Here is a 115,343-nt window from a genome sequence, read left to right on the forward strand (position 1 = left end):
CGGTCGCGTTGCGTGCGCTGGTCTCTGTGATCGCGGAACTTCGGCACGTGGCCTCGGTGCCGTGATCGCGGAAGTTCGGTGGCGCCCATGGCTCAGTGAGTTTCCGTGATCACGGGAGAGTGGCCGGGTCGATGGCGGGAACGGTGGGTGTCGGCCCGGGCGGTGATCTTCCGCTCGGGGCGTGGTCGACGGTGGCGAGCTGTGAGGGCTCGGTCGTGGGCGGCGGGGGTCAGGCGCGCAGGCGGTGCAGGCGCAGGGCCAGCTGGACCTCCAGGGCCCGCTCCGGCTTCTGCCAGTCGGCGCCGAGCAGCTGGCCGATGCGTTCGAGGCGCTGCGTCACCGTGTTCACGTGGACGTGCAGCAGCTCCGCGGCGCGGGCCAGGCTGCCGCCGACGCCGAAGTACGCCTCCAGGGTCTTGACCAGCGCTGTGCCCCGCCGCACGTCGTAGTCGACGACGGGGCCGATGGTGGAGCCCAGGAACTGCTCGACGTCGCGGTCGCGGCCGTCCGGGGCGGAGCCCAGCAGGAGCCCGACGAAGCCCAGCTCGGCGGTGCTGGCGCCGGCGCCGCCGCGGCCGAGGGCGGCGAGGGCGATGACGCAGCGGTCCGCGTCGCGGTAGGCGGCGGCGATGCCGGCGGGGCCGGTCGCGGGGCCGCCGGCGCCGGCGGTGACCGGGCGGCCGAGGAGCTTGCCGAGGTCGCGGGCGACCGTGCGGGCCAGGGGGCCGGCCGCCTCGCCGGGCAGGAGGAGGACCACGTGCCCGTCCCGGGTGGCTGCGAGGCCGCCGCGGGTCTGGGCGTACGTCTGCGCCCACGACACCGCACGCTGCCGGGCCGAGCCGACGGCCACGGCGTCCTCGCCGACGGCAACGACGACGTTCGGGGCGTCCAGGTCGACGCCGAGGCGTTTGGCGCGGGTGCGCAGGGAGTCCGCGTCGCGGACGGGGCGGGTGATGACGTCGTCGAGCAGCTCGCCGCGGACCCGGCCCTCGGCCTCGGCGACGGTGCGGCGGAAGAGCTGCAGCAGGGCGGTGACGACCGCGGCCCGCTCCAGGATGCGCTGGTCGGCGTCGACGAGGGGACGGTCGGGGCGCAGGACGAGCGCGCCCAGGTTCTCGGCGCCGGCGACGACGGCGGCGACCCACAGCGCCGCGGCGCACGCTGCGGCCCTCGGTCCGGGACGCGGCGAGGGCCTCGGCGATGGCGCTGGCGTCGGGGACGTCCAGGGCCCCGACGCTGGCCTGCCGGCGGCCGTCGGCGTCCAGGACCAGCAGGGCGCCGCCGAGGACCTCGGTGACGACCTCGGCGATGTCCTCGACCCCGGCGCCGCGCAGCACGAGGGCGGTCATGCGGTCGTGGGCGGCGGCGGCGCGTTCGACGGAGTCGCTGTGGGCGCGGACCATGCCGTTGGCCGCGGACAGCTCCTCCAGGGCCGCCTGGGTCTCGCCGAGCAGGCGGGCGGTGTCGATCGCGACGGCGGCGTTGGCGGCGAGGGACACCAGCAGCGACACCTCCTCGCGGGCGAAGGGGCGGGCGGAGCGGTTGGCGGCGTACAGGACGCCGATGATGCGCGAGCCGAGCCGCAGGGGTACGCCCAGGATCGCGACGAGGCCCTCCTCGCCGACGCCGGCGTCGATGTCGCCGGTGTGCCGGAAGCGGGCGTCCTCGGGGTAGTTGGCCGTCACGTACGGGCTGCCGGTCTGCGCGACGAGCCCGCCGAGCCCGGCGCCCATCGGCAGGCGCAGCGCCTGGAACTTGGCCGAGATCGAGCCGTCGGTGACCCGCATGTAGGTGTCGCCGTGCTGCTCGTCGTTGAGCGTCATGTACGCCACGTCGGCGCCGAGCAGTGTCCGCGCGCGGTGCACGATGGCGGCGAGGACGGCGTCGACGTCGCGGAGGCCGGCGAGGTCGCTGGCGGTGTCGAACAGCCCGGACAGCTCCTCCTCGCGGCGCCGCCGCCGCTCCAGCAGCGCCCGGACGCGCAGGGCGACGACCTTGGCCTGTTCGAGCTCGGCGAGGCGGTCCGGGGCGAGGCCGGCGTTGCGGGCGGCGACGAGCGGGCCCTCGAACTCGACCGCGGCGGCCTCCCGCGCGAGCAGCTCCAGGTACTCCAGCATCGTCACGCTCCCATTGTGCTAGTGCCTGCTCAGTGCGCCGTCCAGCCGCCGTCGATCGCCACCGACGCACCGGTGATGAACCCCGCGGTGTCGGTGCACAGGTACGCGACCAGCTCCGCCACCTCGGACGGCTCGATCAGCCGCTTGATCGCCGCGCTGGTGAGCATGATCTTCTCCACCACCTCGGTCTCGTCGATGCCGTGGGTGGCGGCCTGCGCCGCGATCTGGCCCTCGACGAGGGGGGTGCGCACGTAGGACGGGTTGATGCAGTTGCTGGTGACCCCGTGCGGGGCGCCTTCGAGGGCGACCGTCTTGGACAGGCCCTCCAGGGCGTGCTTGGCCGTCACGTACGCGGCCTTGAACGGCGAGGCCCGCAGGCCGTGCACGGAGGAGATGTTGACGACGCGCCCCCAGCCGGACGCGTACATGTGCGGCAGGACCCGGCGGGTGAGCCGGAACGGCGCCTCGACCATGACGGTCTGGATGTAGGCGAAGCGCTCCGGCGGGAAGTCCTCCAGGGGCGCCACGTGCTGCAGGCCGGCGTTGTTGACCAGCACGTCGGCCTGCCAGTGCTCCTCCAGCCGGAGCTCGGCGTCAGCGAGATCGGAGAGGTCGGCGACTACCGGTACCACATCCAGCTCGTCCGCCAGGAGCTTGAGGGCCTCGGCGTCCCGGTCGACGGCGACCACCCTGGCACCGGCGACGGCCAGGCGCACGGCGACGCCCCGGCCGATGCCGCTGCCGGCGCCCGTCACCAGTGCGGTCCGGCCACGCAGGTCCAGGGCGACCACCTGGTGCGGCGGAACGGGATGTGGCGTCGTCATGGCGGGAAACGTACGAGCCTTCGCGCGCGCGTCCCATGGGGCCCGCCCACATACCTTCGCCGGACTCGGTGTGTGTGTCGTGTTCCCGGTCCGCGCGGCACGTCGGCTACTGTGTCGAACACACGTATGAGGGGGTTGTCGGTGCGCGTGCTGGGGGTCGACCCGGGGCTGACCCGCTGCGGCGTCGGGGTGGTCGACGGCGTGCCCGGCCGGCCGTGCAAGCTCGTGCACTACGAGGTGGTCACCAGCGACCCGGACACGGACCTGGCGCACCGGCTGCTCAACCTGGACCAGCGGCTCACCGCCCTCATCGCCGAGCACCGCCCCGAGTCCGTCGCCGTGGAGCGGGTCTTCAGCCAGCACAACGTGCGCACCGTCATGGGCACGGCGCAGGCGGGTGCGGTCGCGATCCTCGCCGCCGCCCGGGCCGGCCTGCCGGTGCAGACCTACACGCCCAGCGAGGTCAAGGCCGCCGTCAGCGGCAACGGCGCCGCGGACAAGGCACAGGTCACGGCGATGGTGACCCGGCTGCTGCGGCTGGCGGTCGCGCCCCGGCCCGCCGATGCCGCCGACGCCCTCGCTCTGGCAATCTGTCATGTCTGGAGGGGCGGCACCCGGGACCGCATCCAGGCGGCGCTGAGGAGAGCACGATGATCGCGAGTGTGCGGGGGCGGGTCGCCGCCGTGTCGCCGGACGGAGCCGTGATCGAGGTCGGCGGGGTCGGCCTCGCCGTGCACTGCTCGCCGCACACGCTGGCGGAGCTGCGGGTCGGGCAGGAGGCCACCCTCGCGACGTCGCTGATCGTGCGCGAGGACTCGCTGACGTTGTACGGGTTTGCCGACGACGACGCGCGACGGCTGTTCGAGCTGCTGCAGACCGCGACGGGTGTCGGGCCGAGGCTCGCGCAGGCGGTGCTCGCCGTGCACACCCCCGAGGTGGTGCGCCGGGCCATCGCCGGCAACGACACCTCGACGCTGACCCGGGTGCCGGGCATCGGCAAGAAGGGCGCCGAGCGCCTCGTGCTCGAGCTGCGCGACAAGATCGGCGCGCTCCCCGGCGACGGCGCGGCGCTGGTCGGCGTCGGACCCGGCGCGGTGTGGGCCGAGCAGGTCCGCCAGGCGCTCACCGGCCTCGGCTGGACCGCCGGCCAGGCGGACCAGGCCGTCGCCGCCGTCGCCGAGCAGCTCGACGGCGGCACCGTCCCGCCGGTGCCGGTGCTGCTCAAGCAGGCGATCCGCATGCTGGGCACCATCCGGTGACGGACCCCCTCGTCAGTGCGTATGCGGCGGAGGAGGACCAGGCCGCCGAGCAGAGCGTGCGCCCGAAGCGGCTCGCCGAGCTGATCGGGCAGCACCGGGTCCGGGAGCAGCTGGACCTGCTGCTGCAGAGTGCGCTGCGCCGCGGCAGCCCGCCGGATCACATCCTGCTGTCCGGCCCGCCGGGCCTGGGCAAGACGACCCTCGCCATGATCGTCGCCGCGGAGCTGTCCGCCGGCCTGCGGATGACCAGCGGCCCGGCGATCGAGCGCGCGGGGGACCTCGCCGCGGTGCTCACCAGCCTGTCCGAGGGCGACGTGCTGTTCATCGACGAGATCCACCGCATCGCGAAGCCGGCCGAGGAGCTGCTGTACAGCGCGATGGAGGACTTCCGGGTCGACGTCGTCGTCGGCAAGGGGCCCGGGGCGACCGCCATCCCCCTGGACGTGGAGCCGTTCACGCTGGTCGGCGCGACGACCCGCAGCGGGCTGCTGACCGGCCCGATGCGCGACCGCTTCGGCTTCGTCGGCCAGCTGGAGTTCTACGACCCGGACGAGCTGGAGATGATCATCGCGCGGTCGGCGCGGATCCTCGACGTGCCGATCACCGACGAGGGCTCCGTGGAGATCGGCCGGCGCTCCCGCGGCACGCCACGCATCGCCAACCGGCTGCTGCGCCGGGTCCGCGACTACGCCGAGGTGCGCGGCACCGGCGTGGTCGACCTGGCCGCCGCGAAGGCCGCCCTCGCCGTGTACGACGTCGACGAGCTCGGCTTGGACCGCCTCGACCGGGCGGTGCTGCGGGCGCTGATCCGCCAGGGCGGGGGACCGGTCGGGCTGTCGACCCTCGCCGTGGCCGTCGGTGAGCAACCCGACACCGTCGAAGAGGTCTGTGAACCTTTCCTGCTGCGGACGGGCCTGCTCGCGCGTACGCCACGTGGGCGAGTGGCCACGCCGAGCGCATGGCGTCATCTCGGCCTGCCGGTTCCCGCTGGTACCGTCGGTGGCGGGAGCCACGCAGGGGGAACATCGCCGCAAATGCCCGATCTTTTCAGCTTGGAGCCGTAGCGTCCCAAGCTGTCGTGATCGGACCGTGATAGATGCCGGTCTGCGTGTCTTCCGACACACCGACTAGACTCGCCGCGGTCCGCCGCGCGGACTTCATACTTCGCTCGGTGCGCCCAGGCCCCTGGGTCCCGAGCCGACCGGAAGGCCATGATCGTGCTGTTCGCCGAGGCACAGGGTTCAGGTGGCAGTGGGTATACCTCCCTGTTGTTCATCGTGGGGATCTTCGCCCTCATCTACTTCATGATGATCCGCCCGCAGCAGCGTCGCCGCCGGGAAGTCCAGAACATGCAGTCCGCCATGGGGATCGGTGACGAGATCATCACCGTGGGTGGGCTGTATGGCACCATTCGCAGCATCGACGAGGACAGCGTCGTGCTGGAGATCGCGCCCGGCGTCACCGCCAGATACGCCAAGGCCGCGATCGGCAAGGTGAACCAGAAGGCCGTCAGCGACGACGACGCCCTCGACGACGAGGCCGCCACCGAGACGACCGAGGAAGAGTCGCCGGCGCCCGGGACCACGCCCAAGTCCCTGGACTGAGCGCCGGCTGACCGCTGACTGACCGCCGCACCACCACGAACAAGCACGCCGCGCACCCCGCCGGCGTTAGTGCAGGGAGACCCGACAGCCGTGGCACAACCTCAGGCACCGATGCACCCGGGCCGTCAGCTCGGTGTGCTCGGCACCATCTTCGTTCTGCTCGCCATCTGGGTGTGGTTCGGCGGTGACGGCGGCTGGCGTGACCGGCTTGAGCCGAACCTCGGCCTGGACCTCATCGGCGGGACCACGGTCACGCTGCAGGCGAAGACCGACAACGGCAAGCCCCCGACGAAGCAGCAGATGGAGACCGCCAAGGACATCATCGACAGCCGTGTCAACGGCCTCGGTGTCTCCGAGGCCGAGGTCCTCATCGAGGGCGACACCAACATCGTGGTCTCCCTGCCGGGTAAGAGCGACGACCGGTTGAAGCAGATCGGCCAGACCGCCGAGCTGCGCTTCCGGACGGTGCTGGGCTCGACCGCCGACATCGGCGACACCAACCCGTCGGCGTCCGCCTCTGCGTCGGCCTCCGACTCCGCCTCCGCGTCGGCTCCCGCGTCGGCCTCGGCCTCGGCGTCCGCCAGTGCCAAGCCGTCCGCGTCCGCGTCGGCGGCCGCCTCCTCGGCCGCGCCGTCCTCCGTCGCGCCGTCCGCGTCGGCGTCTGCGTCGGGCTCCGCGGCCCCCGTGCCGGCGGACGTCGCGCAGCTGCGCGCCGCGGTGCAGAAGAAGCTCGGCGACTCCGTCATGGCCGCCGCGGCCCAGGAGACCGCGCCGGTCGACCTGGCCGCCGACCCGGCGAAGGCACAGCTCTACGCGCCGTTCAAGACGCTGACCCCGGAAGAGGTCGCGGTCCTGCCGGCGGGGGTGCAGTTCAACATCCCGTTCGTCACCTGCGACAAGCTCAACAACCGCCCGGTCGGCTCGATCCGCACCCCCGAGCAGCAGGCCGTCGCGTGCGAGCCCGGCACCAAGTACATGCTCGACGTCGCCAAGGTGCTCGGCACCGACGTCTCCAAGGCCGACTCGTCGATCGACTCGACCAACGGCAAGTGGATCGTCACGATGTCGTTCAACAGCAAGGGCCAGGACCGCTGGACCAACCTGACCCGCGAGGCGTGGAACAACGGCACCGACAGCAAGCAGGTCGCGGTCGTGCTCGACAACACCGTGGTGTCCGCCCCGGTCATCGAGAGCGTCATCCCCGGCGACGCGCGGATCACCGGCTCGTTCACCAAGCGTGACACCGAGCTGCTGGCCAACCAGCTGCAGTACGGCGCGCTGCCGCTGTCGTTCATCCCGCAGGACGCGCAGAGCATCTCCGCCACGCTGGGCAGCTCGCACCTGGAGGCGGGCGTGCTCGCCGCCGGCATCGGCCTGCTGCTGGTCGTGCTGTACTCGTTCTTCTACTACCGGCTCCTCGGCCTGGTCATCACGCTCAGCCTGGTGCTGTCCGGCGCGATGGTCTACATGGCGCTGATCATCCTGGGCCGGACCATGGGCTTCACCCTGACGCTCGCCGGGTTCGCCGGCTTCATCGTGTCGCTGGGCGTCGCCGCCGACTCGTTCGTCATCTACTTCGAGCGGCTCAAGGACGAGATCCGCGACGGGCGCAGCCCGCGCAGCGCGGTCCCTCGCGCCTGGGTCCGGGCCCGCCGCACGATCATCTCCGCCAACGCGATCACCCTGCTCGCCGCCGCGGTGCTGTACTTCTTCTCCATCGGCTCGGTCAAGGGCTTCGCGTTCGCCCTGGGTGTCGCGACCATCCTCGACCTCGTCGTCGTGTTCCTCTTCCGCCATCCGATCATGACGTTGTTCGCGCGCAGCAAAGCGTTCTTGTCACCGAGGGTCTCCGGCCTCGGCCGGATCGTCGAGCAGCGTCCAGGCACCACCGGTGTGGCGCCCTCCGCCCCCCGTCGTAACCGCCCGAAGGAGGTCTGACGATGAGTGGCAAAGGTGGCATCGCAGCCCGGCTCTACCGTGGTGAAGCCAACGTCAACGTCGTCGGTCGCCGGCGGCTCTGGTTCACCGTCGCCGGGATCGCCCTGCTGATCGCGATCGGCAGCATGGTGTTCAAGGGCTTCACGCTCGGCATCGAGTTCGAGGGCGGCAACCAGTACAACGTGCCGGTCAGCGTCGGCTCGCTCGAGTCGGTCGAGCAGGCGTTCGGCGACGCCGGCGTCGAGGTCAAGACGGGCCAGACGGTCGGTGACAAGCAGTACGTCATCAAGACCGAGCTGATCACCGACGCGGCCCGGCAGACCGAGATCAAGGAGAAGGTCGCCGACACCTTCAACATCGACCCGGCCCAGATCAGCGACAGCGCCGTCAGCACGTCCTGGGGCGGCCAGGTCACCAACAAGGCCCTGCAGAGCCTGGTGATCTTCCTGGCGCTGGTGACGGCGTACCTGGTGTTCCGCTTCGAGTGGCGGATGGCGGTGGCGGCGATCGCGTCGCTGCTGCTGGACCTGGTGCTCACCGGCGGCGTGTACTCCCTGGTCGGGTTCGAGGTCACGCCCTCCACGGTCATCGGCTTCCTGACGATCCTCGGTTTCGCGCTCTACGACGTCGTCGTGGTGTTCGACAAGGTGCAGGAGAACACCCGGGGCATCACCGGCAACAACAACAGCACCTACGCCGAGGCCGCCAACCTGGCGGTCAACCAGACCCTGATGCGCTCCATCAACACCGGTCTGGTCGCGCTGCTGCCCGTCGGCGGCCTGCTGTTCATCGGCGCCGGCCTCCTCGGCGCAGGCACGCTGAAGGACCTCGGTCTGGTGCTGTTCATCGGTATGGGCGTCGCGGTGTACTCCTCGATCTTCTTCGCCACGCCGGTCCTCGCCGAGCTCAAGGTCCGCGAGCCGCGCCTGCAGGCACACGAGACCCGGGTGGCGAACCGCCGCGCCGCGCTTGCCAAGCAGGCCACCCAGGCGCCCGTCGTGGACAGCGACGGCGTGGAGATCGGCCGGTCCGGGGAGCGCTCCGAGCTCGCCGGCTCGGCGCCCCGCCCGGGTGCCCGGCCGAACAGCCGCCCCGGGCAGTCGAAGCGGCCCAGGGCCGGCGGCAGGCCCGGCTCCGGCCGTCGCTGACCTTTCCTCACCCAACGTTCACCCGGCACGGGCGTCGCTTCGCAGCGGCGCCCGTGCCGCTTTCCTGTGGAGGTAACCCGGTGGAGATCTCGGAGCTGGTCGCGAGCAAGGTCGTCGACGTGCCCGACTTTCCCAAGCCCGGCATCCTGTTCAAGGACCTGATGCCGCTGTTCGCCGACGGCCCGGCGTTCGCCGCCGTCGTCGATGCGATCATCGCCGAGCACGGCGCGGACAGCTTCGACGTGGTCGCCGGGATCGAGGCCCGCGGGTTCGTGATCGCCGCGGCCGTCGCGTACGCCACCGGCAAGGGCATCGTGCCGGTCCGCAAGGCCGGCAAGCTGCCCCGCGCGACCGTCTCGGCGAGCTACGCCCTGGAGTACGGCTCGGCGGTCATCGAGGTGCACGAGGACGCCTTCGCCGCGGGGGAGCGGGTCCTGGTCGTCGACGACGTGCTCGCGACCGGGGGTACCGCCGCGGCCACCCTCGAACTCGTCGAACGCGCCGGCGGTCGGGTCAGCGGATTCAGCGTGCTGCTGGAGCTCGCGTTCCTCGACGGGCGGGCCCGGATCGCCCCGCGTCCGGTTCATGCCCTGCTGACCGTGTCCTGATCCCGCTTCGGCGTTCTTGCAGCCGTCCGTCGGACTGGGAATGTCGGTGGGGGCGGGTACGCTTGCGGTTCATACGTTGACGGCGATGAGGAGTGGCCGGTGACCGGCGACATCGCATCCCCGAAGGGGGGTACGGTCAAGCGGATGGGCGCTGCGTCGACACCGGAGGCGGTCCACGTGCAGGACGACCAGCAACAGGCACCGCAGGGCGGCGAGCCGGAGACGGCCGAGGCCGGCGGTGTGGTGCTGCAGTTCCCGACTCCCGACGGCGGCGTGGTGCACAACCGGCGCTCGACGGACCCCGGCTACGCCGGGGCATCCGCGACGCCGACCGCCGCACCCACGCCCGCGCCGGCACCGACGCCCGCGCCGGTGCGCCGTGTCGCAGACGACCTCGGCGAGGACACCGAGGACCTGACCGAGGCCGCCAACTCGATGGCCGGCACCGCGCTGGGCCTGGTCGGCGCCGCGCCCACGGGCCGCAGGGTCCGCGCGCGCCTGGCCCGGTTCAACGCGCCGTGGCAGAGCCCGTCGGTCAGCGAGGTCCTCGAGCCGCTGATCGCGCAGCACAAGGCCAGCCACCCGAAGGCCGACGTGCGGCTGCTGCAGCGGGCGTATGACATGGCCGAGCACTTCCACAAGGGGCAGTACCGCAAGTCCGGCGACCCCTACATCACGCACCCCCTCGCGGTCGCCACGATCCTCGCCGACCTCGGCATGGACACCACGACCCTGGTCGCGGCGCTGCTGCACGACACGATCGAGGACACCGAATACACCATCGAGCGGATCCAGGTCGACTTCGGCGGCGAGGTCACGCTCCTCGTCGACGGCGTCACCAAGCTCGACAAGGTGAAGCTCGGCGACGCCGCGAAGGCCGAGACGATCCGCAAGATGGTCGTCGCGATGGCCAAGGACCCGCGGGTCCTGGTCATCAAGCTCGCCGACCGGCTGCACAACATGCGGACCCTGACCTTCCTGCCCCGCCCCAAGCAGGAGCAGAAGGCCAAGGAGACCCTGGAGATCCTGGCGCCGCTCGCGCACCGCCTCGGCATGAACACGATCAAGTGGGAGCTGGAGGACCTGGCGTTCCGCACGCTGTTCCCGAAGCGGTTCGACGAGATCAGCCGGCTGATCGCCGAGCACACCCCGCAGCGGGACTCGCTGCTGCGCACCGTGACCCAGAAGGTCGCCACCGACCTCAAGTCGGCAAAGATCAAGTCTGAGGTGACCGGCCGGCCGAAGCACCTCTACTCCGTCTACCAGAAGATGATCGTCCGGGGCCGCGACTTCGGCGACATCTACGACCTGGTCGGCGTGCGGATCCTGGTCGACACGGTCCGCGACTGCTACGCCGCACTCGGTGTCATCCACGCGAACTGGCAGCCCGTCCCGGGCCGGTTCAAGGACTACATCGCGATGCCGAAGTTCAACATGTACCAGTCGCTGCACACCACCGTGATCGGCCCCACCGGCAAGCCGGTCGAGCTGCAGATCCGCAGCTACGCCATGCACCGCACCGCGGAATACGGCATCGCCGCGCACTGGCGCTACAAGGAGTCCAAGAACGCCACGATCGCCGGCCCGCCCGCCCACATCGACGAGATGACGTGGCTGCGGCAGCTGCTGGACTGGCAGCGGGAGGCCAGCGACCCGTCGGAGTTCCTCGACGCGCTGCGCTTCGACCTGTCCAGCCAGGAGGTCTACGTCTTCACGCCCAAGGGCGACGTGATCGCGCTGACCACCGGCTCCACCCCGGTCGACTTCGCCTACGCCGTGCACACCGAGGTCGGCCACAAGTGCATCGGCGCCCGGGTCAACGGCAAGCTCGTCCCCCTCGAGAGCACGCTGTCCAACGGCGACGTCATCGAGATCTTCACCTCCAAGTCGGAGACCGCCGGCCCGACCCAGGACTGGCTCGGCTTCGTCAAGAGCCCCCGCGCCCGCACCAAGATCCGGCAGTACTTCAACAAGGAGCGCCGCGAGGAGGCGATCGAGGCCGGCAAGGAGGCGATCGTCAAGGCCATGCGCAAGCAGGGCCTGCCACTGCAGCGCCTGCTGACCTCCGAGTCCCTCATGACGATCGCCCGCGAGCTGCACCTCGCCGACGTCGCGGCCCTCTACGCCGCGGTCGGCGACGGCCAGGCCTCCGCCCAGTCGATCGTGCAGCGCCTCGTCGCCGGCTACGGCGGTGAGGAGGGCGCCGTCGAGGACATCGCCGAGACCGCCATCCCCACCCGCCCCTCCCGCACCCGCACCGCCGCCTCCGACCCCGGCGTCGAGGTCCTCGGCGTCGACGACGTCTGGATCAAGCTCGCCCGCTGCTGCACCCCGGTCCCCGGCGACGCCGTCTTCGGCTTCGTCACCCGCTCCGGCGGCGTCAGCGTCCACCGCGACGACTGCGCCAACGCGGGCGACCTCAAGGAGCAGCCGGAGCGCGTCCTCGAGGTCAACTGGAAGCCCACCAGCGCCTCCACGTTCCTCGTCGCCATCCAGGTCGAGGCCCTCGACCGCCACAAGCTCCTCGCCGACGTCACCCGCGTCCTGTCCGAGGAGAAGGTCAACATCCTCTCCGCGACGGTCACGACGACCCGCGACAGGGTGGCGATCAGCAGGTTCAGCTTCGAGATGGCCGACCCGAAGCACCTCAACCACCTCCTCGCCGCGGTCCGCCGCATCGACGGCGTCTACGACGCCTACCGCGTCACCTCCGGCGCCTGACCGCCCACCCCTGCCGCCTTCCTTCGCACCCCGCTCCGGCACGGCGCTCCGCGTCGCAGCGTCGGCCCGAGCAGCGTTGGCCCGAGCCGCGCTTTGATGCGTGCCGTGCTGTGAGTTCGCCGGTTTTGTCCGCCTTACGGCATTCGCCGGTCGCCCGTCGTACGCGGTGGCTTGATCGAAGTCGCCGGGCGGCTGTCCCGGGTGGCCAGATCTCGCCGTTGATCACGGCGGATGGGGAGTCGGCGGGGGAGGAAAGCCGTGAGGCGGGCGGTTCCGGACGTATGTGAGGTGTCCGAATGTCGCTGCGGTCCTGCGTGCCGATGCGCCGGTCTCCGCTGCGGTGGGGCCACATCAGATGGCAGGTCGCGTCAGGCAGCAGGTCGCGCGGCCGTGCCGCGGTGTGGACAGGGGCGCCGGGTGGCGGGCCGCGCTTGATGCGGGCCGTGCCGTGAATGCATCGGTTTGTTCGCCTTTCGGTATTCGCCGGTCACCCGTCGTCCGCGGTGGCTTGATCGAAGTCGTTGGGTGGCTGTCCGGGTGGCCAGATCTCGCCGTTGATCACGGCGGGTCGGGGTTCGGCGGTGAGGAAGCCGTGAGGTGGGCGGTTCCGGACGTGTGGGAGGTGTCCGAATGTCGGCGCGGTCCTGCGTGCCGATGCGCCATTCTCCGCTGCGACGTGGCCACGCTGGGCGGCAGGTCGCTCCTGGTGGCGGGCCGCGCTTGTTGCGGGCCGTGCTGTGGGCGCACCGGTTTTGTTCGCCTTTCGGCGTCTACTGTCGCCCAATCTCCGAAGTGGCTTGATCGAAGTCGTTGGGTGGCTGTACGGGTGGCCAGATCTCGCCGTTGATCACGGCGGATGGGGATTCGGCGGGGAGGAAAGCCGTGGGGCGGGCGGTTCCGGAAGTGTGGGAGGTGTCCGAATGTCGGCGCGGTCCTGCGTGCCGATGCGCCATTCTCCGCCGCGGCATGGCCACGCTGGGCGGCAGGTCGCTCCGGGTGGCGGGCCGCGCTTGTTGCGTGCCGTGCTGTGGGTGCGTCGGTTTTGTTCGCCTTTCGGCATTTGCCGGTCGCCCGTCGTCCGCGGTGGCTTGATCGAAGTCGCCGGGCGGCTGTCCAGGTGGCCAGATCTCGCCATTGATCACAGCGGATGGGGTTCGGCGGGGAGGGCGGCCGAGGTGTTCGAATGTCGGCGCGGTCCTGCGTGCCGATGCGCCGTTCTCCGCTGCGATGGGGCCACGCCAGGTGGCGGGTCGCGCTCGATGCGGGTCGTGCTGTGAGTGCGCCGGTTTGTTCGCCGTTCGGCACTCGACGGTTGTCCACGCTCCGAGTCGGCACGCTCCGAGTCGGCACGCTCCGAGGTGGCACGCACCGGGGTGGCACGCGCCGAGTCGGCACGCTCCGAGGTGGCACGCGCCGGGGTGGCACGCGCCGAGTCGGCACGCTCCGAGGTGGCACGCGCCGGGGTGGCTTGATCGAAGTCGCTGGGTGGCTGTCCCGGTGGCCGGAAGCTGCCGTCGATCACGGAAGGTCGCAGGTTCGGGCGGGGACGAACGGTGCGGGTCGGGCAGGTCTCAGCGTGCCGGAGGGGCGGATGCCACGCTGGCCGGGAATGCGGAAGGGCCGCGGCTCGAGGGGAGCGGCGGCCCTTCCGGTGGTGTGGAGCGTCAGCTGGCGGGGCTCATCGTGAGGGTCTTGATCTTCACTTCGGTCTTCGGGGCGCCGTCGCCGGAGGCGGCTGCGGCGGGGTCGCCGGAGGCGGCGGGGTCCGGGACGGTGCCGGCCTCGGCGACCTTCTTGATCAGGTCGAGGCCCTCGGTGACGCGGCCGAGGACCGTGTAGTCGGCCGACAGGGACTCGATGTCCTTGTAGACGATGAAGAACTGGCTGCCGCTGCTGGCGGGGTTCTGCGTCTTCGCGATCGCGACCATGCCCTCGGTGTACGCGGGGCGGCGGCCGGTCGGCAGGTTCTCCTCGGCGTAGCGGTACGTCGGGCCGCCGAGGCTGGTGCCGGACGGGTCGCCGCACTGCAGGACGTAGATGCTCTGGGTCACCAGGCGGTGGCACTTCGAGTCGTCGAAGAACTTCTTGCTGGCCAGGTACGTGAAGCTGGCCGCCGCGCACGGGGCGTTGGCGGTGTCCACCTTGATCTTGATCGTGCCGACGCTGGTGTCCATCGTCATGGTCTGGGAGCCGGTGCGGGGCTCGCCGGACGCCGGTGGGGTGCCGACGTCCTTCACCTCCTTGGGGATCTCCGGCGCGGGCGACGCCGACGGGTCGACCAGCGGCAGCCAGGTGCAGTTGGTCGGGGTCGCGGACGCGGACGCGGCGGCGGAGGCCTCGTTGTCCTTCTTGTCGTCGCCCTTGGTCAGCACGACCACCAGCCACGCCACACCGAGCAGGACCACCAACCCACCGGCCGTCGCGGCGATCGTCGTGTTCCTGCGCCGTCGGCTGGCTGAGCGCTCTGCGCGGTCGGCCATCTCCCGCTCCAGCCGCGCACGCGCTGCGGCGCGCTGGCGGTCCCGGTTGGAGGTCACGGTTGGTACTCCTTGCTCAGCAGGGATTGGGTGGAGTTACGACTTGCTGGAGGCGCTGGCCGACGGGCTCGCGGAGCTCGACGCGGCGGGCGCCGACACGGACGCGGACGGGGCAGGCGTCGGGTCCTCCTGCGGCGCGACGTCGGTGACCGTCAGCGAGGTGATCTTGACCTCGGTCTTCGGCTCGCCGTCGGCCGGTGCCGTGCCGTCGGCGCCCGGCTTCGTGCCGTCCGCGCCGATCTTGGTCAGGACGTCCATGCCGCCGACGATCGTGCCGAAGACGGTGTAGTTCGGCGGGAGCTTGATGTCCTTGAAGACCAGGAAGAACTGGCTGCCGTTGGTGTCGACGCCGGAGTTGGCCATCGCGACGGTGCCGGCCGGGTAGAGCACGTTGGTGTCGGCGGCGGCGCTGGGGTCGGCCGAGGGGTCGGTCGACGGCGCGGCGGCCGGCGGGTTGTTCTCGTCCGGGAAGCGGTACGCGGGGCCGCCGCTGCCGGTGCCGGACGGGTCGCCGCACTGCAGCAGCGAGGCGTTGAGCATCCGGTGGCACTTCGTGTCGTCGAAGAACTTCTTGCCCGCCAGGTACGTGAAACTCTCCACCGTGCACTTCGCCTTGCTCGGGTCGAGCTTGACGGTCACGGTGCCCTGGGTGAGCGCGACGGACATGGTCTTCACACCGTTGGTGACGACGTCATTGGTCCGCGGTTTGCCGACATCCTTGACGCCGTCGGCGGCATCGATGGACGTCCACGAACATTGCGCCGCCGGAATCTTCTCGGGGTCGAAGCCCCCGGTTTTCCAGATCACGGCCAGGACCAGCAGAGTCAGTGCCACCGCCCCGCCGATGCCGGCCTGCCATTGCCGACGACGCCTCGCAGCTGCCGCCCGACGGGCGATCTGCCGCTCGGTCTTCGCCCGCGCCAAGGCGCGTTGCCGGCTCTTACTGGAAGCCACCGGTGCTCCCCTCCAGGAAAATACGTTTGGGTGCCATGTCACACGCCCGCCAGAGTGTACGGGTAGAAACCGGAATGGTGGTCGCCGCCCGGTCACGGTTCGCTGTGCCTGACCTCCGGATAGGGTCTGAGGGGTTGTCGCGCGGAAATAGACAGGGAGGAGCGCCGCCTTGCTCGTCGCCGGCTTTCCCGCCGAGGCGTTCGGGACCAACTGCTACGTGGTCGCGCCCGCGCCCGGCGAGCAGTGCGTCGTCATCGACCCCGGGATCGGGGTCGTCGACCGGCTCGACGCCGTGCTCGCTGAGCACCGCCTCCAGCCCGCCGCCGTCCTGCTCACCCACGGCCATGTGGACCACACGTTCTCCGTCACGCCGGTCTGCGGCGCCCGGGGCATCACCGCATACATCCACCCGGACGACGGCGAGATGCTCGCCGACCCGACCAAGGGCCTCAGTGCCGACCTCACGTCGTTGTTCGGCGGCAGGTTCACCTGGGCGGAGCCCGAGGACGTGGCCCCGCTGCATGACGGGCTGATCCTCAAGATAGCCGGGCTGGAGCTGACCGTCGACCACGCGCCGGGCCACACCCGCGGGTCGGTCATGTTCCGCAGCGACGGTGCCGAGGCGGTCTGCTTCACCGGTGACGTGCTGTTCAAGGACTCCATCGGACGCACCGACCTGCCCGGCGGCAGCATGACGCAGATGATGGCGAGCCTGCGGGACAAGGTGCTCACGCTGCCCGACGACCTGGTGGTGCTGCCCGGCCACGGGCCGCAGACCACCATCGGCCGCGAGCGCGCCCGCAACCCGTATCTGCGTGAGGCCACCCAGTCCCCGACCAGAGGTTGGTAGGAAGCGATGACCCGTCCCACGCCGCTGTCCGGGTTTCCGGAGTGGCTCCCTGAGCAGCGCCTCGCCGAGCAGCAGGTCCTGGACCGGCTGCGCCGCACGTTCGAGCTGTACGGCTTCTCGCCCCTGGAGACGCGCGCGGTCGAGCCCCTCGACCAGCTGCTGCGCAAGGGGGAGACCTCCAAGGAGGTCTACACGCTGCGCCGCCTCCAGGCGGGCGACAGCGACGACGAGCAGAGCCTCGGGCTGCACTTCGACCTGACCGTTCCGTTCGCGCGTTATGTCCTTGAGAATGCCGGAAAGTTGCAGTTCCCGTTCCGGCGGTACCAGATCCAGAAGGTGTGGCGCGGGGAACGGCCGCAGGAGGGGCGCTACCGCGAGTTCCTGCAGGCCGACATCGACATCGTCGACCGCGACAATCTCCCCCCACACTACGAGGCCGAGATCCCGCTGGTCATCGGCGACGCACTGCGGTCGCTGCCGATCCCGCCGGTCAAGATCCTGGTCAACAACCGCAAGCTGTGCGAGGGGTTCTACCGGGGGCTCGGCATCGAGGACCCCGAAGAAATTCTGAGAATAGTCGACAAATTGGACAAAATCGGTCCAAATGCAGTGAAGGCCGAAATCGAGCAGAAACACACCGAGGCGCAGGCCAAGGCGTGTCTCGCGCTCGCCGAGATCACCGCGCAGGACCCGTCTTTCGCCGACGAGGTTCGCAAGCTCGGCGTCGAGCACCCGCTGCTCGACGAGGGTGTCGCCGAGCTCGCCGCGGTCGTGGAGACCGCCCGCGAGCACAGCCCCGGCCTCGTCCAGGCGACCCTGAAGATCGCCCGCGGCCTGGACTACTACACCGGCACCGTCTACGAGACCGAGCTCGCCGGTTTCGAGCGGTTCGGCTCGATCTGCTCCGGCGGGCGGTACGACAACCTCGCCAGCGCCGGCCGCGACGTCTTTCCCGGCGTCGGCATCTCCATCGGCGTGTCCCGGCTGCTCGGCCTGCTGTTCAAGGCCGACGCGCTCAGCGTGTCCCGGCCCGTGCCGACCGCCGTCCTCGTCGCGCTGTGGAGCGAGGAGGAGCGCGCCGCCAGCAACCGGATCGCCGCCGCGCTGCGCGCCAGGGGCATCGCCACGGAGGTCGCCCCCGTACCGGCGAAACTCGGCAAGCAGATCCGCCACGCGGAGCGACGCGGCATCCCATTTGTCTGGTTCCCGGCCAACGGGGACAATCCGGACCAGGTGAAGGACATCAGAAGCGGGGCGCAGGTCGACGCCGAAGGGTGGGCACCCCCCGCCGAGGACATGGCCCCGACCCTGCGATGACAGAATGACCACGACCTGCCCACGCCCGAAGGAGAGAGACATCCCGTGATCCGATCCCATCAGTCCGGCGCCCTGCGGGCCGGCGACGCCGGCACGACCGTGACGCTCGCCGGCTGGGTGGCCCGCCGGCGCGACCATGGCGGCGTGATCTTCGTGGATCTCCGGGATGCCTCCGGCGTGGTCCAGGTCGTGTTCCGCGAGGACATGCAGGTCGCGCACGCGCTGCGCAACGAGTACTGCGTCCTCGTCACCGGCGAGGTGCGCGCCCGGCCGGCCGGCAACGAGAACCCCGACCTGCCCACCGGCGCGGTCGAGGTCGTCGCCACCGCCCTGGAGGTGCTGTCCGAGGCCGCGCCGCTGCCGCTGCCCGTCGACGACGGCGACGCCGCCAGCGACGACGTGCGCTACCGGTACCGCTACCTCGACCTGCGCCGCTCCGGCCCGCACAAGGCGATGAAGCTGCGCTCCCGGGCCAACCAGATCGCCCGCAACCTCCTCGCCGACCGCGACTTCGTCGAGGTCGAGACGCCGACGCTGACCCGGTCCACGCCCGAGGGCGCCCGCGACTTCCTGGTCCCCGTCCGTCTGCAGCCCGGCACCTGGTACGCGCTGCCGCAGTCGCCGCAGCTGTTCAAGCAGCTGCTCATGGTCGGCGGCCTGGAGCGGTACTACCAGATCGCTCGCTGCTACCGCGACGAAGGCTTCCGCGCCGACCGGCAGCCGGAGTTCACGCAGCTGGACATCGAGATGTCGTTCGTGACCCAGGACGACATCATCGAGCTCGGCGAGTCGATCGTGAAGGCCCTGTGGTCCGACCTCGCCGGGCACGAGATCACCGCCGACATCCCGAAGCTGACCTGGCACGACGCCCTCGCGCGGTACGGCTCGGACAAGCCCGACCTGCGCTACTCCGTCGAGCTGACCGAGCTGACGGACTACCTGCGCGGCACCGAGTTCCGGGTGTTCACCGGCGCGATCGACGCCGGCGGCTACGTCGGCGCGGTCGTCATGCCCGGCGGCGCCGCGCAGACCCGCAAGGAGCTCGACGGCTGGCAGGACTGGGCGAAGGCCCGCGGCGCCCGCGGCCTCGCCTACGTGGTCCTGGACGCCGAGACCGGCGAGCCGAAGGGCCCGGTGGCCAAGAACCTGTCCGCGGAGCACCTCGGCGGCCTCGCCGACGCCGTCGGGGCGAAGCCCGGCGACGCGGTGTTCTTCGCCGCCTCCACCGAGCGCCGCGAGGCGCAGGAGCTGCTCGGCGCGGCCCGCATCGAGATCGCGAAGCGGGCCAAGCTCGTCGACGAGTCGGCGTGGTCGTTCTGCTGGGTCGTGGACGCGCCCATGTTCGAGCCGACCGACCCCGAGGCCGGTGGCACCGGCGGCGGCGCGAAGGGCTGGACGGCCGTGCACCACCCGTTCACCTCGCCCAACCGCGAGTGGATCGACCGGTTCGAGGAGTCACCGGGCGAGGCCCTGGCGTACGCGTACGACATCGTCTGTAACGGCAACGAGATCGGCGGCGGCTCGGTCCGTATCCACCGCGGCGACGTGCAGCGGCGCGTCTTCGACATCCTCGGCATCGGCGCCGAGGACGCCGCGGACAAGTTCGGCTTCCTGCTCGAGGCGTTCAAGTACGGCCCGCCGCCGCACGCCGGCATCGCCTTCGGCTGGGACCGCATCTGCATGCTCCTCGCCGGCGCCGACTCGATCCGCGAGGTGATCGCGTTCCCGAAGACCGGCGGCGGCTTTGACCCGCTGACCGGCGCGCCGACCCCGATCACCGCGCAGCAGCGCACCGAGGCGGGCGTGGACGCGAAGCCCAAGACGGCAGAGGTCAAGGCTTGACGGTGCTCGTGACCGGCGCCTCCGGGTATCTCGGAGGCGCCGTCGCCGCCCTCAGCGGGGCCGTCCCCGCGCCGAGGGTGGACATCAGGGACCTGGGCGCCCTGTCGGCGTTGTTCGCGGTGGTACGCCCGGCGACGGTCGTGCACACGGCCACCACCCTCGGCAACAAGGGCGGATCCCCCGAGGATCTCTGGCCGGTGGTCGCGGCCGGCGCCGCCAACGTCGCGGTCGCGGCCCGTTCCGTCGGCGCCAGGCTCGTCCACGTCTCCTCCGACGCGATCTTCGCCGGTCGTGACGCACCGTACACGGAGGCGGACGTGCCGTCGCCGGTGTTCGAGTACGGCGCCGCGAAGGCCGCCGCCGAGGAGGCCGTCGCCGCCGTCGACCCGGGCGCCGCCCTGGTCCGGACCTCGCTGATCGTCTCCGGCGGCCGCGGGCCGCTGTCCCGGCACGAGCAGACCTGCCTCGACCTGGCGAAGGGCGCCGCGTCCGGGGCGCTGTTCACCGACGAGATCCGCTGCCCGATCGCCGTCGACGACCTGGCCGCGGCCCTGGTCGCGGTGGCCGCGACCGACTACGCCGGCGTGCTCAACGTCGCCGGGCCAGAGGCGCTGTCCCGCTATGAGATCGGCGTCCGCGTCGCCACCCGGCACGGCCTGGACCCCGCCGCGGTGCCCGCGTCCACACTCGCGGAGAGCGGCCTGCACCGCCCTGGCAAGGTCGTCCTCGACTCGTCCGCCGCCGTCGGGCTGCTGGGCCTCACGCTTCGTAACATCTAGCGAATCTGTTTCGCGGCGCACACAGCGCTTGAGTGCGGACGCGGAGCGTTCGCATGGGGGTGTGGGGTGGCGCAGCCCCCCGCGAAACCGCGGCCCGCAAGGATCGGGGAGCCGGAAGCTGTAGGGTCTGGGGCCGTGGACGGCTTGTTTGAGGTGCAACCCACCGGTGGCGGCGATCCCGCGTACACCGGTGGGTTCGACGACGTCGCCGGCGACGCCCCCCTCGCGGTGCGGATGCGCCCGCGGACCCTGGACGAGCTCGTCGGCCAGGAGAAACTCCTGGTGCCCGGCGCGCCGCTGCGGCAGCTCGTCGGCGGTGACGCCCCGATGTCGGTGATCCTCTACGGGCCGCCCGGCTCCGGCAAGACGACCGTCGCACACCTCGTCGCCGGCGCCACCGACCGGCGGTTCGTCGCCCTGTCCGCGCTGACGTCCGGGGTCAAGGACGTCCGCTCGGTCATCGATGTCGCACGCAAGGAACGCCGCCGCGGCGGCCCGCCGACCGTGCTGTTCATCGACGAGGTTCACCGCTTCAGCAAGACGCAGCAGGACTCGCTGCTGGCCGCGGTCGAGGACCGCACCGTCACGCTGCTCGCCGCGACCACAGAGAACCCGTTCTTCTCCGTCATCAAGCCCCTGCTGTCACGGTGCGTCCTGCTGAAACTGGAGCCGCTGACCGACGACGCGGTCCGCTCCCTCGTCCGCCGCGCCGTCACCGACCCGCGCGGGCTCGACGGCCAGGTCACGCTCGCCGCGGACGCCGAGGCGCATCTGGTACAGCTGGCGTTCGGCGACGTGAGAAAGGCCCTCACCGCGTTGGAGGCGGCCGCCGGTGCCGCCGTCGCGCAGGGCGCCGCCGAGGTCGACCTGGCCACCGCCGAGCAGGCCGTCGACGTGGCCGCGCTGCGCTACGACCGCGACGGCGACGAGCACTACGACGTGGTCAGCGCATTCATCAAGAGCATCCGGGGCTCCGACGTCGACGCCGCCCTGCACTACCTGGCGCGGATGCTGGTCGCGGGGGAGGACGCCCGGTTCATCGCCCGGCGCCTCGTCGTGCACGCCAGCGAGGACGTCGGCATGGCCGACCCGACCGCGCTGCAGACGGCCACGGCCGCCGCGCACGCCGTCGAGTACGTCGGGCTGCCCGAGGTCCAGATCGTCCTCGCGCAGGCGGTGATCCACCTGGCGCTCGCCCCGAAGTCCAACGCCGTCGTCGTCGCGATCGGCGCCGCGATGGCCGACGTCCGCGCCGGACACGGCGGTGCGGTCCCCGCGCATTTACGCGATTCCCACTACAAGGGCGCATCTGACTTCGGCCACGGCAAAGGGTACAAATATCCCCACGACGACGCCCGAGGTGTTGTGCCGCAACGGTACGCCCCGGAAGGGCTCGACGACCGGGAGTACTACCGCCCTACGGGCCATGGCGCAGAGCGCGCTGTGGCGGAACGATTGCCGAAACTGCGGCGTATCGTGCGGGGGACCACAGAGCCAGCAGCAGGACCTGCGACCGACGGCGTGACCAGCATGGTGGAGGAGCGGCACCGGTGACATCGGGTCGAGACGAGGCCAAGAAGCGGCGCGGCCGCGGCAAGGCCGAAGAAGGCCCGAGCGACGAGGACCTCGGCTGGCTCGCCGAACTCCGCAGCGCCCGAGGCGACGAGGACGCCCTCCAGCAGCCTCCGGCCACTCCGCGCGCCGGCGACCGTGACGTGCTGGACCAGCCGCCGGCCGACCCGCGCCGCCGCGCCGACCCGCCACGCCCCGCCGAGCCGACCCAGGCCTGGCAGGTCCCGCGCGAGTCCCCGTCGGGCGGGGTTCCGGCTGCTGGGCGCCGTGGCCCGGCGGAGTCCCCGTCGGGCGGGATCCCGGCCGCTGGGCGCCGCGGTCAAGCGGAGTCGCCGTCGAGTGGGGTTCCGGCTGCTGGGCGTCGTGGTGCGGCGGAGTCGCCGTCGAGTGGGGTTCCGGCTGCTGGGCGTCGTGGTGCGGCGGAGTCGCCGTCGGGTGGGGTTCCGGCTGCTGGGCGCCGGGGTCAAGCGGAGTTGCCGTCGGGCGGGGTTCCGGCCGCCGGGCGTCGTGGCCCGGCCGAGCGGGAGGCGCCGGCGAGCGGAGGCTGGCAGGCAGGCCGGCCCGCCGCCGGCAGGAGCGAGCCGGACCGTGAGTCGCCGTCCGGTGGGGTCCCTGCGGGCGGGCGCCGTGCGGGCGAGCCGACGACCGCGTGGCCAGGCGGCCGTGCCGCCGGTCGCGGTGAGGCCGAGCGTGAGTCGCCGCCGGGTGGAGCTCCCGCCGGTGGGCGCCGTGCCGCCGAGCCGAGCACTGCATGGCCCGGCGGTCGTGCCGCCGGTCGTGGTGAAGCCGAACGTGAGTCGCCGTCCGGGGCGTGCCCGCCCGCGGCCGCGGTGGCGCCCCGGAGGCCGCGCCGTGGCAGCCTGAGACGTCCCAGTCCGCCGGGCGCCGCGCCGCACCCGAACCGAAGCCGTGGCAGTCGCAGGCCGACCCGGTGGGGCGGCGTGAGCCGTCGACCGGTGCGGTGCCCGCCGCGGGCGCCGCACCGCCGGCCGGCCGCGCCGTGCCCGGCGGTCACCGTGCCGCCCGGGACGACGAAGCCACCCGTGCCGCCCCTCCCGGCCGCCCGCCGGCCGCCGGCGCCGCGCCGGTCGCCGGTCGCACATCCGTCCCCGGTGGCCCGCCCGCCGCCGGTCGCACGCCCGTCCCCGGTGGCCCGCCCGCCGCTGGTCGCACGCCCGTCCCCGGTGGCGAGCCCGCCGGCCGAGGTCTCGCCGAGCCCGCCGGCCGAGGCCCTGGTGGCGAGCCGACCGGCCGAGGTCTTGGTGGCGAGCCGACCGGCCGAGGTCTTGGTGGCGAGCCCGCCGGCCGAGGTTCTGGTGGCGAGCCCGCCGACCGTGGCCTGGGCGCCGAGCCCCGGGGCAGGGGCGCCGGTGCTGCACCCGCCGGGCGCACGTCCGTGCCCGGGGTCGCGCCGGCCGCTGGTCGCACAGCCGTCCCCGGGGAGCGCCCGCCACGGGCCGTCCGGCCGGGTCCGTCTCCGGGCGCACCTCCGTGCCCGGTGGGGTGCCCGGTGCCGGTGCGGGAGTCGTTCCTGGTCCGCGGTCGGGGAGCGGCGCCGGGACCGGTGGTGCGCCGTCGGCGTGGGACTCGCCGGCCCGGGAGGCGCCGGCGGGCGGGCACCGTGCGCCCGTCGACGAGCGGCGCGCCGATGACGAGTCGCCGTCGCGTGGGCGGCGGGCCGTGCCCGAGCCGCGTCGTGGCGAACCCGACCTGGAGCAGAGCGGCGGGCGCAGGGCGTTCGAGGCCGCAGCCGGTGACGCAGCCGGGCGGTACCCCGCCGACACCACCGCACCGCCGCAGCGCCGTGGCGGGTCCGGTGCCGAAGTGACCGGCCGCTTCGCCGCGGAACCGGGTCCCGCCGGGGCACCGGGCAGACGCGGGCGCGCGCAGGTCGGTGGCGCCCCGGTCCAGGCCGCGGCCGGCCCCGCACCGGGCGGACCGAAGGGCCCGCAGCACGGCGATCCCCGGCCCGCGGCCAAGGCCCACAGAGCATGGGCCCGCACGGCATCGACGGCGGCCACAGCATCGGCCCGCACAGCACCGGCGGCCAGCGCGGCGGGCCCCAGAGCGGGCCACAAAGCGGGCCCCAGAGCGGGCCACAAAGCAGGACGCCAGGCGGGCCGCAAAGCGCCCCCCAAGGCGGGCCACAAGGAGGACCCCAGGGCGGGCCACAAGGCGGGCCGCACGGCGGTGGTCCGGGGCGCGGTGGCCCGCCGCAGGGTGCGCCGCGCGGCGGGCCGCAGCAGCGCGGCCCCCACGGCGGACCGCAGGGCGGCCCCGGTGGGCGGCCGTCGCCATACGGCGTGGTCCGGCAGCCCGGCGAGGCGCCACCGAAGCCGTTCGTTGACCTGGCACGGTTCGACCCGAACCCGGCGACCACGTACCGGGGGACGGCCACCACCCCGGGCGCGTTCGACTGGGAGTCCACGACGCAGATCGCGCCGTTCGGGCTGCTGCAGCTCGCGCAGGCGAAACGGGTCCGGCAGCTGCGGCTCGCCACGATCATCTTCGTGGTGCTCGCGGTCGTCAGCGCGCCCGCGGCGTTCTTCGTGATCCGCGAGTTCACGCGGGACCCGGTGTTCGTGGAGCTCGACAACCTCAACCTGCCCGAGTGGGCGGCGCGCAACCCGACCGACGGGGCGCTGGGCAGCCGGTGGTGCATCCGGGAATGCCGGTCCCGGCAGCGCACGTGGGAGTCGGCGCGCGGGCCGGAGGAGACCAACCGCGCGTTCGTGGGCAAGCTCAAGGACGCCGGCTGGGTCGAGTGGGACATCCCCGACTGCCAGGCGGAGGGCGTCGACGGCATCGAGACCTGCTGGCAGCGCGACGAGTACGTGCTGGACCTGTGGGTACGCGCCGCCGTCTGCGACGTGAAGAACGCCCGGCCGACGGTGAACCCGTCGCAGCCACCGGCGTCGCCGGGCAAGCCGACGGCGAAGGCTCCGGCCAGCCCGACGACGACGCAGGAGCCGGGTCCGCAGCCGTCGGAGCAGGACAGTCCCGGTCCGGCACCGACCGCGATCTGTCCCCTCGCAGTGGCCACGATCAAAGTCTTCAACCGGATCAGCTACGGCCCTGGTGGGGAGCAGGGCGGCGGCTGAGCACGATACCGGCCGGTCGAGAAGCGCCGCTACATCACGGAGGGTAGGGTTCCTGCGTTGGATGAGCACATCCACGCGGGTGAAGGAGGTCGGGCGTGTCCGTGTCCGTGGGCGGTATCGCGGCGCTGGTGGCGTCGGGTGGGTTTTTCGTGCTCGTGCTCGTGCTCGCCGTGCCGATCCTGAGGGTCCGGCACACGATCGACGCGGCCACCGGTGCGTTGCGCGACATGGCGGACCAGACGACCCCGATGCTGGAGCGGGTCAACACCACGATCGACAATGTCAACGTGGCCCTCAACCAGGTGCACACCACACTTGACGGGGTCAACATGCAGCTGGCCCGCATCGACACGATCACCGAGAACGTGTCGCACGTGAGCGCCAACGTCGCCAACCTGTCCACAGTGGTCAGCGCGGCCGCCGCGAACCCGCTCGTGAAGGTCGCCGCGTTCGGCTACGGCGTGCGCAAGGCCGCCGCCAACCGCCGCGCCGCCGCCGACGAGGCCGAGGTGCGCGAGCAGATCAAGCAGTCGCGGCGCAAGCGGGCCTGACAGGGCCGGGCGCTGCACGTACACCATCCAAAACGAGAACAGAGAGGTTGAGCCATGCGGCGGTTGCTGTGGCTCGGGATCGGACTTGCCGTCGGGGCCTTGGTGGTCCGCGCGGTGACGAAGAAGGCGCAGGCGTTCACGCCGCAGGGCATCGCCGCGCAGGCGCGTGACTCGGCCGCGGGGCTCGCCGGGTCGATCCGCGGGTTCGTCGACGACGTCCGCGACGGCATGGCGGAGCGTGAGGCCGAGATCAACGCCGCGTTCACCGATGGTTCGACCCTGGACGAAGACCTTTACCCGGAAGGCCGGCAGCACCGATGAAGACCGCGGAGATCAAGCGTCGTTTCCTCGCCCATTTCGAGGCCGCGGGGCACACGGTCGTGCCGAGCGCGCCGCTGCCGGCGATCGCCGACCCGAACCTGTTGTTCATCAACGCGGGCATGGTGCAGTTCGTGCCGTTCTTCCTCGGCCAGCGCACCCCGCCGTATCCGCGGGCCGCGTCGGTGCAGAAGTGCATCCGCACCCCCGACATCGACGAGGTCGGCAAGACGTCCCGGCACGGCACGTTCTTCCAGATGAACGGCAACTTCTCCTTCGGCGACTACTTCAAGGAAGGCGCGATCAAGCTCGCCTGGGAGCTGTCGACGAACCCGGTCGACAAGGGCGGCTTCGGCCTGGACCCGGAGCGGATCTGGGCGACGGTCTACCTCGACGACGACGAGGCGATCGAGCTGTGGAAGAAGACCGGCCTGCCCGCCGAGCGGATCGTGCGCCGCGGCAAGAAGGACAACTTCTGGTCGATGGGCATCCCCGGCCCCGCCGGCCCGTGCTCCGAGCTGTACTACGACCGCGGCCCCGCCTACGGCAAGGAGGGCGGCCCGGAGGTCGACGAGGACCGGTACCTGGAGTTCTGGAACCTGGTCTTCATGCAGTACGAGATCACCAACGTGCGGTCGAAGGAGGACTTCGACATCGTCGGTGAGCTGCCGAACAAGAACATCGACACCGGCATGGGCCTGGAGCGCATCGCGTCGATCCTGCAGGGTGTCGACAACCTGTACGAGATCGACGAGGTCAACCCGGTCCTCGCCAAGGCCGCCGAGATGACCGGGAAGCGCTACGGGCAGGCCACGTCGAAGGTGGCCGGCGAGTCGCACCCCGACGACGTGCGGCTGCGCGTGATCGCCGACCACGTCCGCACGGCGCTGATGGTGATCTCCGACGGGGTCACGCCGTCGAACGAGGGCCGCGGCTACGTGCTGCGCCGCATCCTGCGCCGCGCGATCCGCTCGATCCGGCTGCTGGGCTGGCACGAGGGGCCGGCGCTGCCGATCCTGCTGCCGATCGCCCGGGACTGCATGGCGCCCTCCTACCCGGAGGTCGCCGCCGACTTCGACCGGATCTCCTCCTACGCGTACGGCGAGGAGGAGGCGTTCCTGCAGACGTTGAAGGCGGGCACCACGATCCTGGACACCGCCGTGGCGGAGACGCGCGCCGCTTCGAAGTCCGTGCTGTCCGGGGACAAGGCGTTCCAGCTGCACGACACGTACGGCTTCCCGATCGACCTGACCCTGGAGATCGCCGCCGAGCAGGGCCTCACCGTCGACGAGGACGGCTTCCGCCGGCTCATGGCGGAGCAGCGCACCCGCGCGAAGGCCGACGCGAAGGCCCGCAAGACCGGCCACGCCGACCTGTCGCAGTTCCGTGCCGCGCTCGAGCAGGGCGGGCCGGTCGAGTTCACCGGGTACCGCGAGGTCGCCCGCGAGTCGTCGGTGCGTTCGCTGCTCGGTGTCGCCGCAGCCACCCAGGGCGACGAGGTGTCCCTGGTCCTGGACGCGACCCCGTTCTATGCCGAGGGCGGCGGCCAGATGCCCGACCTGGGCGTCATCACCACCGGCGGCGGCAAGGTCGAGGTCCTCGACGTGCAGACCCCGCTGCCCGGCCTGATCGTGCACCGGGTCAAGGTCCTCGAAGGCGAGATCCGCCCGGGCGAGTCCGCGTTCGCGGAGATCGACACCGCGCGCCGGCGGGCCGTGTCCCGGGCGCACACCGCGACCCACCTCATCCACCAGACGATGCGCAACTTCCTCGGCGAGTCCGCGACCCAGGCGGGTTCGCTCAACGCGCCCGGCCGGCTCCGCTTCGACTTCAACACCCCCGGCGCGGTCCCGCAGAGCGTCCTGCACGACGTCGAGCAGCAGGTCAACGAGGTGCTCCTGCGTGACCTGCTCGTCCACGCGTTCATCACCTCGCAGGAGGAGGCGCGCAAGCTCGGCGCCATGGCCCTGTTCGGCGAGAAGTACGGCGACGAGGTCCGCGTCGTCGAGGTCGGCGACTACGCCCGTGAGCTGTGCGGCGGCACCCACGTCGAACGCTCCAGCCAGCTGGGCCTGGTGAAGATCCTGTCCGAGTCGTCGATCGGTTCCGGGGTACGAAGGGTCGAGGCGCTCGTCGGACTGGACGCGTTCGGTCACCTGGCCCGCGAGCACGTCCTGGTGTCCCGCCTCGCCGAGCTGTTCCGGGTCCCGGGCGACCAGGTCGCCGACCGGGTCGAGCAGACCGTCGCGCAGCTGCGCGACGCGGAGCGGGAGCTGGAGAAGCTGCGCACCCAGCTGGTCCTCGCCGGCGCCGGCGGCCTCGCCGACGCCGCGAAGGACATCCGCGGCGTCGCGTACGTCGGCACCGAGGCACCCGAGGGCACCTCCGCCAACGAGGTCCGGACCCTGGTCCAGGAGATCCGCGGCCGGATCCCGGCGGACCGGCCCGCGGTCGTCGCCGTCACCGCCCGCGCCGGCGGCAAGGCCTCGCTCGTCGTCGGGCTCAACGCGGCCGCGAAGGGCCGCGGGCTGTCCGCCGGTGACCTGGTCAAGGGCGCCCTGTCCGGCCGTGGCGGCGGCAACGCCGACCTCGCCCAGGGCGGCGGCGTCCCGGCGGCCGAGGCATCGAACCTGCTCGCCGCCGTCGAACGAGCGCTGTAGATCACGTCGCATGTAGGTAGGTGAATTCGTCGATTCACCTACCCGCGGGCGTTTACGGGGTGCGCGGTGCGCATAGGGTGCTACCCGTGAGGACTGAGCCGTGGACCCGGGGCCGGCGGATCGGGGTCGACGTCGGCAGTGTCCGCGTCGGGATCGCCATCTGCGACCCCGACGGGATCCTGGCCAGTCCCGTCGCCACGCTGCCGCGTGATCAGGTCACCGAGGGTGACAAGGTCCCTTCGGACATATCGGAAATCCTACGACTGGTCGCGGAGCACGAAGCGGTGGAGATCGTTGTCGGCCTGCCAATCAACCTGGCCGGCAACGAAGGGCCCGCAGCCGTCCTGATCAGGCAGTATGCCGACCGGCTGGCCGAGCTCGCGGACCCCGTGCCGGTGCTGCTGACGGACGAGAGGATGTCCACCGCGGCGGCAACACGTAGGCTGTCGGAACGTGGCGTCCGAGGCAGGCGTCAACGCGCCGTCATCGACCAGGTGGCCGCGGTGGAGATCCTGCAACGTTGGCTCGACGCGCGACGGGCCGTTCGCGGCTAGTTGCCAGGAGGCGAAGGACAGATGGGCGAGCTTGACCTGGGCTGGGACGACGAGGAACGGCCCAGCAGACACCGGCGCCGCGCAGCGTCCTCACCGGCCCGCGGCCGGAGAAAGGGCCGCGGCGGGAGGACCTTCCTCGCGCTCTTCATCAGCCTGCTGGTCTTCGGCGGTCTGGCATTCGGTGCGTACATCGGCGTCGACCGGGTCAAGGACATGTTCACCGCTGCCGACTACAACGGTGGCGGCACCGGTGAGGTGACGGTCGAGGTCCTGCCCAACCAGTATGCCGCAGACATCGCCGCCACGCTGGCGGAAAAGGATGTTGTGAAGAGTGCCAAGGCGTTCGTCGAGGCCGCGAAGAAGGACGAGCGCAGCAAGAAGCTGCAGCCCGGCTTCTACAAGCTGCGCAAGCAGATGCGCGCCGCCGACGCCCTGTCGCTGATGCTCGACCCGAAGAGCCGGCTGGTCAACAAGGTCACGCTCCCCGAGGGCCTCACCTTCGTCGAGACGTTCAAGAAGCTCTCCGAGGTCACCAAGATCCCGTACGAGGAGTTCGAGAAGGCCGCCGCCGACACCAAGGCGCTCGGCCTCGGCGACGTCTGGTTCACCCGCCAGGACAAGAAACAGGTCGCCAGGAGCATCGAGGGCTTCCTGTTCCCGGCAACCTACGACTTCCCGCCGAACGTCGACGCGACCGGCATCCTGAAGATCATCATCAACCGGTTCAACCAGGAGATCGAAGCGACCGGGTTCATCGACGGCGTGCGGAACGCGCTGCACATCTCGCCCTACGAGGCGCTCATCGCCGCGTCGATCGCCCAGGTCGAGGGCCTCGACAAGGACCAGGAGGGCATCGTGCGGGTGCTCTACAACCGGGTCTACTCCGGCAAGTTCCCGTGCAACTGCCTGCAGGTCGACAGCACCGTCAACTACTACCTGCGCATCACCGGCAAGGGCGCGAAGCCCTCGACCGAGCTGCTCAACTCCGAGCTGCACAACAAGAACAACCCGTACAACGCCCACGACGTGCCGGGCCTGCCGATCGGGCCGATCAGCAACCCCGGCACCAGCGCGCTGAAGGCGGCGATCAACCCGCCGAAGCACGACTTCTACTACTTCTGCGCCATCGACACCGCCGGCAACACCGGCTACGCGAAGACGTATTCGGAGTTCCAGAAGATGTGGGACCAGGCGAAGAAGAACGGCGTCAAGTAGGTGCGTGCGGCGGTCCTCGGCAAGCCGGTGAGCCACTCGCGCTCACCGGCGATCCACAACGCCGGCTACGCGGCCGCCGGGCTGCGCGACTGGTCGTACACGGCGATCGAGTGCGGTGAAGAGGACCTGCCCGCGCTCGTCGCCGGCCTGGAGGCCGACTGGGCCGGGCTGTCGCTCACCATGCCGCTCAAAGAGGTGGCGCTGAGCGTCGCCGCGATGGTCGACCCGTTCGCCGCCGCGATCGGCGCCGCCAACACGCTCGTGCGCCGCGCCTACGGGTGGCACGCGTACAACACCGACGCCCCCGGCATGGTCCGCGCGTTGCTGGAGGCGGGCGTGGCCCGCACCCCGCGCCTGGCGGTCCTCGGCGGCGGCGGCACCGCCCGGGCCGCGATCGCCGCGGCGGCAGCACTGTCGGCCGACGTGACGCTGTACACCCGGCGCACTTCGGCTTTCGACGAGTTGCTGCCGGTCGCGTCGGCGCTGGACGTCGCCCTGGAGCATGCGCCGTGGTCCTCGCTGGCCGGGTGCACGGAGTTCCCGGTCGTGATCTCCACCGTGCCGAAGGGTGCCGCGGACGGCCTCGCGGTCGCCGACTGGTCCGGGCGGCCCGTCGTCTTCGACGCCATCTACGACCCGTGGCCGACCCCGCTCGCCGCCGCCGCGCAGGCCGCCGGGTGCGCGATCGTGTCCGGGCTCGACCTGCTGCTGTGGCAGGCCGTCGACCAGTTCGAGCTCTTCACGTCGGCGAAGGCGCCGGTCGCGGCGATGCGTGCCGCGCTGCGTTCCCTCTAACGGCCTGGTCATGCCTCGCTGCGTTGCGTTGATGGCCTGGTCATGCCTCGCTGCGTTCCATGTGATGGTCTGGTCATACCTCACTGTGGGATGTGTCGTGGGCGCGTGACAGACTTGCCGACGTGTTGCGCTGGTTGACCGCAGGTGAGTCGCATGGCCCGGCACTCGTCGCGATCCTGGAGGGTGTTCCCGCCGGCATCGAGTTGACGAGCGCGTCAGTGGCGGCAGAGTTGACCCGTCGACGTCTCGGCTACGGCCGGGGCGCGCGGATGGCGTTCGAGCAGGACGAGGTCGAGTTCGTCGGCGGCCTGCGCCACGGGCTCACCCTCGGCAGCCCCGTCGCGATCCGGGTCGGCAACAGCGAATGGCCGAAGTGGGAGACCGTCATGGCGGCCGACCCCGTCGACCCGGAGCTGCTCGCCGCGCAGGCCCGCAACGCGCCGCTGACCCGCCCCCGGCCCGGCCACGCCGACCTCGCCGGCATGCAGAAATACGGGCACACCGACGCCCGGCCGATCCTCGAGCGCGCCAGCGCCCGCGAGACCGCCGCCCGCGTCGCCGTCGGCACCGTCGCCAAGGCCCTGCTGCGCCAGGCGCTCGGCGTCGACATCGTCTCCCACGTCATCGAACTCGGCTCCGTCGCCGCCAAACCCGGCCTGCTGCCCCGCCCCGAGGACTTCGACCGCATCGACGCCGACCCGCTGCGCTGCCTCGACCCCGACGCCAGCGCCCGCATGGTCGAGGAGGTCGACGCCGCGAAGAAGGACGCCGACACGCTCGGCGGCATCGTCGAGGTTTTGGCGTACGGGGTGCCGCCGGGCCTCGGCAGTCACGTCCAGTGGGACCGCAAGCTCGACGCCCGCCTCGCCACCGCCCTCATGTCGATCCAGGCGATCAAGGGCGTCGAGATCGGCGACGCGTTCACGCAGGCCCGCTCCCGCGGCTCCCAGGCACACGACGAGATCATCCCCACCGCCGACGGCGTCCGCCGCGTCACCGACCGCGCCGGCGGCCTCGAAGGCGGCATCACGACCGGCGAGCCCCTGAGGGTCCGCGCCGCGATGAAGCCGATCTCCTCGCTCAACCGCGCCCTGCAGACCATCGACATCGTCACCGGCGAGCCCGCGACCGCGATCAACCAGCGCTCCGACGTGTGCGCGGTCCCCGCCGCCGCCGTCGTCGCCGAGGCGATGGTCGCGCTCGTCCTCGCCGAGGCCGCCCTGGAGAAGTTCGGCGGCGACTCCGTGCCCGAGATCCGCCGCAACGTCGCCGGCTACCTGTCGAACCTGGTGATCCGGTGAGCCCGCGCGCCGTGATCGTCGGCCCGCCCGGCGCGGGGAAGACGACCGTCGGCACGCTGCTCGCCGAGACGCTCGGCGTGCCGTTCCGCGACGTCGACGCCGACATCGAGACCACCGCCGGCAAACCGATCCCCGAGATCTTCATCGACGACGGCGAGGACCACTTCCGCGCCCTGGAACGGGCCGCGGTCGCCGCGGCGCTGTCGTCGTTCGACGGCGTGCTGGCCCTCGGCGGCGGCGCGATCCTGGCCGCCGAGACCAGGGAACTGCTTACCGGGCACACGGTGGTGTACCTGTCGGTCGAGCTGTCCGACGCCGTGTCCCGGGTCGGGCTGGGTGCGGGGCGGCCGCTGCTGGCCATGAACCCGCGGGCCACGCTGAAGTATCTGCTGGATCAGCGGCGGCCGCTGTATGAGCAGGTCGCCACGGTCACGGTCGTCACGGACGGCCGCACCCCCGAGGACATCGCCGCCGAGCTGGCAGGCAAGCTGTGACCCCGCCCGCGGCGTCGTCCGGCGCTTCGTCCGGCGCTTCGTCCGACGCTTCGTCCACTGCTTCGTCCGGCGGTTCGTCCGTCGTCGAGGTTGACGGCTATTCGGTGCTGATCGGCCGGGGACTGTTCGAGCGGGTGCCGGAGCTGGTCGGCGGCGCCGCGCAGGTCGCGGTGCTGTTCGCCGGCCCGGTCCGCGGCCACGCCGAGCAGGTCATGGCCGCGCTGCGCGCCGCCGGCCACGGCGTGCTGCCCCTGGAGGTCCCGGACGCCGAGGCGACCGCGATGTCCTTGCCCGCCGCGGCCTGCTGGGACGCGCTCGGCGAGGCCGCGTTCACCCGCAGCGACGCCGTCGTCGGCGTCGGCGGCGGCGCCGTCACCGACGTCGCCGGATTCGTCGCCGCGAGCTGGCTGCGCGGCGTCCGCCTCGTCCAGGTCCCGACCAGCCTCCTCGGCATGGTCGACGCGGCCGTCGGCGGCAAGACCGGCATCAACACCGCCGCGGGCAAGAACCTCGTCGGCGCGTTCTACCCCCCGGCCGGCGTCGTGTGCGACCTGTCGACCCTGGACACCCTGCCCGCCGACGACCTGCGCGCGGGCATGGCCGAGGTGGTCAAGTGCGGGTTCATCGCCGACCCCGCCATCCTCGACCTCGTCGAGGCCGACCCGGCCGCGGCCCTCGACCCGCACGGCGTGGTGCTGCCGGAGCTGGTCGAGCGGGCCGTCGCCGTCAAGGCCAGGGTCGTCTCGACCGACCTGCGCGAGTCCGGCCTCCGCGAGATCCTCAACTACGGCCACACCCTCGGCCACGCCATCGAGCGCCGCGAGCAGTATCGCTGGAAGCACGGCCACGCCGTCAGCGTCGGCCTGGTCTACGCGGCCGAGCTGGGCAGGCTCGCGGGCCGCCTCCCGGCCTACGTCGCCGACCGGCACCTGCGCGTGCTGACCCTGCTGGGCCTGCCCGTCACGTACGACGCTGCCGCCTGGCCCGACCTGCACGCCGCGATGCGCGTCGACAAGAAGGCCCGGGGCGCGACGCTGCGCTTCGTCGTCCTTGACGGTCTCGCCACGCCCGGCACCCTGGCGGGGCCGCCGGACGAGCTGCTCTTCGAGGCATACGCGGCCGTCGCCTCCTGACCGGCCGTCGCCCGCTGACCGGCCTGCGACTGACCGGCCGTCGCCCGCTGACCGGCAGCGCTGCGATTTGACCCGTAGCGCTGCAGTCGGGCTGATAGCGCTTCGGCCGGGCTGATCCGTGGCGCTGCGATCGAGCTGCCTGACCGGCGGGCGCGCGATCCGGCTACCTGATCCACCGGCCGCCTGATCCGCCGGCTACCTGGCCTGACCCGGCGGCTGCCTGACCCGGCGGTGCTGTGGCCGGATGCGTGGCCGAGCAGTGATACAGATCAGTTGGTCGTGCCGGCCGACCGCTTCGAAACTTACGGTACACCAGCCCCGGAAATTGATCTCGAATCGCCGGCCCGTGCTGTCGCTGTCAGTAGTTTACGCTGCCCGCCGGCATGGTGGCGCGGGGCCGGGCGCAGGGGTCAGGTGGCGGGGACCAGGGCCGGGACCGGTGGGCGGAGGCGGAGGTAGAGCACGCCCGCGACGGTGCCGAAGATCGCGGCGACGACGGCCTCCGGGTACGTCGGGGCGCCGAACGGCAGCAGGAACATCGCGACGCCCACCGACAGGCGGACCGCTGCCGGCGGGGGGCGGTGCAGGCCGGCTGCGAGCGGGACGATCGGCCACAGCAGGTACCACGGGTGCACGACCGGGCCGCACAGGACGATCGCGGCGAGGGCCAGGCCCAGCCCGGCCGCCGGGTTCGGGGCGCGCAGCAGGGCCCAGCCGGCGAGGGTGCAGCCGGCCGCGGCCGCCGCGAGCCGGATGACCGCCATCGCGGACGGGTGGCCGGCCTCGGCCAGCAGCATGCCGACGTCGGTACTGAGGGACAGGCCGTTGCGCACGGTCGTCGGGGTGTGCAGGGCGGCGATCCAGCCGAGGCCGAGACCGGACGCGGCCTGCAGCACGATGAAGGCGAGGGCGGCGCCGGTCGCGGTGCGGATGAGGGCGGGCGTACGGCCGCGGGACAGCGCGACGACGGTGATGAGCGCGAGGATCGCGGGCGCCTTGACGAGGGCCGCGGCGACGATGAGGGCGGCGCCGAGCAGGGGGCGGTCGCGGACGGCGGCGAGCAGGCCGGCAGCGAGCAGACCGACCATGAGGGCGTCGTTGTGGGCGCCGGCGACGAGGTGCAGCAGGAGCAGCGGGTTGAGGGCGCCGAACCACAGGGCCCGCTGCGGTGGCACGCCGAACCGGGCGGCCAGGCCCGGCAGGCACGCCACGACGAGGGCGACGCCGGCGAGGGCGACGAGCCGCATCGCCCAGACGCCGAGGACGGTGTGTTCGCCGGTCAGGGCGAGGATCGCCGACGCGCAGCGCAGGAAGACCGGGCCGTAGGGCGCGGGGGTGTCCTGCCAGATCGCCGGCACGTCCAGGGCGAGGGGGCCGCCGAGGGAGGACGGGCCCCACCGGTACGCGTCGAGCCCGCGGCGGACCATCTCACCCTGGGCGAGGTAGCTGTAGACGTCGCGGCTGAACATGGGGGCGGTCACCGCGAGGGGAGCGGCCCAGCACAGCAGGGTTCTGATCAGGTCGGCGGGGCGTTGGCCGTCGACGGTCGAGCGCATCCGCAGCCACGCGCCGCACAGCAGGGCCAGCCCGAAGTACGTGCCGGCGACGCCGACGAGGGGGAAGGCGCGCAGCTCGCGGATGAGGGGCCAATGCTCGAACGGGTCGCGTTGTGGCAGCGCGCCCGCGGCAATGCCACCCACCGCGATCGCGACGGAACCCGCGAAGCCCAGGGTACGGTTGACGATGTCCGGTCTTCCCACTCCGGCACACTGGCGTAGTCGCATGACCTCGTGGCGACGCACACATGAACGGGCCGGTACACTGCTTCGGGCCTTTCCGCCGGCATCATGCCGCACGGACCAACTGACGAAAGTGACGTCTATCCACATGGCAACCACGAACGACCTGAAGAACGGCCTGGTGCTCAACCTCGACGGCGATCTGTGGGCCGTCGTGGAGTTCCAGCATGTCAAGCCGGGCAAGGGCGGCGCGTTCGTGCGGACCACCCTGAAGAACGTGCTCTCCGGCAAGGTGGTCGACCGCACGTTCAACGCCGGCACGAAGGTCGAGACCGCCACCGTCGACAAGCGCACGATGCAATACCTGTACATCGACGGTGAAGACTACGTGTTCATGGACCTGCAGTCGTACGAGCAGATCTCGGTCCCGTCCGGCACGGTCGGTGAGGGCACCAAGTTCCTGCTGCCCGAGGCCGAGGTGACGGTGGCGACGCACGAGGGTGTGCCGCTGTATGTCGAGCTGCCGACGTCGGTGATCCTCGAGGTGACCTACACGGAGCCCGGCCTGCAGGGTGACCGCTCCACCGGTGGCACGAAGCCGGCGACCGTCGAGACGGGCGCCACGGTCAACGTGCCGCTGTTCATCTCCACGGGCGAGAAGATCAAGGTCGACACCCGCGACAGCCGTTACCTGGGCCGGGCGTGAGCTTTTCCGGAGGTTCGTTCCTGGGCGGTGACGTCACCGCCCAGATGACGGCGCGCCGGAAGGCCCGGAAACGGGCCCTCGACGTGCTCTACTCGGCCGACCTGCGAGGCGAGTCGCGTGCGTCGACCCTGTCGGCGTATGTGGCCAACCTGGAGGAGCCGAAGCCCGGTTACCTGCCCTACACCGTCCAGCTGGTCGAGGGTGTGGACAGCCACGCCGTCCGCATCGACGAGCTGCTGTCCAGCTACGCCGAGGGGTGGACCCTGGAGCGGATGCCGGTGGTGGACCGGAATCTGGCCCGGATCGCGGTGTACGAGCTGCTGTACAACGACGAGATCGACAACCCGGTCGCGATCACGGAGGCGGTCGAGCTGGCGGAGACGCTGTCGACCGACGACTCGCCGCGGTTCCTCAACGGCATCCTCGGCCGGATCGCCGACTACGCCACGTAGGACCTTGCGGTGGCTGGACGAGCGTCGAGCGTGATCCTCCGTCGCACGGCGCGGATCCGCTCGACCGCCTGCTGTTGCGCCGGCACCACGGCATCTCCGACACCAGACCCTGCGCGTGATGAGACACAACGCGCTGAAGGTGCCCGGCCTGAAGGGCTATGGGAAGCCTTACACCGAGGTGTTGATCACAGCGAACCGGAGAACAGCGAACCGGAGAGCAGGGCCGGCGGCCGCGGTGATCGCGGCCGCGTTCCGGCAGCGACCGGTCATCGGTGACGAGGTGCCGGCCGTGCTGGGCCTGCTGCGCGTGGGCCCGCGCGACGGGCGGCGCGAGGCGTTGATCCGGCGGGCCGCATCGATGCTGGCGGCGGGGTGGAGACCAGGTCGACCTCGGACAATCCGGCGGTCGCGACCGGTCGGATTGTCCAAGGTCAACTACGGGGTGAAAAAACTAGGACTGGAACAGGCTGCGCGGGTCGGTGACGAGCACGCCGTGCTCGTTGAGCCGCTCGACCAGGCCGGACGGCGACGCGTCGTAGACGATCGCCAGGGCACGCAGGTCGTCCGCGCGGATGGACAGCACGCGACCGTTGTAGTCGCCGCGCTGCTGCTGGATGGCACGCGCGTAGCGGGCCACATAGGCGAGGTCCTCGGCGCCGGCGTCGTAGAGCCGCTCCAGGTCCAGGACGATCTTGTTGGTGGGCTCGTGCCGCACGCCGCTGCCCTCGGGCAGCAGCTCGGCGACGGGGACGCGGTAGAACTCGGCCAGCTCGGCCAGGCGGGACACGGTGACGGCGCGGTCGCCCCGCTCATACGAGCCGACGACGACGGCCTTCCAACGCCCTGCCGACTTCTCCTCGACACCCTGCAGAGACAGCCCCTGCTGCTGTCGGATGGAGCGCAGGCGAGCACCAAGAGACTTGGCGTACTCAGACGGCATACGGACACTCCCAGTCACTGGCCTGAGGGGTTTCCCCAGCGATCGCTACGGAGCGTGACCGTAACTGGCGGAAGACGCGTGGTCAAGTGGTCGAGACCCATCCGTTGCCCAGGTCAGGGCGGTTGTTAGGGTGGTTGCCGTTCGACGTCCTTTAACGACCCGTCCGGTGAGGCGGGGAAGGAGGTCTGGTTTGTCGTCCCCGACAACCGGCGCTGAGCTGGGCAAAACCATCCTAACGGCGGCAGATGTCGCCCGGGTGGTGGACCGGATTGCCCATCAGATTCTGGAAAAGACGTCCGGCGCCGCCGAAACGGTGCTGCTGGGCATACCTACCCGAGGCGTTCCGCTGGCACGCAGACTCGCGGCGCGGATCGCCACTTTCGAGGGTGCAGAGATCCCCGTGGGTGTGTTGGACATCACGCTCTATCGGGACGATCTTCGCCTGCAGGCGACCCGTGCGCTGGGTCACACCGAGGTGCCGCCGGGCGGCCTCGACGGGCGGCGGGTGATCCTCGTCGACGACGTCCTGTTCTCCGGCCGGACGGTCCGCGCGGCGCTCGACGCGCTCAAGGATCTCGGCCGGCCGCGGATGGTCCAGCTGGCGGTCCTGGTCGACCGGGGGCACCGCGAGCTGCCGATCCGGGCGGACTACGTGGGCAAGAACATCCCGACCTCGATCGAGGAGAGCGTCCGGGTGTCGATCGCCGAGCACGACGGCACCGACGCCGTGGTCATCGTCAACAGAGGCAACACCGGCAACGGTGGCAACACCGGCAGCAGCGGAAGCAGCGGCAACGGTGGCAACACCGGCAGCAGCGGAAGCAGCGGCAACGGTGACAGCAGGAGCGGCGACCAGGAGGTCCAGGCGTGATGAAGCATCTGCTCAGCGCCGCCGACCTGGACGCCGCCACCGCGACGCTGGTGCTGGACACCGCGGCGGAGATGGCCAGCATCGCGGGGCGCGAGGTGAAGAAGCTGCCCGCGCTGCGGGGGCGCACCGTGGTGAACCTGTTCTACGAGGACTCGACCAGGACCCGGATCTCGTTCGAGGCGGCAGCGAAGCGGCTGTCGGCGGACGTCATCAACTTCTCCGCGAAGGGCTCCAGCGTCTCGAAGGGTGAAAGCCTCAAGGACACCGCCCTGACGTTGCAGGCGATGGGCGCCGACGCGGTCGTGATCCGGCACCCCGCCAGCGGCGCGCCGCACCGGCTCGCGAACTGGGTCGAGGGCAGCGTCGTCAACGCCGGTGACGGCACCCACGAGCACCCGACACAGGCCCTGCTCGACGCGTACACCATGCGCAGCCGCCTCAAACGGCTCGCCGGGCTGAACGTGGCCATCGTCGGCGACGTGCTGCACTCACGGGTGGCAAGGTCCAACGTGCTGCTGCTGCACACCCTCGGCGCGAAGGTGACGCTCGTCGCACCGCCGACGCTGCTGCCGGTCGGCGTGGGCGCGTGGCCGGCTGCGACGTCCTACGACCTCGACGCGGTGGTGCCCGATTCCGACGTCGTCATGATGTTGCGCGTCCAGCGGGAAAGAATGAACCAGGCGTACTTCCCCTCGGAGCGGGAGTACGCGCGGCGCTACGGCTTCGACGTGCCGCGCATGCGCCGGCTGCCCGAGCACGCGATCGTCATGCACCCCGGCCCGATGAACCGGGGCATGGAGATCGCGCCGGAGGTCGCCGACTCGCCACGCTCCACGATCGTCGAACAGGTCGCCAACGGGGTCTCCGTGCGAATGGCCGTCCTCTACCTGCTGCTCGGAGGCAAAGCGTGATCATCACCGGCACGAACATTGGCGAGATCACCGTCGAGGACGGGATCATTGTCGGCATAAATCCGGACAAAGTGGGCGGCAGGATTGCGCTGCCCGGGCTCGTCGACCTGCACACCCACCTGCGCGAACCCGGCCGCGAGGACGCCGAGACGGTCGAGTCCGGGTCCCGGGCCGCCGCGCTCGGCGGGTACACCGCGGTGTGCGCGATGGCGAACACGTCACCGGTCGCCGACACCGCCGGTGTCGTGGAGCAGGTGTGGCGGCTCGGCCGCGAGGCGGGCCTCGTCGACGTGCAGCCGGTCGGCGCCGTCACCGTCGGCCTCGGCGGCGAGCAGCTCGCCGAGCTCGGCGCGATGGCCGACTCCGCCGCCAGGGTCCGGGTCTTCTCCGACGACGGGCACTGCGTCAGCGACCCGCGGCTCATGCGCCGGGCCCTGGAGTACGTCAAGGCGTTCGACGGCGTCATCGCCCAGCACGCCGAGGAGCCGCGGCTGACCACCGGCGCCCAGATGAACGAGGGCGAGGTCGCCGCCCGGCTCGGCCTCGTCGGGTGGCCCGCGGTCGCGGAGGAGGCGATCATCGCCCGCGACGTGCTGCTCGCCGGGCACGTCGGCGCCCGCCTGCACATCTGCCACGTGTCGACCGCCGGCAGCGTCGAGCTGATCCGCTGGGCGAAGTCGAAGGGCTGGCGGGTGACGGCCGAGGTGACGCCGCACCACCTGCTGCTCACCGAGGACCTCGCCGTCGACTATGACCCGGTGTACAAGGTGAACCCGCCGCTGCGGACCGAGGCCGACGTCCTCGCCCTGCGCAGGGGGTTGCAGGACGGCACGATCGACTGCGTCGCCACGGACCACGCCCCGCACAGCGTCGAGGACAAGGAGTGCGAGTGGGCGTACGCCAGACCGGGGATGCTCGGCCTGGAGACCGCCCTCGCGATCGTCGTACAGACGATGGGGCCGCAGTGGGACCGGATAGCGGACTGGATGTCCGTGGCGCCCGCGAAGATCGCCGGCCTCGCCGGGCACGGTCACGCGCTGCAGGCCGGACAGGCCGCGAACATCACGATCTTCGACCCGGACGTCAGGTGGACGGTCGACCCGACCGCCCTGGCCAGCAGGTCGCGCAACACCCCATACGCCGGGATGGAGCTGCGCGGTCGCGTCGAGGCGACCTACCTGCGCGGCGAGCCGACGGTGTTGAACGGAAAGGCGACTCGGTGAAGCGCAGAGCAGCATTGTTGGTACTGGAGGACGGCCGCACCTTCCGCGGCGAGGCCTTCGGCAGCATCGGGGAGACCTTCGGCGAGGCGGTGTTCAACACCGGCATGACCGGCTACCAGGAGACGCTGACCGACCCGTCGTACCACCGGCAGGTCGTCGTGCAGACCGCACCCCAGATCGGCAACACCGGCATCAACGGCGAGGACGACGAGTCCGACCGGATCTGGGTCGCCGGCTACGTGGTCCGCGACCCGTCCCGGACGTACTCCAACTGGCGCGCCACCGGCAGCCTCCAGGACCGCCTGGCCGTCGAGGGCGTCGTGGGCATCAGCGGCGTCGACACCCGGGCGCTGACCCGGCACCTGCGCGAGCGCGGCGCGATGCGGGTCGGCGTGTCCAGCGTCGACGACGACCGCGACGGCCTGCTGCAGCGGGTGCGGCAGCAGCCGCAGATGCTCGGCGCCGACCTGTCCGCGGAGGTGAGCACCCCGCAGCGGTACACGGTGCAGGCCGAGGGTGAGCACCGGTTCACGGTCGCCGCGATCGACCTGGGCATCAAGCGCAACGTCCCGCGCCGCCTCGCGGCCCGCGGGGTGACCACGCACGTGCTGCCGGCGGCCACCACGCTGGAGGAGATCCGCGCACTGAACGCTGACGCCGTGTTCTTCTCACCCGGCCCCGGTGACCCGGCAACCGCCGACGGCCCGGTCGCCCTGGCGAAATCGGTCATGGCGGCGAAGATCCCCCTGTTCGGCATCTGCTTCGGCAGCCAGATCCTCGGCCGCGCGCTCGGGTTCGGCACCTACAAGCTCGGCTACGGGCACCGCGGCATCAACCAGCCGGTGCTCGACCGGACCACCGGCAAGGTCGAGGTGACCAGCCACAACCACGGCTTCGCCGTCGACGCGCCCCTGGAGGGGCGCACCGGCACCGAGTTCGGCGAGGTCGAGGTCAGCCACGTCTGCCTCAACGACAACGTCGTGGAGGGCCTGCGCTGCCTGGACACGCCGGCCTTCACCGTGCAGTACCACCCGGAGGCGGCAGCGGGGCCGCACGACGCGGACTACCTGTTCGACAGATTCGCGGAGTTGATGAACACCAATGCCTAAGCGGACCGATCTCCGGCACGTCCTCGTCATCGGCTCCGGCCCGATCGTCATCGGCCAGGCGTGCGAGTTCGACTACTCCGGCACCCAGGCCTGCCGGGTGCTGCGCGCGGAGGGGTTGCGGGTCAGCCTCGTCAACTCCAACCCGGCCACGATCATGACCGACCCCGAGTTCGCCGACGCCACGTACGTCGAGCCGATCACCCCCGAGTTCGTCGAGCAGGTGATCGCCAAGGAACGCCCCGACGCGCTGCTCGCCACGCTCGGCGGGCAGACCGCGCTGAACACCGCCGTGGCGCTGCACGAGGCCGGGGTCCTGGACAAGTACGGCGTCGAGCTCATCGGCGCCAACATCGACGCGATCCGCCGCGGCGAGGACCGGCAGCTGTTCAAGGACATCGTCGCCAAGGCCGGCGGGGAGACCCCGCGCAGCCGCGTCTGCCACTCGATGGACGAGGTCCGCGCGACCGTCGCCGACCTGGGCCTGCCGGTCGTCATCCGGCCGTCGTTCACCATGGGCGGGCTCGGCTCCGGCATGGCGCACAACGACGCCGACCTCGAGCGGCTCGCCGGCGGCGGCCTGGTCGCATCCCCGGTGCACGAGGTCCTCATCGAGGAGAGCGTGCTCGGCTGGAAGGAGTTCGAGCTGGAGCTGATGCGCGACAAGCACGACAACGTCGTCGTCGTGTGCTCCATCGAGAACATCGACGCGATGGGCGTGCACACCGGCGACTCCGTGACGGTCGCGCCGGCGATGACGCTCACCGACGTGGAGTACCAGCGGCTGCGCGACCTCGGCATCGCCGTGCTGCGCGAGGTCGGCGTCGACACCGGCGGCTGCAACATCCAGTTCGCGGTGCACCCGCAGACCGGCCGGCTCGTCGTCATCGAGATGAACCCGCGCGTGTCGCGCTCCAGCGCCCTGGCGAGCAAGGCGACCGGCTTCCCGATCGCGAAGATCGCCGCGAAGCTCGCCATCGGGTACACCCTGGACGAGATCCCCAACGACATCACCCTGAAGACCCCGGCGGCGTTCGAGCCGTCCCTGGACTACGTGGTGGTGAAGATCCCGCGGTTTGCGTTCGAGAAGTTCCCCGGCGCCGACGCGGAGCTGACGACCACGATGAAGTCGGTCGGCGAGGCCATGTCGATGGGCCGCACGTTCCAGGAGGCCCTGGGCAAGGCGATGCGGTCGATGGAGACCAAGGCCGCCGGTTTCTGGACCACTGCCGACAAGGCCGGGCAGGACGCGCTCGAAGAGCTGCGGGTGCCGCACGACGGCCGCCTGTACACCGCCGAACGTGCCCTGCGCGAAGGCCACAGCGTCACGGCGGTCGCCGAGGCGAGCGGCTTCGACCCGTGGTTCGTCGACCAGATCGCGGGCCTGGTCGACCTGCGCGCCGAGATCCTCAGCGCCGCCGTGCTGGACGAGACCCTGCTGCGCACCGCGAAGCGGGCCGGCCTGTCCGACCGGCAGATCGCCGCGCTGCGCCCCGAGTTCGCCGGTGAGGACGGCGTCCGCAGCCTCCGGCAGCGCCTGGGCCTGCGGCCGGTCTACAAGACCGTCGACACGTGCGCGGCCGAGTTCGGTGCGAGCACCCCGTACCACTACAGCACCTACGAGGAGGAGACCGAGGTCGCCCCGTCGGACCGGCCGAAGGTCCTCATCCTCGGCTCCGGCCCGAACCGCATCGGGCAGGGCATCGAGTTCGACTACTCGTGCGTGCACGCGGTCATGGCGTTGCGGGCCGTCGGCTACGAGACCGTCATGGTCAACTGCAACCCGGAGACGGTCTCCACCGACTACGACACCGCGGACCGGCTGTACTTCGAGCCGCTCACGTTCGAGGACGTCCTGGAGGTCGTGCACGCCGAGGACGAGTCCGGCCGCGCCGCCGGCGGGCCCGGCGTCATCGGCGTCGTCGTGCAGCTCGGCGGGCAGACCCCGCTCGGCCTCGCCCAGCAGCTCGCCGACGCGGGCGTGCCGATCGTCGGCACGTCACCCGAGGCGATCGACCTGGCCGAGCACCGCGGCGCGTTCGGCAAGCTCCTCGCCGGGGCCGGCCTGACCACCCCGGCGCACGGCACCGCGACCAGCTTCGGCGAGGCGAAGCTCATCGCCGACGAGATCGGCTACCCGGTGCTGGTGCGGCCCTCGTACGTCCTCGGCGGCCGCGGCATGGAGATCGTCTACGACGAGGAGACCCTGCGCGGCTACATCGGCCGCGCCACCGAGATCTCCCCGGCGCACCCGGTGCTGGTCGACCGGTTCCTCGACGACGCCATCGAGATCGACGTCGACGCGCTGTGCGACAAGGACGGCGAGGTGTACGTCGGCGGCGTCATGGAGCACATCGAGGAGGCCGGCATCCACTCCGGGGACTCCTCCTGCGTCCTGCCGCCGATCACCCTGGCCACCGTGCACCTGGACGAGGTGCGCCGCTACACGGTCGCCCTGGCCCGCGGCATCGGCGTGCAGGGGCTGCTCAACGTCCAGTACGCGCTCAAGGACGACGTGCTCTACGTCCTGGAGGCCAACCCGCGCGCGTCGCGCACCGTGCCGTTCGTGTCGAAGGCGACCGCGGTGCCCCTGGCGAAGGCCGCGGCCCGCATCGCGCTGGGCGCCACGATCGCCGAACTGCGCGCCGAAGGGCTCCTGCCGGCGCACGGCGACGGGGGTACCCCGCCCGAGCACGCGCCGATCGCGGTCAAGGAGGCGGTGCTGCCGTTCAAACGGTTCCGCACCGTCGAGGGCAAGGGCGTGGACAACCTGCTCGGCCCGGAGATGAAGTCGACCGGCGAGGTCATGGGCATCGACACGTCCTTCGGCCACGCGTTCGCGAAGTCCCAGGCCGCCGCCTACGGCTCGCTGCCGACCGTCGGCACGGTCCTGGTCACCGTCGCCAACCGGGACAAACGCGGCATCGTGTTCCCGGTCAAGCGCCTCGCCGACCTCGGCTTCTCGATCGTGGCCACCGCCGGCACCGGTCAGGTGCTGCGCCGGTACGGGGTCGCCTGCGAGATCGTGCCGAAGCACTTCGAGGAGGGCAACGGCCGCAACGCGGTGTCGATGATCGCCGGCGGCGAGGTCGCCCTGGTGATCAACACGCCGCAGGGCTCCAGCGGGCGGCAGGACGGCTACGAGATCCGCAGCGCCGCGGTCGTCGCCGACATCCCGTGCATCACCACCCTGCCGGGTGCCGCGGCCGCCGTCATGGGCGTCGAGGCGCTGCTGCGGGGCGAGATGACGGTCCGACCCCTGCAGGAGCTGCACGCGGCCCTGCGTGGGGCACGGTGAGCTACGAACGCCTGGTCCGCCCGGTCCTGTTCCGTCTCGGCGGCGGCGACGCCGAGGCGGTCCACGAGCGGACCCTGCGCTGGCTGGCCCGGGTGCCGTCGCGGCGGTCCGCGTACAGCCCGCCGGGCGCGCGCCGGACCGTGTTCGGGATCGACTTCCCGAACGCGGTCGGGCTCGCCGCCGGCATGGACAAGGACGGCCGGGCACTGCGCGCCTGGCCGCGGCTCGGCTTCGGCTTCGTCGAGGTCGGCACCGTCACCCGGCACCCGCAGCCCGGCAACGAGCGGCCCCGGCTGTTCCGCTTCCCCGGGCAGAAGGCGATCGTCAACCGGATGGGGTTCAACAACGCCGGCGCGGCCGCCCTCGCGGCCCGCCTGGCGGCGCTGGGCCCGCTGCCGGTGCCCCTCGGCATCAGTCTCGGCAAGTCGAAGGTGACGCCGCTGACCGGTGCCGTGGAGGACTACGTCAGCAGCTTCCGCGCGCTGTACGAGCACGGCGCGTACTTCGCCGTCAACGTCAGCTCGCCGAACACCCCGGGGCTGCGCGAGCTGCAGGACAAGGCGCACCTGTCGGCGCTGCTCGGTGCGCTGCGCGCGGAGAACCCCGCGGGCCGCCCGGTCCTGGTGAAGGTCGCGCCGGACCTCACCGACGCCGCGCTGGGCGAGCTGCTGGACGTGTGCCTCTCCCACGGCGTCGCCGGGCTCATCGCCACCAACACCACGATCGAACGGCCCGGCGTGGCCACGGCCGAGGCGGGCGGGCTCAGCGGCCGCCCCCTGGCGCCGCGGGCGCTGCAGGTCGTGCGCTTCGTGGCCAAGGAGAGCGGGCTGCCGGTCGTCGGCGTCGGCGGGATCACCACCCGCGACGACGTGACCCGGATGCTGGACGCCGGCGCCTCGCTCGTGCAGCTCTACACCGGACTCATCTACCACGGTCCCCGCCTCGTCCGGCAGGCCGTGCAAGCCACAAGGGGGAGCGCGTGACGGGTCGTTCCGTTCGCTTCGGGGCCCGGTTGCGGGCCGCCATGGACACGCTGGGGCCGCTGTGCGTGGGGATCGACCCTCACCCCTCCCTGCTGGCAGCCTGGGGGCTCTCCGACGATGTCAAGGGCCTGGAAGCGTTCAGTCGGACGGTGGGGGAGGCCCTGGCCGACCGGGTCGCAGTGATCAAGCCCCAGTCTGCCTTTTATGAGCGTTTCGGCTCCAGGGGCATAGCGGTCCTGGAGTCGACTATCCGACAGTTTGACTCGACGCAGACTCTTGTAGTTCTCGACGTCAAGCGGGGTGACATCGGCTCCACGGCCGCCGCGTACGCCGACGCGTACCTGGATCCGGCCTCCCCGTTGCGTGCGGACGCGATCACCGTCAGCCCCTATCTCGGCGTCGGCTCGCTGCGCCCGATCATCGACAAGGCGATCGCCAACGGCCTCGGCGCGTTCGTCCTCGCGCTCACCTCCAATCCCGAGGGCGCCGCCGTCCAGCGGGCCGTCGGCGCCGCCGGCAAGACCGTCGCGCAGGCCGTCATCGACGAGATTGCGCAGGTCAACGTGGGTGTGGCTCCGCTGGGTGACGTCGGCGTGGTGATCGGTGCCACGCTCGGGCGGCACGGCCACGATCTGACGAACCTCAATGGCCCGATCCTGGCGCCGGGCCTCGGCGCGCAGGGCGGAAGGGCCGCCGGGCTGCGCGCCGCGTTCGGTGATCAAGCCCCTGACGTGCTGCCGTCGTACTCCCGGGAGATCCTCGGCGCGGGCCCCGGCGTCGCCACGCTGCGTGCCGCCGCGGAGCGGGCGCGTGACGAATGCGCGGCCGCTCTGGCGGTCACCGCCTGATCATCTGGCCGCCACCGGCCGTCGATCATGGGACTGCCACGTTGCCGAAATGGCTCGTGACCGCTAGTTTTCCCGGCGCTAGACCATCAACATTCTTTTCAAGGGACCTGAGGAGACCTGGTGCCGCTCCCGTCACTGAGCCCGGAACAGCGCGCGGCCGCTTTGGAAAAAGCGGCCGAGATTCGAAAGGCTCGCGCTGAGCTGAAGGAGCAACTGAAGCAGGGGAAGACCACCCTCGCTGCCGTGCTCGATCGTGCGGAGTCCGACGACGTCGTCGGCAAGCTTCGGGTTTCGGCCGTGCTGCAGGCAATGCCCGGCATCGGCAAGATCCGCGCGACGCAGATCATGGAGAAGCTGAAGATCGCTGACAGCCGCCGTCTTCGCGGCCTCGGCGACCAGCAGCGCAAGGCACTGCTCGGGGAGTTCGCCGGCGGCAAGTGACTGCCGCCAGGTAGGTCCCCCCGGACCAGTGTGACGACCTCGACGCGCCCGGACCCCTGTGGTCCGGGCGCGTTGCCGTCCTGAGCTGCGGTGCTGGTAGGGTTTATGGGTTCGCGAGCTGTCAATTGGAAAGTCGTGAGGTTGTTTCGTGGCCGGAACCGTGGCAGACCCCCAGGGCATCACCAACCCGCCGATCGACGAGCTGCTGGAGAAGACCACCTCGAAGTACGCGCTGGTGATCTTCGCGGCGAAGCGTGCCCGTCAGGTCAACGCCTACTACAGCCAGCTGGGTGAGGGCCTTCTCGAATACGTGGGTCCCCTGGTGGAGACCACGCCGCAGGAGAAGCCGCTGTCCATCGCGCTCCGCGAGATCAACAGCGGTCTGCTGACCGCCGAGCGCATCGAAGAGGTCTAGTCCGACATGCACGCCGGGGACGACGGCGCCGGTGACCGGCCGCGGGTCGTTCTCGGCGTCGCCGGTGGGATCGCCGCCTACAAGGCCTGTGAGCTGCTGCGGCTGCTGACCGAGTCGGGGCACCGGGTGCGGGTCGTGCCGACCGCCGCGGCGCTCACGTTCGTCGGCGAGGCCACCTGGGCCGCCCTGTCGGGGCAGCCGGTCAGCACCGACGTGTGGACCGGCGCCCACGAGGTGCCGCACGTGCGGCTCGGCCGCGAGGCCGACCTCGTCGTCGTCGCCCCCGCCACCGCCGACCTGCTGGCGAAGGCCGCGCACGGGCTCGCCGACGACCTGCTCACCAACACGCTGCTCACTGCCCGGTGCCCGGTGCTCTTCGCGCCCGCGATGCACACCGAGATGTGGGAGCACCCCGCCACCAGGGCCAACGTGGCGCTGCTGCGCTCCCGGGGCGTGGTGGTCCTGGAGCCCGACGTCGGGCGGCTCACCGGCGCCGACACCGGCAAGGGGCGGCTGCCCGCGCCGGCCGCGATCTTCGCCACCGCGCAGCGGCTGCTGCGCCGCGGTCATCTGGCGCCTGACCTGGCCGGACGGCACGTCGTCGTTACCGCCGGCGGGACAAGGGAGCCGATCGACCCGGTCCGGTTCATCGGCAACCGCTCGTCCGGCAAGCAGGGGTATGCGATCGCGCGGGCCGCCGTCGCCCGCGGCGCCAGGGTGACGCTCATCGCGGCCAACGTCGCGCTGGGCGACCCCGCCGGCGCCGACCTGGTCCGGGTCGAGACCACCGAGGAGCTGCGGGTCGCGACCCTGGCCGCCGCCGCCACCGCGGACGTCGTGGTCATGGCGGCCGCGCCCGCCGACTTCCGGCCCGCCGTCTTCGCCACCGGCAAGATCAAGAAGGTGGACGGCTCGGCGCCGACCCTGGACCTGGTCACCAACCCGGACATCGCCGCGGAGCTGGGTGCGGCCAAGCGTGAGGGGCAGGTGCTCGTCGCGTTCGCCGCGGAGACCGCCGCGATCGAGCAGGCCGTCGCCAACGGTCACGAAAAGCTGCTGCGCAAGCGGGCGGACCTCATCGTGGTGAACGAGGTCGGCATCGGCAAGACCTTCGGCGCGGAGCACAACCAGGCGGTCATCCTCGGCGCCGACGGGACCCGCGACGCATTGCCCGAACTGTCCAAAGACGACCTTGCCGATAGGATTTTGGACACGGTGCTCGCCCGTTTGCCCTGATCATGCCGGTTCTGTCGCGTCGTGGCGGTCCGGACTCCACCAGGCCTTTGCCGCTCCACGAGCGCCAGGTCGTACACTGCTGCGAAACCCAGTAACCGACGCCGTATCCCTGAGGAGCACCATTGGCCCGCCGCCTGTTCACGTCAGAGTCGGTCACCGAAGGTCACCCGGACAAGATCGCCGATCAGATCAGCGACGGCATCCTCGACGCGCTCCTCACGCAGGACGCCCGCAGTCGGGTCGCCGTCGAAACGCTGATCACGACCGGCCAGGTCCACGTCGCCGGCGAGGTGACCACGACCGCGTACGCCGACATCGCCAAGATCGTCCGCGAGACGATCCTCGGCATCGGCTACGACTCGTCCAAGAAGGGCTTCGACGGCGCCTCCTGCGGCGTGAGCGTGTCGATCGGTGCCCAGTCGCCCGACATCGCCCAGGGCGTCGACTCCGCCCTGGAGGTCCGCGAGGGCTCCGGCGGCGACAATCTGGACCTGCAGGGCGCCGGCGACCAGGGCATGATGTTCGGCTTCGCCTGCAGCGAGACGCCGGAGCTGATGCCGCTGCCGATCGCGCTCGCCCACCGGCTCGCCCGCCGGCTCTCCGCGGTGCGCAAGGACGGCACGATCCCCTACCTGCGGCCCGACGGCAAGACGCAGGTCACCATCGAGTATGACGGCCTGCGCCCGGCCCGGCTGCACACCGTCGTGGTGTCCAGCCAGCACGCGCCCGACATCTCGCTCGAGTCGCTGCTGACCCCCGACGTGCGCGAGCACGTCATCGCCCCCGAGCTCGAGGGCCTGGGCCTGGAGACCGACGGCTACCGGTTGCTGGTCAACCCCACCGGCCGCTTCGAGATCGGCGGCCCGATGGGCGACGCCGGCCTCACCGGCCGCAAGATCATCGTCGACACCTACGGCGGCTACGCCCGCCACGGCGGTGGCGCGTTCTCCGGCAAGGACCCGTCGAAGGTCGACCGCTCCGCGGCGTATGCCACCCGCTGGGTCGCCAAGAACGTCGTGGCCGCCGGGCTGGCCGAGCGCTGCGAGGTCCAGGTCGCCTACGCGATCGGCAAGGCGCACCCCGTCTCGCTGTTCGTGGAGACCTTCGGCACCGAGGTCGTGCCGGTCGAGCGGATCGAGAAGGCCATCAACGAGGTCTTCGACCTGCGCCCGGCCGCGATCATCCGCGACCTCGACCTGCTCAAGCCGGTCTACCAGCAGACCGCGGCCTACGGTCACTTCGGCCGCGAGCTGCCCGGCTTCACGTGGGAGCAGGCGAGCCGCACCGCCGAGCTGAAGTCCGCTGCCGGCGCCTGATCAATACTTCGACGTTGGCCGATCAATCTGATGCCGAGGTTGATCGGTCAACGTCTATTTCTGGGCAGGTCGGTGACGACGCGTCCGCTCTATCACAGGACGGTCTCTTCCCATCACTGGAACCGGTGACGAAGAACGCCACCGGGCCAATTGCCGCAAAGCCCGAGGGAAGGGCCGCGGCGCAGCGGGTCGCCGGCCGCGCCAATGCCGCGGGAAAGGCCCGCACCGCGAAGTCGGCACCGCCCCGGCAGGCCGCCGCGGCGCTGCCGGTCGCGCGGGTCTGCGTCGACGTGCCCTTGCCGCACCTGGACCGCCCCTTCGACTACCTGGTGCCGGCCACGCTGGACGGTGCCGCCCAGCCGGGCACGCGGGTGAAGGTGCGCTTCGCCGGCAAGCTCGTCGACGGGTACCTCCTCGAACGCGTCGCCGAGTCCGGCCACGACGGGAAGCTCGCGTTCCTGGACAAGGTCGTGTCGCCCGAGCCGGTGCTGCGGCCGCAGATCGCCGTGCTGGCGAGGGAGATCGCCGACCGGTACGCGGGCACCATGTCCGACGTCCTGCGCCTCGCGATCCCGCCCCGCCACGCCGGCGCCGAGTCCACCGCCCCAGCCCCAGCCCCGGCCACCGCCGCTGACGCCTCGGCCGACGCCGGGGGTGAGGGTGATGCCGGGGCGGTAGGCGATGCCGAGGTGGAGGCCGCGGGTGATGCCGGGCCCGCAGGTGATGCCGGACGCGATGGCGATTCCGGCGACGGCGGAGCTGCCGGACCCACAGGCGGAGCCGACGCCGGGGCCGACGGTGCCGTGACGGCCGATGCTGGCGCTGCGGACGCGGCGGTCGCGGCAGCGGCGCCGGGCGGTGACGGCCGGGGCTGGCGCTGTGGACGCGGCGGTCGGGGGCAGCGGCGCCGGTGCGGTGACGGCCGGGGCTGGCGCTGCGGTGACCGCGGATGCTGGCGCTGTGGAAGCGGCCGGTGCCGCGGCGGTCGGGGGCAGCGGCGCCGGGGCGGTGACGGCCGGGGCGAACGCTGCGGTGACGGCCGGGGTCGGCGGTGCGGTGACGGCCAGGGCTGGCACTGTGGAAGCGGCAGGTGCCGCGGCGGTTGCGGGCGGCGGCACCGGGGCGGTCGGGCGGCCTGCCGTGGACGGGGCCGGGTGGCGGCGGTACACGGCCGGTGCAGCGCTGCTGCGTGCCCTCGGTGACGGGCGCCGCCCGCACGCCGTGGACCGCGCTGCCCGGTGAGGACTGGCCCGCCAGGCTCGCCGAGGCCGCCGCGACCACCCTCGCCGGCGGCCGCGGCACCCTGGTCGTCGTCGCCGACGCCCGCGACCTGGACCGCCTCGACGCGGCGATGAGCGTCGCGCTCGGCGGGCCCGGGACGCACGTGGCGCTGTCCGCCGCGCTCGGGCCCGCGGAACGGTACCGCCGGTTCCTCGCCGCGTCCCGCGGGCAGGCCAGGGTCGTCATCGGCACCCGGGCGGCGTGCTTCGCGCCCGTCGCCGACCTCGGCCTCGTCGCGATCTGGGACGACGGCGACGACCTGCACGCCGAGCCGCGGTCGCCGTACCCGCACGCCCGGCAGGTCCTGCTCACCCGCGCCGAGCAGGCCGGCTGCGGGATCATCGTGGGCGGGTTCGCGCGCACGGCGGAGGCGCAGCAGCTCATCGAGGCCCGCTGGGCGATCGACGTCGCCGCCGACCGGGGTGTCCTGCGGCGGCACATGCCGTCGGTGGTGACCGTCGGCGAGGACGACCAGATGGCCCGCGACCCGGGTGCCGTGTCCGCGCGGCTGCCCAGCGCCGCGTGGCGGGCCGCCCGCGACGCGCTGCTGCGGGACGCGCCGGTGCTCATCCAGGTGCCGCGGCGCGGGTACATCCCGTCGGTCGCCTGCGCCGAGTGCTACACCGCGTCGCGCTGCCCGAACTGCTCCGGGCCCCTGGCGCTGCCGTCGGCGACCGCGCCCCCGTCGTGCCGGTGGTGCGGGCGCGTGGCAGCCGCGTACACCTGCCCCGAATGTGGCAGCAGACGCCTGCGCGCGTCCGTCGTCGGCGCGAGACGCACCGCGGAGGAACTGGCCCGGGCGTTCCCGGACACCCCGGTGCGGACCTCCGGGCGCGACGGCGTCCTGGCGACGGTCCCCGGCGAGGCGTCGATCGTCGTGTCGACGCCCGGCGCGGAACCCGTCGCCGACGGCGGGTACGGCGCCGTGCTCCTGCTGGACAGCTGGGCCCTGCTGACCCGCGCGGACCTGCGCGGCACGGAGGAGGCGCTGCGCCGGTGGCTGACCGCGGCGTCCCTGGCCCGCCACACCGGCCAGGTCGTCGTCGTCGCCGACGCGTCCCTCGCCGTCGTGCAGGCGCTCGTCCGGTTCGACCCCGGCTGGCTCGCGGCCCGGGAACTCGCCGACCGGCGCGAGCTGGGCTTCCCGCCGGTGGTGCGGATGGCGTCGCTGACCGGTACCCCAGCCGCCGTCGCCGACCTCCTCGCCGTCGCGAAACTCCCGGCCGGCGCCGAGGTCCTCGGCCCGGTCCCCGCCGACGAGGGGCAGGAACGGATGCTCGTGCGGACCGGCCGGGGCGACGGGCGGGCCCTGGCCCTCGCGTTGCGCACCGCCGCGGGGCTCCGCTCGGCCCGCAAGGCCGGCGACACCGTCCGCATCCAGGTCGACCCCCTGGACCTGCTCTGACCCACCCCGCCACCGTCGCCGGTCACCCCGGCAGGCCGGGGCCGCTGGTCAATCCGTCGGCAGGGGCCGCCGGTCACTCCGTCGGCCGGGCCGCCGGTGATCGAAGTCGCGTGGTGGTTGTGGGGGCGACCAGCGCGAGGCGTTGATCACGGTGGCGTGGCGGGGGTGGCGACGTGCGCTGAAGCGTTCTTGCCGGTTGGTCGCGGTCCGGTGCGCGGCGGGTGATCGTGCGGCCGTGATCGAAGGACGGCGGTGGTCGTCCCGGCGACCACGGGCGTCCTTCGATCACGTGGGCGGGGTGAAGGTCGTTGCCCGGAGCCGACGTTCGAGGTCCGGTGGTGCGTCCTTCGATCACGTGGGCGGGGTGAAGGTCGTTGCCCGGAGCCGACGTTCGAGGTCCGGTGGTGCGTCCTTCGATCACGTGGGCGGGGTGAAGGTCGTTGCCCGGAGCCGACGTTCGAGGTCCGGTGGTGCGTCCTTCGATCACGTGGGCGGGGTGAAGGTCGTTGCCCGGAGCCGACCTTCGAGGTCCGGTGGTGCGCAGGCGCGATCAGGTCGGCACGGCGCGGGGAACGGGATCAGTGCCGGGCGAGCAGGGCACGCAGGGTCGCGGCGAGGGGCGGGGCGCCGTCGCGGTTGTCGACCTCCAGGTGCGGCACGGTCGGCGGGCGGTCCGGCGGGATCGCGGCGAGGAAGTCGTCCCAGCGTTCCAGCTTCTGGCCGTCGCGGTGCGAACCCCGTGCGAGGAGCCGGGCGCGCAGCGTCGCCGGGTCGGAGCGCACCCACACCAGGCGGACCGGGTCGCCGCCGAGCGCGGACACGAACCCCGTCCACCGCCCGGGGTCGGAGATCTGGCCGGTGAACGGCGCGGACAGCACGACCGGGCAGCCGCGGGCGCGGATCTCGCGGGCCGTCGCGGCGAGGCCCGCGTACTCGTGCAGCTTGATGTTCGCGTCGTACCAGACGCCCTCGCGCTCACCCGGCGGGCGGCCGGCGGCGGCGAGGGTCGCGGCGACGAACCCGCCGTAGAGGGTGTCCTTGTCCAGCAGCGCCGGGGGAGGGTCGAGCAGGCCGATCAGCAGGTCCGCGACCGTCGACTTGCCCGCGCCCGGCGGCCCGGCCACCACCCAGGCCGCGCCCGCTTCCCTCACGCCACCAGCAGTTGGTTGGTGGCGAGCTCGCGGTACAGGTCGCTGGACTCCAGGAGGTCCGCGTGCCGGCCGACGGCGACGACCCGGCCGCCCTCCATGACCACGATCTGGTCCGCGTCGACGACGGTCGACAGGCGGTGCGCGACAACGATCATCGTCCGATTGTGCGCCACCGTGTCGATCGCCTGCCGCAACGCCACCTCATTGCGCGCGTCGAGGTTGGACGTCGGCTCGTCCAGCAGCAGGATCGGCGGCGCCGCCAGCAGCGTCCGGGCGATCGCGAGGCGCTGCCGCTCACCGCCGGACAGCAGCACGCCGCCCTCGCCGACCTGCGCGTCGAGGCCGAGCGGGGTGCGCTGCACGATCTCGGCGAGGTTGACCGCGTCGAGGACCTCGAACATCTGCGCGTCCGACGCCGCGGGCGCGGCCAGGCGCAGGTTGTCCCGCAGCGTGCCGGCCAGGACCGGCGCCTCCTGCTCGACGTAGCCGAGCTGGGCGCGCAGCACCTGCCGCGGCAGGTGCTGCACGTCGACGCCGGCGACCCGGACCGTCCCGCCGGTGGCGTCGTAGAACCGCTCCACCAGCTGCAGCAGCGTCGACTTGCCCGCCCCGGAGGGGCCGACGAGGGCGGTGCGGGTGCCGTACGCGACGGAGAACGACACGTCCCGGACGACCGTGTCGAGGGAGCCCGCGTAGCCGAACGTCACCCCGTCGAAGGAGACGGCGACGGGCGAATCCGTCACCGTGGCCGTGCCGGCGTCCTCCTCCAGGGGTACGTCCAGGATGTCGTGCATGCGTTGCAGCGCGCCGAGCCCCGTCTGCAGCTGCGTGTACGCGTGCAGGGCCTGACCGAGCGGCATCACCAGGAAGAACAGGTACAGCACGAACGCGACGAGGTCGCCGACGGAGATGGTCCCGTTGGCGACGCGGGCACCGCCGACGCCGAGCAGCAGCAGGAACGCGCCCTGGATCGCGGCGACGCTGGCCGGGCCGACGAGCGCCTGCAGCTTCGCGATCCGCACGCCCGCCCGGTACGCCTCCTCGGCGCCGGCCTCGACGGTGACGGCCTCACGCTCCTCGGCGTTGCTCGCCCGGATCGTGCGGGCCGCGGTCAGGGCCCGCTCCACGGCGCTGGTCATGTCGCCGATGCGGGCCTGCGCCTCCTGCGACGCGGGCCGCACCCGGCGGGAGAACACCACCGCGATCGACAGGCCCAGCGCCAGGCCACCACCGGCGGTGAGGAACAGGATCGGGTCGAGCAGCAGCATCGCGCCCGCGGCGCCGACGACCATGACGGCGCCGGTGACGGTCTCGAACAGCCCGGACGTGACCACGGCCCGCAGCAGCGTCGTGTCCGCGCCGACCCGCGACAGCAGGTCGCCGGTGCGGCGCTGGTCGTACTCGGTGATCGGCAGCCGCAGCAGGTGCCGGGTCAGCCGCCGCCGGGCGGTGAGGACCAGGCCCTCCGCGGTGCGCTGCAGCAGGTAGTCGCGCAGCGCGTTGAGCAGCGCGACCGCGGCGAGGACCACGACCAGCAGCGCGACGGTCCGCCCGACCGCCTCGGAGGCCTGCAGCCCGTCGAGGACGTCACGGGTCAGCAGCGGCTGGGCGAGGGTCGTGACGGACCCGAGCAGCGACAGCACGGCGACGACGACGAGCGTCGGGCGGTGGTCACGCAGGTAGGGCAACAGGGAGCGCAGCGAGACGGCATCCTTCTTGGTGGCCACCCCGCCGAGGCTAGCGCCGTTTCGCTGAGCGTCCCCTGAGGAGCACCAGTGACGGGTGTCGCAGCACCGCCGGGGACACGCGCGGGTCCTCGGCGACCGCGACGAGATCCGCCGGGGCGCCCTCCTCGATGCCCCGGAACCCCAGGTAGCGGCGGGCGTCCCAGCAGGCGGCGGCCAGCGCCGCGGCGGGGGCGAGACCGGCGGTCACGAGGTGCTCGACCTCCGCGACGACGTCGCCGTACCCGAGCGCGTCGGTGCCCGCGAGCACCGTGACCCCGGCCTCGTGCGCCTCGACGGTCGCGGTGCGCAGGCTCGCGACGCCGCCGAGGAACCAGTCCTTGCGCGGCCCCTCCGGTTTCGTGCGCACCACGTCGACGTGCGGCACGAACCCGGTCCACGTCGGGGTGACGGCGCCGCCCCGCGCGGCGAGCACGTCGAGGAGCTCCGGGGTGAGGAACCAGGCGTGCTCGATCGAGTCGACACCGGCGAGGACGGCGTTGCGGGTGCCCTCCTCGGTCTGGCAGTGCGCGGCGACCCGCCCGCCGGCGGCGTGCACCGCGTCGCAGAGCCCGCGCAGCACCGCCTCCGGTACCTTCGCGGAGTCGAACTCCCAGTCGCCGTAGGTCTTGCACCAGCCGTCGTTGGCGAGGGCCTGCGCCACGCCGGCCGCGGCCAGGTCCCCGGGCACCGTCTGCAGGTCGTCGAGGTCCGACAGCCCCGCCCACGCCAGCCACGGCCCGGCCGTGACCAGGCGCGGCAGGTCCGGCCTGGCCCGCAGGTCCGCCGGGATCGGCTCCCGGTGCCCCGGCACGCGCAGCAGGGTGGTGCCGGCACCGGCGTACTCGAGAGCCGCGGCCTCGAACATCGCCGGGTCGAAGGCCATCGTCGCCGCGTCATGGCCGAGGTGCGCGTGCGCGTCGACCAGGCCCGGCAGGACGAACCCGCCGTTGTGCACCGTGGTCACCTCACCCGCGGGGCGGCGGAACGTGAGCCTGTCACCGAGGACCCAGATGTCGCGGACGTCACCGTCGGGCAGCACGGTGCCACGCAGGTGCAGGCTGCTCATCGCGCCACACTAGACTTGATTGACTCGAACCAGATATGGGGTGCCTCGTTTGACCGTCCAGTCCGTCCGCCTCTTCGGCGACCCGGTGCTGCGCACGCCCGCCGACAGTGTCGTGGACTTCGACCGCGAGCTGCGCAAACTGGTCAATGACCTGCTCGACACCATGCGCCAGCAGAACGGCACCGGCCTCGCCGCGCCGCAGATCGGCGTCGGGCTGCGCGTGTTCACGTTCGACGTCGACGACGTCGTCGGGCACCTGGTCAACCCGGTGCTCGAGTTCCCCGACGAGGAGGAGCAGGACGGCCCCGAGGGCTGCCTGTCCATTCCCGGTGTCTACGTGGACACCAAACGCCGCCAGCACGTCGTCGCCAAGGGCTTCAACCAGCACGGCGACCCGATCCAGATCGTCGGTGACGGCCTCATGGCGCGCTGCGCCCAGCACGAGACCGACCACCTCGACGGGGTCCTGTTCGTCGACCGGCTCGACGCCGACCGGCGCAAGCAGGCGATGAAGGAGATCCGTGCCGCCGAGTGGTACAACCCAGACGCCCCGCCGGTCGTGAAGGCCAGCCCGCACGGTCTGTTCGGCCGGTGAGGATCGTCTTCGCGGGCACACCCGCGGTGGCGCTGCCCGCCCTCAACGCGATCGCCGCCTCCTCCCACGACCTCGTCGCCGTCGTGTCGCGCCCCGACGCGCCGTCGGGGCGTGGCCGCCAGCTCGTGCCGTCCCCGGTCAGCGCCTGGGCCGCCGCACGGGGGATCGAGGTGCTGACCCCCGCCCGCCCCCGCGACCCCGAGTTCCTTTCGCGGCTGGCCGAGCTGGAGCCCGACTGCTGCCCGGTCGTCGCCTACGGCGCCCTGGTACCGCGGACCGCGCTCGACATCCCCCGCTACGGGTGGATCAACCTGCACTTCTCGCTCCTGCCCGCGTGGCGGGGCGCGGCGCCGGTCCAGCACGCCGTCCTGCACGGCGACGACATGACCGGAGCCAGCGTGTTCCTGCTCGAGGAAGGCCTGGACACCGGGCCCGTGTTCGGGACGCTCACCGAGACCATCGCCCCCCGCGACACGTCCGGCGACCTGCTCGACCGGCTCGCCGTCTCCGGCGCCGGCCTGCTCGTGCAGGTCCTCGACGGCATCGAGGCCCACGCGGTCGGCGCCGTGCCGCAGCCGCACGAAGGCATCTCGATCGCCCCGAAGCTCACCGCCGACGACGCCCACGTGCGCTGGGGCGATCCGGCGTTCGCGGTCGACCGGCGCGTCAGGGCCTGCACGCCCGCGCCCGGGGCGTGGACGACGCTGCACGGCGACCGGTTGAAGCTCGGCCCGGTCACGCCGGTGACGGCCGCGTCGGTGATCGGGGGCGGCACCGCGCTCGGCCCGGGGGTCGTCGCGGTCGAACGCAACAGGGTCCTCGTGGGCACGGGCACCGTTCCCGTCGTCCTCGGCACCGTCACCGCGCCAGGGAAGAAGGCCATGCCGGCGGACGCCTGGGCGCGCGGCGCCCGTATCGAGACCGGCACGGTCCTGGGCGACTCCGCTGACGTGCCGTCTGCCACGCCCTCTGCCGGGTCTTCTGCCGCGCCCTCCGGTACGCCATCTGTCGGGTCTTCCGTCACGCCGGGAGCTACCTCTTGAGGTCACCCCGGCGTGGGCCAGGGCCGCGCCCCGCGGGCGCTCGCGACGACCGGCTGGTCAGGCCGCCCCGAGGTGGGCGGCCGGCGATCGACCCGGCCCGGGAGGCGGCCTACGAGGCCGTCGCGGCGGTGCACCGTGACGACGCGTACGCCAACCTCGTGCTGCCCAAACTGCTGCGCGACACCGGGGTCACCGGCCGCGACGCCGCGTTCGCGACGGAACTGACCTACGGCACGCTGCGCCAGACCGGCACCCTCGACGCGATCGTCGCCGTCGCCGCGGACCGGGCCATGGACCGCATCGACCCGCCGGTCCGCGACGCCCTGCGCATCGGGGCGTATCAGCTGCTCAACATGCGCGTCGGCGCGCACGCGGCGGTCGCGACCACCGTCGACCTGGTCCGGTCGCTGGTCCCCGGCGCCGCTGGGTTCGCCAACGCCGTCCTGCGCCGCGTCGCCGAGTCCGACCGCGCCGCGTGGCTGGAGCGGCTCGCACCCGCCGACCCGTTCGAGCGGGCCGCGCTCAACCACGCGCACCCGCAGTGGATCGTGCGGGCGTTCGCCGACGCGCTCGGCTCCCTCGACGAGGCCGAACTCGCCCTCGACGCGGACAACCTCGCCCCGCCGGTCCACCTGTGCGCCCGGCCCGGGCTGCTCGACCCGGCAGCGTTCGCCGCGACGCTGCGCGGTGCGAGCGTCGGGCGGTACTCGCCGTACACGGTCGTGCTCACCGGCGGCGGCGACCCCGGCGGCATCCCCGCGATCGGCGACGGCCGCGCCCACGTCCAGGACGAAGGCAGCCAGCTCGTCGCCGCCGCCCTGGCCACGGCCCCCTCGACGGCCGCGACGAGCGCTGGCTCGACCTGTGCGCCGGCCCCGGCGGCAAGGCCGGCCTCCTCGGCGCGCTCGCCCGCACCCGCGACGCGCACGTCACCGCCGTCGAGGTCGCCCACCACCGCGCGGAACTGGTCGCCAAGGCCACCGGCGGACTGCCCGTCTACACCATCCACGCCGACGGCCGCGACGTCGGCAAGGACGCCGACCTGCCCGAGGGCGGCTTCGACCGGGTCCTCGTCGACGCGCCCTGCACCGGCCTCGGCGCGCTGCGCCGCCGCCCGGAGGCCCGCTGGCGCCGCCAGCCGTCGGACCTGCCGCCGCTGACCCGCCTGCAACGGGAGCTGCTGCAGGCGGCGTTCCGGGCGGTCCGGCCCGGCGGGGTCGTCGCCTACGTCACGTGCTCCCCGCACCAGGCCGAGACCGAGGTGTCGGTCACGGAGGCGGCCCGCCGCTCACCGGTGGCCATGGACCTGCTCGACGCACGGCCGTTCCTGCCGTCGTCGCTGCCGGACCTGGGCACGGGGCCGACCGTGCAGCTGTGGCCGCACCGGCACGGCACCGATGCGATGTTCCTCGCCCTGCTGCGCCGCTCCGGCACCGCCTGACGCCAGCATCGCCTGACCCCGCGATCGCCTGATCCCGGCATCGCCTGACTCCGAGACCGCCTCGGCGGGCGTCGGCAGGCGGGACCGGCGGGCGAGGCTGGCGGGCGAGGCTGGCGGGCGAGGCTGGCGGGCGAGGCTGGCGGGCGAGGCTGGCGGGCGAGGCTGGCGGGCGAGGCTGGCGGGCGAGGCTGGCGGGAGAGGCCGGGACCGGCATCGCGACCGGGCCGGCAGGCGACCCCGGACTGGGCCGTTCCTGCCGTCGTCATTGCCGGACCTGGGCACGGGGCCGACCGTGCAGCCGTGGCCGCACCGGCAGCAGGTTCCTCGCCGGTGACGTCGTGGCCGCGGCCCGCCCGCTCGGCCGGCCGCACCGCGCGGTCGAGGGCGTCGTCGTGCGCGGCGACCAGCGCGGCCGTGAGCCGGGCTTCCCCACGGCCAGCCTGCTGACGTCGCCGAACGCCGCTGCGTCCGCCCGCTCGAGGTGCCAGGGGACACCCGCAGCGTGACGGCCGCGTCAAGGGCCGGCACCCGAGGGTCGGCGCCGAGCGCAGCCTCCGCGAAGATGACCGGCACTGTCAGGGGCAGATCGTCGCCGGTCCGGCCGAAGACCGAGTCGGGCCGCACCCTGATCAACACGAACAGGTCGCAGCCGCGCTGCGGCGATTCCCGCCGATGGCATCTACTGACATCTACGCCGCCTGGATCACCCGCGACCAGGACCGGACCGGCAGGCGACCCCGGACCGGCAAGCGCGACCTGGCCGGCACAGGCAGGGCAGGCAGGCAGGCAGGGCCGGCAGGCAGGAAGGACCGGCAGGCAGGACCGGGACCGAAGGCGAGGCCAGGGCCAGCAGGCGGGCGAAGGCGAGGCCAGGGCCAGGGCCAGGGCCAGGGCCAGCAGGCGGGACCGGGACGGCGGGAACGGAACCGAAGCGAGAGTCGCAAGGCGGGACCAGAAGGTGTTCGATGCCGGCGCTGGCGGGCTGCTCAAAAGCACCATACCGCACCGTTGCAAGTTGATCTCCGGCGTGACTACCAGCCGTAGTCTGCGCTGCCTACGGGGCGTCAGTCCGGCAGCAGGGCGGCAACCGCGGCCCGTGATCCGCAGGACAAGGCGATGAGACGGTCCCGCTCGGCGAGCCAGGCGTCGCCCAATGACTGGCGGACCGTGTGGTCCAGGGCGAGCGCGTCGTTGAGCAGGGTGCGCTCTTCCTCGTCCAGATGGTGGTACAGCGAGTTTGCCAGCTTCCCCAGCGCCTTGTCGAACGCCGTCGAGGTCACGTCAGGCACGTCGAGCAGGGTGAGCAGCCGGCGGTGGCCGTCGAGGTGTTCGTCCTCGCCGTGCTCGACGTGGTCGTCGGCGCCGGTCAGTTCGCGCAGCTTCGGATACACCTCCGACTCCTCCGCGGACGCGTGCGCGACGAGGAGGTCGGCGAGTTCGCTGAGCGTGCGCCGCCGGTGCTCCGCGAGGTCGGGCCGGGAGCGGTCACGCAGGGCCCGGAGCAGCGTCTCGAACCGGATGTGATCGGTGACGATCACATCGACGACATCAGCCATCCGCCGATTGTCCCCCATACCCGGCGGAACCCATACCGGCGGCGGAGCCGGACCGTCGCCTAGAGTGCTGATGTGAGCAACACCGTGATCGCGCCGTCCATTCTCGCCGCGGACTTCGCACGGCTCGCCGACTCCGCCGCGGCGGTGGAGGGCAGCGCCGACTGGCTGCACGTGGATGTCATGGACTACCACTTCGTGCCCAATCTGACGATCGGGCTGCCGGTGGTGCAGAGCCTGCGCAAGGCGACGACGCTGCCGTTCGACTGCCACCTGATGATCGCGGACCCGGCGCGGTGGGCGGCGCAGTACGCGGAGGCGGGCGCCTACAACGTCACGTTCCACGCCGAGGCGGCGACGGACCCGGCCGCGGTCGCCAAGGACCTGCGGGCCGCCGGGAGCAGGGCGGGACTGGCCATCGACCGGGACACGCCGGTCGAGGGGTATCTGGAGCTGCTGCCGCACTTCGACCTGCTGCTCATCATGACGATCAAGGCGGGGTTCGGCGGGCAGTCGTTCATCCCGGAGCTGCTGGAGAAGGTCCGCACCGCGCGGCGGCACATCGACGCCGGCCATCTGGAGCTGCGCATTGAAGTTGACGGCGGGGTGGCCGAAGATACGATCGCGGCCTGCGCCGAGGCGGGTGCCGACACGTTCGTGGCCGGCACCGCGGTCTTCGGTGCCGAGGACCCGGCCGCCGCGGTGCGCAGACTCCGTGCCCTGGCGAGCGGCTGAGGAAGCGAAGCGAATGGGCGAGCCCGACACCATCCTCGTCGTCGATGACGATGTTGACATCGCCCGGTTCATCGAGGTCAACCTGCGCCTGGAGGGTTACCGCGTCCTGCTCGCCCACGACGGTGCGACCGCGTTGCGCCTCGTCGAGGAGCACATGCCGGCCCTGGCCGTCGTCGACTGGATGATGCCGCAGCTCGACGGGCTCGAGCTGACCCGGCGGCTGCGGGCCGACCCGATGACGGCGCCGATCCCGGTGATCCTGCTGACCGCCCGCGGGCAGACCGCGGACAAGGTCATCGGGTTGCAGGCCGGCGCCGACGACTACCTGGTGAAGCCGTTCGACACGCTGGAGCTCGTCGCGCGGGTCCGTTCGACGCTGCGGCGCAACCAGGAGAACCGTGAGGTGTCGCCGCTCACCGGGCTGCCCGGCAACAGCCGGATCCTGCGGGAGATCATCGACCGGGCGCGGGCCGGGGCGGACTTCGCCGTCTCGCACGTCGACATCGACCGGTTCAAGGCCGTCAACGACGTGTACGGGTTCGCCCGCGGCGACGAGTTCATCACCGCGCTCGCCCGGGCGCTGCACCGCGCGGTCGTCGAGGTCGGGCTGCCGCCGGCGTTCCTCGGCCACATCGGCGGTGACGACTTCCTCGTCGTGTGCAGCCCGGAGCAGCTCAAACCGATGGCGTCCAAGGCGATCCTGGAGTTCCAGGCCGCGTCGGACGCGCTCTACGACCCGGTCGACGCCGCCCGCGGCTACGTCGAGGTCGTGCAGCGCAACGGCGAGGTCCAGCAGGCGAACCTGGTCACCCTGTCCATCGGGGTCGCGATCGGGCAGATCGCGGCCAACGGGCAGCTCACCGACCCGCGCGAGGTCATCGCGATCGCCACCGACATGAAGTCCGTGGCGAAGAAGCACAACGGCAACTACGTCGCCGTCGACCGCCGCAGCGCGCTGCAGCTGTGACGAAGCAGCACAACGGCAACGACGTCGCCGTTGAACCGCCGCGGCGCGCTGCAGCTGTGACGAAGCAGCACAACGGCAACGACGTCGCCGTTGAACCGCCGCGGCGCGGTGCAGCTGTGACGAAGGCAAAGGGCCTGTGACGTACGTCCCTGTGTAAGGACCGGGTCGCTCGCCGCGGAAATGTGCAAGACTCGGGTTACGTACCCACCACGCGCTGGCGGGGCTCGGTGAAATTCCGAACCGGCGGTAAGCGGCCAGCATGGCCGCGAGCCCGCGACCCGGTCGAAGCCGTCGACCGGTGGATCTGGTGTGAGTCCAGAGCCGACGGTCATAGTCCGGATGGGAGCTCAGCGCGCGGGATCCGGTGTCCGTTTTGACGGGCGCCCCGGTGTCGGCCTGCGCGTTTGCGCATCCCCGGCGCCGCCCGCAGCCGTCCCCATCAGCCCTCCGCGTGTGATCAGACCGCGCGGAGAGGGCCATGGACGCAGACGCCACCGACCAGCTGCACATGCGGCGCGCCGTCGAGCTGTCCCTGCTCGGCCTCGGCGAGACCAGCCCCAACCCCAATGTCGGCTGCGTCCTCGTCGGCCCCGGCGGCGCCGTCGTCGGTGAGGGGCGCACCGCACCCGCAGGTGGGCCGCACGCCGAGGTCAACGCTCTTGCCGCAGCCGGCGAACTGGCCCGGAGGGCCACCGCTTACGTCACCCTGGAGCCCTGCGACCACACCGGCCGCACCGGCCCCTGCACGCAGGCCCTGATCGAGGCCGGCGTGGCCCGTGTCGTCGTCGCCGTGCGCGACCCGAACCCGCAGGCCGCGGGCGGTGCGGAGACGCTGCGGGCCGCCGGGGTCACGGTCGACGTCGGCGCGGACCACGACGCCGCCCGCGACGCCATGATCGGCTGGCTGACTGCCGTCGGGCGGGGCACGCCGTATGTGATCTGGAAGTTCGCCGCGACCCTGGACGGGCGCTCCGCCGCCGCCGACGGCACCAGCAAGTGGATCACCTCACCGCAGGCGCGGGCCGACGTGCACCGCATCCGGGGCGGCGTCGACGCGATCATCGCCGGCATCGGCACCGTCCTGGCCGACGACCCGCAGCTCACCGTCCGCACGCCCACCGGGCCCACCGCCCGCCGGCCGCTGCGGGTCGTCGTCGACGGCGCGGGCCGCACACCCCCCGGCGCGAGGGTCCTCGACGACGCCGCGGCCACCTGGGTCGTCACCTCCGACGGCGGCGGCAGGGTCGACCTGCCCGGCATGCTGCGCGAGTTGTACGACCGCGGCGTGCGCACCGCCCTGCTGGAGGGTGGCCCGACGCTCGCCGGCGCGTTCCTCGCCGAGGGCCTCATCGACCGGGTCGTGGCCTACCTGGCCCCGAAACTGCTCGGCGCGGGGCCCGCGGCCCTTGCCGGCGCGGGAATTTCCACCATCGCCGAAGCCTTGACGCTCGACGTTGTCGACCTTGCCACGATCGGGCCGGATGTGCGCCTGACGGCAACAGTGAAAGGTGCGTGACCCAGTGTTCACCGGCATCATCGAAGAGCTCGGCACGGTCGTCGCGATTGACCCGCTCGGCGACTCGGCGCGGCTGTCGATCCGCGGCGCGACCGTCACCTCCGACGCCGCGCACGGCGACTCCATCAGCGTCAACGGCGTCTGCCTGACCGTCGTGGACAACGACGGCGGCGTCTTCACCGCCGACGTGATGGGCGAGTCCCTGGACCGCTCCACCCTCGGCTCGCTCACCGCCGGCTCCGCGGTCAACCTGGAACGCGCCGCGACGATGGCCACCCGCCTCGGCGGCCACGTCGTGCAGGGCCACGTCGACGGCGTCGGCGCCGTGCTGTCCCGCGAGGCCGGCGACCAGTGGGAGACCGTCATGTTCTCGCTGCCCCCGCAGCTCGCGCGGTACGTCGTGGAGAAGGGCTCCATCACCGTCGACGGGATCTCGCTGACCGTCATGGCCGTCACCGACGACACGTTCTCGGTCGGGCTCATCCCGACCACGCTCAAGCTCACGACGCTCGGCGCCAAGGGCGTCGGCGAGCAGGTCAACCTGGAGGTCGACATCATGGCCAAGTACGTCGAGAAGCTCCTCGCCAAGGGCGGCAAGTGATGAGCGAGCCGATCACGAACCTCGACCCGATCGAGCGGGCCGTCAAGGACATGGCCGCGGGCAAGGCGGTCATCGTCGTGGACGACGAGGACCGCGAGAACGAAGGTGACCTGATCTTCGCCGCGGAGCACGCCACGCCCGAGCTGGTCGCGTTCATGGTCCGCTACACGTCGGGCTACATCTGCGTGCCGATCACCGAGGCCGAGGCCGACCGGCTCGACCTGCCGCCGATGTACCGCACGAACCAGGACCGCCGCGGCACCGCGTACACCGTGACCGTCGACGCCCGGTTCGGCGGCACCACCGGCATCTCCGCCGCCGACCGGGCCCGCACGATCCGGCTGCTGTCGTCGGCGGAGACCAAGCCGACCGACCTGTCGCGCCCCGGGCACATCGTGCCGCTACGGGCCAAGGACGGCGGGGTGCTGCGCCGCGCCGGGCACACCGAGGCGGCCGTCGACCTCGCCACCATGGCGGGGCTGCGTCCCGCGGGTGTGCTGTGCGAGATGGTCAACGACGACGGCACCATGATGCGCCTGCCGGACCTGCGGGCGTTCGCCGAGCAGCACGACCTGGCGCTGATCAGCATCGCGGACCTCATCGCGTACCGGCGGCACACCGAGAAGCAGGTCGAGCGGGTCGCCGAGACCCGCCTGCCGACCGAGCACGGGGTGTTCCGGGCCGTGGGGTACACGACCGAGTTCGACGACGGTGAGCACATCGCCCTCGTCTACGGCGACCTCGGCGACGGTGAGGACATCCTGGTCCGTGTCCACTCGGAGTGCCTCACCGGCGACGTGTTCGCCTCGGTGCGCTGCGACTGCGGCCCGCAGCTGCACGCGTCCATGAAGATGGTCGCCGCCGAGGGCCGCGGGGTCGTGCTCTACATGCGCGGGCACGAGGGCCGCGGCATCGGGCTGATGCACAAGCTGCAGGCGTACCAGCTGCAGGACCTCGGCCGGGACACCGTCGACGCCAACCTCGACCTGGGCCTGCCCGCCGACGCCCGCGACTACGGCACCGGCGCGCAGATCCTCGTCGATCTCGGCATCAAGACGATGCGGCTGTTGACGAACAACCCGGCGAAACGGGCGGGTCTGGAAGGGTACGGTCTGTCCGTGCTGGGTCGCACGCCCCTGCCGACCCGGCCGCACCCGGAGAACGTGCGCTACCTGCGCACGAAGCGGGACCGCATGGGGCATCTGCTGGACGAGCTCGACGAGGTCGCGGAAGGACTTGCGTGATGGCTGGTAGTGGGGCGCCCGTCCTGCAGCGGGTGGACGGCACCGGATTGACCCTCGGCATCGTCGCCACCCGGTGGCACGCCGAACTCGTCGACCACATGCTCAACCGGGCCATCGAAGCCGGCGAGGCGTCGAACGTCGATCACATCACCGTCGCCCGCGTCGACGGTGCCGTCGAGCTGCCGGTGCTCGCGCAGGCCCTCGCGCACCGCTTCGACGCCGTGGTCGCCCTCGGTGTCGTGGTCCGCGGGGACACGGCCCACTTCGAGTACGTCTGCCAGTCGGTGACCGACGGCCTGACCAGGGTCGCCCTGGACGAGTCGACCCCGGTCGCCCACGGCGTGCTCACGGTCGACAACCTGGACCAGGCCCGGGCCCGCGCCGGCCTGCCCGGCTCCCCGGAGGACAAGGGCTACTCGGCGACCCTCGCCGCTCTGGACGCCGCCCACGCCCTCCGCCTCGTCGCCAAGTCCTGACCGGCCAGGCGATCGTGCGCGGTTGATCGACGTCGCCGGGTGGTCGTCGGGGTGGCCGTGGGGCGACTTCGATCACGGGAATTGACCGGGGCGGCGCAACTCCCGCGCGACGAAAGGGTGCCCGGTGACTGCCGCCTGGCCGGCGGCCGTCTCGGCGGGGAGTGATCTTGCGGAGTTGATCGAAGGACGGACCCGGTCGTCATGGTGGCCGGAGCCGTCCTTCGATCATGAGCGAGGGTCGAAGGGCACGGGCGGGTGGGCAGGGCACCGCCCGGCCGCGTCAGACCTCGAGGACCGCGGCGAGCTCATCCCTGAAGGCGCGTTCGGCCGGTGTCACCAGTTCGCCGCCGAAGCCCAGCACGTCGCCGGACTTGGCGGCGCTGACGACCTGGTCGGCGAGGGTGATCAGCCAGTAGCGGTAGGACTCGGCGTCGGCCGGCTCGGCCTTCGCGGCGAGCAGCTCGTGCGCGGCCCGGGCGCGGGCGATGACGTCGGCGAGGCCCGCGGCCCGGTCCGGAAACTCGATGATCGGCGGGTCCTCGCCCTCCTCGATGTCACCCTGCCGCTCGACCACGTCGGCGGCGATCGTGCGGACCAGGTCGCTGGCGGAGTCGCGGCCGTCGGCGATGGCGGTCATGCCGGCCGTCCACTCCTCGCGGGTGCGGCGGCTGCCGTCCTGCTCGGCCTGGGAGGCGGCGATCAGCACGGACTGCGGCAGGCCCACGAGGAGCCCCCACTCTTCGTCGGTGTACTTCGGCACGGTTTCCACCGGCCCAGGGTATCCAGAGCGGGCGGAGTTCGCCTTTCGGGTGATAGCGGTAAACCTGAACGCCAGCTCGCGCGTCGTAGGTGCGTGACGGCCGACGTGGGGACCACGCCATGGGACGGTAGGGCTGTGCTTGCCGAGACCGCCCGCGACGACGCACGCGTCTGGAGCGCCGACGACGCGGTCACCGCGCTGTTCTCGGCGCACTACCGCGGGCTCGTGCGGCTCGGGGTGCTGCTGCTGCACGACGAGACGGCCGCCGAGGACGTGGTGCAGGACGCGTACGTGGCGCTGCACCGGCGCTGGTGGCGGCTGCGTGACGCGGACAAGGCGCTGGCGTACCTGCGCACCAGCGTCGTCAACGGGGCCAGATCGGCGCTGCGGCACCGGGGGGTCGCCGACCGGTACGTGGCGGCCCGCCGCGCCCTCGACGAGCCGTTGGTGGCCAGCGCGGAGAGCGGCGCCCTGGCGTTGCTGCGGCACCGGGAGGTCCTCGAGGCGGTCCGCCGGTTGCCGACGCGGCAGCGTGAGGCGATCGTGCTGCGGTACTACGGGGAGCTGTCCGAGGCGGAGATCGCCGACGCGATGGGCGTGAGCAAGGGCGCGGTGAAGAGCCACGCCGCGCGGGGCATGGCGGCCCTGCGGGAGAGTCTGGAGCTGGCCCCATGAGGATGTCACCGGAGGACCGGCTGCGGGCGGCGCTGCGCGCCCAGGTCGACACCGTCGAGGTGACGCCCGACGCGCTGCCGAGGATCCGGGGACGCATCCAGCAGCGCCGCCGCGGCGGGTGGGCGGTCATCGGCGCCGCCGCGGCGGTAGCGGCCGTCATCGCCGTGGCCGTCGCGGTGTTCGTGCCGGACCGGGTGCCGCCACAGAACGGGCCGGCGGACCGGGGCACGGCCACGGCGTCGACGCAGGAGCCGGTGGAGCCCTCGGCGCCGGCCGCGGTGTCGGGCACGGACGGGCCGGTGGTGCCGGGGGAGCCCGCGAAGGTCCAGCTGCCGGTGTACTACGCCCGCAACGACCGCCTGGTGCGCGAGTTCCACGACATGACGCTCCCGGTCGACGACGACGCGCACCGCATCGCCGCCTCCGTCGGGGAGGCGCTGCGCGCCGGCACCGCCGCCGACCCCGACTACGTGACGCTGTGGCCGGACCCGGTCGCCGTGCGCGGGGTCACGATCGACGGGAAGGTGATCACCGTCGACCTCGCCGACGTCGGCACCGCGCCCCGGGCCGGCACGCCCGCGCTCGCCGTGCAGCAGCTGGTGTCCACGGTGGCGGCGGCAGCGACGTACACCTCCGTGAAGAGGATCGACGGGGTGCGGATCACGATCGACGGCGCGCCCGCCGCGAAGCTCTGGAACAGCGTCGACATCAGCCGGCCCGTCAAACAGGCACCACCGTCGGAGATCTACGCGCCGGTGTGGGTCATCGACCCGCAGCAGGGGCAGCGGGTCGGCCGGTCGTTCACCGTGCACCTGGCCGGGATCGTGTGGGAGGGCACCGTCAACCTGCGCATGCGCGGCACCGGCGGCGTGGTCGTCGTCGAGCAGGTGGTACAGCTGTCCGTCGGCGCCCCGTCCGTCGGTGAGGCGCGGGTGCCGGTGACGCTGCCGCCGGGGAGGTACACGGTGGAGGCGTACTACATCTCGATGGCCGACAGCAGCGTCCAGGGGGTCGACGACCACGAGTTCACGGTCGGGTGAACGGCCGGTCGGGGACGCGTGAGGCAGGACACGCCTGTCGTGATCTCGATTCCCCTTTCGCGTCCGGGCCTGCGAGAATTCGTGCCCGTGAAGACCTTTGACGCGTTGTTCGCCGAGCTGACCGCCAAGGCCGCCGCGGGCACCCCGGGCTCCGGCACGGTCGCCGCGCTGGAGAAGGGCGTCCACTTCATCGGCAAGAAGGTCGTCGAGGAGGCCGCCGAGAGCTGGATGGCCGCGGAGCACGAGGGGCGGGAGCGCACCGCCGAGGAGCTGTCGCAGCTGCTGTACCAGGTGCAGTGCCTGATGCTGGCGACAGGGCTGTCGCTCGAGGACGTCTACCGACATCTGTAGGCCTGCGCCTCGCGTCCGTCCCGTCACTCCCCGCCCGAGAGGTCTGCCCAGTCATGCTCAGAATCGCCGTGCCCAACAAGGGGACCCTGTCCGGTCCCGCCGCCCAGATGCTGCAGGAGGCCGGCTACCGGCAGCGGTCCGACCCCAAGGACCTGCTCTGCCGCGACGAGGCCAACGACGTCGAGTTCTTCTACCTGCGCCCCCGCGACATCGCCACCTACGTCGGCTCCGGTGACCTGGACCTCGGCATCACCGGCCGGGACCTGCTCATCGACGCCGACAGCGGCGCCGAGGAGCTCCTCGACCTGGGGTTCGGCCGGGCCACGTTCCGCTTCGCCGCCGTGCCCGGCTCGATCAAGGGTGACAACCCCGCCGACCTGGCGGGGCTGCGGGTCGCGACCGCCTACCCGGGGGTCATGCAGCGCTACTTCGCCGAGCACGCCGTCGACGCCGAGGTCATCCGCCTGGACGGCGCCGTGGAGAACGCGATCCGCCTCGGCGTCGCCGACGTCATCGCCGACGTCGTCGAGACCGGCGCGACCCTGCGCCAGGCGGGCCTGTCGATCTTCGGCGAGCCGATCCTGAAGTCCTCGTCGGTGCTGGTGCGCCGCAGCGGGACCGCCGACCTGGCGCCCGCGGCGAAGCAGCTGCTGCGCCGCCTGCAGGGTGTCCTGGTGGCGCGACGCTACGTGATGCTCGCCTACGACGTGCGGGCCGACGCGCTGGACGCGGCGGTGGCGCTGACCCCGGGCATCGAGTCGCCGACGGTGTCGCCGCTGCACCGGGAGGGCTGGGTGGCCGTCCAGGCGATGGTGCTGCGCGACGAGGTGCACCGGATCATGGACGAGCTGTACGAGGTGGGCGCCCGCGCCATCCTGGTGACCGGCATCCACGCGTGCCGCCTGTAGGCTCCTCGGTGTGAGCAGCACCGTTCTCGCCCGTCCGCGGCGCGCCAGGGTCATCGCCTACGTCCTCGCCCCCGTGGTCGTGGTGGTCTTCACGCTCATCGCGCTGGGGCTGCACGGCAAGACCGGCGACGGCCCCGGCTACTTCCAGCGCGGCGACCAGGCCGCGATGATCGGCCTGGGCATCTGCGCGGCGCTCGCCATCCTGCTGATGGCCAGGCCCAAGGTCGAGGCCGACGAGACCGGGGTGCGGGTCCAGAACATCATCGGCTCCTACGACCTGCCGTGGGACGTGGTGCGCGCCGTCACGTTCGGCCGCGGCAGCCCGTGGCTCACCCTGGATCTGCACGACGACGAGCGGGTCGCGGTGATGGCGGTGCAGATGACCGACAAGGACTACGCCGTCAAGGCGGCCCGCCGGCTGCGGGCCCTGCACACCGCGTCGCTGACGAGCAGCGTGGTAGAGTAGCGGAAGTCGACCGCACGCCGCATCCGTGGTGTGTTCGAAGCGGAGTTTCAACACTCCCACCCGTGCAGCTCAAGGCAGCCGGGTCCGGTCTGACCGCACGGCCCCTCGCCAGGGACGGTGTGGTCAAGTGGGCCCTCGCATGCGCGCTGCGCATCCGGGGGCTTTTCCGCTTCGGTCGGCACATCAGACAGCACCGATCGAGGAGGCCACATCAGCGTCGAGCCACGCGTCAACGAACAGATCCGGGCACGTGAGGTCCGGCTGGTCGGCCCGGAGGGTGAGCAGGTGGGCATCGTCCCGCTTGAGCGCGCACTCCAGCTGGCCGCCGACGTGGACCTGGACCTGGTCGAAGTTGCGCCCATGGCACGCCCGCCCGTCTGCAAGCTCATGGACTTCGGCAAGTTCAAGTACGAGAGCGCGCTCAAGGCAAGGGAAGCCAGGCGTAACCAGCAGCAGACCGTCATCAAGGAGATGAAGCTCCGTCCGAAGATCGACCCGCACGACTACGAGACCAAAAAGGGTCACGTCATGCGGTTCCTGAAGGCGGGCGACAAGGTCAAGGTAACGATCATGTTCCGAGGCCGCGAGCAGAGCCGCCCGGAGCTGGGGTTCAGGCTGCTGCGCAAGCTCTCGGAGGAGATCTCGGAGCTGGGCTTCGTCGAGGCCTCCGCGAAGCAGGATGGCCGCAACATGATCATGGTCCTCGCGCCGCACCGCAACGTGAAGGCCGCGGCGACCGCGTCTCGCGAGGGTCGCACGGAGGACAGCACCGCGCCGGAGGGCGAATCAGCCGTCCTGCCCGAGGTCGTCACCGCCGACCAGGGATAACGCACCACCCGGCACCACCAGCACCAACCACAACGACCGCGTCGTGCGGGCGGGACCCGCACAGCGGCGTCCCGGCTGTGCGCCGGTGCGCCACGGCACCCTCCAACCGATCCGTCGGGGAGGGTGCCGGCTCTGGCGTGCCGCACATGGAAGGGCAACATCAGCCATGCCGAAGTTCAAACCGCACTCCGGGATGAAGAAGCGCGTCAAGATCACCGGTCGCGGCAAGATCCTCGCCGAGCCGGCCGGCAAGCGCCACCTGCTCGAGGTCAAGCCCAGCAAGCGGACCCGCCGGCTCAGCGGCACTGTCGAGCTCGCCAAGACCGAGACCCGGCGCGTCAAGAAGATGCTCGGTCTGTAACACGCGGCGTCACAACCCCCTTTCCTGGACTTTTCCGACCGGCCCGCACGCCATGGGCCGGTCTCGCATGAGGAGTAACGAACCGTGGCACGCGTGAAGCGGGCAGTGAATGCCCAGAAGAAGCGCCGCACCGTCCTGGAGACCGCCAGCGGCTACCGCGGGCAGCGCTCGCGGCTGTACCGCAAGGCCAAGGAGCAGGTGCTGCACTCGATGCAGTACGCCTACCGCGACCGGCGCGACCGCAAGGGTGACTTCCGCCAGCTGTGGATCACCCGTATCAACGCCGCCGCCCGCGCGAACGGCCTCACCTACAACCGGCTGATCCAGGGCCTGCGCCTGGCCGGTGTCGAGGTCGACCGCAAGATCCTCGCCGAGCTGGCGGTCAGCGACGCGAAGGCGTTCAGCGGCCTGGTCCAGGTGGCGAAGACGGCCGTTGCCGCAGCCTGACGTGATCCGGCAACCCGGGGCGGTCTTCACCACACGGACCCCCCGGGTTGTTGCTGCCCGGCGCCTGCAGCGCCGCCGCGACCGCGACGAGACCGGCCGCTTCCTCGCCGAGGGCCCGCAGGCCGTCCGCGAGGCCCTGGCCGCCGGCGCGGTCGCCGAGCTGTTCTTCACCGCCGACGGGCGGGCCCGCCACGGCGACCTCGTCGCGCGGGCGGCCCGGGCCGCCGAGGTCGACGACGAGGCCCTCGCCGCGCTCACCGAGACCGTCCAGCCGCAGGGCCTCGTGGCCGTCTGCACGTCCCGGGACGTCCCCCTCGCCGACGCGCTGCGCAAGGCGCCACGGCTGGTCGCCGTCTGCGCCGACATCCGCGACCCCGGCAACGCCGGCACCGTGCTGCGCACCGCCGACGCCGCCGGCGCGACCGCCGTGGTCTTCGCGGGCGACAGCGTCGACCCGTACAACGGCAAGGCCGTGCGCTCCTCGGCCGGCAGCCTGTTCCACGTCGACGTGGTCCGGTCCCGCTCCAGCGAGGCCACCGTCGCCGCGCTGCAGGCCGCGGGGCTCCGGGTGCTCGCGGCGGACGGCTACGGCGAATCGGATCTGTTCGAGCTGCCCGACCTGGCGCGGCCGACCGCGTGGCTGTTCGGATCGGAGGCGCACGGCCTGCCGGACGCGCTGAAAGCCGCCGCGGACGCCCGTGTCAGGGTGCCGATCCTCGGCGGCGCGGAGAGCCTGAACCTGGCTGCGGCTGCCGCGGTCTGCCTGTACGCTTCAGCGAAAGCGTTGAGGGAGTCGATGTGAGCACGCACCTGTTTATGCGGCCCGCCGGTGACGGTGGGCGGACAGGACGTCGCACCTCCTGACACCTTCCCACGGCCGGCGGGCGCCCTTCTCTACACTGTCCGAGGCCAAATCTCGCGTGGGAAGAGTCCGATGACCTACCGCAACGATCCGTACGACCCGAAGCAAGCCATGCTGCTCGCCCAGGACGCCCTGGACGACGCCGTCGCCAGCGCCGACAAGGCGTTCGCCGGCGCGAGCGACCTCGACGCCCTCGCGGCGCTGAAGTCCCAGCACCTCGGCGACCGCGCCCCCATCTCCCTCGCCCGGCGCGAGATCGGCTCGCTGCCCCCGGCCGCGAAGGCCGACGCCGGCAAACGCGTCAACGAGGCCCGCGTCGCCGTGCAGGCGGCGTTCGACGCCCGGCTCGCCGCGCTGACCGCGGAACGCGAGGAGCGCGTCCTGGTCGAGGAGACGGTCGACGTGACCCTCCCGACCGGCCGGCGCCCGCGCGGCGCCCAGCACCCGCTGACCAAGATCATGGAGCGGGTCGGTGACCTGTTCGTCGGCATGGGCTACGAGGTCGCCGAAGGTCCCGAGGCCGAGTGGGAGTGGTACAACTTCGACGCCCTCAACATGCACCCGGACCACCCGGCACGCTCCATGATGGACACGTTCTTCGTCGCCGCCTCCGGCGCGGACGGCGGCCCCGACAGGGACAACGACTCGCGGATCGTGCTGCGCACCCACACCTCACCGGTGCAGGCCCGCACGATGCTCACCCGCCGGCCGCCGATCTACATCGTCTGCCCGGGCCGGGTGTACCGCACCGACGAGCTCGACGCGACCCACACCCCGGTGTTCCACCAGGTCGAGGGTCTCGTCATCGACAAGGGCATCACGATGGCGCACCTCAAGGGCACCCTCGACCACTTCGTGCAGGGCCTGTTCGGCCCCGGCACGGAGACCCGGCTGCGGCCGTCGTACTTCCCGTTCGTCGAGCCGGGCGCCGAGATCGACATGTGGTTCCCGCACCACCGCGACGGCGCCCGCTGGGTCGAGTGGGGCGGCTGCGGCATGGTCAACCCGCGGGTGCTGCGCGCCTGCGGCATCGACCCCGACGAGTACTCCGGGTTCGCGTTCGGCATGGGCATCGAGCGGGCGCTGATGTTCCGCAACGCGGCCGCCGACATGCGGGACATGGTTGAGGGCGACGTGCGTTACGCGCGGGCGTTCGGATGGGAGGCCTGAGATGCGCGTACCGCTGTCATGGCTGCGTGAGCACGTCGACCTGCCGGCGGACCTGACCGCCGACGGCCTGGAGAAGGCCCTCGTGAAGGTCGGCCTCGAGGTCGAGGAGATGACCGACGCCGGTGCGAGCGTCGAAGGTCCCCTCGTCGTCGGCCGGGTCGAGTCGATCGAGGAGCTGCAGGGGCTGAAGAAGCCGATCCGGTACTGCCTCGTCGACGTCGGCGGCGAGCAGCCGCAGGGCATCATCTGCGGCGCCCGCAACTTCGCCGAGGGCGACCTCGTCGTCGTCGCGCTGCCCGGCGCGGTCCTGCCGGGCGGGTTCGCGATCGCCGCCCGCAAGACGTACGGGCACGTCTCCAACGGCATGATCTGCTCCGCGCGGGAGCTCGGCGTCTCCGACGAGCACGAGGGCATCATCGTCCTGCCGCCCAGGCCCGATGGAAGTGACGCAGCCGACCCCGGCGCCGAGGCGCGGCCGGTCGTCGGGCTCGACGACGTCGTGGTCGAGGTCAACGTGACCCCCGACCGGGGCTACTGCTTCTCCGTGCGCGGCATCGCCCGGGAGCTGTCGCACTCGCTCGGCGGCGCGTACCGCGACCCGGTCGCGGCGGTCGTGCCGATCGACGGCGACGGCAGCGACGCGTACCGCATCGACGTGCGCGACAGCGTCGCCTGCGACCGGTTCACCGCCGTCGCCGTGCGCGGCGTCGACCCGGCCGCGCCGACCCCGCAGTGGATGAAGGCGCGGCTCGCCGTCGCCGGGATCCGCTCGATCTCGCTGCCGGTCGACATCACCAACTACCTGATGATCGAGACCGGCCAGCCGATGCACGCCTGGGACCTGGAGCGGCTCACCGGCCCCCTCGTCGTGCGGCGCGCCACGGCCGGGGAGACGCTGACGACGCTGGACGGCGTCAAGCGGGCCCTCGACCCGCAGGACATCGTCATCGCCGACGACACCGGCGTCGTGTCCCTCGCCGCCGTCATGGGCGGCACCACCACGGAGGTGTCGCCGAGCACCGTCGACGTGCTCCTCGAGGCCGCGCACTGGGACCCGCTGTCGGTCGCCCGCACGATCCGCCGGCACAAGCTGCCCAGCGAGGCCGGCAAGCGCTACGAACGCGGCGTCGACCCGCAGATCACCGCGGCCGCCGCCGCGCGGGCCGCGGCGCTGCTCGCCGAGCACGGCGGCGGCACCGTCGACCCGCGGGTCACCGACGTCTATGCCGTCGTGCCACCGGCACCGATCACCATGGCCGTCACCCGCCCGTCGGAGCTGGCCGGCATCGACTACAGCACCGAACGGGTCGTCGAGGTGCTGACGATGATCGGTGCCTCGGTCGAGGTCGACTCCGCCGGTGCCAGCTCCAAGGCCGTGGTGACCCCGCCGAGCTGGCGGCCCGACCTCACCGACCCGGCCGACCTGGTCGAGGAGGTGCTGCGCCTCGACGGCTACGACCGGATCCCCAGCGTCCTGCCGATCGCGCCGCCCGGCGCCGGGCTGTCGGTCACCCAGCGCCGCCGGCGGACCATCGGGCGGGCCCTCGCCGACGCCGGGTTCACCGAGACGCTGTGCTACCCGTTCGTCGGCGCCGGCACCCTCGACGCGCTGCGCATCCCCGCCGGCGACCCGCGCCGCGACATGGTGCTGCTGCGCAACCCGCTGTCCGACGAGGAGCCCGGCATGCGCACCACGCTGCTGCCGCCGCTGCTCGGCGCGCTGCGCCGCAACCTCGGCCGCGGCCTGCGGGACCTGGCGCTGTACGAGCTCGGCACCGTCTTCCTGCCCGGCGGGCCGGTCCGGGTCGCGCCGACCGCCGGCGTCGACGGACCGCCGCCGGAGGCGGAGCTGCGGGCCGCGGAGGCGCTGCTGCCGCACCAGCCGTGGCACGTCGCCGCCGTCATCACCGGCGACGCCGACCCCGCCGGCTGGTGGGGCGCCGGCCGCCCCGCCGACTGGGCCGACGCCGTCGACGCCGCCCGGGTCGCCGCGGAGGCGGCGGGGGTGACGCTCACCGTCCGCGCCGCGGCCGGACCGGACGCGGTCGCGCCCTGGCACCCGGGCCGCTGCGCGGCGCTGCTCGTCGGCGACACCGTCGTCGGGCACGCCGGCGAGCTGCACCCGGCGGTCTGCGCCGACCTCGACCTGCCGCGCCGCACCGTGGCGATGGAGTTCGACCTCGACGCGGTGCCGATCCCCGAGGTGTCGACCGCGCCGCGGCTGTCGGGCTTCCCCACGGCGCTGCTCGACGTGGCGCTCGTCGTCGACGCGGCCACCCCCGCCGGCGACGTCGAGGCCGCGCTCACCGAGGGCGCCGGCGCGCTGCTGGAGTCGGTGCGGCTCTTCGACGTGTACGAGGGCGCGCAGCTCGGCGAGGGCCGCAAGTCCCTGGCCTACAAGCTGACGTTCCGCGCCGCGGACCGGACGCTCACCGGCGAGGAGGCACTCGCCGCCCGCGACGTGGCGGTCGCCGTCGCCGCGGGCAGATTCGGCGCGACCCTGCGCGGGGCGTGATCCGCACAGCCGAAGGAGGGCGGCCGCATCGGACAGATGCGGCCGCCCGAACGGACAGTCACGCACCTGGCGCCGGCTGTCGCGGGCACCGTCAGATATCGGACCGAGAACCGTTTCCCCAGGCCCGGATGGTGTGGGCAGGGCCGCTTCACCCTGAGCGGGTCAAGAACCAGACCCATTGAAGTGGTACCGTCACGGCGCCGAGCCATCCTCCGCCCTGTCACGTGGCGTGAGGTCATCCCGAGGGTTCGGCCCGCGCCAAGCGCCGGTTTCGATCTCGGCTCTCCTGGAGGGGCAGCGCGTGTCAGACGATAGTGCATCGGCAGGCTTTACGACCGACGTCGTGATCATCGGGGGTTGCGGCCGGGTCGGACTGCCGCTCGGCATCGCCATGGCCTCCCGAGGCCTGCAGGTCACCCTGTACGACATCAACGCGGCCGCGGTCGCTGTGGTGAACGAAGGCCGTCTGCCGTTCGACGAGGAGGGCGCGGCCGAGCCGCTGGCCACCGCCGTCAAGGAAGGCAGGCTCACCGCGAGCACCGACCCGGCGAGCGTCGCGTCGGCCGAACACCTCGTCGTGATCGTCGGCACGCCCGTCGACGAGCACCTCAACCCGAACATCGGCGCGGTCCCCGCGGCGATCGAGCGCTGCGCGGAGTACCTCCGTGACGGGCAGCTGATCGTGTTGCGCAGCACCGTCCACCCCGGCGTCACCGCCCTCACCGAGAAGCTGATCAAGCGGCTCGGCGTCAAGGCCGACGTCGCGTTCTGCCCCGAGCGCATCGCCGAGGGCAAGGCGATGACGGAGCTGTTCGAGCTGCCGCAGATCGTCGCCGCCCGCAACCCGGAGGCGGCGGAGCGGGCGGAGAAGCTGTTCCGCAACCTCGCGAACCAGATCGTGCGGCTGGAGCCCGAGGAGGCCGAGCTCGCGAAGCTGTTCACCAACACCTGGCGGTACATCAAGTTCGCCGCCGCCAACCAGTTCTGGATGATGTCCAACGACTTCGGCCTGGACTTCGAGCGGATCCGGCACGCCATCCGCTTCCAGTACCCGCGGGCGTCCGACATGCCGGGCGCCGGGTTCGCGGCGGGGCCGTGCCTGCTCAAGGACACGATGCAGCTGGCGGCGTTCACCAACAACACCTTCGTCCTCGGCCACAGCGCCATGCTGATCAACGAGGGCCTGCCGCTCTACGTGGTGTCGAAGCTGCAGGAGCGCTTCGACCTGTCGGAGATGACGGTCGGCATCCTGGGCATGGCGTTCAAGGGCGGCAGCGACGACATCCGCGAGTCCCTGGCCTACAAGCTGCGCAAGGTCGTCATGCTGAAGGCGAAGGAAACCCTCTGCAGCGACCCGTACGTCAAGGACGACCGGTTCGTGTCCCAGGACGAGATCCTCGCCAAGGCCGATCTGCTGATCATCGCCGCGCCGCACCCCGAGTACCGTGACTTGCAGACCGACATCCCCGTCGCGGACATGTGGGGCATCACGAACAAGGGGGTGCGGGTATGACCGGACCGGAGCGCAGCGGAGGGCCGGTCATACAGTGTCGCAGCGACCGGTCAGGCTGGTGCCGGAGCGCAGCGGAGGTGCCTGCATGACCCTCACGCCGCAGGTTTCTGTGGTCATCCCCGTGTACAACGAGGGCGAGGCGATCGTGCCCTGCCTCGAGCGGATCCTGCGGGCCGTGCTGATGCCGGCCGAGGTCCTCGTCGTGCACGACATGCCGGACGACACCACGGTGCCCTTCGCGCACACCGTCGCGGTCCGCGACCCCCGGGTCCGCACCGTGCTCAACACGTACGGGCGCGGCCCGGCCAACGCGATCCGCTTCGGCATCGACGTGGCGCAGGCGCCCGTCGCCGTGGTCACCATGGCCGACGGCTCCGACGACCCGCGCCAGATCGAGGACCTCGCCCGGCTCGTCGAGCGTGGCGTGGTCGTCGCGGCGGCGTCGCGGTACATGCCCGGCGGCCAGCAGGTCGGCGGGCCCCGGTTCAAGCGGGCGCTGTCGCGCAGCGCGGGCCGGACCCTGCACATGTTCGCGCGGGTCGGCACCCGCGACGCGACGAACAGTTTCAAGGCGTATTCGACGACGTTCGTCCGGCAGGTCGGCATCGAGAGCAAGACCGGGTTCGAGATCGGCATCGAGCTGACCGCGAAGGCGGCGCGGCTGCGGCTGCCCGTCGCGGAGATCCCGACGATCTGGCTCGACCGGCAGCTCGGCGAGTCCCGGTTCGACGTCGGCCGGTTCCTGCCCAGCTACCTGAAGTGGTGGCGGTTCGCGTTCGGTCGCCGCCTCACCATGGAGCAGGTCGCAAAGCGGCCCGCTTCGTCGGCGGCGCGGGACGACGCGCAGGCCGCACGCGCCAACTTTTCCAGCAACGCTGTTCAGAACTAAGGAGTGTTAGTGGCAAAGGTCCTGGTCACCGGCTCGGCCGGCTTCATCGGTGGGTACGTCGTCGAGGAGCTGCTGTCCCGCGGCTACCAGGTGGTCGGCCTGGACAACTACTCGAAGTACGGTCCGGTCACCCGTAGCTACGACTCGCACCCCGACTACCGGTTCGTCGAGGGCGACGCGCGTGACGTCGACCTGGTCACCGAGCTGCTCGACGGCTGCGACCACTTCATCGCCGGCGCGGCGATGATCGGTGGCATCTCCTACTTCCACGCGTACGCCTACGACCTGCTCGCCACCAACGAGCGGATCATGGCCTCGTCGTGCGACGCGGCGATCAAGGCGCACCGCGACGGCACCCTCAAGAAGATGACCTACCTGTCGTCGTCGATGGTCTTCGAGTCGACCACGCACTGGCCGTCGAAGGAGGGCGACGAGCGGCTCGTGCCGCCGCCGCTGTCGTCGTACGGCTTCCAGAAGCTGGCCGTCGAGTACTACGCGAAGGCCGCCTGGGACCAGTACAAGCTGCCCTACACGATCGTGCGCCCGTTCAACTGTGTCGGCGTCGGCGAGGGCCGCGCGCTCGGCGAGGTCGAGGTGCTGTCCGGCAACGTGAAGCTCGCCATGTCGCACGTCGTGCCCGACCTGGTGCAGAAGATCGTCAAGGGTCAGGACCCGCTGCACATCCTCGGCGCCGGCGACCAGGTCCGCCACTACACCTACGGCGGTGACCTGGCCAAGGGCATCATCGCCGCGATGGAGCACGAGGACGCGGTCAACCAGGACTTCAACATCTCCACCGCCGAGTCGACCACGGTCCTCGAACTGGCCGAGGTGATCTGGAAGAAGATCAAGGGCGCCGACGTGCCGTTCAGCGTCGTGTCCGACGACCCGTACGAGTACGACGTGCAGAAGCGCGTCCCGGACGTGAGCAAGGCCAAGGAGATCCTCGGCTACGAGGCCAACACCTCGCTCGACGAGATGCTCGACGAGGTCATCCCGTGGGTGACCCAGGCGGTCAAGGACGGCAAGCTCTAAGCGGTTTTCCGACGGGCGCCTCGCACTGCGGTGCGGGGCGCCCGTTCGTTTGCCTGATGTGACAGTTGTTCTCCGCCGGGCCGCGCTGGTGTTCGCCGTGCTCGCGCTGTGCCTGTTCCGGGGCGGGCTCAACAGCGTCTGGGCCGAGGACGGGCAGGAGTTCCTCACCGACGCGCTCACCCTGCCGTGGTACGAGCCCCTCGCCACCCCGTTCAACGGCTACTTCCACACCGTCGCCCGCGTGTGCTTCGCCGTCATCGCCCTCTTCCCGGTCTCGTGGGCGGCGGCGTTGAACGCGTCCTTCGCCGCCGTCCTGACCGCGCTGCTGGCGGTTGCCGTCTGGGCCGCCGCCCGCGACCGCCTGGGCGCCGGCGCCGCACTGGTCGTCGGCGGGAGCGCGGCCGTGCCGATCGGGTACGTGCCGAACACCCTCGCCCAACTGCAGTTCCCCCTGGTGTACGCGGGACTCTGGATGCTGCTGTGGAGCCCGCGCCACCGCGGGGCGCGGGCCGTCGCCGTGACCCTGCCCGCCCTCGCGGTGCTCAACTCGATCCTCGGGCTGCTGCTCGTGCCCGTCGCGCTGCTGCGCCTGGCGCGGCGACGCGACGACGCGCTGTGGCGGGCCGTCGCGCTGCTGCCCGGCGCGGCGCTGCAACTGATGCCGCTGCTCGCCGGTGGCTCGCGGCGCGACGTGGGGGAGCGCCCCGACCTCGACCCGGTGTCCGTGGCCGGGACCTACCTGCGCTGGGGGTTGCCGCGATCGTTCCTCGGCGACGCGTGGCTCGCCCCGCCGGTCGCCGACCCGCTGGGGCACCGGGCACTGGTGCTGCTCGGCCTGGCCGTCCCCGCCGCCTTCGTCGTCGCGGCCCTGCTCGGCTGGACCCGGCCGCAGTGGCGGCTCGCCGCGCTCCTCGCCGGGTTCGGCCTGCTGGCCGGCGCCTTCCAGCTCGCCGTGCACGGCGCCCCCGAGGGGCGGTACCTGGTGCTGATCACACTGCCCAACATCGCGGCGGCGGTCGCGCTGGCGCTGCCCGCCGACGCTGTGGACGGTCGGGTCGGTGCCGTCCCGTTTGTCGCGTTGGCGACACTCGTGACCGTGGTGTGCGTGGCGAACCTGCGACCGGGTGGCTACGCAGAGGGGCTGCCGCGCTGGGACGCGACCGTCGCGGCGGCACGCGCCCAATGCCATGCGGAGCCACGTTTGCGGAGGGTGACGGTCCATACCGCACAGTGGCCGGTGCTCGGCTGGGAGGCCGTCCTGCCCTGCGACAGGCTCCGCTGACAGTGTTCAACATCGCGTCGCCGGACGGTCCGCGGGCGTTGGGCAGGCGTTGCGGCGCGGTGGCGTTCGGGAGAGACTCGGCGTCGTGGTGGAACAGTGGTGGTGAGCACCTGGCCGGCCGCGCCGTTCGGCCGCGCCGATCTGCTGGCTCACGCCCGCGAGCGGCTCACGGGCGGCGGCGGCGTGCTGCTCTACGGCCCCGCCGGGATCGGCAAGTCCACCATCCTCGACGCGATCGCCGGCGCCGAGACCGACGCCCTCGTGCTGCGCGCCGCGGCCGCCGAGGCCGAGGCCGACCTGCCCTACCTCGCGCTCGTCGACCTGTTCGACGGCGCCCCCGACGCCGCGGAGCACCTGCCGTCGCACCTGCGTGCCGCCCTCGACGGTGCCCTGCTGCGCAGCGCCCTGCCGGCGACCCCGCACGACCAGCTCGCGGTGCGCCTCGCGGTTCTGGAACTGCTGCGCGCCCTCGCCGCCGAGCGCGCCGTCCTCGTCGTCCTGGACGACGTGCAGTGGATCGACGAGCCGAGCGCCGAGGTGCTGCGGTTCGTCGCCCGCCGGCTCGGCGAGGCCCCGGTGCGCATCCTCGCCGCCGAACGCGTCCCCGACGGCGACCCCGCGACCCGCCTCGACCTGTGCCCGCCGCCGGGCACGACCCTGCCGGTGCCGCCGCTACCGGAGAGCGACGTGGCGGACCTGCTGCGGGCCCGGTTCGGCGCCGAAGCCGGCCGGGCGCACCTGCACCGCATCTACGAGGCCAGCGCCGGCAACCCGCTGTACGCCGTCGAGCTCGGCAGGGCGCTGGGCGCCGCGCCGTTCCCGACCACCGACCCGCTGCCGGTGCCCGACCGGCTCCGGTCACTGCTGGCCGCGCGCCTCGCCGCGCTGCCCGCGCCCGACTGGCCGGTGCTGCTGGTCGTGGCCGCCGCCGCCCGGCCCAGCCTGGCGCTGCTGCAGCGGAGCGGCCGCCTCGCCGAGCACCACCTCGACGCGGCCCTCGCCTCGTCGGTGCTGGACGTCGACGCCGACGGTGCGATCCGCTTCAGCCATCCGCTGCTGCGGGAGATGGTGTACGCCGACGCGACCGCCGCCGCCCGCCGCGAGGCGCACGAGCGGCTCGCCGACACCGTCTCCGACCCGGTCGACCGGGCCAGGCACCTCGCCGCCGCCCGCCCCGAGCCCGACGAGGCCCTCGCCGAGTGCCTCGCCGACGCGGCGTCCGCGGCCCGGCTGCGCGGCGCCCCGGCGATGGCCGCCGACCTCGCCGCGCTCGCCGCCGAACGGACCCCGCGCGACACGCCCGGCGTCGGCGCGGTCCGCCGGCTCAGCGCCGCGCAGTACGCGTACGCCGCCGGTTCACCCGCCGACGCCCGCCGGCACGCGACCGCGGCGCTGCGCGACGCCGCCGACCGGCGCACCCGCATCGGCGCCCGGCTGCTGCTCGTGGAGATGTCCGGCGAGGACCACTCCAACTCCGGGCCGCTGCTGGACGCCGCGTTCGTCGAGGCCGTCGACACCCCCGACCTGCTCGCCCACGTCCGCCTGTACAAGGGTGTGAAGGCCTACTACGACGGCGACGGCGAGGGCGCCCTGGCCGAGCTCAAGCGGGCCGAGGAGGCCGCCGAGCTGTGCGGTGACATGGAACGTCTCGTCGAGGTGCTCAGCTGGAAGGGCAACATCCTGCTCGGCACCCAGGGCGACGAATACCTGGAGCGGGCCGGGAAACTCGCCCGTGGGCTGTCGCTGACCCCGGCGACGGTCGCGGCCCGGCAGGTCGCCGCGATGAGCCGCCTGTTCAAGGGCGAGACCGCTGAGGCGGTCCGCCGCATCGAGGCGCTGCGCATCGCCGTCGAACGCGCCGGCACGGTGCGCGACCTCGCCTCCGTCCTCGTGTCCGTGGCCGGCATCTACTGGCGCGCCGGCCGCTGCGCCGACGCGGTCTCCGCGGGCCGCGAATGCGTGCGGCTCTACGTCGACGTCGAGACCACCCCCGGCCCCGGCTACCTCGTCGCTGCCCTCGCCGAGAGCGGCGGCGGCACCGCGACCGCCGCCGCCGGCTACGCGGAGCGCGGCCTCGCCGCCTGCCTCGCCGCCGGCGACGAGGACTGGATCAAGCTCGCCTACGCCTCCTCGGGCCTCGTCCACGTCCTGCGCGGCGACCCGGTCGCGGCGGCCGAGGCGATGCGCGAGGCGTACGCCCTCGACCAGCGGCTCGGCCGGCTCGACCCCGGCATCCTGCCGTGGCACGCCGACTTCATCGAGGCGCTCGTCGGTGCCGGCGCCCGCGCCGAGGCCGCCGAGGTCCTCGACGAGGTCCACAAGCACGCCCGGCACCTGGACCGCACCATCGTGTTCCTCGGCCTGGCCCGCGCCCGCGCCGTCCTCACCGCCGCCACCGGCGAGGCCCGCGAGGGCGCCGAGGCGCTGCACCGGGCGATCGAGGAGTGGCAGGACCACCCGTACCCGCTCGAGGTCGCACGGGCCTACTACACGCTCGGCGGCCTGGAACGCCGCGCCCACCGCCGCGGCGCGGCCCGGGCGGCGCTGTCCGAGGCGGTGCGCCGCTACGCGGCCGCCGAGGCCCACCCGTGGCGCGAGGTCGCCGCCGCGGACCTGGCCCGGCTCGACGGCGGCCGCGGCGCCGGCCTGTCGGAGACCGAACGCCGCATCGTGGAACTGGTCCGCGCGGGCGCCACCAACCGCGAGATCGCCCGCGCACTGTTCCTGTCGATCAAGGCGGTCGAGGCGAACCTGACGCGGCTGTACCGCCGGCTCAACGTCCGCAACCGCGCCCAGCTCGCCAGGGTCCTCGACCCCGAGTAGCCGCCATCGATCCCGGCCCGCGGTCCTGGCGTGGGGGCCTGGTGTGAGGGCCTGGTGTGAGGGCCTGGTGTGGGGGCCTGGCGCGGTGGGTGGTGCGTTCCGGATCAGGGTGAGGGCCGGGGTGAGGAGGGTTCCTAGGATGCCCGGCGGGGTGGTGATGCTTGCCGCAATGCGCTTGAAACACGGCGATGCATAGAGATACAGTGCAGCGCATGGGAATACGAGTGGCTGTCGCCGGGGCGTCCGGGTATGCGGGTGGGGAGTTGCTGCGGCTGATCGCCGGGCACCCGCATCTGGACCTGGCCGTCGCCACGGGGTTTGCGCAGGCCGGGTCGAAGGTCGGGGCGGTGCATCCGCACGTGCGGTCGCTGCGGGACGTGGTCCTGGCGCCCACCGCGCCGGATGTCCTCGCGGACGCCGACCTGGTGTTTCTCGCCCTTCCGCACGGGGAGTCAGCGGCGCTCGCCGCGCAGCTGCCGGACTCGGTGAAGGTCGTCGACATCGGCGCCGACTTTCGGCTGAAGGCCGCGACCGACTGGACCAGATACTACCCGGGCGCGCACGCCGGCACCTGGACCTACGGCCTGCCCGAGCTGCCCGGCCAGCGGGAGCGCATCGCCGGGTCGGGCCGGGTCGCCAACACCGGATGTTATGCGGTGTCGGTGGTCCTCGCGCTCGCGCCGCTGATCGCCGCGGGGGTCGCCGACCCCGAGGACGTCGTGGTGGTCGCCGCATCCGGCACGTCCGGCGCCGGTCGCTCCGCGAAGGTGCATCTGCTGGCGTCGGAGGTGATGGGGTCGTTGTCGCCGTACAAGGTGGGCGCGCACCAGCACGTGCCGGAGATCAAGCAGGCGACCGGTGCGACGTCGCTGTCGATGACGCCGGTCCTGGCGCCGATGCCCCGGGGCATCCTCGCGACCGTCACCGCGCGGCCGCTGACGGACAGGGACCCGCGTGAGGTGCTGGCGGAGGCGTACGACGGCGAGCCGTTCGTGCAGGTGCTGCCGGAGGGGCAGTGGCCGCACACCGCCTCGACGTTCGGGGCGAACGCCGCGCACCTGCAGGCGACCGTCGACGTGGACAGCGGCCGGATCATCGTCGTCTCCGCGATCGACAACCTCGTCAAGGGGGCCGCGGGACAGGCCGTACAGAATGCCAACCTGATGCTCGGGCTGCCTGAGACGGCCGGGCTCACCGCTGACGGGATCGCGCCGTGACAGTAACTGCACCGAAGGGGTTCCGGGCGTCAGGTGTCGCCGCCGGGATCAAGGCAACGGCGGGGGCGCTCGACGTGGCGCTGGTCGTCAACGACGGACCGGACTGGACCGCGGCGGCCGTGTTCACCGGTAACCGGATCAAGGCCGCGCCGGTGCTGTGGAGCCAGCAGGTGCTGCGCGCCGGGGTCGTGCGGGCCGTCATCATCAACTCCGGCGGTGCCAACGCGTGCACCGGGCCGGCCGGGTTCCAGGACACCCACGCCACCGCGGAGCACACCGCGGCGGTGCTGTCCGGGCGGGCGTCGCGGTTCCCGGTCGGGGCCGGTGACGTCGCCGTGTGCTCCACGGGGCTGATCGGTGAGCGGCTGCCGCTGAAGAAGCTGCTGTCCGGCGTCGACGCCGCGGCGCGGGGGCTGGCGCGCGACGGCGGGGCGAACGCGGCCACCGCCATCATGACCACCGACACCGTGCCGAAGGCCGCCGTCCACAGTGGACAGGGGTTCACCGTCGGCGGGATGGCCAAGGGCGCCGGCATGCTCGCGCCGGGTCTGGCCACGATGCTGGTCGTGCTGACCACCGATGCGGTCGCCGACGCGGACGTGCTCGACGCCGCGCTCAGGTCGGCGACCCGGGTCACGTTCGACCGGATCGACTCCGACGGCTGCATGTCGACCAACGACACGGTGCTGCTCATGGCCAGCGGCGCCGCCGGGATCCAGCCGACCCCCGACGAGCTGGCCGAGGCCGTGACCGCCGTCTGCGCGGACCTGGCCGCGCAGCTCATCGCCGACGCCGAGGGCGCGACGAAGGAGATCGCGATCGAGGTCACCGGCGCGGCGAGCGACGACGACGCGGTCGAGGTCGGCCGGTCGATCGCCCGTAACAACCTGGTGAAGACCGCGTTCTTCGGCAACGACCCCAACTGGGGGCGGGTCCTGGCCGCGATCGGCACGACGAGCGCCGCGTTCGAGCCCGACGAGGTCGACGTCGCCATCAACGGCGTGTGGATCTGCAAGGGCGGGGCCGCGGGGGAGGACCGCTCGAAGGTCGACCTCAGTGCCCGCGCGGTCACGGTCACCGTCGACCTGCACGCCGGTGACACGTCAGCGACGGTCCTCACCAACGACCTTTCCATGGGGTACGTGCACGAGAACTCGGCGTACAGCTCGTGAACGGACGCAACCTCGGGATCGCGCTGGGCAAGGCGAACACGCTCATCGAGGCGCTGCCGTGGCTGGAGCGGTTCTCCGGCTCGACGATCGTCATCAAGTACGGCGGCAACGCCATGCTCGACAACGAGCTGAAGCGGGCGTTCGCCGCCGACATGGTGTTCCTGCGGCACGTCGGCATCAAGCCGGTCGTCGTGCACGGTGGCGGGCCGCAGATCTCGGCGATGCTCAAGCGGCTCGGCATCGCCAGCGAGTTCAAGGGCGGCCTGCGCGTCACCACCGCCGAGACCGCCGACGTGGTCAGGATGGTGCTCGTCGGGCAGGTCGGCCGGGAGCTCGTCGGGCTCATCAACGAGCACGGCCCGCACGCGGTCGGCATGTCCGGTGAGGACGCGGGGCTGTTCACCGCGGTGCGGCGGCCCGCGATGGTCGACGGCGCGCCCGTGGACATCGGCCAGGTCGGCGACGTCGAGCATGTCAACATCGGCGCGGTCGCGGACCTCATCGCCGCCGGGCGCATCCCGGTCGTGTCGACGGTCGCGCCGGACGCCGACGGGGTGCTGCACAACCTCAACGCCGACACCGCCGCCGGGGCCCTCGCGATCGCGCTGAAGGCCCGCAAGCTCGTCGTGCTGACCGACGTGGAGGGGTTGTACGCCCGCTACCCGGACCCGGACTCGCTGATCTCGCAGCTGACCACGGACCAGCTCGCGGACCTGCTGCCGACCCTGGAGTCGGGGATGGTGCCGAAGATGGAGGCGTGCCTGCGGGCCGTCAAGGGCGGTGTGCCGGCCGCGCACATCGTCGACGGCCGGGTGCCGCACTCGCTGTTGCTGGAAGTCTTCACATCGGAGGGGTTCGGGACCATGGTGATGGGCTCATGACGCTCGTGCAGCGGTTCGAGGCGTCGGTGATGAACACGTACGGGCCGCCGTCGCTGGGCCTGGTCAGCGGCAGCGGCGCGGTCGTCGTCGACGAGGCCGGACGCTCCTATGTGGACCTGCTCGGCGGGATCGCGGTCAACCTGCTCGGCCACGCCCACCCGGCGGTCGTCGCGGCGGTCACGTCGCAGATCTCGACGCTCGGGCACGTGTCCAACCTGTACGCCTCCCCGCCGGTCGTCGCGCTCGCCGAGCGCCTCCTGGACCTCGCCGGGCGGCCCGGTGCGGTGTTCTTCGGCAACTCCGGCGCCGAGGCGAACGAGGCCGCGTTCAAACTGTCCCGGCGGACCGGGCGCACGAAGATCGTCGCCGCGCAGGCCGGGTTCCACGGCCGCACGATGGGTGCCCTCGCACTGACCGGGCAGCCGGCGAAGCAGGACCCGTTCCGGCCGTTGCCGGGCGAGGTCGTGCACGTCCCGTACGGTGACGTCGCCGCGCTCGAGTCCGCCGTCGACGACGGCACGGCGATGTTGCTCCTGGAGCCGATCCAGGGCGAGTCGGGTGTCATCGTCCCGCCCGCCGGCTACCTCACCGCCGCTCGGGAGATCACCGCCCGGCACGGCGCGCTGCTCGCCCTCGACGAGGTGCAGACGGGGATCGGCCGGACCGGGTACTGGTTCGCCCACCAGGCCGAAGGGGTCCGGCCCGACGTCGTCACCCTGGCCAAGGGCCTCGGCGGCGGGCTGCCGCTCGGCGCGATGATCGCCTTCGACGACGCGGCGACCCTGCTCGGCCCCGGCATGCACGCCTCGACGTTCGGCGGCAACCCGGTCTGCTGCGCGGCGGCCCTGGCCGTGCTCGACACCATCGAGTCCGAGCAGCTTCTGGACCACGTGAAGCAGCTCAGCGAGCGGATCCGCCGCGGCGTGGAGGCCCTGGACCACCCGCTCGTCGGCGGGATCCGCGGCGCCGGCCTGCTGCTGGGCATCGTGCTCAACGGCCCGGCCGCGGGCGCGCTCGCCGCGGTGCTGCGCGACGCCGGGTTCCTGGCCCAGGCGGCGCAGCCGGACGTGCTGCGCATCGCGCCGCCGCTGATCCTCACCGACGGGCAGGCCGACCAGTTCGTCGCGGCGCTCGGCCCGGCGCTCGACGCGGTGCGGGCCTGATGGCCGGCCACCGGCCCCGTCACCTGCTCAGGGACGACGACCTGACCCCCTCCGAGCAGGCCGCGATCCTGGACCTGGCCGCGGCGATGAAGGCCGACCGGTACGCGCACAAGCCCCTCGCCGGGCCGAAGGCCGTCGGCGTCATCTTCGAGAAGCAGTCGCTGCGCACGCGGGTCTCCTTCGAGGTCGGCATCGCCGAGCTCGGCGGGACCCCGGTCATCATCGACGCGCTCAGCACCCACTTCGGCCGGGGCGAGGAGATCGGCGACGCGGCGAAGGTCCTGTCCCGCTACGTCTCGGCGATCGTCATCCGGTCCAACGTGGACGCCAGGGTCGCCGAGCTGGCGGCGCACGCCACGGTACCGGTGATCAACGCGCTCACCGACAGCTTCCACCCGTGCCAGCTGCTCGCCGACCTCCTCACGGTCCGGGAGCGGCTCGGGTCGACGCAGGGGCGGGTGCTGACGTACCTCGGCGACACCGCGAACAACATGGCCAACTCCTACGCGCTGGCGGGGGTCACCGCCGGCATGCGGGTGCGGCTGAGCGGGCCGGCCGGCTTCACCCCGGACCCGGCCGTCATGGACGCCGCGCGGGCGCGGGGCAGCGTCGAATGGGTCCCCGACCCCGCCGAGGCGGTCAAGGACGCCGACGTCGTCGTCACCGACACGTGGACGTCGATGGGTCAGGAGGGCGACGGGCTGGACCGGATCACCCCGTTCCGGCCGTACCAGATCAACGCCGCGCTCATGGCGGTGGCGGGTCCCCAGGCGATCGTGCTGCACTGCCTGCCCGCCCACCGCGGCGACGAGATCACCTCGGAGGTCATGGACGGGCCGCAGAGCGCGATCTGGGACGAGGCCGAGAACCGCCTTCACGCGCAGAAGGCACTCCTGGCGTGGCTGCTGGAACAGTCGTGAGCGGCCCGGAGCGTGGGGGCGGCGCGACGGCGCAGGTGACGTCGTGAGCGGCCCGGAGCGCAGCGGAGAGGCTGCTCACCGGCGTTGCAGGTTTGGCTCGCGGCGGCGCCGGAGCGCAGCGGAGGTGACGTCGTGAGCACGCCGGTCTCCAAGGCGGCGCGGCACGACCGGATCGCGGCGCTGATCCGCGGGTCGGCGGTGCGGTCGCAGACCGAGCTCGCGGAGCTGCTGTCCGGCGACGGGATCCAGGTCACGCAGGCGACGCTGTCACGGGACCTGGAGGAGCTGCGGGCGGTCAAGGTGCGCGGCGAGTACCTGATCCCCGAGGACGGCGAGCGGGCCCTGCGCCCCGCCGAGGAGGCGCCGACCCGGCTGATCCGGCTGCTGCGGGAGCTGCTGACCGGCGTCGACTGCTCCGGCAACCTCGTCGTGCTGCGGACCCCGCCGGGCGCCGCGCAATTCCTGGCCAGCGCGATCGACCGGACCGGCCTGCCGGACATCGTGGGCACCATCGCCGGCGACGACACCATCATGGTCGTCGCCCGCGAGGCGCCGGACCCGCAGGGCCGCCCGAGCGCCGGTGAGCTCCTGGCGGCGAAACTGACCGAGTGGGCGAAGCTCACCGAGCGGGCGCACCTCGACGGCCCGTCAAAATAGACGCGATCTTGCACTATGGAAGGATCGTCGCGTGGCAACTTCGTCTTCTGAGTCCCCGACCCGCCTCTGGGGCGGCCGCTTCGCCGGCGGGCCGGCCGAGGCCCTCGCCAGGCTGTCCGTGAGCGTCCAGTTCGACTGGCGGCTCGCGCCGTACGACCTGGCCGGGTCCCGGGCACACGCGCGGGTCCTGGCCCGGGCCGGGCTGCTGGACGCCGACGAGCTCGGCAGGATGCTCGCCGCGCTCGACGACCTCGAGTCCGCGTGCGCCGCCGGGGAATTCCGGCCGACCGTCGACGACGAGGACGTGCACACCGCCCTCGAGCGGGGGCTCCTGGAGCGGCTCGGCGCGCTCGGCGGGAAGCTGCGCGCCGGCCGGTCCCGCAACGACCAGGTCGCCACCGACCTGCGGCTGTACCTGCGCGACCACGCCCGCGGGGTCGCCGCCCGGATCGTGGAGCTCGCCGACGCGCTCGTCGAGCAGGCCGCCCGGCACGTCGACACGCCCGCGCCCGGGTTCACGCACCTGCAGCCGGCGCAGCCGATCGCGTTCGGCCACCAGCTGCTCGCCCACGTGCAGGCGCTGCTGCGGGACCTGGACCGGCTGCGGGACTGGGACGTGCGCTCCTCGGTCAGCCCGCTCGGCGCCGGCGCCCTGGCCGGCTCGTCGCTGCCGCTGGACCCGACGCAGGTGGCGAAGGAGCTCGGCTTCGCCTCCGCCGCCGCCAACTCCATCGACGCCGTCTCCGACCGGGACTTCGTCGCGGAGTTCCTGTTCATCGCGGCCCTCACCGGCGTGCACCTGTCGCGGCTCGGTGAGGAGGTCGTGCTGTGGACGACCCCCGCGTTCGGCTGGGTGCAGCTCGACGACGCGTTCGCGACCGGGTCGTCGATCATGCCGCAGAAGAAGAACCCCGACATCGCCGAGCTCGCCCGCGGCAAGTCCGGCCGGCTCATCGGCCACGTGACCGGGGTGCTGGCGATGCTCAAGGGCCTGCCCCTGGCGTACGACCGGGACCTGCAGGAGGACAAGGAGCCCGTCTTCGACGCGGTCGACACGCTCCAGCTGGTCCTGCCGGCGCTCGCGGGCATGATCTCCACGATGACGGTGCGGGTCGACCGGCTCGCCGAGCAGGCGCCGGTCGGTTACACCCTCGCCACCGAGGTCGCCGAGTGGCTGGTCCGGCAGGGCGTGGCGTTCCGCGACGCGCACGAGATCACCGGCAAGCTCGTCGTCATCGCCGCGGCCCGTGACGTCGGCCTCGACGAGGTGTCCGACGAGGACCTGCACGCCGTCAGCCCGTACCTGACCCCGGACGTCCGGTCGGTGTTCTCCGTCCCGGGGGCGCTCGCCGCGCGCATCACGCCCGGTTCGACGGGGCCGGGGCCGGTCGCCGACCAGCTCGCCGTCGCCGGTGGCAAGCTCGACCGTTGGCGGTCCTGGGCCGCGGAGGCGGTGCTACCGTCCGAATGATGCGACGGGTGACGCAGAACGTGCTCGGCGACGCGTCGGTGCTGCGGGTCGTCGAGGTCGACGTGCCCGTGCCCGGCCCGACGGAGATCCTGGTCGAGGTGCACGCCGCCGGTGTCAACCCGGTCGACTGGAAGGTCCGCGCGGGCGGCGGGGTCCTGGGCACGCCGCCGTTCACGGTCGGCTGGGAGCTGTCCGGGGTCGTCGCCGCGACCGGCGCCGGTGTGACCCGCTTCGCCGTCGGCGACGAGGTGTTCGGCATGCCGCGCTTCCCCGGGGAGGCGGCCGCCTACGCCGAGTACGTCACCGGTCCCGCCCGCCAGTTCGCGCTGAAACCGCTGAACCTGAGCCACGAGCAGGCCGGTGGGCTCGCCCTTGCCGGGCTCACTGCCTGGCAGGTCCTCGTCGAGACCGCCGGGGTCCTGGAAGGGCAGCGGGTGCTCATCCCGGCCGCGGCCGGCGGCGTCGGGCACCTCGCGGTGCAGATCGCGAAGGCCCGCGGCGCGTACGTCATCGGCACCGCGTCGGCGCCGAAGCACGACTTCGTGCGGTCCCTCGGCGCCGACGAGGTCCACGACCATCGCCAGGCCGACGTCTACGGCAGCGTGAAGGACGTCGACGTGGCCGTCGCCACCGTCGCCGGGCAGATCCCGCAGCTCGCGGCGACCCTCGGCCCGGAAGGGGCGCTCATCGCCCTCAACGGCGCCGACGCCGAAGCGGCCACCGGGGCGGGCGGGGTGTTCCTGCTCGCCGAGCCCGATCGCGCCGGTCTGGAGCACCTCACCGCGCTCGTCCTCGACGGGCGGCTCACCGTCCACGTCGACCGCGTGTTCCCCCTCGACCAGGCCGCGCGGGCGCACGAGCTGGGTGAGCAGGGCCACACCACCGGCAAGCTCGTCCTGGTGCCTCAGCTCGACACGGCGTAGTGCAGGATCACGTTGTGGATGTGCTGGGTCTTCTCGACCCCGCGGACCTCGATCTCGTACGTGTGGGCCCCGACGTGCACCGCGATGTTGCCGCTGCTGAAGAAGTTGCCGGCCCAGGACTTGTTGCTCACGATCGACACGGCCGTGACCTTCTTGTACGGGATCGACGTGAGGGCGAGGCGCTTGCCGACGAACGAGCGGTCCTGCAGGATCACGCGCCGGTCGGTGAGGCCGATGAACCCGGTGCCGATGCCGACGGCGTCGTAGACGGCGATGATGGTCTCGCCGGGCAGGAGACCTGACTGGATCTGCTCGAGCTGTTCCCGGCGGTCGTACTTCACCTGTTGCGCCATACGTCCAACGTAGACGGACCCCTCAACCCCGCCGCTGGCACGCATAGGTCATCCTGGACGGCACCACCACCCCCGAGGAGGACCCGTGCCGATCCTGTTCCGCAAGGCGATGCGCTTCGGCCCACTGGTGCTGAACTTCACCCCGAAGGGCCTGTCCTCCTGGGGATTGAAGATCGGCAAGTGGTCGTGGAACTCGAAGACCAGGGCGCACCGCTACGACCTGCCCGGCCCGTTCTCGTGGCGCAGCCGCGGCCGTCGCGGCGGCAGCTGAGCCGATGACGCCCCGGGCCCGCCGCAGCCCGGGGCGCCGGATGCGTCAGAGGCGGTAAAAGTTCGCGTAGTGATCCGGGGAGTACCAGGTCACGCCGGTGCTGCGGTTGATGATGATGCGTTTCGCGTCGCGGGCCGCGCCCTGGTTGCGGGGGATGACGTCGTACTCGTAGTAGGTCGCGCCCGACGGCAGCTGACCCTCCCGGTTGTAGAACTGGCCGCCGGCGAAGTTGTACTTGCCGGCCGGCCACCGGTACCAGTTGCGTGCGGTCGGGAAGCCCAGGCTGCTCCAGCCGGACCGGGCGGTGCGCGCGTCTGCGCAGCCGGAGATGGTGCACGAGGAGTAGACCGACGCGTGCGCCGCGTCGACGGTCGCGGGCGCCACCACGGCGGGGCCGGCGACCAGCCCGGCGACCAGCACCAGGGCGAGGGTGAGCTTCTGCAGCAGGCGAGTCATGCGTCACAGCCTGCGGCACAGACATTGACGCATGGAAGATTATATTTATGTCCTACTGCTGAACACTCGCACCGGGACGTTCACCGTGCCCGGGTCGACGCTCCACTGCGCCGCCACCCGGTGGACGTCGCCGTCGTCGACCAGGTCGCCGAAGGACCGCTCCAGATCCGAGCGCTCCCCGAGCTCGTCGATCTCGCCGTCCTCCGAGGCGAACGAGCGCAGCAGGTCTCCTTCGCGGGCGCGCTGCCACCGGTACACCTGCAGCCCCCGATGTGACGAGAAGAACTGCACCTCGGTCGAGAGCGCCGCGGACAGGCCCGTCACGTCGGGCCGGTCCTTCAGCAGTGCCATGCCCAGGACCAGGATCCATCCGTCGACCGGCGGGGTGACGATCACCCGGTCGTCGGTGAAGTACGCCAGGTCGACGCCGGAGCGCCAGTCGACCTCGCCGAGCTCCGTGAGCCCCAGCGCCGCCGCGGGATCCCGCTCGCGCACGGCCAGCCACGCCATCTTCTGCACGTCTCGACGCTACCCGTTGACATCGGCGTCCCGAGGTTGCATGGTTCATTACATGAGTAATGAACCGACGAACCTCGCTGATGGATGACGGCCGGCCGATCTTCCTGCAGATCGCAGAGCAGATCGAGACGTCGATCATCGACGGGTCCCTCGCCGAGGAGGCGCAGGTCCCGTCGACGAACGAGCTCGCGGCCTTCCACCGGATCAACCCCGCCACCGCCGCGAAGGGCGTCAACCAGCTCGTCGATGACGGCGTGCTCTACAAGAAGCGAGGCATCGGCATGTTCGTCTCCCCCGGCGCGCAGGCCAAGCTCCGGCAGCGCCGCAAGGACCAGTTCAGCGAGCTGTACCTGCAGCCGCTGCTGGCCGAGGCCGCGAAGCTCGGCATCCACCCGGCCGAGCTCAAGACGATGATCGACCGCTACGAGGAGCAGCGATGACCCCGGTCGTGTCCGTGCAGGACCTGTCGAAACGCTACGGATCGGTCGCCGCCGTCGACGGCGTCAGCTTCGAGCTGCACCGCAACGGCATCTACGGCCTGCTGGGCCGCAACGGCGCCGGCAAGACCACCCTCATGCAGCTGCTCACCGGCCAGCAGTTCGCCGGCGCCGGCAGCATCCGCGTCTTCGGCGCCGACCCGGTCGAGAACGAGCAGGTCCTCAAGCAGGTCAGCTTCGTCAAGGAGAGCCAGCGCTACCCGGACACCTTCCGGGTCCGCAACGTGCTGCTCGCCGGCCGGCTGCTGTTCCCGGCGTGGGACGAGGCGTTCGCCCGTTCACTCGTCGCCGACTTCCAGCTGCCCCTGTCGCGGCCGGTGAAGAAGCTGTCCCGCGGCATGCTGTCCGCGCTCGGCGTCACCGTCGGGCTCGCCTCCCGCGCGCCGCTGACGTTCTTCGACGAGCCGTACCTCGGCCTCGACGCCGCCTCACGCCAGCTGTTCTACGACCGGCTTCTCGCCGACTACGCCGAGTTCCCGCGCACCGTGGTCCTCTCCACCCACCTCATCGACGAGGTCAGCGACCTCATCGAGCACGTGCTGCTCATCGAGCGCGGCCGGCTCGTCCTCGACGAGGCCGCCGACACCCTCCGCGGCCAGGTCGTCACCCTCACCGGCCCGGCCTCGGCGGTCGACCTGCTCACCGTCAACGCCGACGAACTGCACCGCGAACACCTCGGCCCGCTCACCCGCGCCACTGTGCGGGGCGCCGTCTCCGCCGGCCAGGCCCGCGAGGCCGGCGTCCAGCTGGAGCCGGTCTCGCTGCAGCAGCTCGTCGTCCGCATCACCGCCCGGGAGGCCGTCTCATGAACCGCATCATCGCCGTCGCCCGCCTCCAGGCGGTGGGCCGCCGCGACGGGCTGCTGTGGCCCCTCGTGGTCCTCAGCATCGCCTTCGCCGTCAACCTGTTCGTCTTCGGCTCCATGGGCGACGAGATCGGCGACCGGCCCGTCACCGGCGGCCTCGCCAGCGTGTACATCACCGGGCTCGCCTTCGGTGCCGTCGCGATCGCCCAGCAGTTCCCGTTCGCCCTGGGCATGAGCGTCACCCGGCGTGAGTTCGCCGCCGCGCTCGGCCTGTTCACCCTCGCCCAGACTGTGATCTACGCCGTCCTGCTGGTCGTCCTGCAGGCCGTCGAGAACGCCACCGACGGCTGGGGGCTGCGGCTGCGGTTCTTCGGCCTGGGGTTCCTCGACGCGTACGGCGTGCCGACGCAGCTGCTGATCTACGCCGTGCCGATGCTGCTGATGAGCCTCATTGGGATCACGCTGGGCACCGTGTACGTGCGCTGGCACACCAACGGCGTCTTCGGCGCGATCTGCGTGATCGTCGTCGTGCTGGGCGCGACCGCGGGGCTGATCACGAGGTACGGGCGCTGGCCCGCGGTCGGCGAATGGTTCCAGGACCAGAGCGCGCTGACGCTGTTCGCGGGCTGGCCGTCGATCGCGGTGGTGCTGCTGGCCCTGCTGTCCTGGACGGCCCTGCGCCGCGCCACGGCCTGACGGGCCGCGCGGCGGCGGGCGCGGTGCCTGATCGCCGGGCCGGCTGGGCACCACCCGATCGCGGGCCGTGGGTGCACCGCTCGACCGCCCAGCGCGCCGGGCGGTCCGGGCGGTCCGGGCGGTCCGGGCGGTCCGGGCGCGCCGGGCGCGCCGGTCACACCGGGCGGGGCCGGGTTGAGCGTGGCGAGGATCGACCGGCCGCGGCGGCGGTGCTCGGCGGCGGCGATCGGGTCGGCGGCGGCGTCGTGGGCGTCGGCGAGGTGGACCAGGACGCACGCCTCGCCGGAGCGGTCGCCGAGCTCGTGGTACGCCCGCAGCGCGTGGCCGTAGCAGGCGATCGCCTGGTGCGGGTCGCCGAGATGGTGGTGGGCGTGCCCGACGGCGTCCCAGGCGCCGGCCTCGCCGTGCCGGTCGCCGAGCTCGATCGTCTCGGTGAGCGCCTCACGGCAGCGTTGCAGGGCCTGGCGGTGCCCCCCGAGCCGGCCGTGGATCCAGCCGGTGGCGTTGAGGGCGCGGGCCCGCCAGAGCCGGTCGCCGAGCCGGTCGAAGAGACGCAGCGCCTGCCCGGAGTGGGTCAGGGCCTCCGGGTACCGCTGCAGGGCGTGCGCGAGCCAGCCGAGGTGGTAGCTCGCGCGGGCCAGGCCGGCCGCGTCGCCGAACTGCTCATGGACCCACATGGCGGCGCCGAGATGGTGCTCGGCGTCCTCGTAACGGCCGATCCGCGCGTACGTCTGGCCGAGCGCGCACGCGGCGTCGCCGAGGCCGGTACGGTCCCCGGCACGCCGCCGGGCACGCAGCGCCGCCTCCTGGGTGGCGGCCAGGTCGTGCCACTGGCCGCGCCGGTCCAGGTACGTGGTCATCGCCGCCGCCAGGCGCCACGTGTGCGCGTCGAGACCGGCGTCGTCGGCGACGTGGACCGCGGCCAGCAGCGGGCGCCGCTCGGCGTCGAACCAGGCGAGGGCCTCGTCGCGGCCGGCGTGCCGGCGCACGACGGTGCCGGGCCGCGGGTCGCCGAGCGGCTCGGCGGCCAGGGTCGGGTCGAGCAGCCGCGCCGCCGCGTCGGCGGTGTGCAGGTAGTGATCGAGCAGCCGGTGCACGGCGAGCCGGTAGCCGGGCGCGGCGTCGTGCACGTCGGCCTGCTCGGCGGCGTACGCGCGCAGCAGGTCGTGCAGGCAGTACCGGCCTGGGGTGTGCTCGGCGAGGAGGCTGGCCCGCAGCAGCTCGGCGAGGGTGCGCGGGCCGCGCGGCGGGCACCCCGGCGAGGCTGGCGATCGCGTCGGCGCCCAGGTCGGGGCCGGGGGCGAGACTGAACCGGCGCAGCAGCTCCGCGGCGGGCGGGCGCAGCGCCCGGTACGACCAGGAGAACACCGCCCGCGGATCGCAGACGGGGTCGTCGCCGGCGATGGCGTCCAGCGTGCCGGCGGCCCGCAGCGACGCGGCGAGGTCCGCCAGCGGCAGCTCGGGGCGGGTCGCGGCGCGGCCGGCGACGACGGCGAGCGCCAGCGGCAGCCGCGCGCAGCGGGTCACGATCTCCGCGACGGCGGCGGGCTCGGCCGCGACCCGGGCCGCGCCGAGGCGGCGGACCAGCAGGTCGGCGGCCTCGCCGTCGCTGAGCAGGTCGACGGTGACCCCCACGGCGCCCTCCAGCACGACGAGGGAGGTGAGCGCGTCGCGGCTGGTGACGACGGCGAGGCAGCCGGGCGTGCCGGGCAGCAGCGGGCGGACCTGCGCGGCGTCGCGGGCGTTGTCCAGCACGATGAGGACCCGCCGGCCGGCCAGGAGGCTGCGCAGCAGGGCGGCCTGCGCGGCGAGGTCGGCGGGGATGCGCTCGGCGGCGACCCCGAACGCCTCGAGGAAACCGCGCACCGCGTCGGCCGGGTCGACGGGGCGGCCGCCGGGGTCGAAGCCGCGCAGGTTGACGTACAGCTGCCCGTCGGGGAAGTGCTCGGCGGCGCGGTGCGCCCAGTGCACGACGAGCGCGGACTTGCCGACGCCGGCGGTGCCGGTGACCACGGCGACCACGGCCTGGCCGTCGCCGTCGCCGGTGACGAGCTTGTCGAGGCCGGCGAGCTCGCCGGCCCGCCCGGCGAACGCGCGCACCGCCAGGGCAGCTGCGCGGGCACGGCGTCGCGGGCCGCGGCGACGGCGACGGTGTCACCGGCCGGCCCGGCGCCGGGCTCAGGGGCCGGCTCAAGGGCCGGCTCAAGGGCCAGCTCAAGGGCCGGCTCGGGGGCGTCGAGCTCCGGGTCCTGGCGCAGGATCGCGGACTCCAGGTCCCGCAGCGCCGCGCCCGGCCCGATGCCGAGCTCCTCGTCCAGCGTGCGGCGCAGCCGCCGGAACGCGGCAAGCGCGTCGGCCTGGCGGCCCAGCCGGTACAGCGTGAGCATGAGCTGCCCGTGCAGCTGCTCGTCGAACGGGTGCTCGCGGGTCAGCCGCTCCAGGTCCGCCAGCAGGTGCGCGTGCTGCCCGAGGCCCAGCCGGGCGTCCAGCAGCGCGCGCTTGCCGCGCAGCCACAGCTGGCCGAGGCGCTCGGCCTGCTCGTCGAGCCACGGCATGCCGCCGGTGTCGGCCAGGGCGTGCCCCGCCACAGTTCGAGGGCGGCGTGCAGGTGCCGGGCGCGGGTAGCGTGGTCGGCGGCGTGCAGGCCGGCGGCGATGAGCCGCTCGGCGACCGCGACGTCGGTGCAGTCCGCGCCTGCCTCACCACCTGCCCCGCTGCCGGCCTCGCCGCCGCTGAGCAGATAGCCGGGCGGGTGGGAGGTGATCGCGGCCTTGTCGTCGAGGGTGCGCCGCAGGTACGACACGTGACTCTGCAACGCGTTGACCGCGTTCGGCGGCGCGGCATCGCCCCACACCAGGTCGACGAGGCGCCCGGTGCTGACGACCTCGCCGGGGTGCAGGCCGAGGACCGCGAGGACCGCCTTGCGCCGCTGCCCGCGCACGGGGCGTGCGGCGCCGTCGACCAGCACGTCGATCGGACCGAGAAGCCTCACCCGCAAACCGGCCGCCCCCCAACGGTTGATTGGCTCGAATCTATCGACGCGCGGGCCCGGACGCGGCCGGGAGTCCGACTTTTGACGACGCAACCATCTGTGCGCGCCGGCGGTCCGCGCCGGGAGCCGGGGGCGGAAGATCCGGATAGGTTGGACCGATGAGCGCGTTGGAGAAACTCCGGGCCGCCGCGCCCGTCATGCGTGAGGACCTCGCCCGGCTCGTCGCCGTCGAGTCGCCGTCGGCCGACCTCGACGCCCTGGCCAGGTGCGCCGACGTCGTCGCCGAGCTCGGCCGGCGGTGCACCGGGCTGGCGCCGGAGCGGGTCGTCGTCGCCGACCGGCCGCACCTGCGGTGGCGCTTCGGCGGCGGGCCCGCCCGGGTCGTGCTGATCGGGCACTTCGACACGGTGTGGCCGGTGGGGACCCTGGCCCGGTGGCCGTTCACCGTCGACGGCGGGCGCTGCACCGGCCCCGGCGTGGTCGACATGAAGGGCGGCCTCGTCGTGCTGTTCCACGCCCTGGCCGCGCTGCCGGACCTCGACGGGGTCGCCGTGGTGTGCAACTCCGACGAGGAGATCGGCTCGCCGACGTCGCAGGCGCTCATCGAGGACACCGCCACTGGCGCGGCCGGCGCGCTGATCCTGGAGGGCAGCGCCGAGGGGCGGCTGAAGATCGCCCGGAAGGGCATCGCGCACTACTCGCTGCGCATCACCGGCCGGGCGTCGCACGCCGGGGTCGCGCCGCACCTCGGGATCAACGCCGGGGTCGAGCTGGCGCACCAGGTGCTGCGGATCGCGGCGCTCGGTGCCCCTCCCGGCACGACCGTGACCCCGACCGACTCCAGCGCCGGCACGACCAGCAACACGGTGCCGGCCGCGGCGCGGCTCAGCATCGACGCGCGGGCGTTCGACCCGGCGGAGCTGGCCAGGGTCGACGCGGCGCTGCGCGGGCTGCAGCCGGTGCTGCCGGGCGCCGAGGTGCGGGTGGAGCTCGGCCCGGCCCGCCCGGCGATGCCCGAGTCGGCGTCCGCGTCGCTGTTCGCCCTCGCCGGGCGGGTCGCCGCGGAGCTGGGCCTGCCGCCGGTGACCGGCGAGGCGGTCGGCGGCGGCTCCGACGGCAACCTCACCGCCGGGATCGGCGTGCCGACGCTGGACGGGCTCGGCGTCATCGGCGGCAACGCGCACGCCGAGGGGAGTGGTCGGACCTGGCGAGCATGCCGGAGCGGGCCGCGCTCGTCGCGGGTCTCGTCGACGCGATCGGCCGCGAGCCGTGAGCGGGACCCCGGGCGTCCTGCTCGCGGACGCGTGGGCGTGCGCCCGGGCGGCGGGGGAGCGGGCCGGGGTCGAGGTCACCGAGATCGGCGAGGGGGCGCCGCCGGCGTTCGAGGACACGTCGCTGCTGCTGCAGCGGGTGTGGCAGGCCGACCACCCGGCCGAGATCGCCGCGCCGGGCCTGCTGCGGACCTACGCCCACTCGGGCAACTACGTCGCGGGGGCGTACCGGGGCGAACGGCTCGTCGGGGCGGCCGTCGGTTTCTTCGGCCGGGACGAGACCGGCGTGCCGCACCTGCACTCGTTCGTCGCCGGGGTCGAGCCGGGCGGCCTCGGCCGGGGCGTCGGGTTCGCGCTCAAGCAGCACCAGCGGGCCTGGACCCTGTCCCGGGACGTCACGGAGGTGCGCTGGACCTACGACCCGCTGGTGCTGCGCAACGCGTACTTCAACCTGTGCAAGCTCGGCGGCCGGGCCGTGCGCTACCTGCCGGAGTTCTACGGCGCGATGGCCGACGGCATCAACAGCGGGGACCTCAGCGACCGGCTGCTGCTGGTGTGGCGGCTCGACGCCCCCGAGGCGGTCGCGGCGGCCCACGGCACTTCGGCCCGCGTCGACATCGCCGGCGCGGCGATGCTCCTCGACCGGGCCGCGGACGGCGCCGCGGTGAGCGTGCCGGACGTCGTACCGGGGCAGCGGCTGCTCGTGGCGGTGCCCACCGACGTGGAGGACCTGCGGCGGCACGACCCGGCGGCGGCGACGGCGTGGCGGCTCGCGGTGCGCGGGGCCATGGCCGGGCGCCTCGCCGCCGGCTGGCGGGTCGCGGGCGTCTCCCGCGACGGCTACTACCTGCTCACCAAGGAGGCGTAGATGCGGCTGCAGGGCCTGGAGCTGCGGCGGATCGCGATGCCACTCGTCGCGCCGTTCCGCACCTCGTTCGGGACCGAACGCGACCGGGACGTGCTGCTCGTGCGGGCGGTCGGCGCCGACGCGGAGGGCTGGGGCGAGTGCGTGGCGATGGCGTCGCCGCTGTACTCCTCGGAGTACGTCGACGGGGCGGCCGAGGTGATCCGCCGGTTCCTCGCGCCGGCCCTCGCGGGGCGCGACGTGGACGCGTGGACCGCCGAGGCGTTGTTCGAGCCGTTCAAGGGCCATCCGATGGCGAAGGCCGCGGTGCAGACCGCCGTGCTCGACGCGGTGCTGCGGGCCGCCGGCCTGCCGCTCGGCGGGTTCCTCGGCGCGGTCCGCGACCGGGTCCCGGCCGGGGTGTCGGTCGGCATCATGGACTCGGTCCCGGCGCTGCTGGACGCGGTCGCCGGGTACCTCGACGCCGGCTACCTGCGGATCAAACTGAAGATCGAGCCGGGGTGGGACGTCGAGCCCGTCCGGGCGGTCCGGGAACGCTTCGGCGACGGCGTGCTGCTGCAGGTGGACGCGAACACCGCGTACACCCTGGGCGACGCGCGGCAGCTGGCCCGGCTCGACCCGTTCGACCTGCTGCTCATCGAGCAGCCGCTGCCCGAGGACGACCTGCGCGGGCACGCGGCCCTGGCAGGGCTGGTCCGCACGCCGATCTGCCTCGACGAGTCGATCGTCAGCGCCCGCGCCGCCGCCGACGCGATCGCCCTGGGTGCCTGCTCGATCGTCAACATCAAGCCCGGCCGGGTCGGCGGCTACCTGGAGGCGCGCCGGGTGCACGACGTGTGCGCCGCCAGCGGGGTCGCGGTGTGGGCCGGCGGGATGCTGGAGACCGGGCTGGGCCGGGCCGCGAACGTGACCCTGGCCGCGCTGCCCGGCTTCACGCTGCCCGGCGACACGTCCGCGTCGGACCGCTACTACGCCCGCGACATCACGCCGCCGTTCGTCCTGGAGGCGGGTCATGTGGCGGTGCCGCAGGGTCCCGGGATCGGGGTCTCGCCGCTCCCGGACGTCCTGGCGGAGGTGACGACCGACACGTCGTGGATTCCGCTCGGATAACTTTACAGGCGTTAGCTGACGTCGTTAACCTTACGGGCGTAAACACACGTCCGTAAGGGGTGCCTGCAATGTCCGAACATCCGCGCCGGTGGGCCGCGCTCGCGGTGCTCAGCCTCACCCTCGTCGCCGTCACGCTCGACAACTCCGTGCTGAACACCGCCCTGCCGTCCCTGGCGCACGGGCTGCACGCCACCACGTCGGACCTGCAATGGATCACCGACGCGTACACCCTCGTCTTCGCCTCGGCGCTGATCCTCGCCGGCAGCCTCGGCGCCCGGCTCGGCTCGCGGCGGGCCCTCATCGGCGGTCTCGCGGTCTTCGGCGGCGGGTCGGCGGTCGCGGCCCTGTCCGACACCCCGGAGCAGCTCATCGCCTGGCGGGCGGTGATGGGGCTCGGCGCCGCCTTCGTCATGCCGGCCACCCTCGCGATCATCACTCGGATCTTCACCCCGGCGGAGCGGCCGAAGGCGTTCGCGGCCTGGTCGGCGGCGGCCGGCATCGGCGTGCTCATCGGCCCCGTCACCGGCGGCGCGCTGCTGGAGCACTACTCGTGGAGCAGCGCCTTCTGGATCAACGTGCCGCTCGTGGCGTTCGCGCTGGTCGCGGTGTTCTACCTGGTCCCGGCCGTGCCCCGGGTGCGCACCGGCCGCCTGGACGTGCTCGGCGCGATCCTGTCCACGGCCGCCGTCGCGCTACTGGTGGACTTCGTCATCCAGGCGCCGTCGCGGGGGTGGACCGCATTTGCTGGGCTTTTGGAACTCACGGCATTTGCGGTGCTGTCCGTCCTGTTCGTGATCTGGCAGCTGCGGGCCTCGTCGCCGCTGGTGCGCCTGGACCTGTTCGCCAACCGCACCTTCGCGCTCGCGGCGCTGTCCCTGGCGGTCGTGTTCTTCGTCCTGTTCGGCACGCTGTTCGAGCTGTCGCAGTACCTGCAGCTGGTGCACGGGTACAGCCCCCTCGTCGCCGGGCTGGGCGCGATGCCGTTCGCCCTCGCGATGGCGACCACGTCCGCGACCTCGGCGCTGCTGTCCAAGCGGCTCGGGGTGCGCTGGACGCTCGTTCTCGGGCTGTCCCTCGCGGTCGTCGGCCTGCTGTCGCTGTCCACAACCGGCGTGCACACCGCGTTCTGGCAGGTCGCGCTCGGCACCGGCATCATCGGCCTCGGCATGGGCATGATGATGGCCCCCGCCAGCCTGCAGATCAGCGGCTCCGTCCCGGCCGGGTACAGCTCGATGGCCGGCGCCCTCAACAGCGTCATCCGCGAGCTCGGCGGCGTCCTCGGCATCGCCGTCCTCGGCACGGTCGTGTCCTCGGCGTACCGCGGCGACCCCGCCCTCGTCCTGCCCGGCCTGGACCTGCCGGCCGCGCATGCCGCCGCGGCCACGATGCCGCCCGCCGACGCGGCGCGGGTGCTGTCCGCCGCCGACGCCGCGTTCACCTCGGCGATGGACCGCGGCGCGCTGGTCGCGGCCGGCCTCGCGTTCCTCATGGCCCTGGCCGTCGCGCTCGTCCGCCCCGCCGCTCCGGCGCCGGCCGTCGATCCCGCTTCCGCCGTCCTCGTGCCCCAACCGGCATGATGGACCGATGAGCACCTCGGGAGGCCGCACTCGCAACCGCAGGGGCGAGGGCGGCCTCCTGCGTGACGAGATCGTCGCCGCGGCCGAGCGCATCCTCGAACGCGAAGGCGACGAGGCCGCGATCACCCTGCGGTCCGTCGCGCGCGAGGCCGGCATCGCCGCCCCCTCGATCTACGCGCACTTCGCCGACCGCGACGCCATCATCGAGACCGTCCTGGACATCGCCTTCGAACGGCTCCGGCAGCTGGTCGTCGACACCATCGACCCCAGCGGCGACGACCCGGTCGCGTCGCTGCTGGCCGGCTGCCACGCCTACGTCGACTTCGCGATGCGCGAGCCCGCCCGGTACCGGGTCCTGTTCGGCCGGCTCCGCGAAGGCCGGCCGGAGCTGAAGCTGCCGCTGCGCATGCAGGACGTGCCGCCCCGGTGGCGCAGCCGCCTGCAGGCGTTCGAGGTGCTGGTCGACGGGCTCTGCGCCTGCGCCGCGGCCGGCCGCTCCGCCAGCACCGACCCCTTCGCCGACGCGACCATGCTGTGGACGGCGATGCACGGCGCGGTCATGATGCGCCAGTTCGTGCCCGGCTTCCCGTGGCCGCCGTTCGACGAGACCGTCGACGCGCTCGTTCTGCGCATCGGCCGGATCACCGGATGACGGCCCTGGACCTCTCGGGCCCCGTCGACCTCGCCGCCCGTGCCCTGCTGGGCTGCACGCTCACCGCCAACGGGGTGACCGTGCGTCTCACCGAGGTCGAGGCGTACTCCGGCACCGGCGAGGACCCCGCCTCGCACGCCCACCGCGGCCGCACCCCCCGCAACGCCATCATGTTCGGGCCCGCCGGGTACGCGTACGTCTACTTCACCTACGGCATGCACTACTGCGTCAACGTGGTCACCGGCGTCGAGGGCACCGCGTCGGCGGTCCTGCTGCGCGCCGGCGAGATCGTCGGCGGCCTGCCCGCCGCCCGGTCCCGCCGCCCCGCCGCCCGCACCGACGTGGAACTGGCCCGCGGCCCGGCCCGCCTGTGCACGGCCCTCGCCATCGACCGCGACTTCTACGGCACGAACCTGCTCGGCGACCCGCCCCTGCTGCAACCGCCGGCCGTCGCAGCCGGCCCCGTGTCCACCGGCCCCCGCGTCGGCGTCACCGGCGCCCACGACGTGCCGTGGCGCTTCTGGCTCACCGGCGACCCGACCGTCAGCGCGTACCGCCGGCACGTGCCGAAGCGGGTTGCGCCGGGCGTCGGGGACGCGTAGGTTTTTTCTTACCGATGGACGTTGACCTGGACGTCGTGCTGGCGGCGATCGCCGATCCGACCCGCAGGACCCTGCTGCAGCGGCTGGCGTACGGTGCCGCGACCACCGGTCAGCTCGCGGAGCTGCTGCCGATGAGCCGCCCCGCCGTGTCCCAGCACATCAAGATCCTGCAGGACGCCGGGCTGATCCACACCGCCGTGCGGGGGCGGCACCGCTGGCACGAGCTGGCGCCGGATCGGCTCGGCGTCGTCGACCGCTGGACCGCGGGCCTCGCCGCCCGCCATGCCGGCATGCACGCACAGGAGGAGCCCTCATGACCCAGCCGGTCAGCTACGTGGAGCTGCACAGCCCCGACCCCGCCGCCACCAACGCATTCATGTCGGCGGTGTTCGGCTGGCAGCCGACGCCGTTCGCGGCACCCGACTACCTGGTCGCCCCGCACGGCGACGCGCCCGGCGTCGACACGGGGCTGCTCGCCTCGCGGGACGGGCAGCCGCGGGCGGTGCCGGTGATCCGGGTGGATGGCCTGGCGGCTGCGACGGCCCTGGTCAAGGAGCATGGCGGGCAGGTCGTCGTGGAGCCGTTCACGTTGCCGGGGGTGGGGAGTGGGTGCTACATCGTCGACCCGGCGGGGTTGCTGATCGGGCTGCATGCCTATGACGTGTGACCCTCTTTTGCCCGTTTGCTGGTTGCTGTTCGCGTGCGGGTTGAACATCCAGCACGGCTGCGGCCTTTGGTGGTTCCGCGCAGCCTTCGGCGGCGCGAACGGGTCGCGGGGTCGCCGTCCGTGCCGTGCCTGGGGTGATGCCAAGCCAGGTCCGCGCTCACATGATCCAGCGCCGTCGAGGTCGTCATTCGGTGGTGCCACACCGTCGCTGGCTTCAAAGACTGGCACAAATCGCCCATAGCGCAGCGCTGGCTTCGCCCGCGCCGGGATCCACTCGCCCGCGCTCATGATCGAAGGACCGGACTGGCCGTCCGGGCGGCCACGGCCGTCCTTCGATCATGGGGTGGGGTGGGAGATCGCCGTCCGGGTGCTGGTACTCCCCGGTCTAGCGATCGATGTTCGTGACTCCGCGTTGTTAGCAGCTTCGATCTCCGCAAGTCGCCCAAATCGCCGCGCCGTGCCGATTGGCGTCGATCGGTGCCGGCCCCGCTCATGATCGAAGGACCGGACTGGTCGTCCGGGCGACCGCGGCTGTCCTTCGATCATGGGGCGGGGACGGGAGATCGCTGTCCGAGTGGTGGTACTCCTCGGTCTAGTGATCGATGTTCTTCGTTTTTTGCCCAGCGGCGGTGTTGTGGCACCGCGCTGCCGGTCGCGCCGCCGAAGGCTGCGCGGAACCACAAAGGCCGCAGCCGTGACGGATTTGCTATTACGGGCAGGACAAACACCGCACGCGAAGAGCAACCGTCAGAAGCGGGATCGACGATGCATGGAGTTGACCTGCTGCTGCGGCGGCACGACGAGCGGCCGGACATGGGCGCCGCCCTGCGGGCGGGGGAGGCCGTCGAGCAGGTCGTCGAGGCGCTTCACAAGCGGGTCGTCGACGTCGGCGGTGTAGTCCTCCGGCCGGGTCCGGTCGACGCCGCCGGGCACGTTCGCGAGGCGGAGGACCACCGTGCCGGCCACCGTGACGAGGAGGTTCGCGAGCAGGGCGAGGAGCCCCACGTACACCATGACACCGTTGCCGAACGACCAGCTGGAGCCGCCGAAGTGCGCCTTCACCACAACGCCGCCGGCACCGAGCTGGGGGATCTGGTAGAGCATGACGACGGCCGTGATGAGGCCCGTGGCCAGGCCGGCGATGAGGGCGGCGCGGTGGAACCACGCCGTCGTCAGGCCGAACAGGACCGCCGGGATCGTCTGCAGGATGACGGCGCCGCCGATGAGCTGCAGCTCCGCGGAGTACGCGGGGTCCAGCAGCAGGATGACGGCGACCGCGCCGAACTTCACGACCAGCGACGACCAGCGGCTGACCCGGGCCTCCTCGGCGGGACCGGCGTCGGGGCGGATGTACTGCCGGTAGATCGAGCGGGTGAACGCGTTCGCCGCCGCGATCGACATGACGGCCGCCGGGATCAGGGCGGCGACGCCGAGGGTGGCGTAGGCGATCCCCGCAGACCAGCCCGGCAGCAGGCTGTGGAACAGCTGCGGGGTGATCGTGTTGAGGTCACGGCCGACGGGCAGGACGCCGTTGGCGACGGCGAACAGGCCCAGCATGCCCATCAGGCCCAGGGCCAGGCAGTAGACCGGCAGGGCGGCGGTGTTGCGCTGCACCGTGGAGCGGTCCCGGGCGGCGATGATCGCGATGACGGCGTGCGGATACGCGAAGATCGACAGCGCCGAGCCGACGACCATCGTGAGGTAGCCGACCTGACCGGCGTCGGTGAGCAGCAGGCCGTCCGTCGGTGACGGGGTGCGCGCGAAGTGGTCCGCCGCGAGCCGGAACGTGGTGCCCCAGCCGCCGGACATCGCCACGATCAGCACGCCGGACACGACGACCCAGACGAGCAGGATGTCCTTCGCGATCGACAGCAGCGCCGGCGCCCGCAGCCCGGAGCGGAACGTGCTCACCGACACCAGGCCGACGGCGACGAGCAGCGGCCACTCGCCGGCGACGCCGAGGGTCTTGAAGACCGCCTGCAGCGACAGCAGCTGCACCGACACGTACGGCATGGTCGCCACGATGCCGGTGACGGCGACCAGCGCCGCCAGCCCCGGCGAGCCGAACCGCGCCCCGGCCATCTCGCCCGGGGTGACGAACCCGTGCCGGTGCGACACCGACCAGGCGCGGGCGGACAGGACGAACGCGATCGGGGTCGTCGCGATCGCGAACGGCACCGCGAAGAACCCGAGGGCGCCGACGCCGTAGGTCAGCGCGGGCACCGCGACGAACGTGTAGGCGGTGTACATGCTGCCGCCGAGCAGGAACCACGTGACCCAGCTGCCGAACGCCCGCCCGCCGACGCCCCACTCCTCCAGGCTGTGGATGCTCTGCGGCCGCCGCCACCGCGCCGCGGCGAACCCGACGACGATCATCGCGCCCATGAGGACCGTGAACACCGTGATCTCGACGTCGCGGTCGCTCATCGCCGCACCCCGAGGTAGACGATCGAGATGACCACGGTGGCGAGGACCGCGCACGCCAGCTGGTACCAGAAGAAGAACGGCACCCCCAGCAGCTGCGGGTCCATCCGGTTGTAGAGGGGCACGGCCAGGGGCGCAACGGTCGGGACCACCAGCAGCCAGTACAGAGGGCGGCGACGCTGATCAGGGTCGGGCATCGCTTGATAACAGTGTGCGATCACCGAGATTGCAAAGACGAAAAGTCATCGACCCCATAGGTGCGCAGCATCGTCTCGAGCCGCCGCGCCGCCGGCGACAGGTGCTGGTGCTGGCTGACGACCCCGACCTCCACGCACACCGGCGGGTCGAACCTGCGCAGCACCGCCCCGGCCGCCGCGGCCCGCCGCGCGTAGCCGCCGGTGACGATCGCCCCTGCCCCGGCGAGCAGCAGCGGGACGACCGCCTCGCTGTGCCGCGTCCGCACGTCGGTGCCTTCGATCCGGTACCGCTCCTGCCTGCCCAGTGGTTCGGCGCGCACCGCGGGGTGCTCGACCGGCAGGTACGTGACGCCGAGCTCGCACCGCCCGTCGACCACGTGCCGGACCAGGTCGTCCTCGTCGCGGGGCCCGTGGACGCGGACCGGCACCCCCGGATGCCGCCGCCGGAACGCCGCGATCGCCGGCGCCACGTCGACCGCGAGGGGGTCGAGGACGGCGACGTCGAGCCAGCCGGCGGCGAGCCCGACCACGCAGCCCACCGCGGCCCGCGCGTCGGCGAGGTCGGCGAGCACCTTTCGCGCCGGGTCAAGCAGCGCCTTGCCCGCCGCCGTCAACGCCAGCGGCCGCTGCCGCCGGTCGAACAGCTCGACGGCCATGCCCCGTTCGAGCGCCCGGATCGACTGCGACAGCGACGGCTGCGCCACGTGCAACGCAACCGCCGCCGCCGTGACGCTGCCGTGCTCGACGACGGCCACGAAGTACTCGAGCCTGCGCAGATCCATGACCTCGTCACCCCTGCCGCAGCACGTGGTCGATGAACGCCCTGGCCGTGGCGGACAGCTCACCGGAGCGGTGGACCAGCCCATACGGCAGCCGCAACGCCGGCACCACCCTCCTGACCACGGCACCCCTGGCGACGGCTTCGTGCGCGGCGACGTCGGGCATGAACGCGGCGCCGACCCCGGCGATGACCAGCTCGGTGATGAGGTCCCGCTGCCCGCTCTCGACCACGATCCTGGTCCTGACCCCGGCGGCGCGCAGCGCGGACTCGACGAGCAGCCGGGACGCACTGCCCCGCGGCACCCCGAGCAGGTCGACCCCGGCGAGGTCCGCGAGGTGCACGGCTGCCGGCAGATCCGCGCCCTCCCACGGCGCGCGGCCGGACGGCCTCACCCGCCGCACCCGCCGCCCTGCCCTGACCGGCGCACCATGCCGGCCGGGTTCCCCCAGCGCACCACACCGGCGAGGTGTGCCCCTTCGGCCTGACGCGCGACGCCGGCGAGGTCCGTCCGGCCTGCCGTTCCGGGTGGCCCGGGGTGCCGAGTGACGCCGGGTGGGTCCGCCTCGTGTGCCGTGTCGGGTGATCCGGCCGGTCGCGCGTCGCCGGTCAGGTCAGCTTGGCGTGGCGCTTCGGGACGCCCGGGCCGGAGCGCGACGCCGGACGGCCCGGCCTGGCGTGCAGCGCTGTTCACGTCTGCCGGATGTGGCGCGCCGGTCGAGTCTGTCCGGCGCGGCGCGGGGGCTGAGCCTGCCTGGTGGGTGGCGCCGGTGAGGTCCGTTCGGCGTGCCGCGTCGGACAACCCGGCCTGGCTCGCGGCGCTGGTGAGGTGAGTCTGGCGCGTTGCCTCGATCAACCCGGCCTGGTGTGTCGTGTCGGTCAACCCCGCCTGGTGTGCCGCGGTGGTGAGGTCAGTCTGGTGTGCCATGGCGGTGAGGTTTGTCAGGCGTGGCGTGGCGGGAGGGCCTGCCGGTGGTTTCGCGTCGGGTGGGCCGGGGCGGCGTGACGCCGGGCGGGTGCCGCCGGGCCGGGCCGTGTCCGGTGGCGGGAACACCAGGACGAGGTCGTGCGCGCCCAGCTCCACCTCGCACAGCCCCAACCGGGCCGCCGGCAGGTGGACCAGGCCGAGCTCGCTCACCCCGTCCCGGACCCGGGCGAGCAGCGCCTCCTCGGTGTCGCGGTCGAGGCTGACCGAGACCCCCGGATGCGCCCGCAGGAACCCGCCGACGAGCGCCGCCCCCGGGTGTGCCCCGAGCGGCGCCGACGCCACGATCTCCAGGCTGTCGTGCTCGGGCCGCCCGCCGACGGCCTCGCCGGCGACGGCGACGTCGCGCATCAGCAGGCGGGCCGGTCCTAGGAACGCCCGCCCGGCCGCCGACAGCGTCACCCCGTGCGACGCCCGGTGGAACAGCGCCGTGCCGAGGTCGCGCTCCAGGGCCTTCACCGACTGCGACATGGTCGGCTGGGCGACGTTGAGCGCGGCCGCCGCCCTGCCGAACCCGCCGTGCTCCACCACGGCGAGGAAGTACCTGATCTGCCTGGTGTCCACAGATCACACGTCTTTCAGCACGCACCGTGCAGAAAACATTCCGACAGTGTTACGTGCGTGTGCCGAGCGTGTCCAGGATCTGCTCGCCGAACTTCGCCAGCTTGTTCTCCCCGACGCCGCTGACCGTCGACAGCTGCTCCAGGCTCGTCGGCGCCTCCGCCGCGATCTGCCGCAGCGTCGCGTCGTGGAAGATCACATACGCGGGCACCGCCAGCTCCTTGGCCGTCGCCGCCCGCCACGCGCGCAGCCGCTCGAACAGCGGCGCCGCCTCCGGCGGCAGCTCAGCGGTCGCGGCGGCGCTGCGCTGCTTCGCGACCTTGGCCGCGGACACCGGCCGCTCCGGCTCGCGGCGCAGCATCACCTGCCGCCGCCGGCCGAGCACCTCGGCGCTGTCGTCGGTGAGGACCAGCGTGCCGTAGTCACCCTCGACGGCGAGCAGTCCCTGCGCGAGCAGCTGCCGCACCACCGCCCGCCAGTCGGCCTCACGCAGGTCGGCGCCGACGCCGAACACCGTCAACTCGTCGTGGTGCCACTGCACGACCTTGTCGGTCTTCTTGCCCAGAAGGATGTCGATGCACTGCCCGGCGCCGAACTTCTGGTTGCGCTCCTTCTGCAGCCGGAACACCGTCGACAGCAGCTTCTGCGCCGGCACGGTGCCGTCCCACGACTCCGGCGGGCTCAGGCACGTGTCGCAGTTGCCGCACGGCCCACTCTGCTGCCCGAAGTAGGCGAGCAGCTGCACCCGCCGGCACTCCACCGTCTCGCACAGCGCCAGCATCGCGTCGAGGTGCCGGCCGAGGCCCCGCCGGTGCGCGGCGTCGCCCTCGGAACCCTCGATCATCTTGCGCTGCTGGACGACGTCCTGCAGCCCATAGGCCAGCCACGCGTTGGACGGCAGGCCGTCACGCCCGGCCCGGCCCGTCTCCTGGTAATAGCCCTCCACGGACTTCGGCAGGTCCAGGTGCGCGACGAAGCGCACGTCGGGCTTGTCGATGCCCATCCCGAACGCGATCGTGGCGACCATGACCAGGCCGTCCTCCCGCAGGAACCGGGACTGGTTGTCCGCACGGACCCGCGCGTCGAGCCCGGCGTGGTAGGGCAGCGCGGGCACGCCGTTGTCCTTCAGGAACTCCGCGATCTTCTCCACGCTGTTGCGCGACAGGCAGTAGACGATGCCGGCGTCGCCGCGGTGCTCGGTGCGCAGCAGATCCAGCAGCTGCCGGCGCGGCTCCTGCTTCGGCACGATCCGATACTGGATGTTGGGCCGGTCGAAGCTCGACACGAAGTGCCGCGCCTCCGTCAGCCCGAGCCGGGTGCCGATCTCCTTGTGGGTCACGGTCGTCGCCGTCGCCGTCAGCGCGATCCGTGGCACGTCCGGCCATCGCTCGTGCAGCACCGACAGGTTGAGATAGTCGGGGCGGAAGTCGTGGCCCCACTGCGACACGCAGTGCGCCTCGTCGATCGCGAACAGCGCGATGCGCCCCCGCTCCAGCAGCCGCATCGTCTGCGGTGAGGCGAGGGCCTCGGGCGCCAGATACAGCAGGTCCAGGTCCCCGCCGACGAACGCCGCCTCGACCGCCCGCCGGCTGTCGAAGTCGAGCGTCGAGTTGATGAACCCGGCCCGCACCCCCAGCGCCGTCAGCGCGTCGACCTGGTCCTGCATCAGCGCGATCAGCGGTGACACCACGACCCCGACGCCGTCACGGACCAGCGCCGGGATCTGGTAGCACAGCGACTTGCCGCCACCGGTCGGCATGAGCACCAGCGCGTCGCCGCCGCCGATGACGTGCTCGATGATCTCCTGCTGGCTGCCCCGGAACGTGTCGTAGCCGAACACGCGGCGCAGGACCTCTACTGCCGGCCCTGTCGTCTCAACCCCCACGGTGCTGTCCACGCGGCGATTCTACGGACGGCGACCGACAGAAATCGCCGCGCTGACAGTCGGTGCCCTCTCGCCTACTGACTGAACACGATCGGGCGCACCTCGATCGCGTTCCACTTCGCGTCGGGGATCATGGCGGCCAGCTCCACCGCGCGCTCCTTCGAGGCGCACTCCACCAGGTAGAAGCCCGCCAGGAACTCCTTGGCCTCCACGTACGGGCCGTCGGTCACCGTCTCGGCGCCGGCCCTGATCCGGACCACGGCGCTGTCCTTCGGGTCGGCCAGGGCGTGCGTGCTCACCATTTCGCCCGACTCGGTGATCGTCGTGATGAACCGGTCGTGCCCGGCCATCACGTCGTCCACGTCTGCCTGGGTCAGCGTCGCCCAGACGTCGGGGTTCATGTGGATCAGCAGCAGATACTTCACGGGTGCGCTCCTGTCGCGTCGGTGTGCTCTGGTGACAGGTCGGTGCCGGCAGGCGCCGCTCGACATACCTACGGTGCCTTGACCGCGGCCGGCAGTGGCAGCGACTTCGTCAGTTTCGTCAGGGTCGTGGCGGCTTTGGCGAACTGTGTGCCGTTCGGATGGACGGACAGCACCGCGACGATGTACCGGTCGTTGTCGCCGACCGTGCCGGTCGTGTGCAGGACCTCGCCGCTCATGTCGGGCTGGTTCGGCGCCGCGACTCCCACGAAATCCGCGACATCCACGAAATCCGCCTGCGCGGCGGGCCCGGCCAGGGACGCGTTCGCCACGCACGGGGTCTGCGGGTTGTCGCCGAACCCGGACCAGCCCTGCTTCGCCGACCACGGCTTGCGGAACGCGCTCGGGATGCCGAAGGACTGGTCGTACTTGTCGGTCCCGCACTTCGTCGACTCGTGCAGGTTGCCCATGATGTAGTCGCGCACCGGCGCCGGGGCCTTGCCGAGGATGTACTGGTAGATCCGCACGAGATCGCCGGCGCTCACCGCCGTGTACCCCCAGTAGCCCGGCTGGCTCGCCGGCGGCGGCGCCGTGTCCTGCAGTGCGAGCCGCTGCACCATGCGGGTCACGATCTCCCGCTGCCCGTCGGCCTTCCACAGCCCGGTCGCCGCGCTGTCGTCGCTGCTGCGCAGCATCACGTCGAGCTTCGGCTTGTCGGCCGCCGGCACCGCGTACCCCGGACCCTTGTTCCAGAAGTAGTCCAGTGCGATCAGCAGTTTCACCAGCGACGCCGAGCGGAACCGCCAGCTGCCCTTCTGCTGCATCACGAACGTCGAGGACTGCCGGTCGAAGATCACGATGCCCGCCGTCACCCCGGCCGGGACCGCGACGCTCGCCCCGGCGCCGGCGGACGGCGACGCGGCGGCGGAGCCCGACGCGGCACCGAGGCCG

At 72.5% G+C, this 115,343-nt stretch carries 102 protein-coding genes, 10 pseudogenes and 1 riboswitch (1 of these 113 running past the window's edge); of the genes and pseudogenes, 85 read left to right on the forward strand and 27 right to left on the reverse strand.

Annotation, left to right across the window (positions count from 1 at the left end; all coding sequences use genetic code 11):
* Positions 1-229 precede the first annotated feature (229 nt).
* Both OHA72_RS21065 and OHA72_RS21070 read right to left on the reverse strand, forming a co-directional pair.
* Positions 230-2,117 (reverse strand): annotated as a pseudogene (locus OHA72_RS21065) (helix-turn-helix domain-containing protein).
* Between the two features lie 29 nt (positions 2,118-2,146).
* Positions 2,147-2,941 (reverse strand): 3-hydroxybutyrate dehydrogenase, encoded by a 795-nt coding sequence (locus OHA72_RS21070; protein ID WP_327009507.1) that lies wholly within the window; start codon positions 2,939-2,941, stop codon positions 2,147-2,149.
* Between the two features lie 141 nt (positions 2,942-3,082).
* Here OHA72_RS21070 and ruvC point away from each other — a divergent pair, with 141 nt between their 5' ends.
* The 8 genes from ruvC (at position 3,083) to OHA72_RS21110 (ending at position 12,219) form a co-directional block, all read left to right on the forward strand.
* Positions 3,083-3,595, forward strand: coding sequence for a crossover junction endodeoxyribonuclease RuvC (ruvC, locus tag OHA72_RS21075; RefSeq protein WP_327009508.1), 513 nt, complete (start codon positions 3,083-3,085; stop codon positions 3,593-3,595).
* Positions 3,592-4,200, forward strand: a complete 609-nt coding sequence (gene ruvA, locus OHA72_RS21080; RefSeq protein ID WP_327009509.1) for a Holliday junction branch migration protein RuvA — start codon at positions 3,592-3,594, stop codon at positions 4,198-4,200. Before ruvC ends, ruvA begins: the two co-directional genes overlap by 4 nt.
* Positions 4,197-5,264, forward strand: a complete 1,068-nt coding sequence (ruvB, locus tag OHA72_RS21085) for a Holliday junction branch migration DNA helicase RuvB (RefSeq protein ID WP_327009510.1) — start codon at positions 4,197-4,199, stop codon at positions 5,262-5,264. The genes ruvA and ruvB overlap by 4 nt, the downstream gene beginning before the upstream one ends.
* A gap of 153 nt (positions 5,265-5,417) precedes the next feature.
* A complete protein-coding gene (yajC, locus tag OHA72_RS21090) occupies positions 5,418-5,804 on the forward strand; it encodes a preprotein translocase subunit YajC (RefSeq protein WP_442788732.1) in 387 nt (128 codons plus the stop codon).
* A gap of 90 nt (positions 5,805-5,894) precedes the next feature.
* Complete coding sequence (gene secD, locus OHA72_RS21095; RefSeq protein ID WP_327009512.1) at positions 5,895-7,742, forward strand: protein translocase subunit SecD; 1,848 nt, start codon at positions 5,895-5,897, stop codon at positions 7,740-7,742.
* Positions 7,743-7,744: 2 nt separating this feature from the next.
* Complete coding sequence (gene secF / locus OHA72_RS21100) at positions 7,745-8,890, forward strand: protein translocase subunit SecF (protein WP_327009513.1); 1,146 nt, start codon at positions 7,745-7,747, stop codon at positions 8,888-8,890.
* Positions 8,891-8,970: 80 nt separating this feature from the next.
* A complete protein-coding gene (locus tag OHA72_RS21105; RefSeq protein WP_442788631.1) occupies positions 8,971-9,498 on the forward strand; it encodes an adenine phosphoribosyltransferase in 528 nt (175 codons plus the stop codon).
* Between the two features lie 144 nt (positions 9,499-9,642).
* Complete coding sequence (locus OHA72_RS21110) at positions 9,643-12,219, forward strand: RelA/SpoT family protein (RefSeq protein WP_327009515.1); 2,577 nt, start codon at positions 9,643-9,645, stop codon at positions 12,217-12,219.
* 1,664 nt (positions 12,220-13,883) lie between these two features.
* Here the strand turns inward: OHA72_RS21110 and OHA72_RS21115 are convergent.
* On the reverse strand, positions 13,884-14,756 hold the full coding sequence (locus OHA72_RS21115) for a peptidylprolyl isomerase (protein ID WP_327009516.1): 873 nt from the start codon (positions 14,754-14,756) through the stop codon (positions 13,884-13,886).
* Positions 14,757-14,792: 36 nt separating this feature from the next.
* Positions 14,793-15,710, reverse strand: a complete 918-nt coding sequence (locus OHA72_RS21120; protein ID WP_327009517.1) for a peptidylprolyl isomerase — start codon at positions 15,708-15,710, stop codon at positions 14,793-14,795.
* A gap of 169 nt (positions 15,711-15,879) precedes the next feature.
* Between OHA72_RS21120 and OHA72_RS21125 the strand changes: the two genes are divergently transcribed.
* The 15 genes from OHA72_RS21125 (at position 15,880) to aroB (ending at position 34,192) form a co-directional block, all read left to right on the forward strand.
* Entirely contained in the window at positions 15,880-16,560 is a 681-nt protein-coding gene (locus tag OHA72_RS21125; protein ID WP_327009518.1) for an MBL fold metallo-hydrolase, read from the forward strand.
* Between the two features lie 6 nt (positions 16,561-16,566).
* Positions 16,567-17,877 (forward strand): histidine--tRNA ligase, encoded by a 1,311-nt coding sequence (gene hisS / locus OHA72_RS21130; RefSeq protein WP_327009519.1) that lies wholly within the window; start codon positions 16,567-16,569, stop codon positions 17,875-17,877.
* Positions 17,878-17,922: 45 nt separating this feature from the next.
* Complete coding sequence (gene aspS, locus OHA72_RS21135; protein ID WP_327009520.1) at positions 17,923-19,719, forward strand: aspartate--tRNA ligase; 1,797 nt, start codon at positions 17,923-17,925, stop codon at positions 19,717-19,719.
* Between the two features lie 2 nt (positions 19,720-19,721).
* Complete coding sequence (locus tag OHA72_RS21140; protein WP_327011624.1) at positions 19,722-20,498, forward strand: sugar nucleotide-binding protein; 777 nt, start codon at positions 19,722-19,724, stop codon at positions 20,496-20,498.
* A 135-nt stretch (positions 20,499-20,633) separates the two neighbouring features.
* The gene (locus tag OHA72_RS21145) at positions 20,634-22,052 is read left to right on the forward strand and encodes a replication-associated recombination protein A (RefSeq protein ID WP_442788633.1); all 1,419 of its coding nucleotides are present in this window, start codon (positions 20,634-20,636) and stop codon (positions 22,050-22,052) included.
* Positions 22,053-24,373: 2,321 nt separating this feature from the next.
* The gene (locus OHA72_RS21150) at positions 24,374-25,171 is read left to right on the forward strand and encodes a hypothetical protein (RefSeq protein ID WP_327009521.1); all 798 of its coding nucleotides are present in this window, start codon (positions 24,374-24,376) and stop codon (positions 25,169-25,171) included.
* A 101-nt stretch (positions 25,172-25,272) separates the two neighbouring features.
* On the forward strand, positions 25,273-25,722 hold the full coding sequence (locus tag OHA72_RS21155) for a DUF948 domain-containing protein (protein ID WP_327011626.1): 450 nt from the start codon (positions 25,273-25,275) through the stop codon (positions 25,720-25,722).
* 54 nt (positions 25,723-25,776) lie between these two features.
* Positions 25,777-26,043, forward strand: a complete 267-nt coding sequence (locus OHA72_RS21160; protein ID WP_327009522.1) for a hypothetical protein — start codon at positions 25,777-25,779, stop codon at positions 26,041-26,043.
* Positions 26,040-28,700, forward strand: coding sequence for an alanine--tRNA ligase (gene alaS / locus OHA72_RS21165; protein WP_327009523.1), 2,661 nt, complete (start codon positions 26,040-26,042; stop codon positions 28,698-28,700). Before OHA72_RS21160 ends, alaS begins: the two co-directional genes overlap by 4 nt.
* Before the next feature lie 86 nt (positions 28,701-28,786).
* Positions 28,787-29,254, forward strand: a complete 468-nt coding sequence (ruvX, locus tag OHA72_RS21170; RefSeq protein WP_327009524.1) for a Holliday junction resolvase RuvX — start codon at positions 28,787-28,789, stop codon at positions 29,252-29,254.
* 21 nt (positions 29,255-29,275) lie between these two features.
* Positions 29,276-30,469 (forward strand): endolytic transglycosylase MltG, encoded by a 1,194-nt coding sequence (mltG, locus tag OHA72_RS21175; protein ID WP_327009525.1) that lies wholly within the window; start codon positions 29,276-29,278, stop codon positions 30,467-30,469.
* Positions 30,470-31,264, forward strand: coding sequence for a shikimate dehydrogenase (locus tag OHA72_RS21180; protein WP_327009526.1), 795 nt, complete (start codon positions 30,470-30,472; stop codon positions 31,262-31,264).
* A 122-nt stretch (positions 31,265-31,386) separates the two neighbouring features.
* Positions 31,387-32,565 (forward strand): chorismate synthase, encoded by a 1,179-nt coding sequence (gene aroC / locus OHA72_RS21185; RefSeq protein WP_327009527.1) that lies wholly within the window; start codon positions 31,387-31,389, stop codon positions 32,563-32,565.
* Complete coding sequence (locus tag OHA72_RS21190; protein WP_327009528.1) at positions 32,562-33,059, forward strand: shikimate kinase; 498 nt, start codon at positions 32,562-32,564, stop codon at positions 33,057-33,059. Before aroC ends, OHA72_RS21190 begins: the two co-directional genes overlap by 4 nt.
* Entirely contained in the window at positions 33,056-34,192 is a 1,137-nt protein-coding gene (aroB, locus tag OHA72_RS21195) for a 3-dehydroquinate synthase (RefSeq protein ID WP_327009529.1), read from the forward strand. Before OHA72_RS21190 ends, aroB begins: the two co-directional genes overlap by 4 nt.
* 410 nt (positions 34,193-34,602) lie before the next feature.
* Here the strand turns inward: aroB and mptB are convergent, their stop codons facing one another.
* Positions 34,603-35,952 (reverse strand): polyprenol phosphomannose-dependent alpha 1,6 mannosyltransferase MptB, encoded by a 1,350-nt coding sequence (mptB, locus tag OHA72_RS21200; RefSeq protein WP_327009530.1) that lies wholly within the window; start codon positions 35,950-35,952, stop codon positions 34,603-34,605.
* Positions 35,953-36,079: 127 nt separating this feature from the next.
* Between mptB and efp the strand changes: the two genes are divergently transcribed.
* Complete coding sequence (efp, locus tag OHA72_RS21205) at positions 36,080-36,637, forward strand: elongation factor P (RefSeq protein ID WP_327009531.1); 558 nt, start codon at positions 36,080-36,082, stop codon at positions 36,635-36,637.
* Positions 36,638-36,681: 44 nt separating this feature from the next.
* On the forward strand, positions 36,682-37,089 hold the full coding sequence (nusB, locus tag OHA72_RS21210; protein ID WP_327011627.1) for a transcription antitermination factor NusB: 408 nt from the start codon (positions 36,682-36,684) through the stop codon (positions 37,087-37,089).
* A 451-nt stretch (positions 37,090-37,540) separates the two neighbouring features.
* Here the strand turns inward: nusB and bldD are convergent, their stop codons facing one another.
* The gene (bldD, locus tag OHA72_RS21215; protein WP_033356835.1) at positions 37,541-38,029 is read right to left on the reverse strand and encodes a transcriptional regulator BldD; all 489 of its coding nucleotides are present in this window, start codon (positions 38,027-38,029) and stop codon (positions 37,541-37,543) included.
* A gap of 190 nt (positions 38,030-38,219) precedes the next feature.
* On the opposite strand from bldD, the pseudogene pyrR reads away from it, so the two are divergent.
* The 13 genes and pseudogenes from pyrR to OHA72_RS21280 all read left to right on the forward strand — a co-directional run.
* Positions 38,220-38,759, forward strand: a pseudogene (gene pyrR, locus OHA72_RS21220) (bifunctional pyr operon transcriptional regulator/uracil phosphoribosyltransferase PyrR); the annotation flags it as partial.
* Between the two features lie 137 nt (positions 38,760-38,896).
* Complete coding sequence (locus tag OHA72_RS21225; protein WP_327009532.1) at positions 38,897-39,811, forward strand: aspartate carbamoyltransferase catalytic subunit; 915 nt, start codon at positions 38,897-38,899, stop codon at positions 39,809-39,811.
* Between the two features lie 17 nt (positions 39,812-39,828).
* Positions 39,829-41,034, forward strand: a complete 1,206-nt coding sequence (locus tag OHA72_RS21230) for a dihydroorotase (RefSeq protein ID WP_442788733.1) — start codon at positions 39,829-39,831, stop codon at positions 41,032-41,034.
* Positions 41,031-42,143 (forward strand): glutamine-hydrolyzing carbamoyl-phosphate synthase small subunit, encoded by a 1,113-nt coding sequence (carA, locus tag OHA72_RS21235; protein WP_327009533.1) that lies wholly within the window; start codon positions 41,031-41,033, stop codon positions 42,141-42,143. The genes OHA72_RS21230 and carA overlap by 4 nt, the downstream gene beginning before the upstream one ends.
* On the forward strand, positions 42,136-45,438 hold the full coding sequence (gene carB / locus OHA72_RS21240) for a carbamoyl-phosphate synthase large subunit (RefSeq protein WP_327009534.1): 3,303 nt from the start codon (positions 42,136-42,138) through the stop codon (positions 45,436-45,438). The genes carA and carB overlap by 8 nt, the downstream gene beginning before the upstream one ends.
* Positions 45,435-46,421, forward strand: a complete 987-nt coding sequence (locus tag OHA72_RS21245) for a quinone-dependent dihydroorotate dehydrogenase (protein WP_327009535.1) — start codon at positions 45,435-45,437, stop codon at positions 46,419-46,421. The genes carB and OHA72_RS21245 overlap by 4 nt, the downstream gene beginning before the upstream one ends.
* A 41-nt stretch (positions 46,422-46,462) precedes the next feature.
* Complete coding sequence (gene pyrF / locus OHA72_RS21250) at positions 46,463-47,269, forward strand: orotidine-5'-phosphate decarboxylase (protein ID WP_327011629.1); 807 nt, start codon at positions 46,463-46,465, stop codon at positions 47,267-47,269.
* A 120-nt stretch (positions 47,270-47,389) separates the two neighbouring features.
* A complete protein-coding gene (mihF, locus tag OHA72_RS21255) occupies positions 47,390-47,710 on the forward strand; it encodes an integration host factor, actinobacterial type (RefSeq protein ID WP_033356842.1) in 321 nt (106 codons plus the stop codon).
* A gap of 148 nt (positions 47,711-47,858) precedes the next feature.
* Positions 47,859-48,125, forward strand: coding sequence for a DNA-directed RNA polymerase subunit omega (gene rpoZ, locus OHA72_RS21260; RefSeq protein WP_033356843.1), 267 nt, complete (start codon positions 47,859-47,861; stop codon positions 48,123-48,125).
* A gap of 6 nt (positions 48,126-48,131) precedes the next feature.
* Positions 48,132-49,361 carry a bifunctional phosphopantothenoylcysteine decarboxylase/phosphopantothenate--cysteine ligase CoaBC gene (coaBC, locus tag OHA72_RS21265; protein WP_327009536.1) on the forward strand — a complete coding sequence of 410 codons (1,230 nt, stop codon included), beginning with the start codon at positions 48,132-48,134 and terminating at the stop codon, positions 49,359-49,361.
* Positions 49,362-49,483: 122 nt separating this feature from the next.
* Complete coding sequence (metK, locus tag OHA72_RS21270; RefSeq protein WP_327009537.1) at positions 49,484-50,677, forward strand: methionine adenosyltransferase; 1,194 nt, start codon at positions 49,484-49,486, stop codon at positions 50,675-50,677.
* 329 nt (positions 50,678-51,006) lie between these two features.
* Positions 51,007-51,879 (forward strand): primosomal protein N' family DNA-binding protein, encoded by an 873-nt coding sequence (locus tag OHA72_RS64725; protein ID WP_442788734.1) that lies wholly within the window; start codon positions 51,007-51,009, stop codon positions 51,877-51,879.
* Positions 51,821-53,363 (forward strand): annotated as a pseudogene (locus OHA72_RS21280) (hypothetical protein); the annotation flags it as partial. The gene OHA72_RS64725 and the pseudogene OHA72_RS21280, both read left to right, overlap by 59 nt.
* A gap of 578 nt (positions 53,364-53,941) precedes the next feature.
* Here the strand turns inward: OHA72_RS21280 and OHA72_RS21285 are convergent.
* From OHA72_RS21285 to OHA72_RS21295, 3 genes are read right to left on the reverse strand one after another with little or no spacing between them, the layout of a single operon-like run.
* A complete protein-coding gene (locus tag OHA72_RS21285) occupies positions 53,942-54,514 on the reverse strand; it encodes a P-loop nucleotide/nucleoside kinase family protein (protein WP_327009538.1) in 573 nt (190 codons plus the stop codon).
* Complete coding sequence (locus tag OHA72_RS21290; RefSeq protein WP_327009539.1) at positions 54,511-56,241, reverse strand: ABC transporter ATP-binding protein; 1,731 nt, start codon at positions 56,239-56,241, stop codon at positions 54,511-54,513. Before OHA72_RS21290 ends, OHA72_RS21285 begins: the two co-directional genes overlap by 4 nt.
* Before the next feature lie 10 nt (positions 56,242-56,251).
* Entirely contained in the window at positions 56,252-57,307 is a 1,056-nt protein-coding gene (locus OHA72_RS21295; RefSeq protein WP_327009540.1) for an amidohydrolase family protein, read from the reverse strand.
* Between the two features lie 49 nt (positions 57,308-57,356).
* Between OHA72_RS21295 and def the strand changes: the two genes are divergently transcribed.
* From def to OHA72_RS21315, 4 genes and pseudogenes are all read left to right on the forward strand, one after another.
* The gene (gene def / locus OHA72_RS21300) at positions 57,357-57,902 is read left to right on the forward strand and encodes a peptide deformylase (protein ID WP_327009541.1); all 546 of its coding nucleotides are present in this window, start codon (positions 57,357-57,359) and stop codon (positions 57,900-57,902) included.
* Positions 57,899-58,837 (forward strand): annotated as a pseudogene (gene fmt, locus OHA72_RS21305) (methionyl-tRNA formyltransferase); the annotation flags it as partial. The gene def and the pseudogene fmt, both read left to right, overlap by 4 nt.
* Before the next feature lie 68 nt (positions 58,838-58,905).
* A pseudogene (locus tag OHA72_RS21310) lies at positions 58,906-60,386 on the forward strand (RsmB/NOP family class I SAM-dependent RNA methyltransferase).
* A gap of 326 nt (positions 60,387-60,712) precedes the next feature.
* Positions 60,713-60,859, forward strand: a pseudogene (locus OHA72_RS21315) (riboflavin kinase); the annotation flags it as partial.
* A 46-nt stretch (positions 60,860-60,905) separates the two neighbouring features.
* Here the strand turns inward: OHA72_RS21315 and OHA72_RS64730 are convergent.
* Positions 60,906-61,385, reverse strand: a pseudogene (locus OHA72_RS64730) (DnaJ C-terminal domain-containing protein); the annotation flags it as partial.
* A gap of 65 nt (positions 61,386-61,450) precedes the next feature.
* The gene (locus tag OHA72_RS21325) at positions 61,451-61,942 is read right to left on the reverse strand and encodes a hemerythrin domain-containing protein (RefSeq protein ID WP_327009542.1); all 492 of its coding nucleotides are present in this window, start codon (positions 61,940-61,942) and stop codon (positions 61,451-61,453) included.
* 72 nt (positions 61,943-62,014) lie between these two features.
* On the opposite strand from OHA72_RS21325, the gene rpe reads away from it, so the two are divergent.
* The 7 genes from rpe to ribH all read left to right on the forward strand — a co-directional run bounded on the left by rpe (position 62,015) and on the right by ribH (position 67,478).
* Entirely contained in the window at positions 62,015-62,674 is a 660-nt protein-coding gene (gene rpe, locus OHA72_RS21330) for a ribulose-phosphate 3-epimerase (protein ID WP_327009543.1), read from the forward strand.
* Between the two features lie 13 nt (positions 62,675-62,687).
* Positions 62,688-63,641: a GGDEF domain-containing response regulator gene (locus OHA72_RS21335; protein WP_327009544.1), complete on the forward strand. Its 954-nt coding sequence runs from the start codon at positions 62,688-62,690 to the stop codon at positions 63,639-63,641.
* Positions 63,638-63,781 carry a hypothetical protein gene (locus OHA72_RS21340; protein ID WP_327009545.1) on the forward strand — a complete coding sequence of 48 codons (144 nt, stop codon included), beginning with the start codon at positions 63,638-63,640 and terminating at the stop codon, positions 63,779-63,781. Before OHA72_RS21335 ends, OHA72_RS21340 begins: the two co-directional genes overlap by 4 nt.
* Positions 63,782-63,850: 69 nt before the next feature.
* A riboswitch (FMN riboswitch) is annotated at positions 63,851-63,997 on the forward strand.
* A gap of 122 nt (positions 63,998-64,119) precedes the next feature.
* Entirely contained in the window at positions 64,120-65,157 is a 1,038-nt protein-coding gene (gene ribD, locus OHA72_RS21345) for a bifunctional diaminohydroxyphosphoribosylaminopyrimidine deaminase/5-amino-6-(5-phosphoribosylamino)uracil reductase RibD (protein ID WP_327009546.1), read from the forward strand.
* 4 nt (positions 65,158-65,161) lie between these two features.
* Entirely contained in the window at positions 65,162-65,758 is a 597-nt protein-coding gene (locus OHA72_RS21350) for a riboflavin synthase (protein WP_327011630.1), read from the forward strand.
* A complete protein-coding gene (locus OHA72_RS21355) occupies positions 65,758-67,002 on the forward strand; it encodes a bifunctional 3,4-dihydroxy-2-butanone-4-phosphate synthase/GTP cyclohydrolase II (protein WP_327009547.1) in 1,245 nt (414 codons plus the stop codon). The genes OHA72_RS21350 and OHA72_RS21355 overlap by 1 nt, the downstream gene beginning before the upstream one ends.
* A complete protein-coding gene (ribH, locus tag OHA72_RS21360; RefSeq protein WP_327009548.1) occupies positions 67,002-67,478 on the forward strand; it encodes a 6,7-dimethyl-8-ribityllumazine synthase in 477 nt (158 codons plus the stop codon). Before OHA72_RS21355 ends, ribH begins: the two co-directional genes overlap by 1 nt.
* 280 nt (positions 67,479-67,758) lie before the next feature.
* Here the strand turns inward: ribH and OHA72_RS21365 are convergent, their stop codons facing one another.
* The gene (locus tag OHA72_RS21365) at positions 67,759-68,247 is read right to left on the reverse strand and encodes a hypothetical protein (protein ID WP_327009549.1); all 489 of its coding nucleotides are present in this window, start codon (positions 68,245-68,247) and stop codon (positions 67,759-67,761) included.
* Between the two features lie 126 nt (positions 68,248-68,373).
* Between OHA72_RS21365 and OHA72_RS21370 the strand changes: the two genes are divergently transcribed.
* From OHA72_RS21370 to OHA72_RS21485, 24 genes are all read left to right on the forward strand, one after another.
* A complete protein-coding gene (locus OHA72_RS21370) occupies positions 68,374-68,913 on the forward strand; it encodes a SigE family RNA polymerase sigma factor (RefSeq protein ID WP_327009550.1) in 540 nt (179 codons plus the stop codon).
* Positions 68,910-69,953, forward strand: a complete 1,044-nt coding sequence (locus OHA72_RS21375; protein WP_327009551.1) for a Gmad2 immunoglobulin-like domain-containing protein — start codon at positions 68,910-68,912, stop codon at positions 69,951-69,953. Before OHA72_RS21370 ends, OHA72_RS21375 begins: the two co-directional genes overlap by 4 nt.
* 87 nt (positions 69,954-70,040) lie before the next feature.
* A complete protein-coding gene (locus OHA72_RS21380) occupies positions 70,041-70,304 on the forward strand; it encodes a phosphoribosyl-ATP diphosphatase (protein WP_442788637.1) in 264 nt (87 codons plus the stop codon).
* A gap of 53 nt (positions 70,305-70,357) precedes the next feature.
* Positions 70,358-71,212: an ATP phosphoribosyltransferase gene (hisG, locus tag OHA72_RS21385; protein WP_327009553.1), complete on the forward strand. Its 855-nt coding sequence runs from the start codon at positions 70,358-70,360 to the stop codon at positions 71,210-71,212.
* Between the two features lie 10 nt (positions 71,213-71,222).
* Positions 71,223-71,678, forward strand: a complete 456-nt coding sequence (locus tag OHA72_RS21390) for a PH domain-containing protein (RefSeq protein WP_327009554.1) — start codon at positions 71,223-71,225, stop codon at positions 71,676-71,678.
* A gap of 210 nt (positions 71,679-71,888) precedes the next feature.
* Entirely contained in the window at positions 71,889-72,506 is a 618-nt protein-coding gene (infC, locus tag OHA72_RS21395) for a translation initiation factor IF-3 (protein WP_327011631.1), read from the forward strand.
* A gap of 166 nt (positions 72,507-72,672) precedes the next feature.
* Positions 72,673-72,867, forward strand: a complete 195-nt coding sequence (gene rpmI / locus OHA72_RS21400) for a 50S ribosomal protein L35 (protein ID WP_327009555.1) — start codon at positions 72,673-72,675, stop codon at positions 72,865-72,867.
* 84 nt (positions 72,868-72,951) lie between these two features.
* Positions 72,952-73,314 carry a 50S ribosomal protein L20 gene (rplT, locus tag OHA72_RS21405; RefSeq protein WP_033356865.1) on the forward strand — a complete coding sequence of 121 codons (363 nt, stop codon included), beginning with the start codon at positions 72,952-72,954 and terminating at the stop codon, positions 73,312-73,314.
* A 1-nt stretch (position 73,315) separates the two neighbouring features.
* Positions 73,316-74,116 carry a TrmH family RNA methyltransferase gene (locus tag OHA72_RS21410; protein ID WP_327009556.1) on the forward strand — a complete coding sequence of 267 codons (801 nt, stop codon included), beginning with the start codon at positions 73,316-73,318 and terminating at the stop codon, positions 74,114-74,116.
* A gap of 132 nt (positions 74,117-74,248) precedes the next feature.
* Positions 74,249-75,346 (forward strand): phenylalanine--tRNA ligase subunit alpha, encoded by a 1,098-nt coding sequence (pheS, locus tag OHA72_RS21415; RefSeq protein ID WP_327009557.1) that lies wholly within the window; start codon positions 74,249-74,251, stop codon positions 75,344-75,346.
* A gap of 1 nt (position 75,347) precedes the next feature.
* The gene (pheT, locus tag OHA72_RS21420) at positions 75,348-77,861 is read left to right on the forward strand and encodes a phenylalanine--tRNA ligase subunit beta (RefSeq protein WP_327009558.1); all 2,514 of its coding nucleotides are present in this window, start codon (positions 75,348-75,350) and stop codon (positions 77,859-77,861) included.
* 343 nt (positions 77,862-78,204) lie between these two features.
* A complete protein-coding gene (locus OHA72_RS21425) occupies positions 78,205-79,374 on the forward strand; it encodes a nucleotide sugar dehydrogenase (protein ID WP_327009559.1) in 1,170 nt (389 codons plus the stop codon).
* Between the two features lie 85 nt (positions 79,375-79,459).
* Positions 79,460-80,263, forward strand: coding sequence for a glycosyltransferase family 2 protein (locus OHA72_RS21430; protein ID WP_327009560.1), 804 nt, complete (start codon positions 79,460-79,462; stop codon positions 80,261-80,263).
* Between the two features lie 9 nt (positions 80,264-80,272).
* Complete coding sequence (locus OHA72_RS21435) at positions 80,273-81,298, forward strand: NAD-dependent epimerase/dehydratase family protein (protein WP_327009561.1); 1,026 nt, start codon at positions 80,273-80,275, stop codon at positions 81,296-81,298.
* Positions 81,299-81,356: 58 nt separating this feature from the next.
* Positions 81,357-82,580 carry a hypothetical protein gene (locus tag OHA72_RS21440; protein WP_327009562.1) on the forward strand — a complete coding sequence of 408 codons (1,224 nt, stop codon included), beginning with the start codon at positions 81,357-81,359 and terminating at the stop codon, positions 82,578-82,580.
* 102 nt (positions 82,581-82,682) lie between these two features.
* Positions 82,683-85,403: an AAA family ATPase gene (locus OHA72_RS21445; RefSeq protein WP_327009563.1), complete on the forward strand. Its 2,721-nt coding sequence runs from the start codon at positions 82,683-82,685 to the stop codon at positions 85,401-85,403.
* A 212-nt stretch (positions 85,404-85,615) separates the two neighbouring features.
* Positions 85,616-86,620, forward strand: coding sequence for an N-acetyl-gamma-glutamyl-phosphate reductase (gene argC / locus OHA72_RS21450; protein ID WP_327009564.1), 1,005 nt, complete (start codon positions 85,616-85,618; stop codon positions 86,618-86,620).
* Positions 86,617-87,792, forward strand: coding sequence for a bifunctional glutamate N-acetyltransferase/amino-acid acetyltransferase ArgJ (gene argJ, locus OHA72_RS21455; protein ID WP_327009565.1), 1,176 nt, complete (start codon positions 86,617-86,619; stop codon positions 87,790-87,792). The genes argC and argJ overlap by 4 nt, the downstream gene beginning before the upstream one ends.
* On the forward strand, positions 87,789-88,673 hold the full coding sequence (gene argB / locus OHA72_RS21460; protein WP_327009566.1) for an acetylglutamate kinase: 885 nt from the start codon (positions 87,789-87,791) through the stop codon (positions 88,671-88,673). Before argJ ends, argB begins: the two co-directional genes overlap by 4 nt.
* On the forward strand, positions 88,670-89,836 hold the full coding sequence (locus tag OHA72_RS21465; RefSeq protein WP_327009567.1) for an acetylornithine transaminase: 1,167 nt from the start codon (positions 88,670-88,672) through the stop codon (positions 89,834-89,836). Before argB ends, OHA72_RS21465 begins: the two co-directional genes overlap by 4 nt.
* A complete protein-coding gene (argF, locus tag OHA72_RS21470) occupies positions 89,836-90,756 on the forward strand; it encodes an ornithine carbamoyltransferase (RefSeq protein WP_327009568.1) in 921 nt (306 codons plus the stop codon). Before OHA72_RS21465 ends, argF begins: the two co-directional genes overlap by 1 nt.
* Positions 90,757-90,888: 132 nt before the next feature.
* Positions 90,889-91,413, forward strand: a complete 525-nt coding sequence (argR, locus tag OHA72_RS21475) for an arginine repressor (protein WP_327009569.1) — start codon at positions 90,889-90,891, stop codon at positions 91,411-91,413.
* A 31-nt stretch (positions 91,414-91,444) separates the two neighbouring features.
* Positions 91,445-92,884, forward strand: coding sequence for an argininosuccinate lyase (argH, locus tag OHA72_RS21480; RefSeq protein ID WP_327009570.1), 1,440 nt, complete (start codon positions 91,445-91,447; stop codon positions 92,882-92,884).
* Positions 92,884-93,807: an NADP-dependent oxidoreductase gene (locus tag OHA72_RS21485; protein ID WP_327009571.1), complete on the forward strand. Its 924-nt coding sequence runs from the start codon at positions 92,884-92,886 to the stop codon at positions 93,805-93,807. The genes argH and OHA72_RS21485 overlap by 1 nt, the downstream gene beginning before the upstream one ends.
* Here OHA72_RS21485 and OHA72_RS21490 read toward each other — a convergent pair.
* The gene (locus OHA72_RS21490; RefSeq protein WP_327009572.1) at positions 93,789-94,160 is read right to left on the reverse strand and encodes a PH domain-containing protein; all 372 of its coding nucleotides are present in this window, start codon (positions 94,158-94,160) and stop codon (positions 93,789-93,791) included. The genes OHA72_RS21485 and OHA72_RS21490 overlap by 19 nt on opposite strands.
* An 85-nt stretch (positions 94,161-94,245) precedes the next feature.
* Between OHA72_RS21490 and OHA72_RS21495 the strand changes: the two genes are divergently transcribed.
* The gene (locus tag OHA72_RS21495) at positions 94,246-94,431 is read left to right on the forward strand and encodes a DUF4236 domain-containing protein (RefSeq protein WP_203850031.1); all 186 of its coding nucleotides are present in this window, start codon (positions 94,246-94,248) and stop codon (positions 94,429-94,431) included.
* A 45-nt stretch (positions 94,432-94,476) separates the two neighbouring features.
* Here OHA72_RS21495 and OHA72_RS21500 read toward each other — a convergent pair whose 3' ends face one another.
* Together OHA72_RS21500 and OHA72_RS21505 are read right to left on the reverse strand one after the other, a co-directional pair.
* On the reverse strand, positions 94,477-94,887 hold the full coding sequence (locus OHA72_RS21500; RefSeq protein ID WP_327009573.1) for a ribonuclease domain-containing protein: 411 nt from the start codon (positions 94,885-94,887) through the stop codon (positions 94,477-94,479).
* 45 nt (positions 94,888-94,932) lie between these two features.
* Positions 94,933-95,397 carry a hypothetical protein gene (locus tag OHA72_RS21505; RefSeq protein ID WP_327011632.1) on the reverse strand — a complete coding sequence of 155 codons (465 nt, stop codon included), beginning with the start codon at positions 95,395-95,397 and terminating at the stop codon, positions 94,933-94,935.
* 68 nt (positions 95,398-95,465) lie between these two features.
* Between OHA72_RS21505 and OHA72_RS21510 the strand changes: the two genes are divergently transcribed.
* From OHA72_RS21510 to OHA72_RS64735, 3 genes are read left to right on the forward strand one after another with little or no spacing between them, the layout of a single operon-like run.
* Positions 95,466-95,846: a GntR family transcriptional regulator gene (locus tag OHA72_RS21510; protein WP_327009574.1), complete on the forward strand. Its 381-nt coding sequence runs from the start codon at positions 95,466-95,468 to the stop codon at positions 95,844-95,846.
* Positions 95,843-96,712 (forward strand): ABC transporter ATP-binding protein, encoded by an 870-nt coding sequence (locus OHA72_RS21515; RefSeq protein ID WP_327009575.1) that lies wholly within the window; start codon positions 95,843-95,845, stop codon positions 96,710-96,712. The genes OHA72_RS21510 and OHA72_RS21515 overlap by 4 nt, the downstream gene beginning before the upstream one ends.
* A complete protein-coding gene (locus tag OHA72_RS64735; protein ID WP_442788642.1) occupies positions 96,709-97,404 on the forward strand; it encodes a hypothetical protein in 696 nt (231 codons plus the stop codon). Before OHA72_RS21515 ends, OHA72_RS64735 begins: the two co-directional genes overlap by 4 nt.
* A 494-nt stretch (positions 97,405-97,898) precedes the next feature.
* On the opposite strand, the pseudogene OHA72_RS64740 reads toward OHA72_RS64735, so the two are convergent.
* The 4 genes and pseudogenes from OHA72_RS64740 to OHA72_RS64755 all read right to left on the reverse strand — a co-directional run.
* Positions 97,899-98,081: pseudogene (locus OHA72_RS64740) on the reverse strand (hypothetical protein); the annotation flags it as partial.
* Positions 98,068-99,504 (reverse strand): NB-ARC domain-containing protein, encoded by a 1,437-nt coding sequence (locus OHA72_RS64745; RefSeq protein WP_442788735.1) that lies wholly within the window; start codon positions 99,502-99,504, stop codon positions 98,068-98,070. The gene OHA72_RS64745 and the pseudogene OHA72_RS64740, both read right to left, overlap by 14 nt.
* 215 nt (positions 99,505-99,719) lie before the next feature.
* Positions 99,720-99,929 (reverse strand): annotated as a pseudogene (locus OHA72_RS64750) (BTAD domain-containing putative transcriptional regulator); the annotation flags it as partial.
* Entirely contained in the window at positions 99,833-100,396 is a 564-nt protein-coding gene (locus OHA72_RS64755) for an AfsR/SARP family transcriptional regulator (protein WP_442788643.1), read from the reverse strand. The pseudogene OHA72_RS64750 and the gene OHA72_RS64755, both read right to left, overlap by 97 nt.
* Positions 100,397-100,593: 197 nt before the next feature.
* Here OHA72_RS64755 and OHA72_RS21535 point away from each other — a divergent pair.
* The 8 genes and pseudogenes from OHA72_RS21535 to OHA72_RS21570 all read left to right on the forward strand — a co-directional run.
* A pseudogene (locus OHA72_RS21535) lies at positions 100,594-101,523 on the forward strand (M20/M25/M40 family metallo-hydrolase); the annotation flags it as partial.
* A 142-nt stretch (positions 101,524-101,665) separates the two neighbouring features.
* Positions 101,666-102,535, forward strand: coding sequence for a GNAT family N-acetyltransferase (locus OHA72_RS21540; protein WP_327009578.1), 870 nt, complete (start codon positions 101,666-101,668; stop codon positions 102,533-102,535).
* The gene (gene menC, locus OHA72_RS21545) at positions 102,536-103,642 is read left to right on the forward strand and encodes an o-succinylbenzoate synthase (protein WP_327009579.1); all 1,107 of its coding nucleotides are present in this window, start codon (positions 102,536-102,538) and stop codon (positions 103,640-103,642) included.
* A gap of 68 nt (positions 103,643-103,710) precedes the next feature.
* On the forward strand, positions 103,711-105,219 hold the full coding sequence (locus OHA72_RS21550; RefSeq protein ID WP_327009580.1) for an MFS transporter: 1,509 nt from the start codon (positions 103,711-103,713) through the stop codon (positions 105,217-105,219).
* A 7-nt stretch (positions 105,220-105,226) separates the two neighbouring features.
* Positions 105,227-105,871 carry a TetR/AcrR family transcriptional regulator gene (locus OHA72_RS21555; protein ID WP_327009581.1) on the forward strand — a complete coding sequence of 215 codons (645 nt, stop codon included), beginning with the start codon at positions 105,227-105,229 and terminating at the stop codon, positions 105,869-105,871.
* On the forward strand, positions 105,868-106,473 hold the full coding sequence (locus tag OHA72_RS21560; RefSeq protein ID WP_327009582.1) for a DNA-3-methyladenine glycosylase: 606 nt from the start codon (positions 105,868-105,870) through the stop codon (positions 106,471-106,473). The genes OHA72_RS21555 and OHA72_RS21560 overlap by 4 nt, the downstream gene beginning before the upstream one ends.
* Positions 106,474-106,487: 14 nt before the next feature.
* A complete protein-coding gene (locus OHA72_RS21565; RefSeq protein ID WP_327009583.1) occupies positions 106,488-106,790 on the forward strand; it encodes an ArsR/SmtB family transcription factor in 303 nt (100 codons plus the stop codon).
* Positions 106,787-107,140 carry a VOC family protein gene (locus OHA72_RS21570; protein ID WP_327009584.1) on the forward strand — a complete coding sequence of 118 codons (354 nt, stop codon included), beginning with the start codon at positions 106,787-106,789 and terminating at the stop codon, positions 107,138-107,140. Before OHA72_RS21565 ends, OHA72_RS21570 begins: the two co-directional genes overlap by 4 nt.
* Before the next feature lie 747 nt (positions 107,141-107,887).
* Here the strand turns inward: OHA72_RS21570 and OHA72_RS21575 are convergent.
* The 8 genes from OHA72_RS21575 to OHA72_RS21610 form a co-directional block, all read right to left on the reverse strand.
* Positions 107,888-109,567, reverse strand: coding sequence for a sodium:solute symporter family protein (locus tag OHA72_RS21575; RefSeq protein WP_327009585.1), 1,680 nt, complete (start codon positions 109,565-109,567; stop codon positions 107,888-107,890).
* Positions 109,564-109,761 carry a DUF3311 domain-containing protein gene (locus OHA72_RS21580; RefSeq protein WP_327009586.1) on the reverse strand — a complete coding sequence of 66 codons (198 nt, stop codon included), beginning with the start codon at positions 109,759-109,761 and terminating at the stop codon, positions 109,564-109,566. Before OHA72_RS21580 ends, OHA72_RS21575 begins: the two co-directional genes overlap by 4 nt.
* Before the next feature lie 20 nt (positions 109,762-109,781).
* A complete protein-coding gene (locus OHA72_RS21585; protein WP_327009587.1) occupies positions 109,782-110,543 on the reverse strand; it encodes a LysR family transcriptional regulator in 762 nt (253 codons plus the stop codon).
* Between the two features lie 7 nt (positions 110,544-110,550).
* Complete coding sequence (locus tag OHA72_RS21590; protein ID WP_327009588.1) at positions 110,551-110,934, reverse strand: LysR family transcriptional regulator substrate-binding protein; 384 nt, start codon at positions 110,932-110,934, stop codon at positions 110,551-110,553.
* Entirely contained in the window at positions 110,931-112,088 is a 1,158-nt protein-coding gene (locus tag OHA72_RS21595) for a LysR family transcriptional regulator (protein WP_327009589.1), read from the reverse strand. The genes OHA72_RS21590 and OHA72_RS21595 overlap by 4 nt, the downstream gene beginning before the upstream one ends.
* A 49-nt stretch (positions 112,089-112,137) precedes the next feature.
* A complete protein-coding gene (gene recQ, locus OHA72_RS21600; protein WP_327009590.1) occupies positions 112,138-113,982 on the reverse strand; it encodes a DNA helicase RecQ in 1,845 nt (614 codons plus the stop codon).
* A 62-nt stretch (positions 113,983-114,044) separates the two neighbouring features.
* Positions 114,045-114,395 (reverse strand): YciI family protein, encoded by a 351-nt coding sequence (locus tag OHA72_RS21605; RefSeq protein WP_327009591.1) that lies wholly within the window; start codon positions 114,393-114,395, stop codon positions 114,045-114,047.
* A 68-nt stretch (positions 114,396-114,463) separates the two neighbouring features.
* On the reverse strand, positions 114,464-115,343 hold the 3' portion of the coding sequence (locus OHA72_RS21610; protein ID WP_327009592.1) for a hypothetical protein. Its footprint extends 143 nt past the window's final position; only the last 880 of its 1,023 coding nucleotides appear in the window; its start codon lies off the right edge, out of view; the stop codon is at positions 114,464-114,466.

Source organism: Dactylosporangium sp. NBC_01737 (assembly GCF_035963215.1).
In the GTDB taxonomy this organism is placed as follows: Bacteria; Actinomycetota; Actinomycetes; order Mycobacteriales; family Micromonosporaceae; genus Dactylosporangium.

Coding starts and splice junctions, on each gene's coding strand:
- alaS (WP_327009523.1), top strand. CDS start 26,040: ATGAAGACCGCGGAGATCAAGCGTCGTTTCCTCGCCCATTTCGAGGCC.
- OHA72_RS21550 (WP_327009580.1), top strand. CDS start 103,711: ATGTCCGAACATCCGCGCCGGTGGGCCGCGCTCGCGGTGCTCAGCCTC.
- OHA72_RS21070 (WP_327009507.1), bottom strand. CDS start 2,941: ATGACGACGCCACATCCCGTTCCGCCGCACCAGGTGGTCGCCCTGGAC.
- pyrF (WP_327011629.1), top strand. CDS start 46,463: ATGGACACGCTGGGGCCGCTGTGCGTGGGGATCGACCCTCACCCCTCC.
- hisS (WP_327009519.1), top strand. CDS start 16,567: ATGACCCGTCCCACGCCGCTGTCCGGGTTTCCGGAGTGGCTCCCTGAG.
- OHA72_RS21490 (WP_327009572.1), bottom strand. CDS start 94,160: ATGGCGCAACAGGTGAAGTACGACCGCCGGGAACAGCTCGAGCAGATC.
- coaBC (WP_327009536.1), top strand. CDS start 48,132: ATGCACGCCGGGGACGACGGCGCCGGTGACCGGCCGCGGGTCGTTCTC.
- argF (WP_327009568.1), top strand. CDS start 89,836: ATGGCCGGCCACCGGCCCCGTCACCTGCTCAGGGACGACGACCTGACC.
- OHA72_RS21375 (WP_327009551.1), top strand. CDS start 68,910: ATGAGGATGTCACCGGAGGACCGGCTGCGGGCGGCGCTGCGCGCCCAG.
- OHA72_RS21560 (WP_327009582.1), top strand. CDS start 105,868: ATGACGGCCCTGGACCTCTCGGGCCCCGTCGACCTCGCCGCCCGTGCC.
- OHA72_RS21580 (WP_327009586.1), bottom strand. CDS start 109,761: ATGCCCGACCCTGATCAGCGTCGCCGCCCTCTGTACTGGCTGCTGGTG.
- OHA72_RS21555 (WP_327009581.1), top strand. CDS start 105,227: ATGAGCACCTCGGGAGGCCGCACTCGCAACCGCAGGGGCGAGGGCGGC.
- pheT (WP_327009558.1), top strand. CDS start 75,348: ATGCGCGTACCGCTGTCATGGCTGCGTGAGCACGTCGACCTGCCGGCG.
- OHA72_RS21505 (WP_327011632.1), bottom strand. CDS start 95,397: ATGGCGTGGCTGGCCGTGCGCGAGCGGGATCCCGCGGCGGCGCTGGGG.
- OHA72_RS21110 (WP_327009515.1), top strand. CDS start 9,643: ATGGGCGCTGCGTCGACACCGGAGGCGGTCCACGTGCAGGACGACCAG.
- OHA72_RS21430 (WP_327009560.1), top strand. CDS start 79,460: ATGACCCTCACGCCGCAGGTTTCTGTGGTCATCCCCGTGTACAACGAG.
- OHA72_RS21295 (WP_327009540.1), bottom strand. CDS start 57,307: ATGAGCAGCCTGCACCTGCGTGGCACCGTGCTGCCCGACGGTGACGTC.
- ribH (WP_327009548.1), top strand. CDS start 67,002: ATGGCTGGTAGTGGGGCGCCCGTCCTGCAGCGGGTGGACGGCACCGGA.
- OHA72_RS21515 (WP_327009575.1), top strand. CDS start 95,843: ATGACCCCGGTCGTGTCCGTGCAGGACCTGTCGAAACGCTACGGATCG.
- OHA72_RS21355 (WP_327009547.1), top strand. CDS start 65,758: ATGAGCGAGCCGATCACGAACCTCGACCCGATCGAGCGGGCCGTCAAG.
- ruvA (WP_327009509.1), top strand. CDS start 3,592: ATGATCGCGAGTGTGCGGGGGCGGGTCGCCGCCGTGTCGCCGGACGGA.
- OHA72_RS21325 (WP_327009542.1), bottom strand. CDS start 61,942: ATGGCTGATGTCGTCGATGTGATCGTCACCGATCACATCCGGTTCGAG.
- OHA72_RS21335 (WP_327009544.1), top strand. CDS start 62,688: ATGGGCGAGCCCGACACCATCCTCGTCGTCGATGACGATGTTGACATC.
- pheS (WP_327009557.1), top strand. CDS start 74,249: ATGACCTACCGCAACGATCCGTACGACCCGAAGCAAGCCATGCTGCTC.
- rpmI (WP_327009555.1), top strand. CDS start 72,673: ATGCCGAAGTTCAAACCGCACTCCGGGATGAAGAAGCGCGTCAAGATC.
- secF (WP_327009513.1), top strand. CDS start 7,745: ATGAGTGGCAAAGGTGGCATCGCAGCCCGGCTCTACCGTGGTGAAGCC.
- argC (WP_327009564.1), top strand. CDS start 85,616: ATGGGAATACGAGTGGCTGTCGCCGGGGCGTCCGGGTATGCGGGTGGG.
- OHA72_RS21585 (WP_327009587.1), bottom strand. CDS start 110,543: ATGGATCTGCGCAGGCTCGAGTACTTCGTGGCCGTCGTCGAGCACGGC.
- OHA72_RS21570 (WP_327009584.1), top strand. CDS start 106,787: ATGACCCAGCCGGTCAGCTACGTGGAGCTGCACAGCCCCGACCCCGCC.
- OHA72_RS21500 (WP_327009573.1), bottom strand. CDS start 94,887: ATGACTCGCCTGCTGCAGAAGCTCACCCTCGCCCTGGTGCTGGTCGCC.
- bldD (WP_033356835.1), bottom strand. CDS start 38,029: ATGCCGTCTGAGTACGCCAAGTCTCTTGGTGCTCGCCTGCGCTCCATC.
- OHA72_RS21485 (WP_327009571.1), top strand. CDS start 92,884: ATGCGACGGGTGACGCAGAACGTGCTCGGCGACGCGTCGGTGCTGCGG.
- OHA72_RS21465 (WP_327009567.1), top strand. CDS start 88,670: ATGACGCTCGTGCAGCGGTTCGAGGCGTCGGTGATGAACACGTACGGG.
- efp (WP_327009531.1), top strand. CDS start 36,080: ATGGCAACCACGAACGACCTGAAGAACGGCCTGGTGCTCAACCTCGAC.
- OHA72_RS21160 (WP_327009522.1), top strand. CDS start 25,777: ATGCGGCGGTTGCTGTGGCTCGGGATCGGACTTGCCGTCGGGGCCTTG.
- OHA72_RS21510 (WP_327009574.1), top strand. CDS start 95,466: ATGAACCGACGAACCTCGCTGATGGATGACGGCCGGCCGATCTTCCTG.
- OHA72_RS21565 (WP_327009583.1), top strand. CDS start 106,488: ATGGACGTTGACCTGGACGTCGTGCTGGCGGCGATCGCCGATCCGACC.
- menC (WP_327009579.1), top strand. CDS start 102,536: ATGCGGCTGCAGGGCCTGGAGCTGCGGCGGATCGCGATGCCACTCGTC.
- hisG (WP_327009553.1), top strand. CDS start 70,358: ATGCTCAGAATCGCCGTGCCCAACAAGGGGACCCTGTCCGGTCCCGCC.
- mltG (WP_327009525.1), top strand. CDS start 29,276: ATGGGCGAGCTTGACCTGGGCTGGGACGACGAGGAACGGCCCAGCAGA.
- ribD (WP_327009546.1), top strand. CDS start 64,120: ATGGACGCAGACGCCACCGACCAGCTGCACATGCGGCGCGCCGTCGAG.
- OHA72_RS21575 (WP_327009585.1), bottom strand. CDS start 109,567: ATGAGCGACCGCGACGTCGAGATCACGGTGTTCACGGTCCTCATGGGC.
- carB (WP_327009534.1), top strand. CDS start 42,136: ATGCCTAAGCGGACCGATCTCCGGCACGTCCTCGTCATCGGCTCCGGC.
- OHA72_RS64735 (WP_442788642.1), top strand. CDS start 96,709: ATGAACCGCATCATCGCCGTCGCCCGCCTCCAGGCGGTGGGCCGCCGC.
- nusB (WP_327011627.1), top strand. CDS start 36,682: ATGACGGCGCGCCGGAAGGCCCGGAAACGGGCCCTCGACGTGCTCTAC.